Origin of the sequence: Kocuria arenosa, assembly GCF_042879215.1 — a bacterium.
Taxonomy (GTDB): Bacteria; Actinomycetota; Actinomycetes; order Actinomycetales; family Micrococcaceae; genus Kocuria; species Kocuria arenosa.
Genome location: NZ_JBHZTA010000004.1, coordinates 57672 through 168656 on the forward strand (window position 1 = coordinate 57672; position 110985 = coordinate 168656).

Genomic DNA, 110985 nt, shown 5'->3' on the forward strand with positions numbered 1-110985 from the left:
GCCCGGCGCAGGGCTGCGGGCACCGGGACGTCGTGCCACGGCACCTCGGGAGCCGGCTCCGGACTGGGCCGCGAGGCGCTCGCCGGGACGGGCCTCCGGGGACTCTCCGGAGCGGGCGGCGGGGCCGTCGTCGGTCCGCTCCGGGCGCCGCTCTCCGGGGCGGGCGTCCGCCGGCCGGTGCGGGAACTCGCAGGGGGGCTCTCGGGGCGCGGGACGGAGGGCCCCGGCGAGGAGGATCGCGGCAAGGACGGCCGCGTCAGGGAGACGTCGCGCAGCACCGTCCGCGGGCGGTCACGGACGGGCGCCGGGGGCTCGCTCTCCCGGACCGCCTCCGCCACGGCACCGATGTCCTCGCGCCGCGCCCGCGCCTCCGGCAGCTCCAGGCGGACGACGCGCCAGCCGCGGGGCACCGTGAGCCGGTCCGCGTGCACGGCGCACAGGTCGTAGGCGTGGGGCTCCGCGTGGCCGGCGAGCGGCCCGACCACCGCGGTCGAGTCCGAGTACACGTAGGTCAGGGTCATGACCGCGTCCCGCGTACAGGTCTGGCGGGAGCAGAGACGGGTGGCGCTGCCGGAAGAGCTCATGGCCCGAAACTACCTCAGCGGGCGAGACGGCGCAGGCGGCGGCGCTCGCGCTCGGAGAGCCCGCCCCAGATGCCGAACTTCTCGTCCTTGCTCATCGCGTAGTCGAGGCACTCCGCCTGCACGGGGCAGGCCTCGCACACGCGCTTGGCGTCACGCGTGGACCCGCCCTTCTCGGGGAAGAAGGCCTCCGGGTCGGTCTGGGCGCACAGCGCGTCGGTCTGCCACGCGAGCTCTCCCTCGTCCTCGTCCACGGCGTACAGCCCGGCCACGGCGCTCCAGTCGGAGCCCTCGTCGGCGGCGGGTGCCTCGAGCAGGTCGAGGGCAGGTGCCGCTCCGACGCCGGAGAGGTTCTGGACGGCCTCGTGGGCCCGGAGATAGGCCGTGGCCTGGTCGTCCAGGCTGCCGGCGGCCCGGCGGACGTTCCGCTCGGCGGCGCGCGGATCGACGGGATCGACGAACCAGTCCTCGGGCACCGAGCGCATGCTCCGTCGACGGGCATCGAGGGGGCTGGATTCCACGACCTGCTGTCGTGCGGCCTCTCCCATGACTTTCCTTCCATCCGACACGATCGCTCGGGCCCGGCACAGTACGGGGGACGCGGACCCTTTGCATCCCGGAGAACGTATCCTTGCTGATCGTCTGCCGGACTTCCCAATTACACGTGTGTAACTAGTACGGCGTCAACCCACCTCGGGTGACCACCCGTGCCACGATATCCGGGAAGAATGGCTTTGGGAGTAGACGTTTTTCCACGTCACGGCTCAATTTTCGACAGGCGTCCGCAGAACGCGAAAAATGCGGACCTACGCATATGCCATGCCCCCGCCGCGGGCGCGGCATCCACGAGGAGGAACCATGGTCATGCCGATCCCCCGATCTGTCCCCCGCTTGGTGGACAAACTGCGGAGCAGCAGCCGTCCTGCCCTGATCTGGTACGGCCTGGACGGCGAGCGCGTGGAGCTCTCCGGGCGGGTCCTCGACAACTGGGTGGCCAAGACCGCGAACCTGTGGGTGGACGAGCTGGACCTCGGGGCGGGCGACGTCGTGGCCCTCGGCGACGAGGTGCACTGGCGCAGTCTCGCAGTCGTCCTGGGCTCGTGGACGATGGGGGCGGCCGTGCGAGCGGTCGACCCCCGCGAGGGCGCGGCGGAGCCCGGGGACCGGGCCGTGGTGGGGCTCGTCGACGCGCAGGGGGCGACGCCGCCGCTGCTGGACCGGGTGCCTGCCGGCGCGCGGGCGGTGGTCCTGGACCGGCCGGCGCTCTCGCTCGGTCGCCGCGGCGAGCTGCCCGGCGGGGACGTCCTCGACTACTGCGCCGAGGTGCGCTCCCACGCGGACGTCTACGACGGCGCCGAGGAACCGGCACCGGACGGTGCCGCGCTCGGAACCGCGGGCACCGACGGCTTCCTGCCGCACGATCGCCTGCTGCCGGCTGCGGGCGAGCTCGCGTCCGGGCGGGAGGCCGCGTGGGGCACGGCGTCGGCGGTGCACGTGCCGGGGCGGCGGGTGGACGCCGAGTTCTTGCTGCGCGTGCTGGCCGTGCTGGTCGGGGGCCGGGCCGTGGTGGTCACGGACCGCCCGGCGGACGCCGCCGACGACGCCTGGCGGTCGGTGCTGGCGGCCGAGAACGCCGTTCCCTTCTGAGCGGGACGGTTCAGCGGCCCTCGACCGGCTCCGTGCTCTCGTGGCTCTCGTGGGCGTCCGTGCCGGATCGGGCCGCGCTTCCCGTCCGGTGGCGGCCGCCCTCCCGGGGGGGATGCGTGTGCTCGCGGTGGGGGTGCCCGGCGTCCTTCGCGGGCTCGTGGCCGGTGATCAGGGCGATCTCGAGGGCGGCGGTATCCGCGAAGTTGGGGTCCTCGTCGAGCTCCTCGGTGAACACCCAGAAGCGGTAGGCGAAGTACCGGAAGACCGTGCCGAGGATGGTCCCGATGATCGTGCCGGACACGAAGGACGCGTAGGTGCTGGTGAGACCCAGCACGTAATAGCTGAAGCCCAGGCAGCCGAGCTCGATGGCCATGCCGATGCCGTTGGCCACGAGGAACTGGATCAGCTCGCGGCGCTTGTCCGACTGGCGCTTGTGCCGGAAGGTCCACAGCCGGTTGGCGACCCAGGCGAAGACGATGGCCACCGCCGTCGCCACGAACTTGGCCTTGAGGTGACCGTCCTCGAACACCGTGTGCATCAGGATCCAGGTGAGCGACGCGTTGATGACGAACGCGAGGGCGCCGACGACGCCGAACTTCATGAGTTCCTTGACGAAGAGGTGCCACAGGGCATCGAATCGGTCGACGAGACGGTTCACGCGGCTTCAGGTCTCCCAGGTGGTGAGGCGGTGGGCGCCGGCCGGCGCGGCGGTCGACGCGCACGGAAGAGCATCCGCGGCGGACCTCGGCACATCCTACCCCGCCCCTCCTCGGCGGCACCGGAGAGTTACAGCACAGTCCCCTGGCCGCTCCCGGCCAGGTGCCGGGAACGGGACGGCAGGACAGTCCCGGAGGGCGGGGGCGGTGCCCCGCCGGAAGGGGTCGACGGGCCGGGATACCCTGGTCGGGTGAAATCTTCTGTGACCGCCCCTGTCGTCGGCGTCGTCGGAGGCGGGCAGCTCGCCCGCATGATGGCGCCCTCCGCCACCGCCCTGGGGATCGAGCTGCGCGTGCTCGCCGAGGGCCCCGACGTCTCGGCCGTCGCGGCCGTGCCCACCGCGCCGGTGGGCGACTACACCGACCTCGACGTGCTGCGCCGGTTCGCCGAGGGCGTCGACGTCCTGACGTTCGACCACGAGCACGTGCCCACCGAGCACCTGCAGACCCTGCTCGCCGAGGGCGTGGACGTCCGCCCGGGCCCGGACGCGCTGGTGCACGCCCAGGACAAGCTGTGGATGCGCGCGGCCGTGGAGCGCCTCGGGCTGCCGAACCCTCGGTGGGAGGCCGTGGCCGACGTCGAGGAGCTGATCTCCTTCGGCGAGCGCTCGGGCTGGCCCGTGGTGCTCAAGACGCCGCGCGGCGGCTACGACGGCAAGGGCGTCATGGTGCTCGACACCGCCCAGGACGCCCGCGGCGCCGCACCGGCGCAGTGGTTCGCCCGCACGGACGGCCCCCTGCTGGCCGAGGAGAAGGTCGGGTTCGCCCGCGAGCTCTCCGCCCTCGTGGCCCGCTCGCCCTCCGGCGAGGTGCGGGCGTGGCCGGTGGTGGAGTCGATCCAGGTGGACGGCGTCTGCGACGAGGTGCTCGCGCCCGCCCCGCAGCTGCTGCCCGAGGTCGCGGTCGCGGCCGCGGACGCCGCCCGGACGCTGGCCACGGAGCTCGGGGTGACCGGGGTGATGGCCGTGGAGCTCTTCGAGACCCCCGGCCGCGGCATAGGGTTCCTGGTCAACGAGCTGGCCATGCGCCCGCACAACTCCGGGCACTGGACCATGGACGGATCCGTGACGAGCCAGTTCGAGCAGCACCTGCGGGCCGTGCTGGACCTCCCGCTCGGGGAGACCGGGCTGATCGGCGGGTCCGCCGTGATGAAGAACTACCTGGGCGGGGCCAACCAGGACCTCTTCGGCGCCTACCGGGCGGCGATGAGCGCCGAGCCCCGCGCCAAGATCCACAACTACGGCAAGGCCGTGCGGCCCGGGCGCAAGATCGGCCACGTCAACCTCACCGGCGCCGCGGACGAGATCCCGGAGCTGCGCCGGCGGGCCACCCGCGCGGCGGCCGTGCTGCGCGACGGGCAAGCCTGACCCGCGTGCCTCCCACGGCCCGTCCAGCCGGGACGGATACCGTAGCCCCAGACCGGACCGCGATGGCGGCCCCCACCCGCCGAGCAGCCCAGGAGCAGCAGTGAACGAGAAGCAGCAGTGAACGAGAAGCAGCAGCCCGTCGTGGGCGTCGTGATGGGCTCGGACTCCGACTGGCCCGTGATGGAGGCGGCCGCCACCGCGCTCGAGGAGTTCGGGATCCCGTACGAGGCCGACGTCGTCTCGGCCCACCGGATGCCCACCGAGATGATCGAGTACGGCCTGCGGGCCCACGACCGGGGGCTGCGGGTGATCATCGCCGGGGCCGGCGGCGCCGCCCACCTGCCGGGGATGCTCGCCTCGGTGACGCCCCTGCCCGTGATCGGCGTCCCCGTCCCCCTGAGGACCCTCGACGGCATGGACTCGCTGCTGTCGATCGTGCAGATGCCGGCCGGCGTCCCGGTGGCCACCGTGTCCATCGGCGGGGCCCGCAACGCCGGCCTGCTGGCCGCCCGGATCCTCGCCGCCGGCGCGGACCCGCAGGCGGAGGCGCTGCGCGGGCAGCTCCTGCGCTTCGCCGCCGAGCTCCGGCAGACCGCCCACGACAAGGGCGCGGCCCTGCGCACCCGCCTCGACGGCTGACCCGGCCGACCGCTCCCCTCCTGCCCCTCCCCCGCCCGCCCTTCCCCGCCGGAGCTGCCCGTGAACGGCCACACCCCCCGCGCTGAGCACGATCCCCGCCCGCCGCACGACGCGTCCGCCGACGACTCCCCGTCCCGGGACCTCCCGCCCGACGCCGTGACGGCCGTGCGGGGCGTCGACGACGACGCGGCGACGAGCCCGCCCCGGCTCACGGACCCCCTGCGCCACCCCCAGCACGCCGGGGACGGCACCCGGGCCCGGCGTGCCTGGACGCTGCTGCTGTCCACGCTCGTGGTCCCCGGCAGCGCCCAGCTCGTCGCGGGCCGGCGGACCACGGGGCGCGCCGCCCTCAAGGTCGACGTGGTGGTCTGGGCCGCCGCCGCGCTGGCCCTCGTCTGCCTGGTGCTGTGGCGGACTCCCCTGATCTGGTTCCTGACGAACTCCTTCACGTCGCTGCTGCTGATCGCGGGACTGCTGGCCCTGGCGCTCGGGTGGGCGTACCTCTTCTTCGACACGCTCCGGCTCATCCGGCCAGGTCTGCTCGTGCAGCGGACCCAGCGGGCGGTGGCCGCGGCCACCGTGGCGCTCATGCTCGTCACCTCGGGCGGGCTGGCGTACTCCGCCTATCTGCTGTCCGTGACGCGCGGGGCGGTCTCGGACGTCTTCGGCGGCGGGCTGCCCTTCCGGCCCTCGGACGGCCGGTACAACATCCTGCTCATGGGCACCGACTCCGGGGAGGACCGCTCGGGCCGCCGCCCCGACTCGATGACGGTGCTCAGCGTGGACGCCGACTCCGGGCGGACCGTGACCGTCTCCCTGCCCCGCAACCTGCAGAACGCGCCCTTCCCCGACGACTCGCCGCTGGCGGACGTCTATCCCGAGGGCTTCAACTGCGGCGACGAGTGCATCCTCAACTCCCTCTACACCGACGTCACGAACAACCACGCCGAGCTCTACCCCGACGCCGCCGACCCCGGCGCCGAGGCCATGAAGGACGCCGCGTCCGGCGTCCTCGGCATCGAGGTCCAGGCCTACGCGATCGTCGAGATGAACGGCTTCGAGCAGCTCGTGGACGCCCTCGGCGGGATCACCATCGACGTCGGCGGGCGGGTCCCGATCGGCGGCGGCACCGACCTGACGACGGGCCTGCCGAACGAGATCTTCGGGTACATCGAACCGGGCGTCCAGCACCTGGACGGCTACCACGCCCTCTGGTACGCCCGGTCCCGCGAGGGGGCCACGGACTACGACCGCCAGGCGCGCCAGCGCTGCGTGCAGGCCGCGATGCTCGAGCAGCTCAACCCCGTCAACGTGCTGACGCGGTTCGAGGACCTCGCGAACTCGGGCACCCAGGTCGTCGAGACCGACATCCCGCAGAGCCAGATCGGCTCGTTCGTGGACGTGGCGCTGAAGGCCAAGGAGCACGAGCTCGTGCAGTACGCCGCCGGCCCGCCCTACTACGACCCGTCCTTCCCCACCTACCCGGACTTCGACCTGCTGCACGAGGACCTCGACCGGGTGCTCGAGGAGGCCACGGACCGTGGCGCGCGGGACGCGGAGGCCCTGCCGGGCGGCACGGGTGTGGGCTCCGGGATCGCGATGACCGCACCCCTCGCGGCGGCGAAGCCCCTCGTCAGGACGCAGGAGCTCACCCCCAACGGCACCTGCTCGGTGCCCTGACCGGACCGGGCCGCGGGTCGCCGGCGGCGCCCGGACGCCCCGGTACAGTGGGGACGTGGCGAACATACTGCAGTCGAACGCATGGGCCGGATTCCAGCGGAACCTGGGGCACACGGTGTTCCAGGCCTCCGGGGACGGATGGCGCTACCTGGCGATCCTCGAGGGCGGCCGGACCGGTCGCTACCTCTACTGCCCGTACGGCCCCGAGGCCCGGAGCCCGCAGGCTTTCGAGGCCGCGCTCGACGACCTCGCCCGCACGGCGAAGACCGAGCGGTGCTGGTTCGTGCGGGTGGAGCCCGTCGACGCCGCGGTGACGGACGGCCTCGAGACGCCCGAGGCGTCGCTGCGCCGGCGCGGGCTACGCCCGGCGCCCCGGCAGGTGCAGCCCGGGCACACCCAGGTCATCGACCTCACCCAGGACGCGGACGCCATCCTCAAGGACATGAAGTCCACCAACCGCAACCTGCACCGCAACATCGCCAAGAAGGGCGTGACCTTCACGACCTCGACCGACCCCAAGGACGTCGACGTGCTGCTGGGCTTCCTGGAGGCCACGGCCGAGCGCAAGGACTTCGCCCGCCAGCAGGACGCCTATCTGCGCGAGGCCGCCCGCAGCCTCATGCCCGTGGGCGCGGCGGCCCTCTACGTCGCCCGGCTCGACGGGGAGCCGATCGGCGCCTCCCTCGTCTACGACTCCGACGACACCCGCACCTACGCCCACGCCGCCATGGACTTCGAGCACCGCAGGCTCTCGGCGGGGATCCCGCTGGTCGTGCGGATGGTCCTCGACGCCAAGCAGAAGGGCCTGAGCCGGTTCGACCTCTTCGGCACCGCGCCGGAGGACGCCGGCCCGGACCACGCGTGGCACGGCTTCACGAAGTTCAAGAAGTCCTTCGGGGGCCGCCCGGAGTCCTACCCCGGCACCTGGGACCTGCCGCTGAGCCGCGGGAAGTACGCCGCGTACACCGGTGTGCGCGCCGCCCGGGAGGCCGCCGTCTCGGCCCGCAAGAGCCTGCCCGGCCTGAAGGCCCGGCTCCGGCAGGCCGTCGCCGGGGTGCGCCGCAGGGAGGCCTGAGCGCTTCCCTCGACCGGCGGACCGGCACCTGGCGGATCGGGCCGGCGGGGTCGGTGCCGACCGGGGCCGAGCCAGCAGGGGGCCGGGCGGGCTGCGGCCCGGCGTCAGCGCCCCGCCGCGTCCCGGAGGGCGGAGATGCTCTCCCCGACCACGCGGCGGGTGAGGTCCCTGGCCCGCCGGGCCCGCCCCCGGGCGGGGCGCCCCGTGCCGCCGTCGTCCTCGGGCACGTCGTCCGGCTCCCCGCGGTCGGGCAACCACGCCGGGGCGGACTCGTCCAGGCCCAGCTCCGCGGCGACCGCCGTCCCCGAGGCCTCGGCCGCGGCGTCGGCGACGTCCTCCGAGAACTCCCCGGCCGGGCCCCGCCCCAGGGGCTTCTCCCACGGGCCCAGCACCGGCCGCTGCGCCGCGGCGAGCTCGCGGACCACCAGCGGCACCTCCGTCTCGTCCGGGTCGCCGCCGTCGAGGCGCTGCACGCGCCGCTTCTGCAGCTCGACGATCCCGGTCAGCAGCAGGGCGTCGTCCACGCCCAGGTCCCGCCCCCGGCGGGTGAAGCCGAGCCGGTAGATCATCGCCAGACCGCGCGTGTGCACGAACCACAGGTAGCCCAGGGCACTCTCGCGGCCGTCCTCGGCGGCCTCGGTGGCCACGAGCAGCAGCGAGTCGTCGCCGAGGTCCTCCAGCAGCTGGGTGATGAGCCGGGTCCGCAGCCCGATGTTCGCGAGGACCCGGCTGCCCGCCGTGACCTCGCGCACCGTCACGCCCGGGGTGCGCAGGGCCGTGCGGCACCGGTCCAGGGTCGCCTCGGAGAGCCGCCGCGAGAGGTCCTGCTCGGTCTCCCCCAGCACGACCTCCAGCCGCCGCGGCTCGTCCGACCCGGCGTCCGCGGCGGGACGTGCGAACCCGGTGGCCTCCAGGGCCTCCGCGGTGCCGGGGGCGCGCAGGGTGTCGGCCTGGAAGCGCAGCAGGACGGCCGAGTGCTCCTCCCGCGCCCAGTCGGCGAGCGCGGCGGCGACCACGGGCAGGTCCTCGGGCCGGTGGACGTGGCAGTGCACGGTCCCGGCGACCACGCGCTCGGCCTCGGAGCGCAGGTAGAGCTGGGCGTAGCCCACGGTGCGCTGCTCGGCGTCGTGGACCATGACCCGGTCGACCCGCAGGCCGGGTCCCTCGGCGGAGACCTGCGCCTCGCCGATGCCCCAGAGCTGCTGCGGGTGCCCGCCGGTCACCCGGACGGTGGCGTCCCAGGTCTTGCGGTTGGGACAGGGGCTGACCGTGGTGCTCACGTGGGGATCCTCCTCGTCACCCGGGCGCTCCGCCCCGGCTGGGGGACCGCGGTCGGCGCCCGCAGTTCGGCCTCCAGTCTAGAGCCGGAAGGGGTGGCGACAGGTGCCGGACACGGTGTGACCGGGGACGGCGGGACCCCCGTACCGGTGGACGGTGCGGGGGTCCTGTGCCGCGGCCGCGCGGACCGCGCCCTCCGGGCTCAGTGGCGGGCGTACTTCTCCCACTTGGAGGCCAGGTGCTCCGCCTCGACCATCCGCACGGTCCCGGAGCGGGAGCGCATCACGATGGACTGGGTGGTGATCCGGGGGCCGCGGTAGCGCACGCCTCGCAGCAGGTCGCCGTCGGTGATGCCCGTGGCGGCGAAGAAGCAGTTGTCGGAGGTGACCAGGTCGTCGGTGCTCATGATGGCCTCGAGGTCGAGGCCGGCGTCGAGCGCCTTCTGCTTCTCGTCGTCGTCGGTGGGCGCCAGCCGGCCCTGGATGATCCCGCCGGTGGCCTTGACGGCGCACGCGGTGATGATGCCCTCCGGGGTGCCGCCGATGCCCATCATGACGTCCACGCCGGTGCCCTCGCGGCAGGCCGCGATCGCCCCGGCCACGTCCCCGTCGAAGATCATCCGGGTGCGGGCACCGGTGGCGCGGATCTCGTCGACGAGCGTCTGGTGGCGCGGGCGGTCCAACACGCACACGGTGAGCTGGTTGATGTTGATGCCCTTGGCCCGGGCCACGAGGTGCAGGTTCTGCTTGACGGGCAGGCGCAGGTCCACGAAGTCCGCGGCCTCCGGGCCCACCACGAGCTTGTCCATGTAGAAGACGGCGGAGGGATCGAACATCGACCCGCCGTCGGCCACCGCGATGACGGCCAGGGCGTTGTTCATGCCCAGCGCGGTCAGGCGGGTGCCGTCGATGGGGTCCACGGCGACGTCGGAGGCCGGCCCGGAGCCGTCGCCCACCTGCTCGCCGTTGAACAGCATCGGGGCCTCGTCCTTCTCGCCCTCGCCGATGACCACGGTGCCGTTGAAGTGCACGGTGGAGAGCAGGGACCGCATGGCGTCGACCGCGGCCCCGTCGGCGGCGTTCTTGTCGCCGGCGCCGACCCACTGGCCGCCGGCGATCGCCGCGGCCTCGGTCGTCCGCACCAGCTCCATCGCGAGGTTGCGGTCGGCCACGTTGTTGGTGCGCGCCTGGATCGTTCCGGTGGATTCTTCGGCCACGTTGTTCCTCACCTTCGAGTTCACGTTCTGCGGGACCCCCGGGCCGGGCTCGGCCGCGGGCGCGGTCCACGTCCCGCCCAGCATATCGCCCGCTCCCCCGCGGACCGCGACCTGCGCCACATCCGCGGCCGGAGGCGGCCGGGACGGGCGGAGCGGCCGCGGCGGACAGGGGGACGGCGGACAGGGGGACGGCGGACAGGGGGACGGCGGACAGGGGGACGGCGGACAGGGGGACGGCGGACAGGGGGACGGCGGACAGGGGGACGGCGGACAGGGGGACGGCGGACAGGGCACAATGGACGGGTGAGCTCCTCGACCCCCGACCGTTCCGCAGAGCACCGCGCGGCAGAACACCCCGCGGCCGCCGGCACCGGCACCGCGCCCGGCCCCGGCACCCCCGGTCCCGATGCCCCCGGGCAGCCGCTCCCGCAGATCACGGAGAAGCAGGCCCGGCGGCTCAACGCCCCCGTGCAGGGGATGATCATCTCCATGGCGGTCCTCCTCCTGCTGGTCCTGCCGTTCGTGTGGCTCCAGCCCCGCCCCGACGCGCAGCCGTACCGCCCCGACGTCGACGTCGCCCAGGAGGCGGACTACGTCGCGGACGAGGCGCCCTTCAGCCCGGTCGTGCCGGAGCCGGGCGAGGGCTGGACCGCCAACTACGCCCGGTGGAACGGCGGCGCCGCCGAGGGGGTGCCCTTCTGGGAGGTCGGCTGGGCCACTCCGCAGGGCAGCTTCATCGGCCTGGTCCAGACGTCCATGGCCAACCCCACGTGGCTGGCCCAGCAGACCGAGGCCCTGCCCGCCACCGCGGTGGTCGAGGCCGGGGGCGTGCCGTGGGACGTCCACGTCCGGGAGGAGTCCCGGAACCAGGACGCCGTGACCGTGTACACCGGAGAGGTCAACGGCTCCACCGTGGTGCTCAAGGGCGACGCGCCCGGCGCCGAGCTGGACCGGCTGGCCACCGCCGTCGCCGAGGACCTCACCGACGCCCCTGCCCCGCGAACCACGGAGATGCCATGACCCCGGACACCCGCCCCGACGACACCTCGCCCCGCACCCCGGCCGCCGCCTGGCGGCGGCTGCGCGACGGCAACGCCCGTTTCGTGGCCGGCGAGTCCCTGCATCCCAACCAGGACGCCTCCCGCCGGCAGTCGGTGGCGGGCGGGCAGAACCCGTTCGCCGTGATCTTCGGGTGCTCGGACTCGCGGCTGGCCGCGGAGATCATCTTCGACCTCGGCCTGGGCGACGCGTTCGTGGTGCGCACCGCCGGTCAGGTCATCGACGACGCCGTGCTCGGCTCGATCGAGTACTCCGTGGCGAACCTCGGCACGCCGCTGATCATGGTGCTCGGCCACGACTCGTGCGGGGCCGTGACCGCCGCGCACGACGTCGCCGGCTCCGGGCAGATGCCCCGCGGTTTCCAGCGGGACCTCATCGAGCGGATCATGCCGTCCGTGCTCGAGACCCAGCGCCACGGCCGGCAGGACGTCAACGCGGCGGTCGTGGAGCACACCAAGCAGACGGCGTCGCGCCTCATGGAGCAGTCCCGGGTGATCGCCGATGCCGTCTCCAACGGCGACGTGGCCGTCGTCGGCGTCTTCTACCACCTGGAGGACGGCGAGGCGGAGCTCGTCCACGGGCACGGCACCTGGCTGCCGAGCCGCTGAACCGGGCGCCCCGGCCGGCGACCGTCACCGGGGGTCGCCTTGCCGGGCGTCACCTGGCGCTGTCCTAGACTGGCGCCATGGCTGATACCACCGCAGAGACCACCGAGTACCGCATCGAGCACGACACCATGGGCGAGGTCCGCGTTCCCGCGAACGCCCTGTACCGCGCTCAGACCCAGCGGGCGGTCGAGAACTTCCCCATCTCGGGCAAGCCCCTCGAGCCCCAGCACATCGTCGCGCTGGCACAGATCAAGAAGGCCGCCGCCAAGGCGAACGCGGAGCTGGGGGTGCTCGACGACGAGCGCGCCCGCGCCATCGCGGCCGCCGCGGACAAGGTCGCCACGGGGCAGTACGACGAGCACTTCCCGATCGACGTCTTCCAGACCGGCTCCGGGACGTCCTCCAACATGAACACCAACGAGGTGCTGGCGACCCTCGCCAACCAGGCGCTCGAGGGCACGGACGTCGAGGTCCACCCCAACGACCACGTCAACGCCTCCCAGTCCTCCAACGACGTCTTCCCGACCTCGGTGCACGTCGCCGTCACGGGCGCGCTGATCAACGACCTGGTCCCGGCCATGACGCAGCTGGCCGAGTCCCTCGAGAAGAAGGCCGCGGAGTTCCAGGACGTCGTGAAGTCCGGGCGCACGCACCTCATGGACGCCACCCCGGTGACACTGGGCCAGGAGTTCGGCGGCTACGCCGCGCAGGTCCGCTACGGCATCGAGCGGGTCCGGTCCTCCCTGCCGCGGGTGGCCGAGGTGCCGCTGGGCGGCACCGCCGTGGGCACCGGCATCAACACCCCGGCCGGTTTCTCCGCCCGCGTCATCGAGCTACTCGCCGAGGAGACCGGGCTGCCGATCACCGAGGCCCGCAACCACTTCGAGGCCCAGGCCAACCGGGACGGCCTGGTCGAGGCCTCCGGCCAGCTGCGCAACGTCGCCTACAGCTACATGAAGATCAACAACGACCTGCGCTGGATGGGCTCCGGCCCCAACACCGGCCTCGGCGAGATCCTCATCCCGGACCTCCAGCCCGGCTCCTCGATCATGCCCGGCAAGGTCAACCCGGTGATCTGCGAGTCCACCATCCAGGTCTGCGCGCAGGTGATCGGCAACGACACCACGGTGTCGCTGTCCTCCACCAACGGCGCGTTCGAGCTCAATGTGGGCATCCCGGTCATGGCCTCGGCCCTGCTGGAGTCCATCCGGCTGCTCGCGAACTCCTCGCGCGTGATGGCCGAGAAGATGATCGACGGGCTCGAGGCCAACGCGGAGCGCTGCCGCTTCCTCGCCGAGGCGTCCCCGTCCATCGTGACCCCGCTGAACAAGGCCATCGGCTACGAGGCCGCCGCGAAGATCGCCAAGCACGCCGTGGCGAACAAGATGACGGTGCGCGAGGCGACGATCGCCCTGGGCTACGTCGAGAACGGCCAGCTCACCGAGGAGCAGCTGGACCGGGCGCTGGACGTCACCACCATGACGGGCCCGAACGCCTGACCCGGAGCTCCCTCCGCACCGAGGGGTCGCGTCCGCACGGGAATGCTGCGACATTCCCTGCGGACGCGACCCCTCGTGTCGTGCGGCGGCTGCTCGTGGCCCCGCCCCGGACCGGTGGCCCGGGTCAGGGCGTCACGGCGGGCCCGGACTCGTCGGACTTGGAGAGCTCCTTGATGAACTCGTGGCATCTCCGCGCACGGTCGGCGTCCTGGCTCATCACCTGCTCGAAGAAGTCGGCGATGTCGTCACGGCCGGCGTTGCGGGCGTCCCGCACGTACTGGCCGTAGTCGTGGCCTGCCTTGAGCGAGTGGTACTGCACGGAGACCAGGTCGTAGGTCACGTCGTCGAAACCGGTCTGTCCTGCGGGCATGTCGTTCCTCCTTGCTCGTTCGTGCTCGTCGGGTGGACGCCTCCGAGTCTAGGATCGGGTGACACCGGTCACAAGTAAGTACGCTTTGTGTCCGCCGGCGCCGCCGCCGGGCAGGCCGTGGCTCCTGACGCGGAGGTCGCTGTGCGCGGAGCACTGCGGCAGGCCCCGAGGGGATGCGCCGGGACGGTCACCGCTTCCGCACCCCGGCCGTGACACCGGCCAGGACGCACAGGCCGGCGGCCGGCACCGCCAGGACCGCCGGGTCCGCCACCTCCCGGGCCAGCCCGAAACCGGCAGAGCCCAGCGCCTGCCCGGTGGCCAGGGCGATGAAGAGCACGGACGTGCCCGCCCCGGCGCTGCCCGGCCAGAGCCGGCGTGCCCAGAGGATCAGCACACCGGACAGGCCCATGTAGCCGGCACCGAAGAGGGCCATGCTGCCGTGGGCCACCCAGGCGCTGCCGGCCCCCACGGACACCGCGACTCCGGCGGCGGCCACGGCCAGCGCACTCGCGCACCAGCACCATGCACCGCGGATTCCCGCGCGCCGGACCAGTGTGCCGGTGAGCGCGCCGAGGAGACCCCCCAGCCCGAGGGCGATCCACAGCCCTCCGACCCGCGCCGGGGGGACAGCACCGGAGCCGGTGAGCAGCAGCGGCCCGAACGTCCAGATCAGGGACGAGCCGGCGCCTGCGACGACCGCCGCCGCGCCGGGGCGGACGAGGAGCCGCCACGGGCCCCGGGGCGGCGGGGCGGACGGACCCCGGACAGGCACGGCGGACGAGCCCCCGGCGGGCACGGAGGGCGGCTCCGCGGTGGGACGACGAGCCGAGGCGGGACCGGTGCCCGCCCGGGCGGAACACCACGCCGCCGCCGTGGCCGCCGCGCACACCAGCGCCATGAACACCCAGGCCGGACCGACCGCCGCGGCCGTCGAGGCCACCACCCCGGCCCCGATCACGCCCACGGCCGTTCCGGAGTTCACCACGGACTGCGCCGTCGCGGTGGTGTGCGGGGCGACGACCGCGTCGATGACCGGCACCAGCGCGGGAGAGGCGAATCCTCCGCCCATGCCGCCGACGAAGACCGCGACCACGAACAGCAGCGGGGTCGAGGCGACCGCCACCCCCAGGCACCCGAGGACCGCGGTGGCCCCGGCGAGCAGCAGCCCGGCACGAGGGCGCCGGTCGACCCACCGTGCGGCCACCACCGCGGCCAGCGAGTACGAGGTGAACTGCGCGGCTCCCGCCCAGCCGAGGACACCCGTGAGGTCCGGCCGCTGGGCGCTCAGGACCGGAGCGAAGAGGCCCACCCCGAAACGTGCCATGCCGTAGGTGGCGGCGATCAGCAGCATGCCCGCCACTGCCGCCCCGAGGCCGGCTCCCGCCCGGCGGTCCACGGTGGTTCCGGTCATCTCTGCCCCCTGAGCATAACGGTCGTTTCACCAGAACGAACGTTACACTAGGGGCATGGCCAATCCCCAGCACACGCGGGACCGCATCCTCGACGCCGCCGAGGAGCTGTTCTTCTCCGACGGCATCGCCGCGACGGGCGTCGACCGGGTCGCCGCAGCGGCCGGAGTGGCGATCGTGACGCTCTACAAGCACTTCGGCTCCAAGGACAACCTCCTGCGCGAGGTGCTCGCCCGCCGGCTCGACACCTGGGCCCGGCACTGGGACGAGGCCGTCGCCGGCGCCGGCACCGGGGAGGAGCGTCTGCTGGCGGTCTTCGACGCCGTCGAGTCCTTCCGTGCGTCGGCCGGACCGACCCAGTGGTGCTGCTTCCTGGCCACCGCCTCCGAGCGCCCTGCTCCCGAGGACGTGCGGACGGACCCGGTGTTCGAGCTGATCCGGCAGGACACCCGGCTGGTCACCGACCGGCTGGCGGACCTCGCCCGGGACGCCGGGTGCCAGGACCCGGCCGCCACGGCCTCGGCGCTGCTGCTGCTCTACAACGGGGTGCTCAGCAGTCTCCTGCGCGGTGCGCCGGCTGATCCCGTGGCGCTCGCCCGCCGCACGGCACGGTCGATCATCGGCTCTCCCGCCGGACAGGTCCCAGCAGCCCGGTCCTGAGGGAGCGGGCTCGCACCGTCTCGACGCCCGCCGACGGGGACGGCGCTCAGACCACGAAGCGGGGTGGGCCGCTGTGCGCCCGCGCGGCCCGCAGCCGCTCGAGCTGGTGGGGCGGCATGGGCGGGAGCCCGTCCGGGGAGTACCAGCCGACCTCGAGCGACTCGTCGTCGTTGACGCGCGCCTCGCCGGCGACCCAGCGGCAGCGGAAGGTGTGGTCCAGGAACTGGCAGCGGTCCCCGTTCGGGTACTGCACGGGCTCCCCCGCCCTGACCGCCACGAGATCCTCCACGACGGCGACGACGCCGGTCTCCTCCAGGCACTCGCGCACCGCCGTGACCGCCGGTTCCTCGCCGGGCTCCACGATCCCGCTCACCAGCCCCCAGTTGCCGTTGTCGCTGCGCCGGGCCAGCAGCACCCGGCCGTCCTCGCGCAGCACCACGGCGGTGACGGCGGGCAGCCAGAGCAGGTCGTGGCCGATCTTCTCCCGCAGGGACAGGACGAACTCGGGGGTGGGCATGCGGGCTCCTCGTGGGGGTCTCGGGGCGTGGACTCCGGGCCCATTGTGGCAGGCCGGCCCGGGTCAGGGCAGCAGGAGGACCCCGAGGGCCCCGGTGATCATGGCGGGGCCGAACGCCACCTGGGAGCGGGCGTCGACACGGCCCAGCGCCACGAGCACGGCGCCGGCGAGCCCGCCGAGCACGAACCCGGCCGCCGCCCCCAGCACGGCGTGCCAGACGGAGACGAAGCCCAGGCACATGCCGAGCAGCCCGGAGAGCCGGACGTCGCCCATGCCCATTCCGCCCGGGTGGAGCATGCGGAGCAGGACGTACAGCCCGCCCACGACCACCAGGCCCCACAGCATCCACAGCAGCCGGACGGGCTCGCCGGCCACGACCGCCGCCCCGCCCAGCAGCACCCCGCACACGGGGTAGAGCGGGCGCACCACGCGGCCGGGCAGGCGGTGCTCCCGGACGTCCGTGCGCCACAGCCACGCGCACGCGACCGCGAGCACGGCGGTGCCGAGCGCCGCGAGCGCGCCGGCGGCCCACCCGGCGGTGTCCCCGCGGGCGAACTGCTCGGTCAGGAAGGTGCCCACACCGGGCATCGTAGCCCCGGCCGCCGCCGGCACGGGGCGCCTGTGGACGCCCGGGGCCGTCCCTAGACTGGGGCCATGCCCCGCTCCCCCGTCCCCGCGCCCGACGACCAGGACGAGTTCTGCGCGCTGAGCCGCTCCTCGCCGTGGCGCTGGGACACCGTGCGCTTCGTGCTGTCCTGGCTGGCCCCGGCGGACGCCGTGCCCCGCCGACCGGTCCGGGCCTGGATCCGCCGCCCGGACGGGCTGCGCGTCGAGGCCCTGGACGGCACTCCGCTGTACACGGCCGGCACGCGGGAGCAGTCCCGCGACGACTTCTACGTCGCCTCGACCTCGGCCTCGTGGCTGCTCGCGCCGCAGCTCGTGGCCCCGGTGTTCACGGACTCCGGGCTCGTCGAGCGCCGGCCCGAGGCGGCCTACGGGGACCCCGTCTTCGGCGGCGGTCGCTGGCAGGCCATCCTCGACCCGGTCGAGCTGGCCGGGGACGCCCCCGTGCCGCCCTATCTGCCGGAGCGGCGGCCCTGCACGGTCGAGGAGGTCAGCTCCGGCACCCACCACGGGCGGCGCGTGCGCGCCGCCGTGGTCGTCCCCGGCCACGCCTACACCCCGACGACGCCGGGGCACCCCCTCGCCCCGGCCCGCACCCGGTTGCTCCTCGACGAGCGGACGGCGATCTGCGTCCGCTCCGAGGTGCTCGAGGGGCCGCTGGCCGGCACGGGCCACGATCTGCGGGTCGAGGCCGTCGACGAGTACTTCATCGACGACCTCTTCCGCTCGGTGCGCCTGGACCTCACGGACGTGAGCAGGCACCTGCCCTGGCCCGTCGGCCCCTGAGGTCCGCTCGGACCCCTGGGGTCCCCGGGGCTCCGGAGGCCCTCAGCACGTCCGGGGATTGCCGGGGCTCAGCCGTCCAGGTCGCCCAGCACCTCCGTGACCAGGGCGGCGATCGGCGAGCGCTCCGAGCGGGTCAGCGTGACGTGGCCGAAGAGCGGGTGGCCCTTGAGCGCCTCGACCACGGCGGTGACCCCGTCGTGGCGGCCGACCCGGAGGTTGTCGCGCTGGGCGACGTCGTGGGTCATGACCACCTTGGAGTTCTGCCCGATGCGGGACAGCACGGTGAGCAGCACGTTCTTCTCGAGGGACTGCGCCTCGTCCACGATCACGAAGGCGTCGTGCAGGGACCGGCCGCGGATGTGGGTCAGCGGCAGCACCTCGAGCATGCCCCGGTCGAGCACCTCCTCGACGACCTCCTGCGAGACCAGCGCCCCGAGGGTGTCGAACACCGCCTGGCCCCACGGGTTCATCTTCTCCTCCTCGGAGCCGGGCAGGTAGCCGAGCTCCTGACCGCCCACCGCGTAGAGGGGCCGGAAGACCATGACCTTGCGGTGCTCGCGGCGCTCCATCACCGTCTCCAGGCCCGCGCACAGGGCGAGGGCGGACTTGCCGGTGCCGGCTCGCCCGCCCAGCGACACGATGCCCACCTCGGGGTCGAGGAGGAGGTCGATCGCGAGCCGCTGCTCGGCGGAGCGTCCGTGCACGCCGAAGACGTCCCGGTCGCCGCGCACCACCCGGGCGGAGCCGTCGGCGCGGACCCGGGCCAGGGCGCTGCCCCGCACGGAGTGCAGCGTCAGACCCGTGTTGGCCGGCAGCCCCTCGGCGCCCGGGACCACGACGGCCTCGCCGCCGTAGAGCCGGTCCACCACGTCGTCGGGCACCTCGAGCGCCGCGGTCCCGGACCACTCGACGTCGGAGCCGACCCACTCGGCCCGGTACTCCTCGGCCTCGAGGCCCAGGGCGGAGGCCTTGACCCGCATCGGCAGGTCCTTGGAGACGATGCACACGTCCTTGCCCTCGTTGGCGAGGCTCAGCGCCACGGCCAGGATCAGGGAGTCGTTGTCCTTGAGCCGGAAGCTCACCGGCAGGACGGTGTCCGAGACGTGGTTGAGCTCCACGACGAGGCTCCCGCCCTGGTCCCCGAGGGGCACGGGCCGGTTGAGCCCGCCGTGCTCCACGCGCAGGTCGTCCAGCAGCCGCAGCGCCTGCCGGGCGAAGTAGCCCAGCTCCGGGTCGTGCCGCTTGCCCTCCAGCTCGGTGATCACGATGACGGGCAGCACCACCTGGTGCTCGGCGAAGCGCAGGATCGCCCGGGGATCGGACAGCAGCACCGACGTGTCGATCACGTAGGAGCGCACCCCGGCGCCCAGGGGGGCGGAGATGTCGACGATGCGCTCCTGCTTCTTGGAGATGCTCATGGCGGCCCTTCCTCCTCGATCCGGTCGGCGGCGTCCGCGCCGTCCACCTGAGGACAACGTATGCGGACCGGACCCGCCACGCGAGCAGAAACGGTGAACGGCGCGGAAATTGCCCGCGACCACCGGGGGCGATGCCCGGGCCCAGGTCCGGCACGGCATCCGGGACGACGACGGGCGGGGACGGGCGTGCTCAGCCGCCGAAGCGCCGCTGCCGCGAGGCGTAGTCGCGCAGCGCCCGCAGGAAGTCCACGCGCCGGAAGTCCGGCCACAGCGCCTCGCAGAAGTAGTACTCGCTGTAGGCGGACTGCCACATGAGGAACCCGGAGAGCCGCTGCTCGCCCGAGGTGCGGATCAGCAGGTCCGGGTCCGGCTGCCCGCGCGTGTAGAGGTGCTGGGAGATGTCCTCCACGGACAGGCTCTGCGCGAGCTCCCGGACGTCCGTGCCGGCGTCGAGGGCCTCGGTGAGGACCTCCCGCACGGCGTCCACGATCTCCTGGCGGCCGCCGTAGCCGACCGCGATGTTCAGGTGCGGGCCGGCGTTGTCCGCGGTGCGCTCCGTGAGGTCCGCCAGGCACGCCGCGAGCCTCGGCGGCAGCATCTCGAGGGCGCCGACGGGCTGGACCCGGCAGATGCCCGCCTCGGTGAGGGTGTCCATGAGGTCGGAGATGATCTCGAGCAGGGGCTCCAGCTCCGCGGCCGGGCGCTTGAGGTTCTCGGTCGAGAGGATGTACAGGGTGACCACCTCGATGTCCAGCTCCCGGCACCAGCCGAGGAACTCGACGATCTTCTGCGCCCCCGCCTTGTGCCCGTCCTCGGTCGAGGCGCCGAACTGCTTGGCCCACCGCCGGTTGCCGTCCACGAGGACGCCGACGTGCTTGGGCAGCCGCCGCGGGTCGAGCTCGGCGGAGAGCCGGCGCTCGTAGAACCGGTAGAGCGGCCGTGGCTTGCGCATCTGTGCTTCCTCCCGGGTTCTCGCGCACGGTGTCGGCGGTGGGGCCGGACGTGGTGGGGGCCACGGTGCCGGGCGTGGTGGTGGTCACGGACCCGGCCGGCTCTCGGCGACGCCTCCTAAACTACCCGGTGGGAGACCGGACGGACTCACGCCCAGCACGCCGGAAGGAAGATCATGGAGCACACGCACGGGCCCGTGGGCCGGGCCGCCGGCCGCGTCGAGGGGGCGGTCGAGCACGGGCTCGAGGGCCTCGTGGAGCGCAAGCCCGCGTGGCGGGGCTGGATCCACGCGAGTTTCACGCCCGTCGTCGTCGCCCTGGGTCTTGTGGCGATCCTGCTGGCGCCCACCACCGAGCTGCGGATCGCGTGCGCCGTGTACGGCGTGACGGGGATCCTGCTGTTCGGCGTGTCGGCGATCTACCACCGCGCCTACTGGCCCCGGCGGCTGCACATGGTCCTGCGCCGGATGGACCACTCGAACATCGCGCTGCTGATCGCCGGCACCTACACCCCGCTGGCGGTCGCGCTGCTGGACCCGCCGCAGTCCCGGCTGCTGCTGGTGGTGATCTGGTCCTGCGCCGCCGGCCTGGTGCTCTTCCGGCTGCTGTGGACCCTGGCGCCCCGCTGGCTGTACACGCCGCTGTACGTGGTGATGGGCTGCCTGGCGCTGTTCTACCTGCCGCAGTTCTGGCAGACCAGCCCCCCGGCGGCTGCGCTGACCGCCGCCGGGGGCATCGCCTACATCACCGGCGCCGTGGTCTACGGCACCCGGCGCCCGCGCCTGCTCCCCGAGGTGTTCAGCTTCCACGAGGTCTTCCACGCCTTCACGGTGCTGGGCTTCGTGCTGCACTACGTGGCGATCATGCTCGCGATGCTCAGCTGAGCGGTCCCGCCCCGGCCAGCTGCTCCTGGAGCTCCGCGACCGAGTGGACGGGAGCGCGGCAGGCGAAGTCCCGGCACACGTACACCGTGAACCGCCCGCCGAGCGCGGTCTTCCCGCGGGCCGCGCCCGGCGCCCCCGGGGCGTCGGCGTCCACCACCCTGGTGCTCAGCACCGCGGCGGGCCCCACGGCCCGGCGCGCCGCGAGCTTGTCCTCGGCGGTCCCGCCTGCGAGCACCACGTGGGCCGGGGCGGACGCGAGCTCCGCCCGCACGGCCAGCGCCCGTCCGGCGCTGCGGGGCGAGCGGCGGGCCAGCAGGTCCAGGGAGCCCAGCAGGGACGCGACCGGCCGCATCCTCCGCTCGTCCTCCTCGAGGGCCCACAGCTCCACGAGCACCGCGGCGAGCACGGCCGTCCCGGCCGGCGTGACGTCGTCGAGGGGGTCGGCCCGCCCGGAGGTGCCGGCGGCGAGCAGCGGCGCGGGGACGTCGGCCAGGTCGGACCACACCCGCTCAGGGGCGTCCGGCGCGCCGTCCGGGCCCCGCTGCGAGAACCGCTCCCCCGCGACGTCCGCGAGCTCCCGGGCCCGCTCGTACCAGGGCGTCGCCCCGGTGGCCCGGTACAGGACCAGGAAGCCCTCGGCCACCATCGCGTAGTCCTCGAGCAGGCCCTCGATCGAGTGCTCCGCCGAGCCCGCGTGGCTGGTGCGCGCCAGTCTCCGGCGGGACGCGTCCCAGTGGACCGCCCACAGGTGCCCCGCGGCCTCCTCGGCGGCGAGCACGAGCGCCGGGTCCCCCAGCAGCACCCCGGCCTCCGCGAGCGCGGCGACCGTCATGCCGTTCCAGCCGGCCACGACCTTGTCGTCCCGGGCGGGAGCCGGGCGCCGGGCCCGCGCGGCCGCGAGCGCGGGGCGGGCCCCGTCCCACAGGGCCTGCTCCGCCTCGTCCAGGACGCGCCCCGGGTGCAGGGGCTGCGGGGCTCCTGCCGCCACGCCCATGAGGTCGGCCACCGCCGTGCCGCGGTCGGCGCCCAGGACCTCCCGCAGCTCGGACCGGCGCCACACGTAGAACGCGCCCTCGCCGCCGTGCACGTCGCCGTCCGCGGCGGCCGTGTCCGCGTCCAGGGAGGACGCGAACGCCCCGCCGGGCAGGCGCAGCCCGGCCAGCAGGAACCCGGCGGTGTCCGCGGCGGTCCGCCCGTGGCCGGCGCCGGGTTCGAGGGCCGCGGCGCGCGCGAAGGCCCGCAGCAGCTGGGCGTTGTCGTAGAGCATCTTCTCGTAGTGCGGCAGGGACCACTCCCGGGTCACGGAGTACCGGTAGAAGCCGCCGCCCACGTGGTCGAACAGCGCGGAGCCGCGCATCGCGCCGAGCGTCCGCCCGAGCAGGCCCTGCGCCCGGTCCGCGGTCCCCGGGGCGTCGCCGGCGGCGAGCCGCTCCAGGAGGGGCAGCACCGTGGAGGGCGGGAACTTGGGGGCGCCGCCGAAGCCCCCGTGCACGGGGTCCTCCTCCCGCAGGAGCGCCTCGAGCGCCACCGCGGCCGGGTCCGTCCCGTCCTCCTGGGACGGCACGGTCGCCGGCACGGTCACGGCGGCACCGTCGAGGGCGGAGCGCAGGTCCTCCGCCTGCCCCGCGATCGCCCGGGCGACCGCGTCCGCGGCCTGCTCGAGTTCGTCCCGGCGGGTGGACCACGTCGCGGCCACCGCTTCCAGGACCTGCCGGAAGGACGGCATGCCGTGGGCCGGGCGGGGCGGGAAGTACGTGCCCGCGTGGAACGCCCGCCCGTCCGGGGTGAGGAACGCGCTCATGGGCCAGCCGCCCTGGCGGGTGATCAGCTGCGTGGCCGCCATGTAGGTCGCGTCCACGTCGGGGCGCTCCTCGCGGTCCACCTTGACGGGCACGAAGTGCTCGTTGAGATAGGCGCCGATCCCGGGATCCTCGAAGGACTCGTGGGCCATCACGTGGCACCAGTGGCAGGCGGCGTAGCCCACCGAGAGGAACACCGGCACGTCGCGGCGGGCGGCCTCCGCGAACGCGGCGTCGTCGAACGGCTGCCAGTCCACGGGGTTGTCCGCGTGCTGGCGCAGGTAGGCGGAGGACTGTCCGGTCAATCGGTTGGGCACGAGGGCTCCTCGGATCTCGGGTCCTGCACACGGGCCCGCGGGCGGGCCCCGGTCTCAGCCGCGCCGGTCGGGGCCCTCCGGCTCCTCGGCCGGCGCCACCGGTTCTCCCCCGGCCCGGCCCGCGCCGGCACCGCCTGCCGGGGCGCCGTCGGCCCGGGCACGGTCGGTCCGGGCTCCGCCGGACCCGGCGCCGTCCGCCGCGGCGTGTCCGGCCGCCCGCTCCTCGGCGGCGCGGCGCTCGGCGTACTCCGCGCGGTAGCGCAGGCGCCGGTTGCGGCGGTTGAAGTCCCGCACGAGGAAGATGACGGCCACGGCCAGCAGCAGCGTCATGAGGAAGCCGAGCGTCCCGGGGGTCACCTGGCTCGGGTCCAGGCCGGGGCGCAGGGTCCCCTCGTCGATCGGGTTGGGCGCCATCGCCGGCAGCAGGGCGAGCACGTTCGGCACGGTGGTCATCGCGGCGCTCAGCCCACGATCCCGGCGAACAGGTCGTGCTCCGGCAGGTCGGTCGGCACCCGGGACTCCGCCAGGACGTAGTCCTCCCACGGCCACACCTGGGACTGCAGCTCGGCGGAGACGGCGAAGAACATCCCGTCCGGCGCCACCTGGGTCCGGTGGCTGCGCAGCGCCTCGTCCCGCAGCGCGAACGTGTCCGGGCACCGCACCTTGGTGGTGGTCTCGTGCCGGGGGGCCGGCGGGCGGTGGCCCTCCGGGTCGCTCTCCTGCAGCATCGCGATCCGGGCCGCGTACGGGGACTGCAGGCCGCGCTCCTCGAGGGCCTCGTGCAGGGCGACGAAGCGCTCCACGTTGAACGCCCGGTCGTAGTAGAGCTTCTGCGGGGTCCACGGCTCGCCGAGGCCCGGGTACCGCTCCGGGTCGCCGGCGGCGCGGAACGCCTCGACGGAGACGTTGTGCGTCTGGATGTGGTCCGGGTGGGGATAGCCCCCGTTCTCGTCGTAGGTGAGGATCACGTGCGGCCGGAACCGGCGCACGAGCCGGACCAGGGGCGCGGCGGCGCGCTCCAGCGGCTGCAGGGCGAAGCAGCCCCACGGCAGCGGCGGCAGCGGGTCCCCCTCGGGCAGGCCCGAGTCCATGAAGCCGAGCCAGCGGTGGTGGACGTCCAGCGCGGTGGCCGCCTGCGCCATCTCGTGCCGGCGCAGGCCCGTCAGGTCCCGCTCGGCGTGCGGGTGGCCCTCCATCGCGGCGTTGAGGATCGACCCCCGCTCCCCACCGGTGCACGTGGCCACCATGACCTCGACCCCCTGCCGGACGTAGTGGGCCATGGTCGCGGCGCCCTTGCTCGACTCGTCGTCGGGGTGGGCGTGGACGGCCAGCAGGCGCATCTCTGACAGGGAGGTCACTCGGGAGGTCCTCTCGGGAACGGTCGGGGAGACGGGGACGCGGCCGGTGCGGGCACGGGCCGCGGCCCATTTTACGCGTTCGCCGGACGGTCCTGCGCCCGGGATGCTCCCAGGGGCCTCGGCTACAGTGGTCGGGCGGTCGCCGGGCCCGGCGCCGCCCCCTGACCCCCGAGACCCGAGGCCGCCGTGTCCACCGACTCCCCAGACCTGCTCCGCGACCGCTACGGAGCTGCCCGCCGCGAGCGCCGGATCGGAACGCGCGGCTGGACCGGGATCGCCCTGGCGGCCACCCTGCTCACGGCCGTCTTCGTCGTCTGGGTGGTCACGGCGCGGCAGGGCGCCCCCACGTTCAAGGACATCGGCTTCGAGGTGGTCTCGGAGGCGCGGGCCACGGCGGACTTCGAGCTCACCAAGCGCCCCGAGGACGTCGTCACGTGCGCGGTGCAGGCCCTCAACCAGGAGTACGCCGTGGTGGGCTGGTCCGAGGTGACCATCGGGGCCGTGCCCGAGGACCGGCTGGGCGACGGCGCGACGAGCTCGCACCGGGCGGCCGTGCGCACCACCAACCTGGCGACCACCGCGGTCGTGGACTCCTGCTGGCTCGAGGACTGAGCCCCTCGGCGGACGCGGCGCCCGTGTGTCGCCGTCGTCGTCAAGCTTTGGGCTTGTCCGCCCGCCCCGCCTAGACTGGGGACCAGGACTCCCCGTCCCCGGCAGCCGGACCCCGTCCGAAACGGACGACCCGCACCGGGGCGGGGTCTTTGCGTAGCGGACCCCCGCACCGCCGGCGGCCCCCACGCCGTCAGTCCCGGTCCGCCGCGGACCCGCCCGGACCCCGGGCGGGCAGCCGCGGCCCGACCGCCCGTTCACCGAGGAGAGATTGTGACCACCACGAACAAGACCGGCGCCTGGCTGACCCAGGAGGCGTACGACCGCCTGAAGAAGGAGCTCGACCACATCTCCGGCCCGTACCGGCACGAGATCGTGGAGCGCATCGACCAGGCGCGCTCGGAGGGCGACCTCAAGGAGAACGGCGGCTACCACGCCGCCCGCGAGGAGCAGAGCAAGAACGAGGGGCGCATCGTCCACCTCAAGAACCTGCTGGAGAACGCGCAGGTCGGCGAGGCCCCTGCCGACGACGGGGTCGTCGAGGCCGGCATGGTCGTCACCGCGGAGATCGCCGGCGAGGCGATGACCTTCCTCATCGGCTCCCGCGAGGTGGCCGAGGACCTGGCCGCCGGCAGCGACCTGGAGGTCTTCTCCGAGAAGTCCCCGATGGGCTCCGCGATCTCCGGCCACCGGGTCGGCGACGAGCTGTCCTACACCGCGCCCAACGGCAAGGAGATCCCGGTGAAGATCCTGGACGCCAAGCCGTTCCAGGTCTGAGGCTCCCGTGACGACCCACTGGTTGCGCAGCCCCGGGCCCGGCACCACGGTCCTGATGGTGCTGACGGCGGTGCTCGGGGTCGTGGCCGTCGTGCTGCACTTCGCGGGTCAGGGCGACCCGGCCGCGAGCGCCCCCGGCAGCCTGCGCAACGTCTTCGTCTTCGCGACGTTCGTCAGCGCGTTCGTCACCTACCTCACCGGCCGGCGCCGCTCCTGACGCCGCCCCGTCCACGAACGGCGCCGGTCCCCGCGGGGACCGGCGCCGTCGTCGTCGGAAGGCCGGGACCGGTGCCGGACGACGATCAGTGCACGACGACGGGGTGGTAGCCCTCCGCCTCGAGCGCCCGGAGGATCTGGCGGCAGTGCTCGTGCCCCTTGGTCTCCATGTCGATGGTGATGGACACGTCGCCCAGGCTGAGCGAGCCGCCGATCCGGGTGTGGTCCACGCCCGTGACGTTGGCGTCCTGGACCGCGATGAGCTGGGAGATGCGCGCGAGCTCGCCCGGGCGGTCGGTGAGCATCATCTTGATGGTCATGTACCGGCCGGCCGCGGAGAGCCCCCGCTGGATGACCTTGAGCATGAGCATGGGGTCGACGTTGCCGCCCGAGAGCACCACCACCGTGCTGCCGAGGTCCGGGTACGCGGCCTGCAGGCGGCCGTCCAGGAGGGCCGCGACGCCGACGGCGCCGGCCGGCTCCACCACGAGCTTGTTGCGCTCGAGCAGGAAGATCAGCGCCTGGGCGAGGGAGTCCTCCGAGACCGTCACGACGTCGTCGGTGAGCTCCTTGATGATGCTGAACGGCAGCTGCCCCGGCTTGCCCACGGCGATGCCGTCCGCGATGGTCGAGACCCGGTCGAGGGTCACGAGCGCGTCCCCGGCGAGGGAGGGCGGATAGGCGGCCGCGTTCTCCGCCTGCACGCCGATGAGCCGGATCGGCCGGCCGAGCTGCTCGGCGCGGGCCTTGACCGCCACGGCCATGCCGGCGAGCAGTCCCCCGCCGCCCACGCCGGTGATGACGGTGTCGACGTCGGGCACCTGCTCGAGCACCTCGAGTCCGAGCGTGCCCTGTCCGGCCACGATGTCCGGGTGGTCGAAGGGGTGGACGAACACCGCACCGGTCCCGGTGGCGTGGCGCTGCGCCTCGGCGAGGGCCTCGTCCACGGTGGTGCCGTGCAGGATGACCTCCGCGCCGTGGTCCTGGGTCGCGGCGATCTTGGGCAGGGCCGCGCCCAGCGGCATGTAGATGCGGGCGGTGATGCCCAGCTTGGCGGCCGCGAGGGCCACCCCCTGGGCGTGGTTGCCGGCGGAGGCCGCCACGACGCCCCGGGCCTTCTCCTCGTCGGTGAGCTTGGCCATCCGCACGTAGGCGCCGCGGACCTTGAAGGAGCCCGCGCGCTGCAGGTTCTCGGCCTTGAGGTTGACCTCGGAGCCGACCAGCCGGGAGAGCGCCCGGGAGTGGGTCACCGGGGTCCGGTCGATCACGCCCTCGAGGAGCGCGGCGGCGTCCTGGATGTCGGCGAGACGGACGGGCAGTTCGGCCAGGCTCACGGTGGGTCTTCTTTCCCGGTCGGTGCGTCAGGGCGGGACCGCGGCGGTCCCCCTGGGTCCGGCCACGGCGAGCGCCCGCCGGCGGCGGGCGCGGTCCTCATCCTAGTCGTTGCCCGGTGACCGCTCGGGCCCGGAGGGAGCCTCGCGGCCGGCCCCCTGGCCGGTCCCCCGGGCGTTCCCCTGTCCGGTGCTCCGGCCGCTGCCCGGACCCGTCCCCCCGGCGGCCCGGGCGCGGTCGTCCCGGCGGCCGCGCTTGAGCGCGGCCTGCAGCCGTTCCTTGGCGCGGGTCCGGCGGAAGCGCTGGAGCTGCGCCATGACCTGGTCGCGGGTGAGCTCGTTCTTGCGCGCGTGCTTCTTGATCTCCCACGGGAACCAGTACGGCTCCCACGGGATCTCGTCGTCCTCCTTCCACGTCCCGCCCACCAGGTAGCGCACCACCGTGTTGAGGAAGGCCATCACGGGCACCGCGAACAGCGCGCCGGCGATGCCGAAGAGGATGGTGCCGGACGCGACGGCGAGGAAGACCGCGAGGGGGTGCAGGGACACGGCCCGGCCCATCACGAGCGGCTGCAGGACGTTGGACTCGATCTGCTGCACCAGGAGGACCACGGCGAGCATGGCCAGGGCGGTGCCGAAGCCGTTGGCCACGAGGGCGACGAGCACGGCGACCGCGCCGGTGAGCACGGCGCCCACGATCGGGACGAAGGAGCCGAGGAACACGAGGATGCCGATGGGCAGGGCGAGCGGGACGCCGAGCAGCGCCGCGCCGAGCCCGATGCCCACGGCGTCCACGAACGCCACGAAGCCCTGGATCCGCGCGTACTGCACGAGCGAGGTCCAGCCCCGGCGGCCGGCGCCGTTGACGGCCCGCCGCGCGCTGACCGGGAACAGCCGGACGAGGAAGAGCCAGATCCGCTCCCCGTCCATGAGGAAGAACAGCAGGGTGAAGAGCATGATGATGATGCCGGTCAGCACGCTGCCCGCCGTGGAGCCGAAGGACATGGCCCCGTCCAGGATGGCCTGACTGTTGTCCTGGACCGTGGTGCCGAGGTCGTCGATCCAGTCGTTCACGCTGTCCGCGCTGACGTTCAGGGGCCCGTCCTCGAGCCAGCCCAGCAGCTGCTGGGTGCCGACCACGACGTTCTCGGACAGCTGCGCGAAACCCAGCACGATCTGTCGGCCCGCGAGCACGAGCAGACCCGTCACGAGGGCGAGGAGCCCGAGGACCGCGATCCCCGACGCCAGACCCGCCGGCACGTGCTGCCCCCGCAGCCACTTCACGAGCGGGAACAGGAGCCCGGCGAGCAGACCGGCGATGAGCACGGGGATGATGACCACCGTGATCGTCGACAGCATGTACCCGAACAGCCCCACGGCCGCGAGGATGATGAGGAGCCGCCACGACCACGCCGCGGCCACCCGCACCGAGACCGCGACCCCGCCCGCGGCGTTGCCGTGCAGCGGGGGGAGCTCGGTGCCGGGGCCCGGACGCAGAGGCCGCTCGGCGTCGTGCGATGTCGAAGGCATGGAGCCATCTTGGCACGCCGGTCCGGCCGCCGGTCGCTCCCCGGCCGGGGCCGGGGAACGAATCCGCGGGCCGGTCCGGCCCGCCGGGCGCGGGCGGTGGAAGACTGGCGGCATGTCACGCACCTTCCTCCGCGTCCTCGCCCAGCGCCGGCCGGCTCCCGGCCTGACCCCGGACGCTCCTCCGCGGGAGGAGCTGGAGGACGTGCTCCGCGCGGCCGCGGGGACCGCGGCCGCCGATCCGGGGCTGAGCTGGCGGGTGGCCGTGACCACCCGCCGCTCCGCGCCGGAGCTCGCGGCCGCACTGGCGGGACTGACCCGGGTGCCCGACATGTCGGCGCCCTTCCCCCGGCTCAAGGGCAAGCAGCTGCGCCGGCTCGCGGCCTTCCGGGGCGCGCTGAAGTGGGCGAGCACGGGCGGCCTGGGCTGCGCGCTCGTCTTCAGTCCCGACGACTCCCTGGGCGTCCCCCGCAAGGAGCAGCTGAACGCGGCGCACGGCGCCCGTCCCCTGCTCGAGGCGGCGTTCTGGGCCGCCGGCTGGGGCACCGTCTGGTCCCACCGCGACGGCGAGGGCGAGGACGCGGTCCGCGGATTCTACGGGCTGGCGGAGGAGGAGAAGCTCCTCGGCTGGCTGTTCGTGGGACGCCCGCCCCGTGGGATGGCCGCCGAGCACGCGGCCACCCGCCCCACGCCAGGGCCCCGGATCTCGTACCACTGAGCCCGCACCTCCGCGCCCGGCCTGCGTCCGCGGGCCCCGGCACGACGACGGCCCGGGACCCGCAGTGAGCGGGTGCCGGGCCGTCGGGGGTGGCGCAGCCGGAGGGAGGGCCTAGTTCGAAGTCATCTCCCGGATGATGGCCAGGATGCGCAGGATCTCGACGTAGGTCCAGATCAGCGTGACCGTCAGGCCGAAGGCCGCGGACCAGGCCATCTTCTCCGGGACGCCGACCTCGACCCCGCGCTTGATGTTGTCGAAGTCCAGCACGAAGCTGTAGGCGGCCAGGAGGATGGCCACGGCGCCGATGAGCAGGCCCAGCCAGGGGCCGAGCGGGCTGTCCGTGCGGATGTTGAAGCCGAACAGCAGCACCGCGCCCAGGTTGACCAGCGCGAAGAGGGCGTACGCCATGAGCGCGACCATGAAGATCTTGGTGGCGCGCGGGGAGGCCCGGACCTTGCCCGACCGGAAGAGCACGAGCACCGAGACGAACACGGCGATGGTGCCGATGACGGCCTGCACCACGATGCCCGGGTACATGGCCTCGAACATCCCCGAGATGCCGCCGAGGAACATCCCCTGGAACAGGCCGTAGGCGAGGATCAGCGCGGGCGAGGGCTCGCGCTTGAAGGCGTTGACCAGACCGAGGACGAGACCGACGAGGGCACCGGGGATGGTGAGGATCGGCATGATCCAGCCCGCGAGCGCGCCGACGACCACGGCGCCGAGCACCGTGGCGGTGCGCATGATGACGTCGTCGTAGGTCATCCGGCTGGTCTGGTTCGTCCCGGCGGCCGGGGCGTTGTACATCGAGTCCAGACGATCGGCCGAGTACGGGGCGCCCTGCTGGTAGCCGCCCTGCGGGTGGCCGGGCTGCTGGTAGCCGGTCCGTCCGTAGCCGGGCTGCTGCTGGTAGGGGGTTCCGTACGAGCTCTGTCCGTACTGGTTCCCGTGGGGCTGGGCGCTGCCTGCGCCCGGCTTCGAGAGATCGCGGAGAAGCGGGTTACCGCCGGCCATTGAGGGGTCCTTCCGTGGCACTGATGTGCGAGATGTGCGTCCAGCGTAGCAAGGCCGGCCTGACGAAAGCATGAGAACTGCTGTGCTTAAGCCGAGGGCGTGCGCGCGACCCGCCGGGCGCGGACGGCGGCTCCCCAGGAGAGCGGACAGACAACCTTTTGCTCGTGCACACATGCTGGGGGGAACGACCGCAGACCCGATCCGGAGGCCCGTCATGCCCGAGTCCGCCGCCCACTGGGTGCCGCTGGCCGCGATCCCGGTGCTGCTCGCCGTCGGGGCCCTGGCGGTCCTGCACTGGTGTCGCTACCTCGGGGCGATCGGCCGGCTGGAGCGCGCGCGGACCTCACCGGATGACGCCCCGGCCACCGCCGCCTGGCTCGAGCTCCGCAGCGAGCAGCACTACCACCGGGCCTACCGCCTCACGTGGGCGGTGGCCGGGGTGCTCGCCGCGGGCCTGACCGCCGCCGTGCTCGCCGGCTGAGCCGCGCCGCGCTCCCGTGGTCCAGCTGCCCGGCACCGTGCTCCTCTACGGCTGCCTCGTCGTCGCCGGGTCGGGCGCCACCGCCCTGTGGAGCCTGGTCCAGGCCGCGCTCGACCTGGCCCCCGACGCACGCCGCCGGTCCCCCGGTGCCCGCGCCTCCGCCCGGAGCCACCTGGGCCGCGCCGCGTCCGCGACCGCCGTGGCCCTGCTGACCGCGGGCGTCCCCACGATGCTGCGCCATCTCGAGTGGCTCGCCGCGCTCGCGCGGAGCACCTGACGCGCCCCGCCGTGACCGCCGGCCGGCCCCGCGGGCGTCACACTTCGTGATGAAGCCGTGATCTTCAATTAGATCTGTTCGCATTGATTTGCATGTGAGAACCTTTTCCGGGATCCCCCCAGCCCCAGGAGTTCGCCCATGCAACGATCCATGCTCGCCCCCACCCTGTCCGCCCTCACCCTGGCCCTCGTGCTGGCTCCTCTCACGCCCGCGACGGCCTCCCCCGCCGAGAACGCCACGTCCCTGTCCCCCCAGCAGGTCAGCGGCGAGGCCCCGCCCGAGATCACCGACCGGATGATCGTCAAGTACCGCACCCCCGTCAGCGACGCCGAGTCGGAGCAGGTCGTCGAGGACGCCGCCGCCGAGGCCGACGTCCCGGAGGCCGAGAACACCACCGAGGTCCGGACCACCGGCGACGGCGCGGCCGTCGTCGAGCTGGCCGGCGAGGTCTCGACCGACCGGGCCGAGAAGCTGGCCGAGGAGCTCACCAAGGACCCGGCCGTGGCCTACGCCGAGCCCGACCGCCTCGTCTCCACCGCCCGGATCCCCGGCACGGACGAGGCGGACCCGGAGGCCATGGGCTCCGTCGCCGCGACCGCCGCGGACCCGGGCGTCCCGTCCCTGTGGGCCCTGACGAACCTGCGCGCCTTCGAGGCGTGGGACACCGCCACCGGCAAGGGCGTCACGGTCGGCGTCGTCGACACCGGCTTCGCCAACCACCCGGACCTGGACTCCCAGACCATCGGCGGCTACGACTTCGTCTCCACCGCCGCCCTCGGCAACGACGGCAACGGCCGGGACGCGGACCCGCGCGACCCGGGCACCTACTCCACGGCCGGCCAGTGCTACGCCGGCTCCGCGGCCACCAACTCCATCTGGCACGGCTCGCACGTGGCCGGCACCGTGGCCGCCAAACGGGACACCTACGGCACCGTCGGCGTCGCCCCGGACGCCACCCTCCTCAACGCCCGTGCCCTGGGCGCGTGCGGCTTCGGCTACGTCTCCGACATGGCCGACGCCGTGCGCTGGCTGGCCGGCGACCCGGTGGCCGGGGCCCCCGCCCCGCGCAAGCGCGCCGACGTGATCAACATGTCCCTGTCCATGGGCGGGGCGTGCCCGGCGACGCTGCAGAACGCCATCAACACCGCCTGGTTCCGGAACATCCCCGTGGCCGTGGCCGCGGGCAACAGCGGCCGCCCGGCGATCGAGTACGCCCCGGGCAACTGCTACAACGTGATCACGGTCGGCGCCATCGGCTCCGACCGGGTGCGGGCCAGCTACTCCAACCACGGCGGCGCCGTGGACATCTACGCCCCGGGCCACCACATCCTCTCCGCCGGCAACACCGGCACGCGGGGACCGGTCGCGCCCAACAGCCGCTTCGACTACGGCACCTCGATGGCCACCCCGCACGTGGCGGGCACCCTGGCGCTGCTCAAGCAGAAGAACCCGTCGCTGAGCTCCGACCAGTACAAGCAGCTGATCCTCGACTCCGGGGACGCCTGGGACACCCTCCCCGGGGGCAAGACGCTGAACTCCCACGACGCGCTCTGGATCACGAAGCCGGCCGTCACCGCCGCACCGGCCGCGCCCACCCCGACCTACACCACCAAGGGCGCGATCGGGTCCCTGTACCAGCGGATCAAGAGCCAGACAGGGGCCCCGACCTCGCACGAGCAGGCCGTCGCCGGCGGGGTCCGCCAGACCTTCGCCAAGGGCACGATCTACTGGTCCTCGGCCACCGGTGCCTACTGGGTGCGGGGCGGTGTCGAGACCGCCTACAAGCGCAACAGCACCGCTGCCGGCGTCCTGCGCTTCCCGCGCTCAGACGAGCTGTCCAACGGCATCGGAGGGGCCTACCAGCTGTTCCAGAACGGCCGGATCCTCTGGTCCTCCCGGACCGGGGCCCACGCCCTCACCGGGGACATCGAGACGGCCTTCGCCGCGGCGGGAAGCGAGAAGGGCGCCCTGGGCTACCCCACCGCGGATCGGCAGAGCAACGGCATCGGCGGGTTCTACCAGACCTTCCAGAACGGCCGGGTCCTCTGGAGCTCCGCCCACGGGGCCCACGGGATCACCGGCGCCACCAGCGCGGCCTACTCGCGGGCCGGCAGCGAGCGGGGGTCGCTGGGCTACCCCACCGCCGGGGCCGTCCCCGACGGCCGGGGCGGCACCTCCCAGTCCTTCCAGAAGGGCCGGATCGTCTGGAGCGCCGCCGGCGGGGCCCACGCCCTCAAGGGCTCGATCGGCGCCCAGCACCACCGTTCCGGCGGCACAGCCGGTGCCCTGGGCTACCCCACGACCGACGAGGCGTCCACCAGCACGGGCGGGGTCTACCAGGTGTTCCAGAAGGGCCGGATCTACTGGAGCCCCACCACCTACGCCCAGGAGACCAAGGGCTCGATCGGCAACGCCTACGTGGCGCTCGGCGGCACGACGAGCCGCCTGGGCTTCCCCAGGACGGGTGAGGTCACCCGCGCCGACCGGTCCGTGGTGCAGTACTTCCGGGGCGGTTCCATCACCTGGCGTCCGGGAGGATCCATCCGGATCGACTACCGCTGATCCGGCACCGGTCCCGTCGCGGCCCCGCTCCGATCCCCGGAGCGGGGCCGCGCCGCGTCCGGCGCCGGGCCTCGACGCACCGAGGAGCCCACGGCCTCTGTCCGGAAAACGCACTACCGCCTCTGCCTGATGCACGCACCCGCAGTAGAGTCGCGCCCATGCCCGAGACACCCTACGAGTTGATGGACGCACGCCAGGCCGCCGACGCGCTCGACGTCTACCTGGACGAACGCGGCGCGGCACTGGAACGTCTGCGCACGGCCATGGCCGGCCACGGCCGTGACCCCGACAAGATGCTCGACTCGTCGGTCTACTCCGTGTCCCCGTTGTGGGCGTGGATCAACGCCCGGGCCGGTCAGCTCGGCATGGACCCGCACTCGCTCACCGAGGACCGGTCCCGTTCCTCCTGGCCGTCCTGGGCCCGGCACGGTCGGCTCGTGGACCCGCACCCGCCGACCGCGACGATCGTGCTCGTCGACGGTTTCGCCTCCTACCTCGGGCAGATCATCAGCGCCGCAGCACCCGAGGCGGGCTGGGAGGTCGGCGAGCACGTGATCGCCGACCACCCGCTGCTCAACTACCCGGTGCTGGCCTCGGACCACCACCAGATCTTCCTCCCCGGCATCCCGCTCTACAGCGTCTACCAGTCCGCCCTCGGACGGGACCCGATGAGCGGGACCGAGATGCTCGCCCACGTCCGCCGCAACATCGATGCCCTGCACGGTGAGGGCCCCGAGGCCGCGGCCGTCGAGGAGCCGCTGGTGACGGTGGTCGCCGAGCTCGACTGCTTCGACGTCGGACTGCGCGAGGACATCCCCGCTCAGCACCCGGGCGTGGTGGAGCACCTGATCGCCGAGCTGTGCGACCGCGACGGCGTCGCGTCGGTCCACCGGTACGGGCCCGCCGCCCTGGTCGTGGACGTCGCCGGGTGGGACGAGCTGCGACTGAAGCTGTGGTGCACGCTGTGGCTGCAGCGCCACCTTCCGCGCTGAGCCGGTCCTAGCTGCTCCTGCTCGTCGGCCGCGCGCGTCCGGGCGCCGCTCCGGGACGCGGCTACGGTGGAGAGCATGCCCCGACGCGAGACCCCGCTCCCCCGAAGCTGCGCACCCTCCAGCTGCCCGACCTGACGCCCGGCGACCCGTCTGTGCTCCGCGCCCACGGCACGTACGAGGCGCTGTCCTTCAGCGGCGACGACCTCACCGGGACGGACCTGACCGACGTCGGCTTCAGCGACTGCTCGCTCGCCGCCCTCAACGCCCACGAGCTGGAGCTGACCCGCGCCCGCGTCACCGACTCGCATCTGCACCACCTGGACATTCCCACCGTCTCGGCCGCCTCCGCGGCCCTGCGCGGCGTCGTGGTCGAGGACTCCCGGCTCGGAGTGCTCCAGTGCATCGAAGGCACCTGGGACTCCGTCCACGTCCGCAACGCCAGGATCGGATACGTGAGCCTGCGCGGGGCGACGGTGCGCGACGTCCGGTTCACCGGCTGCGTCGACGACGAACTGGACCTCACCGGCGCGGCGGTGCAACGGCTCTCCTTCGACGACACCGAGGTCGGCACCCTCGACGTCTCCGGCGCGACGCTCGAGGACGTCGACCTGCGCGCGGTGGACCTGCCGGAGATCACCGGGCTGGCGCATCTGCGCGGGGCGACGATCAACGACTTCCAGCTGCAGCAGCTGGCACCGGCGATGGCCGCTCAGCTGGGCATCGCCGTGGAGGGCTGACCGGCCCGGGCCCGTCCGTCGGCACGAGCCCGGGGTGGCGCTCGGCTAGAGCTCGACCCTCGCCCGCGCCAGGCTCGTGGTCTGCCGCAGGTCCACCGCGATGCCGGACACCCCGGCGAGCAGTGCCGCTGTGACGAACTCGATCTCGCCGAAGAAGATCGCCGCGGCGAAAAGGACGCCCGTGAGTGCGGCCAGGCCCATCCGGGTGATCGCGCGCGTGGTCGTCGACGTCGTCGGTCGCCGGCGGTGGGGTGCTCGTGTGCTCATCGGTGCTGACTCTGCCACCGCTTCCTGTGCTCCACCTGTTGGCGGGCCCTGCATGTCCGGATCGTCGCACCGAGCCCACGTGCGCGGCGCGGACGCCGGAGCACCAGGTCTCCGACGTCCGCGCCAGGAGGCGGATCCCGAGTGCCCCCAGTCAGACTCGAACTGACACTGAGCGGGATATGGTTCATCAACTCGCGCACCTGTGGCGAGCACCTAGAACCGCTCTTCTGGGCGGGCAACTCGATGCTATTAGGTGCAGCCCGACGCGGTGAAAACGGAGGATAGATGGAGAATCTCGTCGAAAATGGAGGATAGATGGTGAACGCGCTCACGCTCCGGCTCCCCTTGCGCCACCGGCCTCCGACTCCTCTGGGCGGTACACGGAGGACAGGAATCCGTCGAGTGCCGCGCCGTTGCCGGCAGAGGTTCCGCGGGTCAGATAGAACCGGCGGGTAGTCGCCGCCGACGTGTGTCCCAGCTGGTGCTGAGCCTGCTCGTCGGAGCCGGTCGCGGCCTTCACTGAGTCGGACACCGTGCGCCGGATGGTGTGTGGGGTGACGTCCTCGAACTCGGTGCCCGCCCGCGCCGCCCGCCAGGAACGCTCGAAGTTGCCCACCTGGATGTGCGTGCCGGCGCGGCTCGCCAGCACCGGCCCCGAGCTCGGCCGGCCGGCCGCCAGGTGCCGGCGTTTGAGCAGCGTCACCGTCACCGTTGGCAGCTCGAGGTCTCGCGCCGACCCGGACCCCTTGCCGCCCTCCTGCCGGTAGGAAGTTCCGGCTGAAGCCATGGTCGCCGACACCGCCATAGTGACGCTGTTCAAGTCGAGGTTTTCCCAATTCAGAGCGCAAAGCTCACCAACCGGCAAGCCTGTGCCGGCCAGCAGGTCCATGCCGTCCACCAGTGGCATTTGTCGGTTGCCTGAGCGTCCGCCGCGCTCCCACGCGAGCAGCACTGCGCGCAGCCGTATCAGCTCCGCGGCCGTCACCGTGCGCCGCGACTTGCGCTTCACCGGCTTGAACTTCCGCCCCTCACGGTCCACCGGGTTGGACGGGATGGCACGCTCGTGCACCGCGATTTGCAGCGCTTCATGCAGGATCCGCCGGCACACGTTGGCCGTGCTCGCCCCGCCCTTCAGGTGGTGGTTCCCGCAGCTGGTGCCGGGGAAGCGGAAACTGGACTACCGTCGGATTCGGTCATGACAGGCGTGGGCTCCCCCGATGATGTGCCGGTGGGCCCCCTGCCCACCGATCCGGACCGGCGGGCCCAGGACGAACTCCACTGAATCAGCCACCGATATGTCCCAGTTATCAAAACTCTGTATCAGGGCTGGGAATCCGTCGCTGACTAGGGCAAATCGAGCTGACAGCCCTCTGCGACCCCGTCGGACTCCTGGCAGTGGCGCCGGGAGTGGGCAGACCATCATGGGTGTTCTGCACCGGCTGGCAACTACCGTGCAGCGCAATCGTGGCGCGCGGACGCGACCGCAGGGACGGGCACCCCCGGGCGCTTGCGCGTGACACACCGCACCTGTTGTCCATTCGGTGGCCACCGGGAGGTCATCGACGCGTCGCAGACTGGGGCTGTGCCGGCACGAAGCCAGTGCCAGGGCAGGGGTCCACGGGTGAAACCTGTGCGCGCCTTTCGCGGCTCTGGCACCGCTGTCACAGGGGGATCCACAACGCGGCGCGTTGCCGCAAGATGCGGGGACACCGCAAGCATGTCGCCCCGGCAGTTCCGCGCGGTGAAGTTGCCGTGCAGGGGAGGAACGAGAAGCTGGTGGGCGGCCAACACTAGGGGATGCCATGACCGAGCAGAAGACCGATCTACGGGGCCTGCGGACCGGAGTCCGACTGTTCGTGTTCACGACTCCAACCGCCGTGGCGGTCCTGGCGGTGGCCACCGACTCCCCGGCGGTCATGGTCCTGATCGCGGTCCCCGGGGCCGTGGTGGGCGCTGTGCTGCACCAGGAGCGGCGGCGGATCACCGATCAGCCCGCCCTCGCCGACCCGGTTCCGGGGCGACCCGATCGACCATGCCCCGGACAGTCGATCGCTGCCGGCCCGGAGGCAACCCGAGGGGCGGCCGGAAGGAACATCGGGGTCGGCAGGCAAGGGTGGCATGAGAGTGATCTGCGTCATCTTCTGTCCATCTCCCGGTCATCTGGAAGTCATCGCCGCGTCGCACACTGGGATCGTGCCGGCACGATGCCAGTGCCAGGACAGGGCCCATCGGGCGGAGCCCGCCTGCGCCCCCAGTGGTCCTGGACAGGCTGTCACGGGGAACCGGATTGTGGCGGATCACCACAAGGTGCCGGCACACCACGACCACATCGCACCAGCGGCTCCGTGCACTGGAGCTGCCGCTCGGCCCGGAACGAGAAGCCGGTGGGCGATCAGCACAAGGGGACACCATGACCGAGCAGGAGACCGATCTGCAGGACCCACGGGTGCTGCATCGGGCCGCCGAGCACCTCACCGATCGCTACGCCGGGGTCTTCTTCCCCGAGCTCATCGAGCGCTGCGTGGCCGAGTGCCATGCGGATCTGGCCCGGCAGGCGAGAATCCCGACGTACCTGGCCCCGATGGCCCTGCATGGTGCCGCCGACCGGTTGCGGACCCTGACCCGCGAGGACGACCGGGGCCGGTCGGTGTGCCAGGTGCTGTTCGTGGACGACCACGACACCGGCCCGGCCGCCGTGGCCGCGGCCCTGCTGGCCGAACACGCCGGACCGGCGGTGGTGACCCGCTCGGCCGGGATCAGCCCGGGCACGACCCTGGATCGGCACGCGGTGCGTCTGCTGGCCGAGCACGGGATCGCCCCGGACACCGCCACCTCGAAACCGCTCACCGCCCCGATCCTCTCGGCCGCCGACTGGGTCATCGTCCTCGGAACCCACGAGGTCAGGCCGATGGGCGAAGGCACGCACTGTCAGTCCTGGCCGGCAGTCCCAGCCCTGGGTGCCCACGGGGACATCGGGTTCGCCGAGCTCGAGACCCGGGTACAGGCCCTGTGGCTGGAGATCACCGCCGGCACCGCGGCCGACCCCGTTTCGGAGCGGGCATGAGCGAGCCCACCGATCCCGCGGAGTCAGCCCAGCCCCTGGACACCCATGTGCTGGCACGCACCGCCGAGCACCTGGCCGGCCGGTACGCCGAGGTGTTCTCCGCCGATCTGGTGGAACGGATGGTCTTCGAGTCCTACGCGGCCCTGGCCCGCACCGCGCGGGTGCGCACCCATCTTGCGCCGTTGGCCGGGCACTTCGCCGCCGACCGGCTGGCGGCCCTGGCCCACGCCCGGGCCACCACCGCAGCCGACCCGCGGCATGCGGGGGTGCCGCAGGTGCTCTTCGTCGGCGAGCGCGACACCGGCCGCGCCCAGATCGCCGCGGCCCTGCTGACCCACCATGCCCAGGACTCGCTCATGGTCCGCTCGGCGGGTCTGCTGCCCGGAACGGCACTGGAACCGCACGTCGGCACGGCCCTGGCTGAGCGCGGCATCGACACCGAGGACCTGTACCCGAAACCGGTCACCGACGACGTGGTGGCCGGGGCGGACTGGGTCATCACCTTCGGCACCCTCCACGGGATCCCGGTCCCGGCCGGAGCCATTCACCAGGACTGGGACGTCGAGGACATGCTCGAGGCCGACCCGGCGGCGGTGGTTGCCGTCATCGACGAGCTCCAGGACCGGGTCCAAGCCCTCTACGAACAGATCCGCACCCACCCACCGGCGCCATAGCGCGGCCACGGCTCCGCTCCGGCGGGAGGAAGCCTGCACCGGCACAGGTTCACCATCGTCGTTGTCGATGGTGCTGAGCCACTCAATAGGGTCTTATAGGCCATCCAGCCCCGGGCCGGGGCCTGCCCGGGACCGGAGGCCGACATCTCTGTGGCGTCGGTGCGGTGTGAGCAACTGCACCCCATCAGCCGCGGTACAGGCCCCGGAACGGCCAGAGCATGCCAGTGCCGGATTCTAAGATCGAGGGCATGGCTCTAGATCTGGAACTTCTCACGCTCAGCACTGCCCTGCTCCTGGCAGCGGCCCTGTGGCCGGCGCTGACCCAGGCCGCACGCCGCCGACAGCTGACCACGACCGGCCGGCGACTCCGGAGCCCGCACACCAGCCTGCTGGGCTTCCTCGGGCCCGTCGCGCTGACCACGGCCGCAATGGCCCTGATGGTGACGGTCCGCTTCCTCTGAGCCCCTGCCCCCGGCGGCTGACCGCCAGGTCGCACCCCCGGTTGACCCGGCCTTTCGCCGATCCCACGCCCGGATCATGGCCGCGGATCTGGGGCAGAATGGGTCTGTGCTGATCGGGATCGTAGGGGCGGGGGCCCTGGTGATAGCGGCTGGATGGCTCGCAGCCCAAGGGGTTCGACGGTGGCTGGCCGCCCGCCGGCAACGCTGGGCGCTGCAGTGCCTGGACGGGCTGCAGGTGGACCTGCAACGCCACTACACGGAGATCTGCGCCCACGTGGCCGCCCACCAGGTCGGGGCCCCGGGGCGCGACGAGCTGGCATGGGCGCTGGACCAGGTGGAGCAGGTCCTCCAACGCCGCCGCCAGCAGGAACGCGAACCGACCAAGGCCCCGTTCGTTCCCCACGCCCAGGGAGTGGGGGTGGGGCTGCTCGCGGCGGCCGGAGCCGGGATGCTCCTCCTCTCCGCGCTCTGATGGACGGTCAGGGGCGGACCCCGACCTTGCCCCAGGAGCAGGGCCCCAGCAGCTGGTCGGTGGGGCCGAGGTCCTCCAGCTCCTCAGGAGAGAGCAGAGCACCCGGATTGTGCCCATCGCTCTCGCAGCGCACCGGCATCACCATGGTGGCCTCGGCCAAGGCGTAGGGAACCCCGAGGATCACCTCACCCGCGCGAAGACGCAGCCCCGGACGGTCGGTGTGCATCCGATAGCGCGACAACCGGGCCGCACCCGGGGTGGTGCTCTGGGCGGCGATGGCCGGCTCATGCGGGTGGCGCTCGGCGTCGGAGCCCTCAGGGGCGAGGAGCAGAGGCGAAACGGTCATGGCGGGGACCTCCTGGGAGCAGGTGCACCGAGAGCCCGGATGGACTCCGATGCCGAAGGTGGAGCTCGACGTCGTCGTCCGCCACCAGACTATGGAGGCAGGTCAGCACCCCGATACCGCTGACTACCGTGAGGTCCGCCGCGCTCCGGCGCTCTCCGAGCCTGACAGTGCGGGCGCCGTTGCGCGTCCACCCTCCATCCACCCAGTGCTCACCGGGTGGTCATGGTCGTAGCCGAGGATGGGAGCTCAACGCGACCTTGAAAGGGGTTGGACACCATGGCTGACACCGTGTCGTTCATCGACGACCTCACCACCGCGCACGTCGGAAGCCGGCTGGAGGCCTGGTCCAGCGGGGTCCTGCACCACCTCGGGATCGTGGAGGAGAAACTGCCCGAACTGGGGGTGCTGTGGATCCGCGAATCCGGCACCGGCCAGCGCAAAATGCTGGACGTGATCCGCTACGACCTGCGCCTGCGCTGACCCCACCACCAGAGGAGGTCTTACTGAGCGGGCGCAGAATGTCATCTTCGACTCCGGCTCCCTCTTCGGATCAGGGCCTGGAAGAGAAACCATGGCGGCTGATTGACCGTCTCAGCACAGAGCCCTACACGTCGCGACTCACCGCCCCCGCGCAAGGACATGATCATGAGCGTACTTTCTCTTCTCGCCCAACACAGAGCAGACCCGTGCCGACCCCTGAGCTTCGACCGGGCGGGGCGCTCTGACCTGCGTCCGGACGAGGCGTTCCCGGCTGAACTGGGGGCGCTGAGCATGACCGAGCTGCAGGTGTTGCACTCCCGGATGTGCCGCCAGCTCGACCAGGAATATCTCACCCAACCGCAGGGGCCGCACCCCTGCACCACCGACCGGCTCCAGGACGTCCTCGGCGAGCTCGACGCCCGCGACCGCGCCTGAGCCCTCGGGGCGACTGGTCCGATCGGTCCACCCGGCGCCTCGGTCTCCGGGGGCATCAAATGCCGCTTAGGCGGCCCTGCTGTCCTGAAAATCACTCCTTGATAACTCCGTAGCGGAGAATCTCCTTTTCCGAGCCATCCAGATTTACCGTTGACTCCGTGACGGAGGAGGCGCAGCGGCCGCGGGTCGAGGAGTCCGAGCGGGACCGGGTCCAGGCCCCGAAGGCCTCCTGGGCGTTGCGCGCCCTGTTGCGCGCGGCCGCGGAGGTGGACCAACAGCTGGCCCACCGGCTCCGATTGCGGCCCCTGGACTACTCCGCCATGAATCACGTGATGAGCAGCGAGGACCGCCTCGGTGCGGCCGAGCTCAGCGGGCGGCTGGGCATCTCCACCGGATCGGCCACCGAACTCGTGGACCGGCTGGAACAGGCCGGGCACCTGGAACGCCGTGCCCACCCCAGCGACCGGCGGCGGAAAGTGCTTGCGCCCACCGACGCCGCCCTCGAGGCGACCCTGGGGGCTCTGCAGCCCCTGTTCGAACGCCTCGACGGACTCGTCGAGACGTTCTCCCCCGAGGAGCAGGCCGTGATCGAACGCTATCTGCGCGCAGCCACCGGCCACTTCCTCGACTTCGCCCACGAACCCCCGGCGCAGGAGCACCCCGCCCCGGACACGAGCAAGGACCCCGCACCATGACCACCACCACTACCCTCCGGGCCGCTACACCGGCCCCGGCCCGCCGCTACCGCTGGTGGCACGCCGTCGCGGTCGGGCTCACCGCCAACGCCGCAAGTGTCCTGCCGGCGGGCTTCAACGGTGACCCCTCCTTCTACAACGACCTCGACACCCCACCCGACTGGCTGTTCCGCCCGGTGTGGGCGTTCAACAACGCCACCACCCCGTGGAGCAACCTGCGCATCGCCAATCTGCCCCCCGGCACCCCGAGACGCACCACGGTGCTGGTGCTGGAGGGCGTGGACTGGGCGTTGTTCGCGTCCTTCTCCGCGATGTACTTCGGTCTGCGCAGCCCCGTGCTCGGGGCGACCGTGACGGTGGCCTCCCTGGGGGTCACCGCCGCCAGCGTCGTGGCCACCGCCGGCCTGGACCGCCGTGCCGCCTGGGCGCTGAGTCCCCGGCTGCTCTGGCTGGCCTACGCCTCCTACATCGCCACCGTCACCGCCGCCCACAACCGGGACGAGTTCCTCGGCTGGGAGCCGCGGCCCGCATGACCGGCCCCTCTCCCCGCAGGCCGGCAATCCGCCTCCGGGACGAGGGGTCGACCGCGACGGTGGAATTCGAGTGCCCCAGCTGGTCTGAGGTTGCGCACCTGGGGCACTCGGCACGGCTGCCCGGGGGTGCATCCGTGCTGGTCAGACAGGGCTTGGGGGGTTTCCTGCTGGCCTCCGACACCGTAGGGAACCGCTGTGACCCTCCGTCCAACAGCAGGTGAACGCCCGGTGCCACCGTGCGGGCCCGTTGTCACGCACGCGAGAGGCTCGCCACACGCAGCGGCAGCACCTGGTCGGGGACGTCGTGCTCGAATGCCCTCAGCGGGTGAGGAACTCCTGGAGGCCGGGAAGGTCGTCGGTGTTGATGTGGTCGACCCCTGCCGCTTGCAGTTCGCTCCACAGGTTCTCCCGGGCTTGCCCGGCGAAGTCGTTGGTGGCCCAGAACCGCACCCGGTACCCGGCGGCATGGGCCTGCTCGACGTAGTCGTGCAGGGCCTCTCGCTCGGCGGCCGGCATTTCCCCCACGCCCTGCCAGGTGAACAGCTTGGTCCAGTTCTCGCTCACCAGCGGCATGAACTCCGGGGACGGCCCGGTGGCCAGGTCGGTGGAGCGCCCGTCGTAGAAGGAGTACCGGGTCTTCGCGGCCTGCATGTCCGCCAAAGGCCGGTTGCCGCTGATCACCGCTTCCACGGCTCGGTCCTTGATCTTGCCCTGGTGGTAGCCGGTGATGAACTTCTTGTGCTCGGCCAGTTCCTCCTCGATCGCCGCCCAGGTGGCGGGGCCTTCGCTCTTAATGTCGATCAGCAGCTGGAAGTCCCCGTCGTGGCCGGGGTAGAGCTGCTTGCCGTTGGGTGAGACCAGTTCCGCCAGCGGGTCCAGGTAGGCCTCTTCCAGGGTCGGGGCATCGGCCAGCTCCCAGGCGTCGTGGGCGACCCGCAGTTCCCCCTCGACCAGCCACACGTCGGCCTCCACGGAGGTGAAGCCGTGCTCGAGGGCATCCAGCAGCGGCCGATCGTGCTCGTAGTCGTTGTGGGCGTGCGCCTGGGCCAACGGGGTACCCAGCTCCACCATCTCGGCAGCGGGAGCGGCGGTGGCCGCCTGCGGGGCCGCCAGCAGGGTGAGGACCGTGGTGCCGGTGGCCAGGGTGTGGGCGATCGTCGTCATGGGGCTGTGATCCTTCGTCGCAGGGAGCAGTCCGTCCCACCGTGCTGGTTCCCGGTAACTGGCGCCCCGCGAATACGTGACCGCACGCCAAATACTCAACAAAGCCCCCGGGGACGATCTCTCGGCTGCGATGCTTGTCCACCTTGGACTGGGTGCCGTGCGGTTCTATACCCGTCCCGGCCGGTTGTTCGGGTCGGTGCCATTAGTTCCGTGTTGACCTGTCGTTAGTTTTTGTTCACCCGTCCGGAGAACGGTAGGGGGTGTCCCCCGACGATCCACTAAGTTTTGAGGTGCGCCTTCATGTCCACTCCTGTTTCCCGCCGCGGTTTCCTGGGTGCCGGTGCCGGTGCTGCCGCCCTGGGCTTCGCCTTCGCGGGTGCCGGCAGTCTCGCCCCCTTCGCCCGCCCGGCCAACGCCGCCACCCGCAACGCCGTGGGCTACGGTTCCCTGGTGTCCGACCCCAAGGGCATCCTTGCCCTGCCCGAGGGCTTTTCCTACAAGCTTCTGGCCCGCTCCGGGCAGACGCCCACGGCCGAGGGCACCCACCCCTCCGACCCCGATGGTATGGGCGTTTTCGAGGGTCCCGATGGCGGGTCCGTGCTGATCTGCAACCACGAGAACAGCGGCAAGGAGCCCCACCCGGTGCCGGTCGTGGAGGGCCTCACCTACGACCCCGGAGCGATTGGCGGGACCTCCACGATCGTGGTGGACGCCGCGGGCAACCGGATCAGCCAGTACACCTCAGTGGCCGGCACCAACAACAACTGCGCCGGCGGGATCTCTCCCTGGGGCACCTGGCTGACGTGTGAGGAGACCGAGGCCCGCGCCGGCACGGGCACCAACACCAAGGATCACGGCTACGTCTTCGAGGTCGACCCCACCAGCCGTGAGGCCAACCTCGGCAAGTCCGCGGTCCCGCTGAAGTTCCTGGGCCGCTACTCCCACGAGGCCGTGGCCATCGACCCGGACACCACCCAGATCTACCTCACCGAGGACGCGGGCAACCCCAACGGCCTGTACCTGCGCTGGAGCCCGCCGGCCGGATTCATCCCCGGCAAGGACGCCCTGCTCACCCTCGCCCAGGCCCCCGGCGGGGACACCGCCGGGCGGCTGCAGGCCATGAAGTGCTTCCAGGGCAACACCCACATCCGCGACCTCTCCGAGGCCACCCGGGTGGGCACCCGCTACAAGGTCCAGTGGGTCGACGTCCCCGACCGCGACGCGCGCACCACCTCGGTGCGCAAGCAGTTCACCGACGATGAGATCACCCGGGCCCGCAAGCTCGAGGGCCAGTGGTGGGCCGACGGCGGGGCCTGGTTCGTCTCCAGCTTCGCCCGCACCTCCGACGGGTCCGTCCACGAGCACGACGGCCAGGTCTGGCTCTACGACCCCGCCACGGAGACCATCACGCTGAGCACCATCTTCGGAGTCAACCCCGACCCCGCCCAGGAGGGGCACTTCGACGGCCCCGACAACATCACCGTGGCCCCCCAGGGCGGGCTGATCCTGGCCGAGGACGGCTCCGGGGTCTCCCACCTGGTGGGTGTGACCGATCAGGGCAAGTCCTACCCCATGGCGCGCAACGAGTACAACGACTCCGAATTCTGCGGTCCCGCCTTCTCCAAGGACGGCAAGTGGCTGTTCGCCAACATCCAGTCCCCCGGCTTCACCCTGGCCATCACCGGCCCCTGGACCCGCCCCTCCAACGCCTCCACCACGGCGGCCCAGTAACCAGCGTTGAGGCCGACCGCGGTCCCCGCCCACCTCGGTGGGTGGGGACCGCGGCGGAAGGCCCCGCGCACTCCTGGCAACGGCCCGGCCAGGCCCTGCCCTGGGGGTGGCACGACTTCACCAACTCGATAATCCGAGGCTTCCGCGCCCACGACCTGCCAGCGGTGACGTCCTCCCACTACGGTGCGCCGAGCCGCACTGGCTGAACGAAAGGAACTCCCCCATGGCCCGACTGTTCGACAACCCCATGATGCTGCTGATCGTCCTGCTGGTGATCGTGCTGCTGTTCGGCGCGCCGAAACTGCCGGGGATGGCTCGCAGCCTCGGCCAGTCGATGCGCATCTTCAAGACCGAGATCAAAGAGATGAAGGAGGACAGCCAGCACGGCCACAAGGAGGAGACCAAGAAAGAGCATCAGATCACAGGCTCCCACCCCGACGGTCACGACCGTCCCGCGCACGATAGCTCCGGTGTTTCCCACTCCGCATCTGCCTGACGCCCCCGAACCTGAGGGACGCGGCACCCCCAGTCGCTGCCGTCCAGCGTGGCCGACACGTTCATCCAAAGGCCTGCGACCGCGCTGCGGAGCGGTCACCAGGAAGATGATGGGGCTCGCCAATGCGTGGTCCGGGAGCGGCGGGCACCTGACCGGCCGGCTTCGGCGACGGCCGGTGCGGTGTCGACGACGGTCGCGGACGGGCCCTGGTCCAGTCCGTGCAGGGGCGGGCGCTCCTCCGCACTCCCCCTGCCCACCCGAGAGTATGGTTGTGGCCCGTCTGAGCCGGAAGGCGCCGATGGCCGGCGGCACGGGAGCGATCGCAGCGGAACCCCCCAATGCAGGGCCTCCCGCCGGGGGTGGAGGCGACCGAATCACAGGAGATCCGGACGCAACCCTGGACTCATCACCCCTCCCGAAGGGGTCGAAGCAGTATGGCTGTCCTGCTCATGGTGCGGACAGGTGCGCGTATCCGACCGCGAGGCATCGCAGCAGCTGCTAGGTGGATTCGCCGTCGAAGGGCGCCCTTTCGCCCGGGGCCAGGCGTGCGCTCACGAGTTCGTCGCGACGGTCAGGGATCGAGACAGAAGACGACGCCGGTGCGTCGTCGTCCTCAAGCAACGCCTGGCGCACGATGGTGCGCGGGTCGTACTGGCGCGGATCCAGCTTGCGCCAATCGACGTCGGCGAACTCGGGCCCCAGGGTCTCCTTGAGGCCATCAGTGGCACCGGTCGCGTAACGCTTGGCGGCCTTGACGAGCTCCTTGAGCTTCTGCGCGTACTCCGGCAGCCGCTCCGGCCCGATGAGGAACAGGGCCAGCAATACCAGGACGATCATTTCGCCGCCATTGATGCCGAACACACGCGAACCGTACCAGGCACCCCGCAGCACAATGCCAGCGAGGGCGCCGGAGCCAGTGCCCTTCCCCCCCTCCCGCGGCCCGCGGGTTAATTCGGAGTCGCTAGGACCTCGTTTGCGCTTCACCTCGTGTTGATCCTGGTGTTTCCCCGCCCGCGTTGACTGGCTGCGCCCCCACAGTCGATCGGAAAGAAGCCCCCCATGAGCACCTCTCGCTCCGCGTTCCGTCCGCTCCACGCCGCTGCTGCCGGCGCCCTGTCGGCCGCAGCCCTGATCGGCGTGTCAACCCCGGCCGTGGCCGCCCCCACTGCCTCCACCGACAAGGCGCCCCCGGCCGCCTCCGTCGCCGCGGAGGACCGCCCCCTGGTGATCGGCCACCGCGGTGCTGCCGGCACCGCCCCGGAGAACACCGTGTCCGCGTTCAAGGACGCCTGCGCCGCCGGGGTCGACTACCTCGAGATCGATGTCCAGCTCAGCGCCGACGGGGTGCCCTTCCTGTTCCACGACAACACCCCGGCGCGCACCACGAACGTCGCCGAGGTCTTCCCGGGCCGCGAGAACGACCCGATCACGTCCTTCACCTGGGCCGAGCTCCAGCAGCTCGACGCCGGCTCCTACTTCGATGAGAAGTTCGCCGGCGAGAAGATCCCGCACCTCGACGACGCCGCGAAGGTCGCCACCGTCAACACCGGTGTCTACATCGAGATCAAGTCCCCCACCAACTCCCCGGGCATCGAGCAGGTCGTCGCCGACGCCCTGGACCAGGACAAGGACTGGGCGAAGCTGCTCGCCGCGGGCAAGGTCACCGTGATCGGATTCGATGAGACCTCCAACCGGACCTTCTCCGAACTCGCCCCCGAGGTGCCCCTGCAGCAGCTCACCGGCACCGTCCCCGACACTGCGACGCTGGAGCGGTGGGCCGGGTTCGTGGACTCCGTAGGCACCAACTACCGGACCCTGGACGCCCGTGGAGTCGCCCGCGTCGACGCCGCCGGCCTGGACCTGGGGGTCTACACCGTGAACTCCCCCGAGGCCGTCCAGCACGTCATCGACCTCGGCGTGGACATGATCACCGGGGACTTCCCCATCCAGACCGACCGCTACCTCGACGGGCAGAAGCCCTACCCCACCGACCAGGGTGTGGAGATCACCGACTCCGTCAACGACGTCCCGGGCAACGACCTCCAGCCCGAGACCGGTGAGCACGTGGTGCTCACCAACACCGGCACCCGCACCGTGGACGTCAGCGGCTGGCTGCTGCGCGACGCCGCCAACAACCTTCTGGTGGTGGGCGAGGGGTACCAGCTGGCCCCGGGCGCGCAGCTGCGCGTCTACACCGGCCCCGGGACGAACACTGAGGCCGCGTACTACAACGGCGGCACGGGGTCCGTGCTCAACAACGGCGGGGACTCCGTCGCGCTGTGGACCGACGAGGACAAGCTGCAGGACGTCTTCGCGAACTGAGCCAGAACCTCCCCACCAATCACCCATCCGCTCCAAGACTGTGCACCCCCGGGGAGACATCCCGGGGGTGCAGGTCTGAAACCGGCTCCGCAGAGGCTCGGAGGTACTACCCGAGACGTGGCCCGAGCCCACACTGCCCCGCCAGGGAACAACCGGTGGAGCCCCATAAGGACCCCCTCACCGCGACACCGCGGTGGTCGAACCGCGCCGGGCGGACGGGAGGTGCGGTCGATGCCAGGAACAGTGGGGTCCTGCATGGTGGCCACACGGCTGATCCGGTGACCGGCCTGCGTCAGCAGGGCGCGCACCGGCCGGTCGACGAGACGTCGCCGGCTGTTCAACCCCAGGTCAGACGCGGGGCGGAGGATCAAGCCATGGCTACTTTCTCCCGCCGCGGTCTGCTCCAGGGCTCCCTCGCGGCCTCCGCTCTGACCGTCGCCGGCACGACCGCGGCCTCCGCCGCCGGCCCCGTGCTGCCGACCGGCCCGTCGTCCCCGGCCCTGGTGCGCCGACGCCTGCACCTGCCCAGCGGCATCGCCACCGGTGACGTGACGCCTTCTTCGGCGATCCTGTGGTCCCGCACGGACGGGACAGGACGCATGGTGGCGCGCCTGCGCGCCGTGGACGCCCAGGGCGCGACCGTCCGGGGTCGCGGCGGCTTCGAGCGGACCCTGACCTCCGGGTGGGTGAGCGAGGCGACCGACCACACCGTCAAGATCGGGGCCACAGACCTGCCCGCGGGCACGCGCTTCGCCCTCGAGGTGCGTTTCGAGGACGAGGAGGGCGTGCTCTCCGACGTTCACCACGGCACCTTCCGGACCGCGCCGGGCGGCCGGGGGAGGGGCGGTTCCGGCGGGCACGGGCACGGGCACCGGCACGGCGCCGGCGGCCGCAGCCAGTCCTTCGTGTGGACGGGGGATACGGCCGGACAGGGCTGGGGCATCAACCCCGACCTCGGTGGGATGTACACCTACCGGGCGATGCACGACCTGGACCCGGACTTTTTCATCCACTCCGGGGACACGATCTACGCCGACGGCCCGATCCAGGCGGAAGTCACCGAAGCCGACGGCCGCATCTGGCGCAACCTGGTCACGGAAGGCGTCACCAAGGTCGCCGAGACCCAGGAGGAGTACCGGGCCCGCCACCGGTACAACCTCATGGACGACAACGTGCGGGCGATGTACGCCGACGTGCCCGTGGTGGCCCAGTGGGACGACCACGAGACCACCAACAACTGGTGGGCCGGGGAGATCCTCGAAGACGATCGCTACACCGTGCGCGACGTCAACACCCTGGCCGCCCGCGGGCGCCGGGCCTGGCAGGAGTACCAGCCCATCGGCGAGGCCCGTGCCCTGCGCCCGGGCACCACCGGTTTCGAGGACCAGCGCATTTACCGCCGGTTGGAGCGTGGCCCGCAGTTGGACGTCTTCTGCCTCGACATGCGCACGTTCAAGGGCAAGAACACCGCCGGTCTGGAGCCCCACGCCACGCCCCTGCTCGGCGAGGAGCAGGTCCAGTGGCTCATCGACGGTGTGAGCTCCTCGCGCGCCACCTGGAAGGTGATCGCCGCGGACCTCCCCCTGGGGGTGATCGTCCCGGACGGAAAGGCCCAAGAGTCCATCAGCAACGCCGACGACGGGGCCCCGCTGGGCCGAGAACTCGAGCTGGCCCGGGTGCTCAAGGCCTTCAAGGACGCCGGCGTGCGCAACATCGTGTGGGTGACCGCGGACGTCCACTACTGCGCGGCGCACCACTACTCGCCCGAGCGGGCGGCATTCACCGACTTCGACGAGTTCTGGGAGTTCGTGGCCGGCCCGATCAACGCAGGCACCTTCGGCCCGAACGCGCTGGACGGCACCTTCGGCCCGGAACAGGTCTTCGCCAAGGCCGGCCCCACCGGCGGCTCCCCGCGCGACGGCCGCTTCCAGTTCTTCGGCCACGTGCAGCTGGACGAGGACGACGTCCTGACCGTGAGCCTGCGCGACGGCCACGGCGACACGGTCTACAGCCAGGAGCTCGTCCCGCACCGTTGAGCCCCGCCCCCGGTGAGCCTCCGGCCGCCTGGGCTCGGACTGTTCCGCGGCTGCCCCGCATGGCCCCGGCGGGGTAACGCTCCTACGGTCTGTCGGGCCAGTTCGGGCTGGTGCTCGTCCAGGCGGTAGAGATCTCGAGCGAAGCAGCGTTCAGATGAAGTTTGCCCGGTGGGCCTACGGTCGGTCCAGACGGACAGATCGAGGAGGAAGACATGATGCACGTCCACCAGCCGATGACGGCAGCGGCTCTGGCAGCAGTGTTGCTGATGGGGACCGGTGCCCTGGCCGTGGCGGGGCCCGACCACGGACACGGGCACGGGGAGCAGCGGGGCAAGGGCACCCGAGAACCGGTGCGGTTCATGACCTACAACGCGTCACTGAACCGAGGGACCGAAGGGCAGTTGCGCGAGGGTCTGGCCACCGCGGACAACGCCCAGGCCCAAGCGGTGGCCGAGGTGATCCAGCGGACCGGTCCCGAGATCCTGCTCATCAACGAGTTCGACTACGACCCCGAGGGCCGTTCCGCCGAGCTGTTCCACGACAACTACCTCGCGGTCTCGCAGAACGGGCAGAACCCGGTGGACTATCCCTACGTCTACTCTGCCCCGGTGAACACCGGTGCGCCTTCAGGGCTGGATCTGAACCAGGACGGGACCGTGGGCGGACCTGAGGACGCGTGGGGCTTCGGGGCCTTCCCGGGCCAGTACGGGATGGTCGTCTACTCCAAGCACCCCATCGACACGCCCAACATCCGCACGTTCCAGGACTTCCGGTGGGCGGACATGCCCGACAACCTCCTCCCCACCGGCTACTACACCGACGAGCAGGCCGGGCAGCTGCGGCTGTCCAGCAAGTCGCACTGGGACGTGCCGGTGCGGATCGGCACGAAAACAGTGCACGTGCTCGCCTCCCACCCCACCCCACCGTCCTTCGACGGCGACGAGGACCGCAACGGGCGGCGCAACCACGACGAGATCCGGTTCTGGGCCGACTACGTGTCCGATCGGGCCTCGTCGTCGTACATCTACGACGACGAGGGCGGACGCGGTGGGCTGACACCCGGTTCCCGTTTCGTGGTCATGGGGGATCAGAACTCTGACCCGCACGACGGCGACTCCTGGCCCGGAGCCATCCAGCAACTGCTGGAACACCCCCGAGTGCAGGACCCTCTGCCGACCTCCGCGGGCGGGCCCGAAGCGGCTGCCCGGCAGGGCGGAGCCAACCTGAGGCACCTTTCGGACCCCGCATACGACACCGCGGACTTCAACGACGACCCGGCCCCAGGCAATCTGCGGGCCGACTACGTGCTTCCCTCGAAGAACCTACGGGTCCTCGAGGCCGGTGTCTGGTGGCCGGCACCTGGGACACCCGGGGCCGAGCTGACCGGAGAGTACCCCTTCCCCACCTCCGACCACCGCCCCGTCTACATCGACATCGCCATCGCAGGACACCGATGACCAGGCACCAAGGGCGGTAGGCCGCAGCACTGTGCCACGCCATCCCGGCCCTCTCCTGCCCCGCCGTACCCCACGCGGTCATGAGGCGGGTCGGTCGCTGCGGTGCGGGACGTGACACCAGGGACAACAGGCGGGGACCGGGTGGTGCTCGATGGCCTCACAGTCTCCCGTGCTGTGAGGTTCGTCACTTCAGGGGCGTATCATCGTCCCCACTTCGGCGGGAGACGCCCCTCGCCGTGGGCCCCGGATCGAGGAGGACACCATGACTGTCGCCGCCCACCGTGAGCTCGAGCGCAAGTACGAGCTCCGGGACGGGGCCAAGGCCCAGATCGACTGGTCCGTGCTGGAGGGGTACACGGTCACCGATGCCGCGGTGGAGCACCGGATGGAAGCGGCGTACTACGACACCGCCTCAATGGCCCTCCACCGGCACCACGTGGCGCTGCGGTTGCGCCGAGGTGGGGCCGATGACGGATGGCACGTGAAGCTGCGCGAAACGGACGGACGCTACGAGGCCCAGTTCCCGCTGTTGGAGCAGGCGCCCGACCGGATGCCCGATGCGGTGCGGCACCTGGTGGAGGCCCTGACCGGCGGGCAGCCGCTGCACCCGATCGCCACGCTGCACACCATCCGGCGGGTGCTGTCCATCGCCGGGGTGTCCGGGGAGCAGGTGGGCGAGGTCGCCATCGACGACGTCGAGTCCGTGGACCACCGCACCGGCACGCACCGGTCGTGGTCGGAGTGGGAGGTGGAGCTCACTGACGGGGCCGCCCCCGAGGAGCACCAGCACCGGATCTTCTCCGCCGTGGAACAGGCACTGTTCGCCGTCGGGGGCCGGCCCCCCTCCTCTCAGGCGAAGATCGCCCGCGCCCTGGGTGCTGAGGACGTCGCCCCAGGCGACGACGACGTGCCCCTGCCCGCCGATGGGACGACGGCGACGACCACGGGGGCGAAGAGCCAGGACTCCGGGAAACCGGAGGCCGCGCACAAGGCCACGGGGGCAGATCTGATGGTCACGGTGCTGGGCCAGCTGGCCGCGCAGGCGGTGCTGTGGGACCTGAAGGCACGACTGGAGGTGCCCGATGCGGTGCACCAGCCGCGGGTGACGTCGCGGTCGATGCGCAGCCTGCTCAAGGCGGGCGCCCCGTTCTTCGCAGGCGACTCCGCCGCCGAGCTCGATGTGCGGTGGCGGGAGCTGGCCCGGGCGCTGTCCGGGGCCCGGGACGCCGAGGTCACCGCCGAGCTGCTGCCCGCCCGTATCGCGGCCCTCAACGCAGCGGTGGATCCAACGGCCGCCCAGGCACTGCAGCACACGGCCGAGCAGCAAGCCGCCGAGGCCGCGGCCACCGTGCGCGGACATCTGGGCAACCCGGAGCACCTGCGGCTGCTGGCCGATGTCCAAGCCTTCGCTGAGGCCCCGCCCCTGATCGAGAAGTGCCGGCACCTCTCGGCGGGCAAGGTCGTGAACTCGTTGCTGCGCCAGGCCCTGCAAGGTCGTGCGCGTGGGAGAACGCGCAGTGGCGGCCGAGGACTCCGGTGCCGAGACCGACCCGGAGCAGCGGCTGGAGCATCTGCACGAGGTGCGCAAGGCCGTCAAACGGGTGCGCTACGTGAATGCGATCCTGAAACGCTCCGGATTCACCCCCGGCACATCCGTGGCCCACGCCGCCGCCGATGCCAAAGCCCACCAGGAGCTGCTGGGGGAGATCATGGACGCCGGGGTCCTCGCCGGCTGGCTCGAGCGCACCGCGGAGTCCTCCAAGGGCACCGGGGAGGATCGATACGCCGTCGGGCTGCTGCACGGGGCGGAGCTGGCCGCGGTGCGCACCGGGGTCGAGGACGGCCACGAGATCGTGACCGAGCTGGTGGCCCAGCTGCGCAAGGACCTCACCTGACCCACTGCCACCGGACCCGGCGGCCGGTCCTCCACTCGGCCGCCGAGGGACAACGCGGTGGCCCGCCCAGGGGGTGACTGCTGAGGGTCAGTGGTCGCGGTGGCTGATGGTGACCGTGAACGTCATAGCTGCGGGGTCGTGCTCGACCCCGGTCAGCACCGCCAGGTCGGGTCCGTGCAGATTGCCCAGCACCTGGTGGCAGGTGCGGTCCTCCAACAATGGGCCTGCTGTTCCCAGTCGTCGGCCGCGGCTGTCGGAGATCTCGGCGAGATAGAGCCCGTCCTCGACGTCGTCGCAGATGAACATCATGCTCGCCGCCTCCGGGTGGCGGGTGCGCACCCGCAGGCTCAGCTCCTCCAGAGCCGCGATCGTCAGCTCATGGCGGGCCCGTAAATAGGCTCGGCGGGCGACTTCGAACCCCGGATGGGTGGTGGTGGGCCCTTGAGCATCGGGCGCAGTCGACCTGTCCCTCATGGTCTCGACCCTACTCCCGTGGTTCTGACCCTCCGGCCGGCCACCGTGCCCCCGAAGGATGCGGGTGTGTTCACCGCCGTGCTACCGCCATCTCCTACACTGACGGCCCAGAGATCCCGAATGAACCTAGTAGGAGGAGCAGTTATGTCAGAAGCTAGAAGGCAGTGGGTGCCCGAGGACCAGTGGTCGGGGCGGGAGAACCTGCGGGAGTTCATCGATCAGCTCACCGTCCAGGGCTACACGGTGCGCGACGGGCAGTCCAACGACCCGGACCTCATCGACCCCGGCGGATCGGCCGTGGAGACCTGGCGACAGAACTACCCCTACGACGAGCTCCTGGACCGGGAGGCCTACGAGCTGGCGAAGTACCAGTTGCAGGTGGAGCTGCTAAAATTCCAGTACTGGGCCCAGGACCACGACCTCCAGCACGTCATCGTGTTCGAGGGCCGCGACGCCGCCGGCAAGGGCGGGACGATCAAGCGGTTCACCGAACACCTGAACCCGCGCGCGGCCCGGGTGGTGGCGCTCACCAAGCCTTCGGACCGGGAGGCCGGGCAGTGGTACTTCCAGCGCTACATCGCCCATCTGCCCACGAACGGGGAGATCGTGATGTTCGACCGCTCCTGGTACAACCGGGCGGTGGTCGAACGCGTCATGGGCTTCTGCACCGACACCGAATATCAGACCTTCATGGGACAGGCCCCGGTGTTCGAGAAGATGCTCGCCGACTCCGGGATCCATCTGACCAAGTTCTGGTTCTCCGTCACCCGTCAGGAGCAGCGCACCCGGTTCGCGATCCGCCAGATCGACCCGGTGCGCCGGTGGAAGCTCTCCCCCAACGATCTGGCCTCCCTGGACCGGTGGGAGGACTACACCCAAGCCAAGGAGGAGATGTTCCTGGCCACCGATACCGACCACGCCCCGTGGATCACCGTGCGCTCCAACGACAAGAAGCGCGCCCGGCTCAACGCGATGCGCTACTTCCTGGACCAGTTCGACTACCAGGACAAGGACCCAGAGGTGGTCTATCCCCCGGACCCGCTGATCGTGGGCCGGGGCCGGGATGCCGTCGGGGACTGATCCGTTCCTCGTCTCGGCCCTGGAGCGACTGCCGGCGATTCGGACAAGGTCAGGGACACCCGGACGGGTCCGCACGGGATTCTAGGTGCCGCTGGTGGCCGGTGGTCAGTGGCGGACCCCGGGCTTGCCCCAGGAGCAGGGACCCAGGAGCTCGTCGGTGGGCCCGAGGTCCTCGAGCTCGTCGGTCGAGAGCAGGGCGCCTGGATTGTGCCCGTCGGTCTCGCAGCGCACCGGCACCACCATGGTGGCCTCGGTCGAAGCGTACGGGGTGCCGAGGATCACCTCGCCCGCTCGAAGACGGAGCCCGGGACGGTCGGTGTGCATCCGGTAGCGCGACAACCGGGCAGTGGCCCGTGCGGTGCCACGGTCGGCGGCCTCCGCGGCGCGATCGTCAAGGGTGGGGGTGGGCACCAGAGGGGAAGCAGTCATGGTGGCGGATCTCCTGGGAGCGAGTGCACCGACAGCCCGGATGGACCTCGGTGCGGAAATGGGGGGTCCGACATCGTTGTCTACCTCCAGAGTAGGGGTGGATCAGCAGAAGGAACCCGGCAACTCCTGTGATCCGCCCCATGCCGGGGTAGATCCTGCGCCTGGGCTGGGGACCCTGGATCGCTCACGTGGCGGTCGGTGGCGAGCCGGGTCTGACGAGGGGCTGAGGGGCTTCAGCATCGCTGACCTGGCCGCTCTCGCCAGCTCTCCTGCGGAGGTGGTCTTTTTCTGCCCCGAGTCCTGCAGGTCATGACAGGGAATGCCACCGGTAGGTATAGTGGGTGGTGCGAGGGGCACTAGCCCTGAGAAGTTAGCCAGGCAGTCATCCGGACGGTTCGACGAGCCTGGCTCGCGCATTTAAGCATGACGGTCATGAGAGCTTCCGCACCTCGGACACCAGGGGCTGGGCACGGCGCCACCAGTCCCCACCTGCTTGGTAGCACCAGGCCACCGCGTCACTGACCCACAGCACCGGATGAGCTGTGGGCACAGCATGGTCATAGCGCAAGGTCCGGCAATCCAGGCGGACCAACGTCTCGCGCAGGATCCTCTTATCAGCCTTCACCAGGGACTCATCGCGCTCGAACATCAGCAGATCGACCTCGGCTTCGGCCGCATCGGTCGCCAGAGCGATCAGACACCGCTCCCGGGCTTCCTTGTCCGACAGGCCCTTGGTTACGTACACGGCCACGGAGAGGTCCAGCGTGCAGAACTGCGACAGCAGCTTCCGGCGCGAGGAGTCGGACTCCTTCTTGAAATGGATCCGATCCTGCCCGGCACGGGTGAGCTGCCTCAAGGCCTTGTTGACCACAGTGACCTCCCCCGGAACAACGGCCGTGGCCGCGACGTAGTAGCCCTTGGCCTTGGACTCGTCCACGAACACACGAGAGTGGGGGGCATAAAGAGGCACCCCGACAGCCTATCGACGCTTAAACCCGCCCCAGCCCATCCCACGCACCCTCACCGCCGCGGCACTGGACGCGCCTCCGCCCCGGGCCACCAGCCGACCGACACTCCGGCTGCGATGTATGGGCGGGCGCCCAAGACAGCAGACACCAAGGGGGGCGGGCCGATGCCTGTCACATTCCTCATCGGCGGTTCAGTACCGGCAACGGGTCCGGTTTCCTGCTGGTCTTTTTCGGCCCATCCACCGGTGCGCCGGCGGGCAGTTCCTGGCCCTACCCGGCGTCGACGGTCGTGGCCGTGCCCACCGGCCGGCGCCCGTTGCGGCGCCGGGTGAGCACGACTCGCGCCCGAACCACGGCGAGCATGAGCACCACGGTGGCCACGCCCACCAGGGTCAGGTAGGACAGCACCTGCTCGGCGCGGGCCAGGGAATCCCCCAACAGGTAACCGATCAGCACCACGGTCGGAGCCCAGCTCACCGCCCCCAGGACGTTGGCCAGCAGGAACTTCCGCTGGGGCATCCCGATCATCCCCGCCACCGGGGGCACCAGGGCCCGGACCACGGTGATCCACCGGGCGGCGAAGACCGCCCCCACCCCGCGCCGGCCCACCAGATCCAGGGCCTTCTCCCACCGCGACGGACCGATGAGGCGCCCCAGGGCGGTCTGACGCAGACGGGGACCGAAGTAGAGGCCGATGAGGTAGCCCACCTGATTCCCCGCCACAGCCGCCACGACAGCCGCCGGGACAAGCACGGCCACCGACAGGTTCCCGGCCCCGGCCAGCAGCCCGGCCATCAGCAGAGCGGTCTCCCCGGGCAGGAACAGCCCCAGGAACACCGCCGACTCCAGGAACACCAGCACGAGGACCAGCGCGTACACCGGCCACCCGCTCAGCTCGAACAAGGCCTCCACCACGGCATCCACCGACTCGTGCCTCACCTTCTGTCCCGCAGGACGGACGCCTCCACGGCACCGGTCGACGGGCCGTGGGCGTGCGCCACGACGGTGGCTGGTGCGGGACTTGTGAACGCTTCGGTCGAGCCCAGCCTGACACGAGAACATGTACGGCAGGATCCGGGCAGGGCAACCTGCCTGCGGCCAGAGCGACGGACATGCCACATGGTGTGATGTCCTGGTGTGGCGCAGAGAGTCATTCCATCCGATCCACTCCTACCGGCAGCCTGGCACCGATCCCGTGCCCGGGGGAGGCGGGACGGATATGGAGCCATCCGCTGGAGTAGTACGCCCGGGTGGGCCACCGACCACCGCGCAACCGGTGTCGAGCCGGGCCACAATGGCAGGCATGGGGGCCGATACCGTGATCTGCGCACTGGGCGGATGCACCATTCTCGCCGGTATTCTGTGGCAGCTCTACGCCAAGCGCCACTACGCTGCTCTCGCCCGGCGTGCGGTGCGCAACGGCCGCCGTCTGCCCTCCCGTGGGACCGTGGGCCTGGCCGGGGCCGGCACCCTGATACTGACTGGCCTGGCCTTGGTGGCCGTGACGCTGTTCCTCTAGGCTGCGTCGAGTTCCCCTGCCCGAGGACCCCTCGCGACGCACGCAATGGGCGTTCGGGTACATTTCGCCACCCCAGAAGGAATCCCGGCGCAGCGCTGAAGGGTACACACCCCGGTCAGTGGTGTGGCTCGTGCCGCACCGGCCACGGTGGAGATCGACTCATGCGGTGGCCGTCTGGGGGGTGAACAGTGTCACCAGAGCCTCCAGCGCCTCAGGGTGGGTGCGGTAGTACACCCACACCCCGCGCTTGTCCCGCTCCAGCAGCCCGGCCTCGTGCAGGACCTTGAGGTGGTGGCTGATCGTGGGTTGAGACAGCTCGAAGGCCGGCAGCAGGTCGCACACACACGCCTCCCCACCGGGGTGGGAGAGCACCATCGACATCAGCTGCAACCGCACCGGATCGGCCAAAGCCTTCAGCAACGGGGCGATCTGCTCCGCCCGCTCCCGCCCCAACGGCTCCCGCGACAGCGGAGCGCAGCAGACTAAGGCGGTCGCCGTCGCCGAGGAATCGTCACCAGAAATAGACATAGATCTATATTGACCTCTGTCGATGCCGGAGGCAACATTAAGACATCGACGGTGATCTATATCTGAGGATGCGCCGTACCTTTAAGAAGGGAACCAACCATGTCCAGAGTCCAGCTCGCCCTGCGTGTTGCCGATCTCGAGGCCTCCATCGCGTTCTACTCCACGCTGTTCGACACCACCCCGGCCAAACGCCGGCCCGGCTACGCGAACTTCGCCATCACCGAACCTGCGCTCAAGCTCGTCCTGCTCGAGGGCGACCCCGGGGAGGAGACCCGGATGGACCACCTCGGGGTGGAAGTGGAGAGTATCGAGGTTGTCAACGCCGCCGCACACCAGCTGGCCGACGCCGGGCTGGATACCCGCCCCGAGGAGGAGACCACCTGCTGCTACGCCGTCCAGGACAAGGTCTGGGTCACCGGTCCGGGCAAGGAACCGTGGGAGGTCTACACCGTCAAAGCCGACGCCCGCCCGGACCTGGAAGGGAAGACCGATCCTGAGCAGTCCGCGGTGGCTGGCGATGGCACCTGTTGCACCACGAACGCCCAGCCCACGCCGCTGAGTGACAGTGAGCCCGCGACCAAACAGCCCAGTTGCTGCTAACCCATCGATCGGAATCGAGCCATCTCTGGAGTGAGGCGGCTCGATTCCGATGGCCCCACAACTGCAGCCATTGGCCACCATGTCCGCAAGCGGAACCCCTACTACAACGTCGTTCTCGGGGAAATTGGCCGGTAACCGGCCATATGTAAAGCGGTGGTGCGTTACCCCGACTGGATGTCTTCTAAGGTGTGCCCATGGCCGCCTCCACCCGCCCCAGTGTCTTGGCAGATGCCCGCGCGATCGCCGCTGCCGACCCCGCCGGGCAGGGCACCGCTGTCGTCGCCCTGGCCATCACTGTCATCTGCGCCCGGCGACTGCCTTGGAGAAACTATTGAAACCATTTCAAGAGCGGCAACACCCGCAGGTACCCCGATGGCCGGGTCGTGGACTACCGCCCTGGGCAAGTCAGGATGGTGCCCGTGATGACGATAGGTCCGTCTTGGCACTTCAGCACGTCGGACAGTGGGCTTGGGCGGCAGTTTAGTCCCGTCCGTTCCCGAGGCCGCAAACGGGGACGATTCATTCGGGCGTCAGGCGGGGCTCACCGCCGGGTCTTGAACGCCCTGGTTGGCCGTCACTTCGAGGGGGTCGCTCCGGAGAGTTCCGCTCGGATGATCTCCGCACCCGCAGCGAGAGCGATCATTTTGTCTCGCGCAACCTGTCGAGCCAGTGGCGCCATGCCGCAGTTGGTGCTCGGATACAGCTTGTCCGCATCGACGAACCGGAGCACCTGCCGGAGGGTGCTGGCCACTTCCTCCGGGGTTTCGATCGCGTCGCTGGCGACGTCGATGGCCCCGACCATCACCTGCTTACCTCGGAGCAGCTCGATGAGCTCGACCGGGACGCGGGAGTTGTGGCGTTCCAGGGAGACCATGTCGATCGTCGACTGCTGGAGTAGCGGGAATGACATCTCATACTGGCGCCACTCCGACCCGAGCGTCGCCTTCCACTCGGTATTGGCTTTGATGCCGTAGCCGTAGCAGATATGCACGGCCGTTTTGCTGCGCAGTCCCTCGGCCGCTCGCTCCAGTGCGGTCACGCCCCACTCTTTGAGGTCGTCAAAGAACACGTTGAAGGCAGGCTCGTCGAACTGGATGATGTCGACGCCCGCCGCCTCCAGCTCTTTGGCCTCCTGGTTGAGGATCTTCGCGAACTCCCAGGCGAGCTTTTCGCGACTCCTGTAGTGCTTGTCGTAGAGGGTGTCGATCATGGTCATGGGACCGGGGAGCGTCCACTTGATGGGCTGGCTGGTCCGCGCGCGGAGGGCCTTCGCGTCGTCGAGGAAAACCGGCCGCTCACGGCCCACCGCGCCGACGACCGTCGGGACGCTCGCGTCGTAGCGGTCACGGATCCGCACCGTCTTCCGGTGTTCGAAGTCGACGCCGCTGAGGTGTTCGATGAACGTGGTGACAAAGTGCTGACGGGTCTGTTCGCCGTCGCTGACGATGTCGATACCCGCCTGGCGCTGCTCGTCCACGGCCAGGCTCAGCGCATCCCGCTTGCCCTCGCGCAGTTCCTCGCCGTCCAGCTTCCAAGGGGACCACAGCGTCTCACCTTCCGCGAGCCAGGAGGGCTTGGGCAGGCTGCCCACGATGGTGGTGGGCAACAGGGTGTTCATCGGTGCTTCTCCGTCTCTCGTCCGGAGTGGGCCGCGGCCCACTGCTCCAGGAGGGTCTGGTGTGGCTTCACGAAGTGCTCCTCCGTGAACTTCCCCTGCATGAGGGCCAGCTGACTGCGCTCCTCGCGGTCGTAGGCGATCTGCGTCACCGAGTAGTCTCGGCTCTCCAGGCTCGGCCGGTAGATCCGACCAGCCGCCGCATTGGCGTTGTAGATCTCCGGGCGATAGATCTTCTGGAACGCTTCCATCGTGCTGATGAGACCGATGAGTGCCAGGCTGGAATAGTCATTGAGGAGATCGCCCCGGAAATAGAACGCCAGGGGTGCGACCGCGCCGCGGGGCATGAAGTAGCGGACCCGCAGTCCCATCTTCTCGAAGTATCGATCCGTCAAGGAGGATTCATCCTGCCGATACTCGACCCCGAGGATCGGATGGTGGTTCTCGAGCCGACGATACGTCTTGGTGCTCGAGACGCTGATGCAGATCACGGGCGGCTGGGGGAACCGCTCGCGGTAGGCATCGGAGTCCAGGAAGTGCGTAAAGAGCTTCCCGTGCAATTCGCCGAAGTCATTGGGGATGCTGGACCGGGACGCCTTCGCGTGGTGTTCCGGCAGCACCACGCTGAAGTCATAGTCCCGGAGGTAGGAGGAGAAGTTGTTCCCCACGATCCCGCCGATGTGCACATTGGACAGCGTGTCGAGGATCTGCACGTCGAGGACCTCGATCAGGGGGAACACCGCGTCGTCGCCGTCGGCGGCGAAGTGCAGGTCCACGGAGACGATCTCGATCTCCACGGCATAGCGATCCCGGCTGGGATTGTCCCAGTGGGCCAGGTCGTTGAAGCGACTATTGATCATTGTCAGGGTGTTTCGGAGGTTCTGCCGACGGTTCTCGCCGCGGGCCAGGTTCGCGAAGTTCGTCGTGCCTCGGGAACTGGACGACGGGCAGTAGTCCTCATCGAAGCGGGTCGTGCTGATACCGAACGTGAAGTCGTTCGTCCTGGTGGTCTGATGCATCGATTCCTCACTGTGGACCGAGGGCCTGCCTCCCAGGTCCGTACTCATCTCGAACGTCCTTCCCTGCTGCTCGTGCACTGCCCTCCCGAAAGTCGCCTCAGTCATGCTCCTGGCACCCCCGGCGCTGCCCAGACGACGTCGATCCGGGCCTCCGGGCTGCCGATTCCCCGGGCCGCGGCGGTGACGCGGCGCTGACCGGTCCGGGTCGGGTTGGACCCCCGGCTGCACTCGTGGCCGCCGCGCAGCACGTTGATGCCGTCCTGCACGAAGGTGCTGGTCTGGTACATCGGCGGCACGACCGCCCCGGTCAGCGGGTCCGGTGCCTGGCCGGCGTGCACCGCTATCGTGTTGAAGCCCCGACGGGCCGTCGGCGCAGTGTCCGTCTGTGCTGTGTCGTTCAGGAGGGTCATCTCAGCGCGCCTCCCCGGTCAGGGCCGAGGCCGGTACGGTGGCCAGCGCCCGGTCGAGGTCGGCGATCAGGTCCTCGGGACACTCCAGTCCGATGGACAGCCGGATCGTGGTCTCAGTGATGCCCGCGGCCCGGCGTTGGTTGGGGGTGAGCCGGCAGTGCGTCATGGTCGCCGGGTGGCTGACCAGGGAGCGCACGTCCCCGATGTTGGCCACGAGCTGGAACAGCTCCAGAGCGTCAATGAACGGGCCGATGGCCTCGGGGCCGGCGGCCAGGTCGAAGGAAAACACCGAGCCGGTGCCGTGCGGGAAGTCCCTCTCGGCGAGGGCGGCGCTGGGGTGTCCGGGGATCGCCGGGTGGTGGACGCGCCCGACGGTGGGGTGCCGGGCCAAGTGCTCGGCGACCGTTCGCGCGGTCTCCTCCTGCCGGGCGATGCGGACGGCGAGGGTCTCCAGGCCCTGGATGAACTGGGCGGCGCTGGCCGGGGCGAGGGAGGGGCCGAGGTCGTGCAGGAACTTGCTGCGCGCCAGCGCCAGGTAGGCGCCGCGGCCGTGCCGGTCGATGAGTGCCTGTCCGCCGTAGCGGGCCTTGGGCCGGGTCAGTTGGGGCCACCGCTCCGGGGCTGCGCCGTAGTCGAAGGTGCCGCCGTCCACGATCGCCCCGCCGAGGACGGCCCCGTGCCCGCCGATGAACTTCGTGGCGGAGTGCACCACCACGTCGGCACCATGTTCCAGTGGCCGGTACAGGACCGGCGTCGCCAAGGTGCTGTCCACCACGACCGGGACCCCGGAGGCGTGGGCGATGTCCGCCAGCGCCGGCAGGTCCGGCACGGTGGCCAGCGGGTTGGTGATGGACTCCAGGAAGAACGCGCGGGTGTCCGGCCGGATCGCCGCGCCCCAGGCCTGCGGGTCGGCCGGGTCGGCGAAAGTGACCTCGATGCCGAAGTCGGCGAAGGTGTCCGTCAGCAGGTCCACCGTCCCGCCGTAGAGCTGGCTGGAGGCGACCAAGTGCTTGCCGCCGTGGAGCAGGGTCAGCAGGGACAGCGCGACGGCGGCTTGTCCCGTGGCGGTGCCGATGGCCCCGATCCCGCCCTCCAGGGCCGCCAGTCGGTTCTCGAACACGGCGACCGTGGGGTTGCCCGTGCGGCTGTAGGTGAACCCGGGGGTCTCCAGCCGGAACATCGAGGCGGCCGTGGCGTGATCGGGGAAGCGGTAGGCCGCCGTCTGGTGGATGGGCACGGCCACCGGCCAGTAGGGGGCCTCGGGCTCGTAGCCGGCGTGGACCTGTTGGGTGGCGTGGTGATTCATTCGATCCTCCATCGGTCCTGGCGGTAGCACCGTGCCCGCCGGTCCCGGTGTCCCAGGGTCGGCTGACTGGTTGCTGCGGCGTCGTCGAGCCAGATCTCTCGGCCGCTCTGGATGGTGTGGTGCGCTCATCCCACTCGATGGACGGCTCTATAGTCCAACGGACGGTGGGGTCGGTTGTCACAAAACCACACGTCGGGACATCTTCGGGCCGGGCGGTCGCGCTCGGCCGACGTCGGGCCGGGTTTGTGACAGGTTGTGACGGCCGGCCGCCCGGCCCTCATCGTGGGCTCAGTGATGTCCCGGCGGAAGACCAGGGCGTCGTCGAGGGCGTTGTGCGCGGAGAAGATGACGCCCGCCTGGGGGTGGCGTCATCAACGGCGTGGTGAACGGCGTCAATTGGATCCCGGGAGCCGTGCACGGAGCCATCGGATTCGTCCTCCACCACCACAGGAGGGCTCTCCCCGGCCCCGCTCTTCGACCGTGGCAACCCGCGGCGTATGACCAACCCCTATCGCACTTCGTGAGCCTGGTAGGTGTGGTTCGGCTCGGCCGTGGCCCTCAGGATTTGGGCCTCAGTGTTTCCGGTCGGTGCTGATCGCCAGGGCCACGGCGGTGGCCGCCAGGGCGAGTGCGGCTACCAGGGCTGCCGGCCAGGTGGCGGGATGAAGCAGTACGGTGGCGGGTGCCGCGAGCAGGGCGGGCACCAGGATGAGCCCCCGGCTGTAGCCGATCAGCTGGGCTACGGGCACCGGTCCCAGGGGGGTGTCGATCGGGGGCTGGGTGTGGTCCGGTTCCGGGGCCAGAGCCCGGTAGAGGCCGACCGCGCCGATACCGGTCCCGACCACGGCACCGAGAAGCATCAGCTCTCCCCAGCTGGTGCCGGCCGCGAGCCCGGCCAGCAGTGCCACCGCGGCCAGGACCGCGGCGTTGAGCGCGCACGGGACCACCAGGTGCATCAGGGCGGCTGCGGTGGGGGCGATCGGGAGGTTCCGTTCGGCGGCGGCCCCGGCGCGCAGATCGGCCAGATAGGCCGTGCCGCGGCCCAGGCCCCGGTAGCCCACCAGCAGCAGCGCAGCCCAGCCGGCGAGCACCATGGTGTGGGCGAAGGCGTCCAGCAGCACCACGGTCAGCCCGAGGTCCACGGCCAGCCCGGCCCGCCACCGGCTGGTCCGCAGGGCGGTGAGCGAGGCGAACAGCACCACCGTGCGCGGCCCGGACACCCAGCCCGGTGTGCTCCCCGGCAGTCCCCGCACCCCGGTCACCGTGGCCGGGGCCAAGGCGGCGGTCAGGTCCTGGGCCGACAGCAGGGACACGGCGTTGCTCAGGTGCCGGGTCCGCGCCCCGGCCGCCCGCAGCTGCACCCCGTCCAGGGTCCGGGCCCGCCGCAGCGCCCAGACCCAGAACAGCCCGGCCACCACCGCCAGTGCGCCTGCGACTGCCCCGGCCCACAGGGGCGGCACGACATCCCAGCGGCCGGTGGCCCCGTCCCGGGTCCCGGACAGCACGACCAGGACAGCCCCCAGGGCCAGGAACCAGCCCGCCCAGGGGCGGGACCGCGGCGGCGTTCGCGCCCCGCCGGCGGTCTGGGCCCAGACCGCGACCCCGACGGCGCTGACCCCCAGGCCGGCCCAGCACACCAGCTGCGCTACCGCTTCCCACCACGGCATACCCCACCCGGCCGTCAGCCCGGTGCCCCGCAGCAGCAGCAGGCCGGTGCCACCGAACAGCGCCCCGGCCGCAGCCGCCACCCACAGCATCCGGCGCACACTGCGGATCGGTTCCTGCGCCCCGGCCCCGGGCAGCGGCAACACCCATACCGCCCGCTCCGGGGACACCCCCACCGGTCCCAGCCCGCGCAACAGGTCCACGGCACCGACCCAGGCCACCCCGAGCAGCACGGCGACTCCGAGCACCGGCGCCCCGGCGCCTACCCAGGCGGCCGCCGGGCGGTGCAGCATCCCGCCGGGGGAACCGGCGGCCACCAGATCCGCCAACGAGGCCCCGAGACCCAGGACCGCGGCGACCGCCCAGGCCACCAGCACCACCGTGACGAAGAGCCCGGTGTACGCATCGACGAACCGATCCGCACCTCGAGCCCGGCCTCGGGTCCGGGCGCGGGCTGCTCGCAGGAACACCTCGATCTCGGCGGCCCCGGCAGGCTTCACGCCGGCACCGGCCGTCACGACTGGCCCTCCCGTTGCGGAGCAGGCACGACCGGTGCCAGGGCACCGCTGGAGTCGATGGTCAGCACGGTGGTGCCCACCGTGGCCGCCAGCGACGCGTCGTGCGTGGCGATCAACAACCCCGCCCCCGACTGCCGGGCAGCGACCAGACGATCGGCCAAACGAGCACGCATCAGCGCGTCCAGGCGCTGTTCGGGCTCATCGAGCACCAGCAGCTCGAACGGGCGGATCAGTGCCGCGGCCAGCAGCGCCCGCCGGCGCTGCCCCGAGGACAGGGCGAACGGCGAGGCGTCCACCCGGTCCTGTAGCCCGAACTCGGCCACCGCCTCGGCGGCCACCACCGGGGCCTCGGCCACCCCGTGACCGCGCAGCACCAGTTCCAGGTGATGCCCCACCGACACCCCGGGCAAAAACGCGTCCTCGTCGAACAGGCAACTCACCGCCCGGCGGTAGACCAGCGAGTTCTCCACCACCGGCCCGCCCTTCAGCCACCGCTCCCCGCTCACCGGAGCCTGCTGGCCCACGGCCGTGCGCAGCACCGTTGACTTGCCCGCCCCATTGGCCCCGCGCAGTACCACCGCCTCCCCCGCACTCACCTCGAAGCTGACCCCGGCGGTCACCGGCACCCCGGCATAACCACACACCAACGCACGAACCGACAGGACGGCGACGGAACTCACGGACAAGGAGCTTTTCAACGGCGACACGGCCACCTCATTCTTCCCCGGCGCCACCGCCTGCAGATCCCCCACCGGCCGGATATCTGACACCGCCATGACCCAGCACCGACCCCGGTTGCGTTGTCTTCAGGGCGTCGGCCTACGGAGGGTCCCGCTCTGGGCCGGAGCTGGAAATACGCTCCAGCGCGCGAGCTTCTCGGTGAGGCTGAGCCGGACGGTGGGCCATTCCCGATCGATCACCGAGAACACGACGACATCGCGCACGGTCCCGTCACGCCACAGGTCGTGATTGCGCAGCACCCCGTCCTGCTTCGCCCCGAGACCGGCGATGGCGGCCCGGGAGCGGTGGTTGTGCCAGTGCGTGCGGAACTCCACCGCGATACACCCCAAGGTCTCGAAGGCGTGCGTGAGCTGCAGCAGCTTCACCTGCGTGTTGAGCCCGGTGCCCTGGGCGGAGGCAGCGACCCAGGTGGAGCCGATGTCCAACCGACGGTGCTCCGCCCTGATGTTCAAGAACGTGGTGACCCCGACAGCGGCTCCATCACCGGGGCGCCGGATCACCCACGGCACGACCCGCCCTTCAGCGTGGGCGGCCAGCCGGGCCTCGATGTCCGCGCGCATCCGATCCGGTGCTGGCACCCGGGTGTACCAGAGTTGGTGCAACTGGCCGTCCTGAACCGCTTCTGCCAGTTCCGGAGCGTGCTCGAGCGCCAACGGTTCCAGCGTGGCCAGAGAGCCGGTCAGCGTGGGGAGCATCAGGAAGTCCATGCCCCCAGATTACTGATCGCGAAAGGCCCCTCAGGGAACCCCAACTGCACCACATCTGCTGTGAGCCCAGGGGCTGCTGTGCTCCTGAATGTGCTGCACGACTACCGGAACCTACCGGGGTGCTTCCGAGACTGCCGGAGGCGGTCGATCCACCACCCCGAGGGCAGGCGAAGTGCCCGGTGGATCCCGCGGTGTGGGAGGCTGGCCGGCGTGGGAACCCAACCCGGCTACGACGAACTGGCCGAACAATACGAGCTCACCTTCTCGGACCCGTTCCAGACACCACTGGAACGGCATGCGGTCGCCTCCTTCACGGACATGGTCCTGGAACACCATGGCGAGGGCACCGTTGTGGACATCGGGTGCGGGACCGGGCACGTCACCGCCGAACTCGCCAACCGCGGCCTGGACGTCGTGGGCATCGATCCGTCAGAAGGCATGCTGGGCATCGCCCGACGCTCCCACCCCGATGTGGTGTTCCGGCGTGGTGACGCGAACCTGAACGACTCGCCGGAGCCGACCGATCGGCTGGTTCCGCTACGGGGTGTGCTGGCCCGGTTCAGCCTGATCCACATCGACCCCCACCTGATCGGCGGCGTGCTCGCCTCCTGGGCGCAGCGCATGCCAGCCGGCGGCCTGGTGCTCCTGGCCTTCCAAAGCACCGATGGCGAAGAGCAACCGGTGCTGTCGTTCGACCACGCGGTGGCACCGGCCTGGCGCTGGCACCCCGAAGAAATGAGCGCACGGCTTGCCCGAGCCGGGTTCGACGAGGCCTGGCGCACGATGAGTCGGCCTGACCCGCTGCACCGCTTCCCCGAGTGCCACCTGACCGCCGTACGCCGCCCCTGACAGCAACCCTCTCTGCAACCGGCTCCGCCTGGTCCAGTTCGTGCGCGGAAGCCGGAATGTGGGCGAGGAAGTCTAGGCAGTTTCCCTGTCGGCGGGTTCGGCCGTGGGGGTCCCTGCAAGGGTGGAGGGGGTTGGTGGCGGCAGTGCTGCACTCAGGTGCGGGGCGATGCGTGCCAGCTGGACGAGATAGCCATGGGCGTCCAGCACGGTCAACGCGACAGGAACCCGAGCCTTGGCCGTGCTGGCTCGGGCGGCGAGGTCAGCCAAAGCCAGGGTGTGTTCGGGACGGGTGCGGGCCACCGCACGCAGCACGCGACGGGCCTCCGGACTCAGCCGGGAGTCGGCGTCAGCATTGTCGAGGAGGGCGTCCAGGGCCGGGCGCAGTGCTGCGAAGGCCGCCGCCCGGGACCGCGGATCCCGCACGGGACTCGCCCACCTGGCGTGCGCCCAGGCACGGTGCTCATCGTTCATGCGGACCGCCTTAACCAGGACAGCTGCCGGCGCTTGGTCGTTGTGCTGCCACAGCGCCGGAGGGATTGTCTGGGGTGCCGTGTGGGGCCGCCGCTCTGGCGGCAGAAGAGTCGCCCCCCGACGACGGGACCCTAGGCCCCAGTTCTTCTGCCGCCAGGACGGCGGCCATCTGACCGGTCGGCAGCGGATCAGCCCCCCGGCTGAGCACTCCGACACGGTCCACGCTGGGTGACTCAGCCCCCCGACTGAGCACCGTGCGCGATACCCCAACCGTACCGACCAGTAGACAAAAGATCGACTTTCATCATGTCCCCATTTCCGCTGGCGGAGCGCTCCATCGTGCTCGCGAGGCGTTTCCGGTGCGCGTCGTCCACCCAGAGGCAGCTCCCAGCGGCTCAGGAGACAGGAGGGCGTCGCTGTGGTGCTGGCCCTGCGGACACCAACTCCCACTGCACGGCCTTGGGCGTGGAACGATGGGCGGCGTCAAGGGCGCACGTTCACGATCGCGGACGAGACCGGAGAACGAGGGCAAACACCGCCGTCAGCGTCAGTATCGACAGCGAAATCCAGAAGAGCCAGGGCCCGAGCGGATACATGTCGACGACGATCGGGGGCTGCCCGACACCTCGATCGGGGTAGCCGCAAAAGAACGTCGGCGGGAAAAACGACATCTCCCCGGTGATGTTCCCCTGGTCCGATGCCCCGAGTGCCTGTGCGCTCTGCGGCGGCCCCTCGCTGAGGCAGACGTACTGAGGACCGTCCCGGACAGCCAACCCATGTCCGAACTGGTTGAAGCTCCACAGCAACAGCGCCAGCATCGCCACGATCCTGTTGGCGAAGCGCCAATCACCGAGCTCGAGGCCAGCTCTCGGAGCGGTTGAAGTGTCCGGTCCCCGGTAAGCCGGCGCAGGCGTGCTCATGGCCTGAGCATAGGCATCGGCTCCCGAACAGCTGTCGCACTGCGCCGGGCGGTCTTACCGGGCCACGGGGCAAATTCGGAACCCCTGTTGCAGCGGACGCACCGTGGGAGAGCTCCCAGGTCTTCCTAGGGCAGTGCAAAGTCTTGGTGGTGCCTGTTCCGTGTGCCGCCGGCCATGTCGGGGTTTGGTGAACACCTGGTGACATCTGTGGCCGCCCTGTTGTCGCTGGTGGAGCCCGTGAGGATACTCGGGGCTATGGTCCGCGCCGTTCTCCCGGGTTTCTCCCGGGTGGTCGGTTCCTCCCGCTGACCCAGCAGTCCGGTTCACTCACTGCAGGAAGCGGGAGTCGAGATGGCGCAGCACCACGGCCGGGCGATTCAGCAGCTCGGTATCTGCCGACGGCCACGGGGCAATGCCCGGGGCGTTTGCGCACGGACTGCGGCTGCTGATAAGCCCCAGGGTGGCACCCGTTCGGCGCCCCTGGTCAGAACGTGACCGGTTCAGGCCGACCCACACTCCCGCCGGAGCGCCGCCATCTTCCGTTGCGCAGGATCCCCACCTTCGAGGAGAACACCGATGAGCTTCGTCAGCATCGAGGACGGCACGCAGATCTACTACAAGGATTGGGGCGAGGGCAGAACCGTGGTCCTCAGTCATGGTTGGCCGCTGAACGCCGACAGCTGGGAATCCCAGATGCTGTTCCTGGCCTCCCACGGGTGCCGGGTCATCGCCCACGACCGCCGCGGGCACGGCCGCTCCACCCAGAGCTGGACCGGCAACGAGATGGACACCTACGCCGACGACCTTGCCGCCGTGATCGAGGCCCTGGACCTGCGGGAGGTGACGCTGGTGGGCTTCTCCACCGGCGGCGGGGAGGTCACCCGCTATCTCGGCCGGCACGGCACCGACCGGGTGGCGAAACTGGCCCTGGTCTCGGCCGTGCCCCCGTTCATGCTCCGCACCGAGGACAACCCCGACGGGGTGGAAGGGGAGGTCTTCGACGGGTTGCGCGCCGGCTCCACCGCCGACCGGTCCCAGCTCTACCGGGACCTGGCCGACGGCCCGTTCTTCGGCCACAACCGCCCCGGACAAGACGTCTCCCCAGGGGTGCGCGAGGCGTTCTGGTACCAGGGCATGCAGTCCGGACACCGCAACGCCTACGAGTCCATCGCCGCGTTCTCGGCCACCGACTTCCGCCCCGACCTCGAGGCCATCGACGCCACCGGGATTCCCGTGCTGGTCATCCACGGCGAGGACGACCAGATCGTGCCCTTCGCCGTGGGCGGGCAGGCCGCCGCCGCCCGGCTGTCGCACGCGACCCTGAAGACCTATCCCGGTGCCCCGCACGGGATCACCGACACCCACAAGGACCAGTTGGGCACCGACCTGCTGGCCTTCATCACCACCTGACCCCCGACGACACCGCTTTGGCCGCCGGGGCCACCGGGGCCCGCGTAGTTTGCCCGGCGTCGGTGGGTCAGCACAGGCACGAGGAGACGATCATGAGCACCATCACCGCCACCGAACGGACCCAGATCGAGGAAGCGAACGCTTCCGGGCGCCGCACCGTTCTGCTCGTCCACGGCCTGTGGGCCATCGCCCCGGGCTGGGCGCCGTGGCGGCAGTACCTCGAAGACCGGGGATTTGCGACCGTGGCTCTCGAATGGCCCGGTGAGCCGGCGACCGTCGAGGAGGCCCTGGCCCGCCCTGAGGCTGTCGCCGGTGTCGGGGTCACGGACGTGACCGACCACGCCGCCGAGGTCATCGCCGCCCTCGAGCGCCTCCCGGGGTTGATCGGGCACTCCTTCGGCGGTCTCGTCACCCACAAACTCGCCGGCATGGGACTGGCCGCGGCCACGGTCGGGGTCAGCCCCGCCCCGTTCCGCGGGGTCTTCGGGTTGCGGTGGTCGGTGGTCCGCGGCGGCGCCCCGGTACTGACCAATCCCGCCAACCTCGGCCGGGCCGTGCGACTGACCTATCCGCAGTTCAGCTACTCCTGGGCCAACGAGGTCAGCGAGCAAGAGGCACGTCAACTGTGGGAGACCCAGCACGTCGCCTGCCCCGGCAAACCGCTCTTCGAAGCCGTCGCCGGCCAACTCGCCCCCGTGCGAGCCGCCACCGCCGACTGGCGCTACCCCGACCGCGGACCGATGCTGCTCATCGGCTCGGCCACCGACCGGCTCGTCCCCCTGGGCGTAGTCCGCGCCGAGTACGCCAAACAACGGCACAATCCCCACCCCACCGCCCTGGTCGAGGTCACCAACCGCGGCCACTCCCTGACCATTGACCACGGCTGGCCCGAGATCGCCCAACTCGCTGCCGACTACCTCGACGAACACCTCCCCACCCCGAAGACGCCACGGCCACCGGAATAGTCCCCGGCTGCGCGGTATCCAGTCAGGCGGGAAAGGCAGTGGCGAGGATTCTGCGGATGGCGGTGAGAGGTCCAGCCGCCAGCTGACCGTCGGCAGTCCCGACACCGCCCCCAGAAGCCGATGACTCATCCGATGAGTCCTCTCGCCCGGCTGACACCCTCGATGTTCGGTGCGTCCGCCGATGCGCCCCGACCGGCACACCGTCGAAAGCAGGTTCCACGACCTTGGACACCACAGCACAGACCCCCCCTGTCCCCGGCTCGCCGTTGTCCGAGGGCGGGCGGTTCTTCACCGATGACGACTTCAATGGTGCCGCCCGCTTCGCGGTGGGCAAGGCGACCCAGGGGGTGATGGACCTCGGCATGGTTCTCGCCACCCTGGGCCGGATCACCGACGGAGACCCCCGGAGCTGGTTCCAGGAATGGGTCCGCACGGGCCAGCAACTGGAACGACAGGCCACCACCAGCAGCGCGGCCGGTCACCCACTGAGCGCTGGGTGGTTTCTTCTCGGCGCCGCCGAGTGCTACTCCCGCGCGCTGGCGTTCATTGCTGGCATGGACGACGACAGCGCGCTCCTGCCGACCTTCCAGGCCCACCGGCGATGCTGGGACGCTTTCCTCCACCACTCCCGCGGACAGCATCTGGCCGTGCCGGTGCCCTACGAGCACGCCAATCTGCCGGGTTACCTGTTCCGCCCCGATGCGACCGGCACCGCCCGCACCACACTGGTGATCACCAACGGCAGTGACGGTTCGCTGTCGGGACTGTGGGCAGAGGGCATCGCAGCCGGCTTGGCTCGGGGCTGGAACGTCTTCGTCTACGACGGTCCCGGCCAGCAGTCCATGCTCTTCGAACGTGGTGTGCCCTTCCGCCATGACTGGGAGCACGTCCTCACCCCGGTGGTCGACGCCCTTCTCGAACGCGAGGATGTGGACGGGCGCCGCCTGGTGGCCTCCGGGATCAGTCAGGGCGGGTACTGGTTGCCACGCGCACTGGCCTTCGAGCACCGATTCGTCGCCGCCGCCGTTGACGGCGGCGTCTGGGACGTCTCACGCCCCTGGAACGCGAACCTGCCCGAGCCGATGCTCCAGCTCCTCGCTGCCGGTGACCGTGACACCTTCGACCACTACATGGCCTCAGGCCCAGCGGATCCGGTGCAGGAACGCACCTTCCGGTTCCGCGCACGCCCCTACGGCCACTTCACCTCCGCCTTCGACCTGTTCACCGCGGTCAGCCGGTACCGTCTCGATGAGGTCGCCGCCTGCATCACCACCCCGATGCTGGTGTGCGACCCTGACGACGAGGAGTTCTTCCCGGGACAGCCGCAGCAACTCTACGACGCGCTGACCTGTGAGAAGGAGCTCGCACGGTTCAGGCGGGAGGACGGGGCCAACCATCACTGCGAACCATGGGCCCGGACACTCGTCGGGGCACGCATGTGCGACTTCTTCGACCGCCACCTGGAACAGGCGCCGCAGTGAACCGTGCTCCAGCCGGCCCCGGGACCCTGACACCGGCGAGGGCCCACGTCCGCAAGCCCGCCCCCGGCAGCCGAGAACTCCGGGGCTGAGCCGGACCTAATCAACTCCCGCCCTAGACCGCACCCTCGACGCCCACAGGTCCGACAGGACGCAGCGCCACCAGATACGAGAACCCCGTGGCGCAGCGACCGATAGCCGGCCATATGTGAAACGCAGGACGTTCAGTTGCCCAGTCACTTCAAGACGAGGCCGGGGACGACCTCATCGCAGGAGATGCCCGCCAGGAAGTCGTGACCGCCACCAGGCATAGCCAGGAGTCAACCGCACCTTCAGCAGTCCCGTTGAGTTCGTTGGGCGCCTGCTGTGCTGACCCGGCACCGGTCGTGTGATGGGCTCGACCGAACCTTCAGTCCTGGTAGTCGTCGGCGAGCCGTCGCCGTTCGTGTACTCGCCGGCTGTAGGTCGCCTCCCGGATCGACTCGTCGCTGTCAAAATTCGACCCCAGGGCCCCGGCCAAGGTGCCCAGCGAGGCGGCCAGCCAGGACAGGTGGAGGTAGTCGAACAGGCTGACTGGGTGGCCGAGCTGGGAGGCGAGATAGTCGCCGGTGATGACCGCCAATCCCAGCACGAACAACGCCGACCACAGGACCATATACATCAAAGCCACGCTCAACCCGACCGTGATGATCGTGGCCGCATTGTCCAGCCCGGCCCGCCACCGATCGGCGGCGTCGCGGAGCCTGTTCCACAAACCGTTGTAGACGATCAGCCACGCACTCAGCGCCGCGATCACCACGCCACTGATCGCGGCCATCCGGGGCACGGAAAGCGCATCCGACATGTTCCAGATGGACGCATAGAAGATACCGAATGCCCCGGTGGCGGCCGCCGCGGCCACACAACTAGACAGGGCCGACAGCAGACGCCCGGGACGGTTGCTGCGGACCATCCCTGACAGCAACCGCAACCGATTCCACCGCCCCGGAAGAACGACGTAGGCCACGTCTCCCTCCCGCCCCGGGGGCACCCGGCGCACCGCACCGTGTCCCACCGCCTCCCGGGCCGCCGATGCGGAGGGGAAGTCCATGGTCCCTTCCTGCACCGAGCGGATCAAGGCCACCATCAACCTCCGGATCCTTCTCCTGAGCCGGTATGCCCCCAGAGCCGGCAGCACCACCAGGGCAGCCCGGGCCGCAGAACTCACCTCGCACAACACGGATTGACCATCGTGGACCCGGGGAAGATCCGTCAGATACACCACGTAGTCCCAACCACGCCCGTCCCGGATCTCACCGGCACGCTCCATCAGAGGAATCTCCCCCTCCAAGGTGAGAGGAAGAGCCCCCGAACTGACCTCCACCTCCCACCGCACCCCCGCACCGCCAACAGCACCGGGATCATCCGACAGTTCCCGGGACAAATCAGCAGCAACCGATTCGGCTACCTTCTCCGGCAGGCCAGGATCGGCCATCAGCCCTATCCTCATCGTCGTCGTGGTCATGGCCCCATCATCAAGCACACACGCTCGCCCCGGACTCGCTTCACCTCCCTGCCCCTGCGCTGACTCATCCCGCCCCCGCGAAGGTGCAGTCCGTCCACGCCCACTGACACATCGGCTCCCCACCTCGAACCCGAGCACACAGGAACCCCTTGTGCAACGCAGCAGTCCTTTCAGTTGATCGGAGGTCCAGCAGTCTCCGGTGAGAAGGCGGGGCGCCGGGACAGGAGCTGGAGGCTCTGCTCCGGGAATCAGGTCCATGGCGTAGTCCCTGATGCCATGGACGGGAACGGGGCCGCCGCCGCGCAACACAGGAGGTTTCGATTCGGCTCGTTGAATTCCCGAAGTCAACAGAACAGGAACAGTCAGGTTTGTGTCGCTGACAGGGTGGTCTCGAGGATGTCCGCTGGATACGTTGCAAAGACAACTACCCCACCGGAAGCGAGAAGCAGATGCGAAAGAGCGCAGCCAGTGCCGCACTGATCACCGCCGTCGGGCTCTCGGCCCTGACCACCGCCCCGGCCACCGCCGCGGTCCTACCGTTCCCCAACTGCGACGCCGCAGCAGCCGCCGGCGTCTACAACATCCCCGCCGCCAGTCCGGCCTACGCACCCGCCCTAGACAGCGACTCCGACGGTGTGGCGTGCGAGAGCGACCTCTACGCCTACGACGACGCGAAGGTCGCCGAGATCGTGGCCACGCAACAGCAGCTGGACGGCCTGCCCCCGAACACCGGCATCGTTGCCGGCCCCGACGGCACCGGCCTGGAGGAGGCACCGCAGATCGAGCAGGTCCCCGTCGGTGGCGCTGACACCGGCGTGGCCGTGGACACCGCCGACGGCAACCACGCCGCAGCGGTGACCGGTGGCCTGGCCGCGACCGTGGCCCTGGCTGGTGGTGTGTTCCTGCTGCGACGGCGCGCCCGCACCGCCTGAGCAGCACACCCACGGCCCCAGTAGCCCTTTCACCGGGTGGCTGGGGCCGTTGGTGTACCTGACGTGAGCACGGTTGGACACGTTTGCCCCACCAACTGCATCGCCGCGACGGCAGGGGCGGATGACTCAACCGGGCGTACCGGCAAGGCGAGAAATCCCACAGCCAGGTGTCCGTCAACCGGCCATATGTGAAGTAGCGAGGATTTCCCTGCTCTTCTCGCACCCGACGCGGTTCCGGCCGATGGCCGCGAGGCTCCCCCCGTCTTCGCGTTGCCGTGCCATGGCTTCGCCTCGACACCTCGCCGCGGGCTTCATACATCCGGAGGGGCGTCTGGAGCGTCGCAGATTTACCCGCTCGAACCACAAGTAGGTCGTTGAGGCGTTTTCAGCCGAACGTGTGCCTCTCATCACCTCCCCGAAGGACGTGCGGGCACCGAGCTGGTCGAACAACGCCGCCGAGCGGCTCAACGAGGTCCGCTGCCACACCGACGCGGTGGGGATCTTCCCTCCCGTGAAGCGATCACCCACCTGGTCGGGGCAGTGCTGGCAGAGCAGATCAGCGAGTGGTACGAGGGACGCCGCCACCTCGGTCTCGAGGTCCTCACCAGCGGCCGGTTCACGCCGTCGAAGACACCGGAAGTGCGGTGAGCACCGACCCTCTGACCACGCTCGCGACCGGACCCACGCAGGAGGGACCGTTCCACCGTTCCCGGGAGCTTGACCCGGGTTGATTCACAGGCGCTGTCCGAGACGCGCCGGCGCCCGCACCTTCGTTGCTGGGTCCTGCCGGGCGTCCATCGCCATCCGGGTCGCGCGCTCACGCAACTCGTCCGGGTACTTCCTCGGTTCGCCCATGACGCTCTTCCTTCCGTGAAAGGAAAACCGCCTCAGATCCGTCACGGAACAGCCGCGGCCTTATAGATGAGGTCAGCGACCGCGCGGGGCTGGGAGACGGTGACCCCGTGCGAGGCTTCGATTTCCACCGTGCGCGACCCGGCTCGTTCGGACATGAACCGCATGCTCTGAAGCGGGATCGCCAGGTCCTGGATCGTGACGAGCGACCACGAAGGGATGGTCTGCCACGCCGCCTTCGTCGCCCGGTCCTCCAGCGCGGACGCCACGATGGGCCGCTGGGTTGCGGCCATCTGCGCCGCGGTAGTCGGATCGACGTCGGCCGCGAAGACCTCCCGGAACAGCTCCGGGCGAATGTACAGATCGTTGTTCTCCCGACCTCCCGGCAGGGGGTGCGGCTCAAGAGCACCGCCGAGCTCGCCGCCGGGAAATCGGCCGGCGAGTTCGGCCGTGCTCTCGCTCGGTTCCAGTTGGAAGGAGGCGATGTAGACGAGGGCGGTGACGCCGGGGGCACCGTCGGCGGCCTCGCTCATCACCGAGCCACCGTAGGAATGGCCGGCGACGACGACCGGCCCGGGGATGGTGTCGATGATGCTGCGCAGATAGGCGGCGTCTACCTGCAGTCCCCGCAGCGGGTTGGCGACGGCCAGCACCCGGTGGCCGCGTGCGTGCAACTCGGTGATGACGCCGTTCCAGCTGGCGGACTCGGCGAAGGCGCCATGAACGAGGATGACCGTCGGAGCCGGGCTCGACGACGAGGTGGTGGTGGTGGTCATGGGTGTTCCTCTCCTGGGGTGGCGGCCCACGGACCGCCGGCATGGTGGATCCGGGTCAGGGCGCGATGACGAGGTCCTCGATGCCGTCACCGCCGACGCGGAAGCGGAGGCGGAGATCGGCGGCCCCACCAGGAAAGTCGCCCTCAAGGTGGGCTAGCACGGTCCAGCTGCCGTGGCCGTGCGCGACCTGGCCGATGTACGTGGTCGTATAGGTGTACTGGCTCCCCGCCGTGGCCAGCCAGCGGCGGATCTCCTCCGCACCCCGGTACTCGGTGTCCTCGTCGACGACGCGTGCGTCGGCGGTGAAAGTCGCAGCGCGTGCCGCGACGTCGTGGGTGAGCACCTGGTCGTGCAGGTATTGGCTCACGGGCTCGGGCAGTAGCTCGGGCCGGTATGGGTCGGTGCCGGTAGTCATCGGTCTCCACTCCTCGGGTTGCGGATGCCACCACGTTCGACCTTCCCCCAGGGGGAAGGTCAAGCACCGAGGTCCGGCTACCGAAAGACGCGGAAGACCGGCCAGCCGATCTCCGTCCTCGTCCACTCGTCAATGCCCGGGAAGCCCTCCAGGTACGACTCCCGAGACGGGGCCTGCACGCCCAGCTCGCGGCGGGCCACGTACTCGCCGAGCGCGCCGTACACCCGTGCGACCTCCTCGTCCGGGCCCTCGCTCGTCGCGACAGCGAGCTCGACCGCGGGGAGCCGGAGCGTGGACACGGCCGGCGGCAACGACGCCACGTCCTCCTCGACCGGGGCGTACAGCGTCGCTGTGCCGCGCCCGTCGAGGAACAGCTCGGTGGACCACACCCCGCCGTACGGCCCGGCCACAGCCACGTCACCTGATGCAACGAGCCCGGTGAGCAGATCAACAGAGCGGCGGAACCACACCCCGAGCTCGTCGCGGTTGATCGTCGAGTGGACTGCGACGGCGTCCATCGGCGGGATGCTGCGGTGGACGATCTCGAGGGGCACGGGGCCGGGGTCGAGCAGGCCCCGAAGCGTGCGCACCGTCGACCGCGTCGCGGCGAGCCGCGTCTCCATCTCACGCAGGTGGGAGCGGAGCAGGGCCGAGCGCTCGGTGACATCAGTGGTGGCCATGACCTCGCGGATGAGGTCGAGCGGCGCGTCGAGGGCCCGGAGTGAGCGAATCACCTGGGCGTCAGCCACCTGGTCGGGCGTGTAGCGGCGGTAGCCATTGTGCGGGTCCACGGTCGAAGGCGTGACCAGACCGGACTCGTGGTAAGACCGCAAGACCTTCGCGCTGAGCCGGGTGGCGCGCGAGAAGTCACCGATGGTCATTACGCCCATGGCGGTCATGGTAGTGCAGACGCCATGGCCCGGCGCGTCGCACCCAGTCAGAGATCTCAGCGAACCTCTGCCGCAGTACGGCCCGCCGCTAACCGGCCTTATGTGAAGTAGGGCGTCAGCGGGTCTGCCTGTCGCTCGTCGATGCTCCGGTCACGGCGAGGTCGTCCTGGTGTGTCAGACGGTCGCGCCGGCTACTTCCGGCATCCCCGAGTCCTCGCCGTGGCCGCCGTGGTGGCCGCCGTCGCCGACCTGCTCGCGGGCCAGGTAGTTCTCGATGTCGAAGAGGTTCTCCGCCCGGCGCGTGATGTTCACCAGCGTGGTCATCGAGGCGACCTCCTCGATCTGTACTTTCAGGAACCGCAACATGAACTGCTCCCCGAGCGGGTCGCCCTCGGCCCGGGCGGCGGCGAACAGTGTCTTGGTCTGCTCGGTGACCTCCTGGGCCGGGGCCAGGGCCAGGGGCTCGCGGACGTCTATGAAGTCGTTGCGCACTTGCCCGACCCCGGGAATGGTCAACGGAAGATTCCGGTACAGAACCGGCCGAGATCTGGGTCCGGCACGGCCTCCCGCTTTCATCATGTAGCCACAGTTCTGCGGCTGGAATTGGGGTTGAGGGCACGAGACCAGGCAGGGGTCCTGCGGGATATTGGTGTCATGGCCAGATTACGTGTGCTGTCCCGCTTGGCGTCGGCCTTCACCACCCCTCGCTCCCCCGAGGATTTCCTGCGGCTCATCGACCCCTTGGCCAGCGCCCGGCAGCTGCGGGCTCTGGTCACGGCCGTCCAGCCCGAGACCGCGGACTCGGTCACGATCCGCTTCCGCCCCGGCAAGGGGTGGAACCCGCACGAAGCGGGCCAGTGGGCCCGCATCGGCGTGGAGATCAACGGCGTGCGGCACTGGCGCTCCTACTCCCTCAGCACCAGCACCGGGCAGGACCCGGCCATCACTGTGACCGCCATGGGCGCCGTCTCCACGGCCCTGGTGCGCGGCACGAAGGTCGGGGACGTGCTGTTCCTGGCCCCGCCCGAGGGCGACTTCGTGCTGCCCGAGCACCCGCGCCCGCTGCTGATGCTCACCGCCGGCAGCGGGCTCACCCCGGTGATGTCGATGATCCGCACCCTGGTACCGCGCCGCCCGGATGCCGATGTGGTGCTCGTCCACTCCGCCCGCACCCGCGAGGACGCCCTGTTCGCCGAGGAACTGGTCGAGCTGGCCGACCAGTTCCCCGGGTTTCGTCTCGTCCACTGGTTCACCGGTGAGCGCGGCCGGCGCCTGGATTTCACCCCCACCGCCGACTTCGACACCGTCTGCCCCGATTGGCGGGAGCGCGCCGCCTACGCGTGCGGGCCCGCGGAGTTCCTCGACGCCGCCGAGGCGCTCTGGGCGCGGGAGGAGGGCCAGTTACGCGTGGAGCGTTTCGCGCCGGCCCTGTTGGCCGGTGCCGGTGGGGAGGGTGGTCGGGTGACCTTTGAGCGCTCCGACCAGGAGGTCGAGGCCGACGGTGGGACGACCCTGCTCGAGGCCGGGGAGGCAGCGGGGGTGGCGATGCCCTACGGGTGCCGAATGGGCATCTGCCGCTCCTGTCTGGTGCCGTTGCGGGCCGGACAGATCCGGGACCTGCGCACCGGGGAGGTTCACGGTGAGCCCGGGGAACTCGTGCAGACCTGTATCTCCGCCGCCGCTGGACCCGTCAACCTCGACATTTGATCCCTGCCGAAAGGACGACCCATGGCCTCCACCGCTTCCTCCGACCAGACCACACCCACAGCCCAACGCACCCCTACCCAGGAGCCGTCACCGGCTCTCGATGACGCGCCGGATGCACGTCCCTCGGCCGCCGCCCATCTGACCGACGAGCAGATTCAGGAGCTGGGCCGTGAGCTTGATGCGATCCGCGCCGCCGTGATCGAGGACCGCGGGGCCAAGGACGCCGCCTACATCCGCCGCGTCATCCGAACCCAGCGATCGTTGGAACTGGCCGGGCGCGCCACGTTGTTGTCCGCCAAGCACAAGCCCGCCTGGTTCGTCGGCACCGGCATGCTGACCGTGGCCAAGATCCTGGAGAACATGGAGATCGGCCACAACGTGCTGCACGGGCAGTGGGACTGGATGCGCGACCCCGACATCCACTCGACCACCTGGGAGTGGGACTTCGTCACCCCGGCCGAGGCGTGGCAGCACACCCACAACGACCTGCACCACACCTGGACCAACGTCATCGGCAAGGACCGCGACGTCGGGTACACGATCCTGCGCATGGACGCCGACCAGCCGTGGCGGCTCAAGAACCTGGGCAATCCGCTCTACAACGCGCTGCTCGCCCCGGTCTTCGAGTGGGGCATCGCCCTCTACGACCTCGAACTCGACCAGGTGCGTGAGGGCACCAAGTCCAAGGCCGAGCTCCACCAGTCGCTGAAGGCCTTGGGAGCGAAGTTCGCTAAGCAGATCGCTAAGGACTACGTCGCCACCCCGGTGGCCGCGGCGATCCTCAGCGGCTCGGGCAAACACGCCCTGACCGCCACGGCCACCGCCAACGCGGTGCGCAACGTGTGGGCGCACGCCGTGATCTTCTGCGGGCACTTCCCCGCCGGCGCGGACACGTTCACCGAAACTCAGATCGAAGGGGAGAGGCGCGGGGACTGGTATCTGCGGCAGATGATCGGCTCGGCCAACATCTCCGGGTCCAGGCTGATGCACCTGATGACCGGGAACCTGTCCTTCCAGATCGAGCACCACCTTTTCCCTGATATCCCCTCCAACCGCTACGCCGAGGTCGCCGTGAAGGTCCGGGAGATCTGCGCCCGCTACGGACTGCCCTACACCACCGGCCCGCTGCACCAGCAGGTCGGCTCGGCCTGGGCGAAGGTCTTCCGCCTGGCACTGCCCTAGAACGACCGCCGTAGGTGTTCGATCATGTGCTGTACCCCGGATGCCGGTGGGCGCCTGTGGTCACTTTGTACGGTCCACGGCGAGACTTGCGGAACCAGTGTGAGGCACTGGGCCGGGGCTCGGGTGCATGGCTCGGAGCAGTTTCAGCGGCCGGTACAGGGACCGAAGCATGACCGCAGGCGCCTTCAGCGCTCGGCTGTCGACCTGGTGGGCACGGCAGGTGCGGTCGAAGCGATTCACGTAGTAGCGAAAGTCTTCGGGGACATCATCCAGGCGGCGGGCGGAGACACCGGCGACCATGGCCGGGACGTAGGCGATCCGCAACCCGTGCTCGCCCAGGTGCAGAGACAGATCGAGGTCTTCGTGCATCTCATCGGCTTCGTCCCGGCAGACCGTGGAACGGATCTCCTCCCAGGCGCAGCGGCGGATCGCCATGTTCGACCCGTACAACATCGGATACCGGTCAGGAGCCAGCCGCAGCGCCAGTCGCCGCCCCGCGTCATCGAGCCTCAATCCCAGACGGCGCAACGGCATGTCGTCATAGGCCACCGGGCCGGTCGCCGCAGCGACACCCGGATCCAGAAAGGCCTGCTGGACCTGCTCCACCCATTGCGGTGCCAGCACCGAGTCCGCATCGATCCGACCCAGCACATCTGCGGTGGCACTGTTCAGGCCGAGATTGCGCGTGGGCACCAGCCCCTGCTCCAGGTTCTGCTGCACCACGATGATAGGGCTCTCCGGGTGCTGCCGCTGCACCCGGGTCACCACCGCCCCGGTGCCGTCGGTGGACCCGTTGTCCACCACGATGATCTGCTCCGCCACCACCGTCTGATCCAGCACCGCCAGTAGGCACCGCTCGATCACGGCTTCTTCGTTGAACGCCGGAATCACCACCGACACCCCAGGCCTATCAGGGCGTTGACAGGCAGGCATGCCACCCATGATAGTGACTGCCCCCTCCACGATGGAGAACGCGTGACGCAGGGTGCCGGCTCCACGCTGCCGGGCGCATCCGAGAAGATCCCCATCGAACCTCAAGGGACAGCCCATCCAGCCAGAACCCGTAGCCCCGTCGGAGCATCCCGGCGGGTTCGGGCCTGCCCTCAGGTGCCGTCGAGGATCTCGAACTCATCGCCGGGACTGAACTCCAGTCGTGTGCCGTCGAGCACGACCACGTAGCCATCAGCGATCTTCCCAGTCCGGGCTCCACCACCGGCTCCGACGGTGTAGGTGACGGACTGGACATGGTCAACAGTGCCCGTCTGATCGGTTCCACCGCCGCGGATGCGAACCTGCTGACCGACGTACCGCCCGATCTCGGAGATGTCCATGCGCTCACTGTCGCATGCGGGGAACCTGGCGTCGAGCATCCCAGACACCACCAGCCCCGCCGCCACACCGGCCGACACATGCTGGACCCGTAACCGCTTCACCAGCGGGAACAACAGCCCTGCGAGCAGCCCCGCGATGATGACCACCGTGATCGTGGAGAGCAGATAGCCGGCGGCACGGGCCTACTTCCGCCACCAGTGAGGTATTTCATGAAGAAGATCCTTTTCGCCCTTGCCCCCGTCATCATCAGCCGCGTCATGCAGCGCCGACAGGAGAAGACGACCCGCGGCAAGGTCCAGCGCACTCCTCGGCGGCGCTGATCCGACATCCGTCACCGGTGGGCCGGCCGCACCACCGGCACATCAGTGCCCTCCCCAGTGGCACGGCGGGACGGTGAAGCCATCTCGGATCACCAACCGTGCTGTCAGGCGGGAAGATCGCGGGTGGATCCCCTCCATGGTCCACCGCCAACTTCGGGCCTGGCCGGTGGGTCAGTCGCCCACGGCATCACGACCCCGGCGGATGAGCAGCTCGTCGGGAGGATAGACCACGGCCGAGTCCTTGTCCTGGTAGTCGAACTGGGTCAAGAACACCCGCATCGCGTTGAGCCTCGCCCGCTTCTTGTCGTTGGACTTCACCGTGATCCACGGGGCGTGATCGGTGTCCGTGCGCAGGAACATCTCCTCCTTCGCCTGGGTGTAGTCCTCCCACCGGTCCAGGGACGCCAGGTCCATGGGCGATAGCTTCCAGCGGCGCACCGGGTCGATCTGGCGGATGGCGAAGCGGGTGCGCTGCTCGTGCTGGGTGACGGAGAACCAGAACTTCGTCAGGTGAATCCCCGAGTCCACGAGCATCTTCTCGAACACCGGGGCCTGGACCATGAACTGCTCGTACTCGGCCTCCGTGCAGAACCCCATCACCCGCTCCACGTTGGCCCGGTTGTACCAGGAGCGGTCGAACATCACGATCTCCCCGTTCGTGGGCAAGTGGCGGATGTAGCGCTGGAAGTACCACTGCCCGGCCTCCCGGTCCGAGGGCTTCGTCAGGGCCACGACCCGGGCCGCCCGGGGGTTCAGGTGCTCGGTGAAGCGCTTGATCGTCCCGCCCTTGCCGGCGGCGTCGCGGCCCTCGAACACGATCACGTGCTTCAAGTCGTGGTCCTGGGCCCAGTACTGGAACTTCAGCAGCTCAATCTGGAGCTGGTACTTTTCCAGCTCGTACTCCTCCCGGCTCATCAGCTCGTCATGGGGATAGTCCTCCCGCCAGGTCCCCACGGCGGAGCCCCCCGGATCGATCAGCTCCGGGTCCTCCTCGTTACCGTGCGGCACCGTGTACCCCTGGCCGATGAGCTTGTCGATGAACTCCCGCAGGTTCTCCCGCGCCGGTTCCATGGCGTTGGTCATTGGTCGATCTCCTCCCGAGCCGGACGGCCCCTTAGGCACTGCAGACCGGTGTCGCGATCAGCGCAGGCAACGACGGGCACGCCCATGGCTCTTCCATGGGAGTGCCATTCACTCCCCCTGACGTGACGCGGCCCGTGTGGCCACCTCGGGCCCTGCCGCGACTGGCGGCAACAACGCCAAGGGCCACCAATGGGCGGCCTGAAACCGGGCACCGGCTGGTCCTCATTGCTGTGCACCGTGGCCGTGTCAGACCACCATACTGGTAAGCACCCTGATGGATGAGGTGGATATTGAGGAGCGCAGCCGTGGCTGGTATCGAAAGCCGGATCCAGGACCTGCCCGCGCTGCGCCCCGATGATCAGATCGAGGTCTGGCACGACGGGCACCTGCATTGGGTGGGCACAGTGGAACAAGTCGCTCCGGCGCTGGAGGTCGCGTGGATCCACGAGATCCCCGGTGGATATCGCCGGCTGGTGCATGCCCAAGACGCCGACCTACGACACCACCTGCCTCGCAACGGTGCAGTAGTGCCGCAGTAAGCCCTCGAACCATCGGGGGCTCCAAGCGGGATCCTCAGTGAAGGCTCGCTGCCGGCGGGCCGTGCGCACCACCGCGGGGAGAACGTCGACAGTGGCCGTCAGTTGACTGGTCGAATCATCAGCTTGCTTAATAGGTTCCCGTACTCCCGAAGCGCTCACCGCGAGACGGCGCAGGTCCGCAGCGGATTCACGGTGATTCCCCGTCAGGATGCCGTTCGTCTGGACGGTGTCCTTCTGGGGTGCGCGTGCGAAAGATGAGTTCTCAGCGCCCGGTGAGCACGGTTGCCGTCGCAGGAGTCGCCCCAGGTGCAGTGCTTCAGTCGCTGCGGGAACGAGGTTGTGGTGTTTGAAGCACCGAGTCTGATTTTTGCGGCCGCGGGTTTGGCCGTGTTCGCCGCCGCACTGCTGCCGCGGCTGCTGATGCGGGCACCGGTGTCGATGCCCATGGTGTTCCTGGGCGCGGGCGTGGTGATCTTCTCACTGGCCGAAAGCCTGCCGGATCCGGATCCAGTGGCTTACAGCGACGTCACGGTCCATCTGAGCGAGATTTGCGTGATCATCTCTTTGATGGGTGCGGGCCTGGCCCTGGACCGCCCGGTGGGGCTCAAGCGATGGGCCACGACCTGGCGGCTGCTGGGCATCGCGATGCCGCTGTGCCTGCTCGCGGTGACCCTGCTGGGGTTATCGATGCTGGGGCTGAGCCTGGCCGCCGCCGTGCTCGTGGCCGCGGCCCTGGCCCCCACCGACCCGGTCTTGGCCTCCGAGGTCCAGGTCGCAGCACCCTCGGAGGCCCAAGAGGACCTCGACGGCGAGGACGAGGTCCGCTTCGGCCTCACCTCCGAGGCCGGGCTCAACGACGGCCTGGCCTTCCCCTTCGTCTACCTCGCCATCGCCCTCAGCATCGTGGGGACGGCCCCGGCGGCGTGGTTGCCGCACTTCCTCGCCGTGGACGTGGCCTGGCGGATCGGCATCGGCTGCCTCGTCGGCTTCGGGGTGGGCAAGTTGCTGTGGCGGATTTTCTTCCGCTCCCCGATCGACAGCGTCCGCATGGCCTCCCACTCCGAAGGCTTCGTCGCCCTGGCGGCGACCTTCCTCACCTACGGGCTCACCGAAATGATCGAAGGCTATGGGTTCATCGCCGTGTTCGTGTGCGCGGTGACCATTCGGGCCGGTGAGCGGACCCACGGCTACCACGGCGTGCTGCACAGCTACATCGAACAGCTCGAGCGCCTGCTCACCGTGGTAGTGCTCTTGCTCCTGGGCGGAGCCGTCGCCCGCGGACTGCTCGCCGGCCTCACCTGGTCCGAGGTCCTGGTGGCCGCGGCCTTCCTGCTGCTCATCCGTCCCCTGGCCGGCTGGATCGGCCTGGCCGGGGGCCGCACCGGCCCGTGGGAGCGCGGCGTCATCGCCTTCTTCGGCGTGCGCGGGATCGGCTCGGTCTACTACCTCGCCTACGCCCTGTCCAAGGGCGAGTTCGCCGCGGAGGACCAAATGCTGTGGCGGATCGTGGGACTGGTGATCATCGCCTCGATCGTGGTGCACGGGGTCACCGCCGGGCCCGTCATCACCTTCATCGACCGAGCCCGACAGCGCAAGGCCGTGCGCGAGACAGGCACCGAAGCGGCCGCACCCCACACCCCCCTCTGAGACGCCCCTCCGCCCCGGGGCGGGCACGAGGGATCGTGCTGCCGGCTCCGAAGGCTGAACGTCACGTCCACCTCCCTCGATATACCATTTGCTCGGCCGAGGTGGATTCGCCGCCCATTACCTCTCACATCACGAGGTGGGCACGGTCACTGCGCCATGGCCATCCTGCAGGATGGGGCAGTCCTCGCTCTCCGGACCGAGACAATGAACCGCAACCAGCGATGGCACCCCGGCCACGACGGGCCCTGTCCAAGCGCCCGCTGAGAAACCTCTACTGCAGCGTCAAGAGCATCCCGCTCGGGCGGGGCCGGCTCGGGCGCTGATGCGCCGGGCGAGGTATTGCCACGTGCCCGGGAACGGTGCTCCACTGGATTGACGGGCCTGCCCCTGGCCCTGCCGTCCCAGGGGGATCATTATGGCAACCCACGACAAGCAGGCGGAGCACACGAAGGAAGAGCACACCCACGGGGAGAACTGCGGGCACGAGACCGTCGAGCACGGCGACCACGTGGACTATCTCCACGACTTCCACCGGCACTCGGAGCATGAGGACCATTACGACGAGTGCGGGTAGCCCACCCCTGTGGTACCCCAAGGAGCATCTGTCCGATGCAGGGGCTTCTGGCTATGCGCTGACCAACGATCGCGAAGGGACCTCTTACCGGCAACGCTCGTCCACGATGTGCTGAAGGTACACTTGACTAGCGTCCCCTACCGCATCCGCGGTCATCCTGGCCGGTCCGTACCGGCTGAGGGCCCCGACGGTCCGTGGAATCCCTGCATCCCTCCTCCGGGACCCCGGTGGACAGGTAGGACCAGATCCGCAATGCGTTCCCTCGGCCGGAGCGCTGGTCAGTCGCGGCGGATGGCCCGCCAGATGACCACCACGATGACGGCGGCCACGACCACCGCGACGACCAGGACGCCGAAAAGGACCAGCCCCAACGCCCCCACGCCACTGCGGCCGAGAAGCCACCCCGGGGCCGTGCCCCCGCCGAGCAGCAGCGCGGCGGTGAGCAATAACATACGGGCGGCAGAAGGTCCCATCACCTCCCATTGTCCCGCCCCGGAGCTTCATCACCACCCGAGAGGGCCCTAAACGATCTCCCCCGTCGGGCGCCACCCGAAGGCACCGGAACACCTGCGCCCACACAGCAACCTTGAGGGCAACATGGTCAGCACGAAATGTGGCCGAGGCTGGCCTCACGGCCAGCATCATTGCGATGACCTCGCCTGGCGGCCTGCCTCTAACGAGCCATATGTAAAGCGAAGCCCGCCCTTTTGGCACCCGCTGTCCGCGCTGCAGCCTGCAACCGGTTAGTTGGTCCTGGTGTTGTAGCTGCACCCGATCCCAGCGCGCAGAACGCTCTCACGAGAACTTCTATTGATCACTTCGAGGAGCTTGCCTTAGGCGTCAGGTAGTTCCCCGAACACCTCTCGAGCCACGTGTAGAACCGCTTGCAGGGCCTCGGATTCGTTGTCGCGGACAGGAGATTGCCCCGGTGCGCTGCTCGGGTGAGTCTGAACCGGTCCGTTATGACGAAGCTGGTTCTGTGTGCGCGGTGGTGCGCCGGTCCGCGAGCAGTAGCGCCGCCACCGTTGCGGACAGCAGGGTCAGGGCGATCGCAGCGGCCTCTACCGCGGTGCCGAGGGAGGTCGTCGTGGCGAGTGCCCCGACGCCGATGGCGGTGGCGGCTTGCAGCGTGTAGGCGATGAGGTAGAGGAATGAGAGGGTCGCGCCGCGGTGATGTTCAGGCGCGAGTCGGGTGATGAGTCCGAGGCCGCCGGTGAACGCCAGCGCGTAGGCGATGCCGCCGATGACGCACCATGCCAGGAACAGCGGGAGGGATTGGAACGCGCTGGCAGCGACCATGAGGGCGAGGCTGACGAGGGTGAGTCCGGTACCGGCCCGGATAAGGGTGCGAGGGGATATGCGGGCGAGGAAGAGTCCCGTGATCCCGATAAACGCGGAGGAGGTGGCGAGGAGAGTACCGACGATGGCGGTGTCGTCGGTGTGGGTGAACTGGTCGATCATATGCGCGCCGAGAGAGAGGAAGATCGCCCCAACGCTGTAGGCCAGGGCGACCGACAGGGTCGCGATGACGAACCCGATGCGGATGCCGGAGGGCACAAACGGGGCCCGGGGCCGCCACCGGGTTCTCACTGAGGGCCGGTCCTCGGGCGTGAGCAACAGGGTGGTGATGGAAGCGCCGGCGAGGGCGAGGAGGACGATGTAGCTCCACAGCAGCGGTAGGGGCAGGTACTCGGCGAAGAGGCCGCTGAGAAGCAGGGCGATGGTGAGGCCGGTGGAAGTCGCGACCGTGGCCATGGTGCTGGCGAACCGAGGACCGCGGCTGGTGTTGTTCTCGATCATAGATGCCGTGGCCGCGCCCATCGCGAGTCCGGCCCCGGCTCCCTGTAGCACGCGCCCGGCGTAGAGGTAGGCGACGTGAGGCGCCAAGGCGATCACGAGTGCGGAGGCGCCGATGAGTGCGATGCCCGTGATCATGATGCGGCGGCGGCCGAACTGGTCGGACAGGTTCCCGAACAGCGGCAGCACCACGATCAGCGCGAGCTGATACGTCGCGAACACGGTAGTCACCACGACCGGGGTGAGATCCCACTGCTCGGCGTAGATCGGGTAGAGAACGCTCGGCGCACCCGAGGACCACAGCGCGAGGGCGAGGACGAATGCGGCCGCCCAGAACGCTCCCCGCCCGCCGAGCCGGCGGGGAAGCTCCGTCGAAATGCCGTGTGCGCCAGTGGACTCCTGCCGGGTCACGGTGCGGGGTCCGGACGGATGATCAGGCAGGTGCTGGACGCGGTCGCGAGGATACGGCCGCCGTTGTCACGGATGTCGGCATCGGCGAACGCGACGCTGCGACCGTTGCGAGTGACCCACCCGTGGGCGGTGACGGGGCCGGTGTCGGCGGTGATCGGGCGCAGGAACGACACCTTGATCTCCAGGCTGGTGTAGCCGACCCCGGCCGGGAGGGTGGAGTGCACGGCGCACCCGCAGACGGAGTCCAGGATGGTGGCGAAGAACCCGCCGTGCACAGATCCGATCGGGTTGTAGTGCGACTCGTCCGGTACCGCCGTCATCACCACATCCCCCTCGGTCACCGTGACGAACTCGAGTCCGATGTGACTGCTGATCGGCGGTGCCGGCGCTTCGCCTGCGGCGACGGCGCGCAGCTGTTCGAGCCCGGACTTGGCGAACAGGGCCTGTTTGTCCTTCCCGGGCACCTGGTAGTGGATGGTGCGCGACCGCTCCTCTGCGGGTCCGTGCTCGCGGGTCGTCATGATCGCCTCACGCCACCGGGACCACGGGCGCGTCGAAGGACTCGATCAGCCCGCCCTGCAGGCCATTCAGGGCCTTCGCGTTCGCCTGGTGCGGGATGCCCAATTCGATCCGGCTGATCTCGTCGAACCGGTCGTACTGCTCGGACTGGCCGGCCTGGTAGGTGTCGATGGAGTTCCCGCCTGCTTCCCCGAAGCGGTCGAAAATCGCCTTCGCCTCCTCTCGCTCCGTGCCGGCACTCCACCCAGTGCCGAAGGTCCCCGTTCCCAAGGCGTACTCGGAGACCGGCAGCCCGGTGCGACGTCCGTACGTGGTGCAACGCATGCCTGTGTTCCTGTCTGTCATGAGCGGACACCGCCTGAAGTCGTGGCCCTTCGGACCCTACCGATGCTAGGTTGGTTATGGCAATCTAGCCAGGGTCGAGGCGCACAGAAGGACGCGCGGACGCGAAGGAGTGGTGTTGGATGCCTGTGTTCCAGGTGCACGTGCCGGCGGGCAGGTTCTCGTCCGAGCAGAAGCGCACCCTCGGCAAGGCTCTGCCGGAGGCGCTGCACGAGGCGCTCGGCATCCCCGCGGAGGATCAGTTCGTCACGATTACCGGTCACGGACCGGACGAGCTGTTCCTGGACCCGCAGTACATGGGGATGGAGCGCCGCGGCGACGCGGTGATCATCACGGTGCTGTTCACCGCGGAGCGCCCCCTGTCGGACAAACGCGCCCTGACCCGTGCCCTTTGCAGCAAGGTCACCGCGGCGCTCGGGATCGGCAGGGACGACGTGTTCGTCGCACTGATACCGGTGCCGAAGGAGAACTTCTCCTTCGGCCGGGGCGAGCTGCAGCTCGCCCCGGACTCAGACCAGACACCCGCCTGATCCTGCACTCACGGATACGGTGACCCGCGCGCCGATCCGAGTCCACGCCTTCGACGACCAGACACACCAGGGAGGATGGCAGGTATGCCCCGACAGTCACCGACCCTTGCGCGTGCCCTCGAAAATCCGTGCGCCATCATCCGGAGTCTGGGAGTGCTCAGCGACTCCTGGAGCTTCCTGATCGTCCGGGAGGCGTTCCTTGGCGCAGGCACGTTTGCGCAGTTCCGTGACCGGCTCGGCATCGCCTCGGACGTCCTCAGCACCCGGCTATCGGCGCTGGTCGAGCACGGCGTGCTGCAGAAGAGTCCGTACCGGGAGCCCGGCCAGCGCACCCGCGACGCGTATCAGCTCACCCCGGCAGGTGAGGAGCTGAAGGTCGTCATGGTCGCCATGCAGCAGTGGGGCGAAGCGCATGTCCCCCAGATGCAGGGTCCTCGCGTGCTGCCCCTTACCGTCGATACAGGCGAACGCGTCCGCGCCGCTCTGGTCGATCCGTCCGGCCGGATCGTCCCCGACACGGACGTGGCCTTCATCCGCACGGACGCCGCCGAAGCCGCGTCCATGTGAGTCCGCCCCGACGACCTGCCGCTCCGGGTGCGTCGTCGTGTCAGTGCGGGAGGATGGCCGCGATCCGGGTGCGGATGCTTTCGAGGAGTTACGGGATGGTTGATCCCGCGTTCACGCTGGCCGCCAGGTCCAGGTCCAGGATGGCCGAGATAACCCGAGCCAGCGTCGACGCCTCAGCGGCGGCAGGGACCACAACAGGAACCAAGTATTGCCCGATCGACAACCACGAAAGGTAACCCATGGAATCGCTGTGGCTAGAAGACCTGAACGTCGGAGACCGCTTCCGCACCGAGGAGTACGAGATCACCCGGGAGGAGATCCTCGCCTTCGCCGGCCAGTACGACCCGCAGCCCTTCCACCTCGACGAGACGGCCGCGACCGACACGTTCTTCCAGGGCCTGGCCGCCAGCGGCTGGCACACCGCCGCTATCACCATGCGCCTGATCGTCACCAGCGGACTACCCTTCGCCACCGGCATCATCGGCGCTGGAGTGGAATTGACCTGGCCCACCCCCACCAGGCCGGGCGACATCGTGCACGGGGAGATCACCGTCACCGGAATCAAGGTCTCCCGCTCCCAGCCCGATCGCGGCTTCATCACAGTCGCCTACGACACCCTTACCCGCAGCGGACAGGTGCGCCAACGCACCACCGCCACCCTGCTGATGTTCACGCGCACCTCCCCCACAGGCCCTGCGGAGGTGCCACAGCGCTGAACCCCGCTGACGCAGAGGAGCTCGAGCGCAACCAGGCCATGGCCGGCCCCGGCCGTGCAAGCGTCGAGGCTACCTATACCGAGCCGGGGCAACTCGGGCCGTACACGGACTTTGAAATCGGGATGCTGAACGGGAAGATGAGCCCGCTGCGGTGGGTGCTGGGTAGCGAGTGGGACTTCCTCGACACCTGATTCGCCGTACGTAAGCCGGACCTCCAGCGATACCGGATGCGCCCATGCGGAGCTCGCGCAACCATACGTGGTTGCCATGCCCGTTTGCCCCGTGCGATGAGATGCCCGCTCAGGCACGGCATGTGCATCACGATGCCCACAGGCACCGACGGCCTCAAATGGTCGTCGCTTGCGGCAACTCTCGGATCCGCCGGTAGAGGGTGGCCCTGGACATCCCCAGGTCTCGGGCGACCTGGGTGGCCGGCTCCCCGGACTCGATCAGCCGCAGGGCGTTGCGGATCTGGGAGTCGGTGAAGGTCTGGCGCCGTCCACCGAGGTCCTTGCCGGCGGCCCGGCGCTTGGCCACCGAGTCAGTGATCCGTTCCCGTTTGATCTCCAACTCCATCTGGGCCAGGGCAGCCATGACAGTGAAGACCATCGATCCCATCGGCGTGGCGGTGTCCACATCTCCCCCACCGAGGTTGAGTACCCGCAGCCCGGCACCCCTGCTGCGCAGTTGCTCGGCGAAGGCCAGCATGTTCTGCGTCGACCGTCCCAGCCGGTCCAGCGTCGTGATGACCAGCGTGTCTCCCTCCTCAACCGCGGCGATCGACTTATCGAACTGCGGACGCGACGCACGGCCTCCAGACACTCCACTGTCCACATACACGTCATCGCGCCGCACACCAGCATGCAGGAGGTCGGACACTTGACGGTCCGCGTCCTGCTGCCGTGTCGACACACGGGCATACCCGATCAGCTTCCCCATGTCTATCCCATCTGTCTCGCAACTGACGTTGAGTATCCAATTCTAGAGGCATGGATAAAGCACAAGAAGGCGAGACATGCAGAACCGCAGAATCATGCGGGCGCAAATTTTTGCGACGAGACGTCTCGCATCCCATTGAATGCGAGACATAAGAGGCTATGATCACCTGCGGTCGTTTTATAATCTCACCCCCGGGCGCATAAATGAATATTTTTTTGGCGTTGCCGCCCCGAACATCCTCTGAGCATCGTCCACGGTTTTGAATCTTATTCACCGCAAATGCGGCCGGTCAGGGAAGAGGACACATTTTTCTATTACCTCCGGTAGATTGAATACTCCCCGCCTCTGAGCGATTCCCGACGGCGTCGAACTTGGACTTCAGTTTCCCCGTGACCACCGGAGGTTCATAGGTGAACCCCTACAAAAGACTGGTGTCCCCGTATCAGCACCGACCACCGCGGGGAGCAGGCCGCAAACGGGAAATAGAAAAGGTGAAACACGTCGCATCGATATCATCGAGATGTGCCCCTGTCTTGTATCCATTGGTCTAATAACAGTCCGATCCGGTGATCTATGTCTACCTCACCCGATATCGAAGTACTGACCCTTGAGAATCGCCCTTGGAGGCCCGGGTGCGACTCTCTCGGATCTCGACTGCACCCGAGGCCATTGGGAAACGTGTAGACATCACCTGGCAACTGAAAGCAGTTCTCAGTGCACCTACACCTGATCTGCGGCGGCGCCCATAATAGACCGCACGACTGAGTCATCGAAAACTGGTTTGAGCTCCCATAAAGCGGACATGTACGGCTACGCAGCCCCCGCCGCAGCCTGAAACCAGGTTCCCGGGGAGTTGTTCAGTTTTTCCTGCATCTCGACACCCGGCGACCGACGCAGATGCTCGCGCACCGCACCTGTGGGGAATCCTGGTCGTCGCCGCGTCCAGGTGGTGCACTCTGATTTCAGACGACCTTCGACTCCTCGACGAACATGGCCGGGCGGTCCCGCTGTGCAGCCTCGTAGCGCTTGATCTCCCGATAGATGGTGGTGCGCGAGATCTCGAACAGCTCCGCCAGCTCGACCTGCGTGTGCGAGCCGGCCTCCCACAGCATGATCAGGTGGCGTTGCCGGGCCGGGGAGAGCTTCGGCGGCTTACCCTTGAGCTTTCCGTTGGCCCGGGCGATCGGCGGACCTGTTCCTCGGGGTGCCGTTCAACATCGCCTCCTACGCCGCTCTCACCGAGATGGTCGCCGCCCAGACGGTCTGAAGGCACGGCACTTCGTGTGGACCGGCGGGGACTGCCACGTCTACGACAACCACCACGTCCAGGTGCACGAGCAGCTGGCGCGGAAGCCGCGGCCCTACCCGACGCTGGTGCTGGAACTCGCCCCGTCGATCTTCGACTACGAGCTCACCGACTTCCACGTGGTCAACTACGACCCGCACCCGAAGATCGAAGCGCCGGTGGCCGTCTAATGAGCGCCGACCCCACGGGGGTGCTCGCCTTCCGCCGGTTGGAGCTCACCGCCGAGGTCTCGCTGTCGGCGTTCATCGGCCTGCGCGAGGACCGGTGCGGGATCTACGTGCTGCACTTCGACGACGGCTCCCATGATCGCGGCTCGGTTTTGCCGAGCCGGGCGATTTCCGGAATAAGGCATATCGGGAACGCGTCGAGGATCTCGGCGACCAGCCGGCGGCCGACCACTTGGAGACCTGGTATACGGCGACCAGCCTCTGGTGACAGTGCCAGGCCAGGGTGGCCCCGTGGTTGGGTCTCCAGCTTCGAGCCTCGCTTTGAGTCTGATCATCTCCTTCTTGGACTGCCAGACGGATCGCAACCGCAGAACACACCCTCACCAGAACCCGCGCCACTTCTGTGCAGATTCTCTGTCGAAAATGGAGGATAGATGGAGAATCAGCCACCTGTGAGTTTGACCGACTCGTCAAGATTCCGCGGATTCCCAAGGTTTTCCAGTGCCCCCAGTCAGACTCGAACTGACACTGAGCGGATTTTAAGTCCGCTGCCTCTGCCGATTGGGCTATGGGGGCCGGTCCCGGCCACGTCACCGGGTCGCCGCCCACCCTATCGCCTCGTCCCCGATCCCCACCGGGACGGACCCGCGCCGCGAGGGGGAGCCGGTCCTGACGGGCGGCCCCGGCATCCAGTAGTCTGGCACGGTGGTCGAGCAGCCGGCCGCGACATCGTCGCACGCGCAGGAGGCCGCCCCCCGTGGACCACCCCGTTCCCCCTTCCCCCGGACTCCCACCGGGTGGCGCACATCTGTCGGCACCCGCCCCCCGCCGGTGCGCCCCGACACCGCGCCGAGCGACGGCAGCATGAGCGAGGTCGCGGCCCCACCCGTCGGCAGGACGTACCTGGCACCCGAGGCCGCGTTCCCGGCCGATCTGACCGCGCTGTCCCTGGCCGAGCTGCACGTCCTCCACAGCAGGGTCGGCCGCCAGCTCGAGCGGGAGTACCTCGGTGGCGCGTCCGGCGCCCACCCGGTCACCCTCGAGCGCCACCAGGAGCTCACCGTGGAGCTCGACGCCCGCGAGATCGTGGACCCCCAGCACACCCGGTGACGGACGGCAGGGCCGGCCGCCGACGTGCAAATCATGCAGAGCACTGGTCAGGGGGCGCACGGCGACCTAGCCTGGAATCCGGTCGAGCAGCCGGCCCCGCCACCTCCGGCCGAAAGGTTGCCCTCATGAACTCCCAGCTCGCCCCGTCCCTCCTCCGCCCGCCGGCGTCCTCGATGCCCTCGGTGCCCCACACGTTCCTGGCCCCCGCGGACCCGTTCCCCTCGGTGCTCGCGGAGCTGGACCTGACCGAGCTGCAGGTGCTGCACAGCCGCGTCTGCCGCCAGCTGGAGAAGGAGTACCTCGCCGCCCCGGACGGGTCCCACCCGGTGACGCAGGACCGCTGCCAGGAGCTGGTGGCCGAGCTCGACGCCCGCCAGGGCCTCCCGGGGACGGTTGCCCGCTGATGAGCCACGCCCGCGACGGCGAACTGCGCCGGCGCCCCGCCCCCGGCGGCTCCTGAGCGCTCCGGCACGCCCGGACGGGTCCTTGGAGCTCGTGGCCCGTCGAACGACTCGACCCCGCCGCGGCACGTGGCCGGGACGGGGTCGAGCGGAGGACGGGTCGGATCAGAGGTTGGCCTTGCGCGGAGCGGGTGCCTTGCCGGCCGCGGTCTGGAACCGCGTGCGCGGGTCCCGCTCGTGGCGCAGCGTGGTGATGTCCCGGCCGAACACGAAGTTCAGGGCCCACTCGGTGAAGACCCGGGCCTTGCGGTCCACGGTGGGGATCGCGTAGCCGTGGTAGAGCCGGTGCATGGCCCACGCGGCGACACCGGAGAACTCCAGGCCCTTCTCCGGCAGGCCGGGGAGGTTCTTGATGCTGGCCACGCCCTTGTACAGGCCGAGCCCGGCGACCGCGCCGAGGTTCTCGTGGTAGTAGTCCTCGAGCGGCTTGCCCGCGCGGGCGGCCACGATGTTCTTGGTCATCGTGTGCGCCTGGCGCACCGCGTGCTGTGCGTTGGGGACGCAGAACCCGCCGACGCCCCCGCCGGTGAGATCGGGCACAGCGGCCACGTCGCCGGCGGCCCAGGCACCCTCGAGGGGGCCGTCGTCGCCGGTGATCCGCAGGTCGGCCCCGGCCCGGACGCGGCCACGCTCGTCCAGCGGGAAGTCCGTGCTCTTGACGAGCGGGTTGGCCTGCACACCGGCGGTCCAGATCAGCGTGTCGGTGCTGAACTCGCCGGCCGAGGACTTGTCCTGCATGTTGACGAGCTTGAGGTGCTTGTCCACCGCGGAGTCGAGCGACGTGTTGAGCAGCACCTCGATGCCGCGGCTGCGCAGGTGCGCCACGACCTTCTCCGCGCGGTCCTCGGAGACCTCGGGCATGATCCGGCCCATGGCCTCGATGAGCACGAAACGCAGGTCGGAGACCGTGAGCCGCTCGTTGCGCTCGACCGCGCTGCGGGCCATGTCCTCGATCTCGGCGATCGTCTCGGTGCCGGCGTAGCCGCCGCCGACCACCACGAAGGTCAGCGCCCGGCGCCTGGCCTCCTCGTCGGTGGTGAGCGAGGCGACCTCGATGCGCTCGAGCACCCAGTTGCGCACCGCCACGGCCTCCTCGATGGTCTTGAGGCCGATGCCGTTCTCGGCGAGGCCCTCGATCGGGAAGGCCCGGGTGACGGAGCCGCCGGCGATGACGATCTCGTCGTAGGCCAGCTCGAAGGTCTCGCCCTCGTCGATGCCCTTGACGGTCGCGGTGCGGTTCGCGTGGTCGACCCCGAGCACGTGCCCGGTGATGATCTCGGAGTGCTTGAGGTGCTGCCGGTGGGGCACCACCGCGCTGCGGGCCGAGATATTGCCGCCGGCCACCTCGGGCAGGAAGGGGAGGTACATCATGTACGGGTTGGGATCCACCACGGTGACGACTCCGCCGGAGTCCTTGATCCGCTTCTGCAGTTCCTGCGCCACGGTGAAGCCGACGTAGCCGCCGCCGACGATCAGAAGGCGCGGACGGTCCTTGGCCAGTTGAGTGAAAGACATGCCCCCGAGTCTACTCAGAACGCTGTCCATATCTCTTCCGGCGGGGGGTGCCCGCACCGTGTTCCGGCGCACGCCTCAGGCGCCGCCGCCCGGACCCCCGTCGGAGTCGGTGGCCGCGATGCGGCGGATGTGCACCACGGCACCCGCCGTGAGGCCCAGCACGAGCAGCCCGAACCCGGCGAGCACCACCACGGGCAGCAGTCCGGTCTCGTCGATCGGGGCGACGGGCTCGGGCGGGGCGACCTGCGCCTCGACCTCCTCGGTGACGGGTGCCGTGCTCTCGACGGAGCTCGCCGTGGGGGTCGCCGCGGCGCTCCTGCGGTGCACCCGCACCCACTGCTCCATGCTGCCGAGCGGACTGCGGTCGATCTCGGGGACGTCCTCCGTCAGCGCGGCCTCGACGTCCAGCACCCCGTAGCCGTAGAGCGGGTCCTTGCCCGGCGCCCCGGTGTCCCGGGCGGTGGAGACGATGCGGTTCGCGATCTGGGCCGAGCTCATGTCCGGCCACTTCGCCTTGATCAGCGCCGCGGTGCCGGCCACGACGGGGGCGGACGCGGACGTCCCGGCCCATGAGGCGTAGCGGTCGCCGGGGATGGCGCCCACCATGTCCTCGGAGGGGCCGGCCACGGCGATGGAGATGCCCTGCGAGGAGGACTCCCAGCTCGCCTCCCCGGTGCGGCCCACGCCGCCCACGGTCAGCACGCCGGGGATGGTGGCCGGGGCGCCGACCTGCACGAGCCCCGACCCGCGGTTGCCCGCGGAGGCCACGACGAGCACGTCCTTCTCCTCGGCGTAGAGGAAGGCCTCGTCCCAGCTCTCGGGCCACGAGGTGGCGTTGGAGCCCACCGACATGTTGATGACGTCCGCGCCGTTGTCCACGGCCCACCGGACGGCGTCCGGGAGCTGCTCGTCGACGCTGCGGACCTCCGGGCTCTCGTCGCCCAGCCACGTGGACACCGCGAGCACCTCGGCGTCCGGGGCCACGCCCACGATGCCGGCGGGCCGGCCAGGGGCGTCGTCGTCCCGCCCGCCCGGGGGCACGTGCCCGCGACCCGCGGCCACGGAGGCGACCAGCGTCCCGTGCTCCGGTTCGGTGCCGAGTCCCTCCTGGCCGTCGTCGGCGCCGCCGCCCGAGACGTCGGTGCCGCCCACCACGGCGCCCTCCAGGTCCTGGTGCGAGCCGTCCACCCCGGTGTCGATGACGGCGATCCGCACACCCTCCCCCGTGGACTCCTCCCAGGCCTCGCGCACCCCGTACTCGTCCAGCCAGTACTGCAGGGGGCGGATCCCGTCCTCGGCGATGCGGGACGTGTCCGGGGCGGGGGTGGCACCCTCGCCGGGACCTGGCGCCGCGGTGACGGGGTCCTCGATCGGGATGCTGGGGGCGGGCCCGGGCGGACGGGCCTGCGCGGGCCCTGCCCCGGGCAGCGCCAGCGCGCCCGCGCCGACCACGGCCGAGGCCGCACCCACCGCGCCCCACCGGGTGAGGGCGCGGTGGCGCGGAGGTCGGCGGCGGGGTGCGCTGGAAGACATGTGTCCTTCCGGGTCGGGGGGAGGGGGCGGGCGGGTCAGCCGACCTGGGACAGGGCGATCCCGTCCAAAATATCGTGCTCGCTCGCGATCGCCGAGTCCACCCGTCCACCGGTGGCCGCGACCACCCGCTCGACGATCCGCCGCCACACGAGGGCGCCGCCGCCGATGACGTCGACGCGGCCCTCGTGCATGTAGGGCAGCGCGGCGCGCTCCGCGCGGGTCATGCCCGTGAGCTCCCGGCACGCCTGGGCGATCCGCTCGGCGGGCAGCTCCGCGCCGTCGATCGCCGCGGGGTCGTAGGCGGGCAGCCCGAGGGCGTGCGCGGTGACGGTCGTGATGGTGCCGGCGACGCCCACGAGGTGGGTCGTCTCCGCGAGGGGCACGGTCTGCAGGACCACGTCCACGGCGTGGTCCACGTCCCGCAGCACGGCCTCCTGCTGAGCGGGGGTCGGCGGGTTGGATCCGAGGTGGCGCTCGGTGAGGCGGACGCAGCCGATGTCCATGCTGCGCTCGGCACGCACCCCCTGGGAGTTGCCCAGCACGAACTCGGTCGACCCGCCGCCGAGGTCGATCACCAGGACCCGGTCCTCGGGATCCGTGCCGCCCACGGCGGCCGAGGCGCCGCGGAAGGACAGTTCGGCCTCCTCGTCGCCGCTGATGACCTCGGGGGTCACGCCGAGGCGCTCGCGGATCCCCGTGAGGAAGACGTCCCGGTTGCCGGCGTCGCGGGTGGCGCTGGTGGCCACGAAGCGCAGCTGCTCCACGTCGTGCTCCGCCAGCAGCCGGGCGTACTCGTCCGTGGCCGCGAACGTGCGCTCGAGCGCCGCCTCGGCGAGCCACCCGGTGGCGTCCACGCCCTGGCCGAGCCGGACCACGCGCATCTCGCGCACCACGTCGTCGAGCACCGCGTGGCCCTGCTCCTCCCGGGTGTCGGCGATGAGCAGTCGGATGGAGTTCGTACCGCAGTCGATGGCGCCTACGCGCATGGGGAGTCCTCGGGGGTGTCGGGGGGGGCGGGTGGGTCTCAGGCCTCGCGCCAGGCGGGGTCGCAGTGGCAGGCGGCGGGGGTCCACCACTCGGCGATGGCGTCGAGGGTCTCGTCGCCGAGCGGGTTCACACCGGGCCCGGCCGCGAGCGAGTGGCCGGCGAGCACGTGCAGGCACTTGACGCGCACGGGCATGCCGCCGGCGGAGATGCCCTCGATCTCGGGGACGGGCCCGGTGCCGGCCTTGGCGCCGATCCGGGCGCGCTCGGCCAGGTAGTCCTCGTGCGCGGCCCGGTGGGCGGCGGCCAGCGCCTCGTCCTCGGCGATGCGGTCCGTCATCGCGTACATCAGGCCGGCGGCCTCGAGCCGGGACACCGCGGCGGTGATGACGGGGTGGGCCAGGTAGAACACGGTGGGGAACGGGGTGCCGTTGGCCAGCCGGGGCGCGGTGGCCGCCACGAGCGGGTTCCCGCACGTGCAGCGGGCCGGGATCTCGACGACGTCGCGCACGGGGCGCCCGAGCTGCCGGGAGAGCACCCGGAGGTCCAGGGCCGTGGGCTCGACCGTCGCGGCCGTCACCCCGAGTCCCCGGGGGGCGGGGTCCGGCCGGTCGCCGGGCTCGTGTCCGTGCTGGGGGTTCACGCCGTTCCTCACTCCGCGGGGCTGCCGCGGCTGTCCGTCGCCGCGTCCTGCGGCGCGCCGGTCCCGTCCGCCGGTGCGGCCGGGACGCTCTGCTCTGTCTGTTCTGCCGGCTCGGCGGTGCCGGGGTCCTGGCTCGCTCCGGGCTCCTCCGTGGTGCCGGGCTCCCCGGGGGCCGCGGGGTCGTCGGTGCCGCCCGGTTCCCCGGCGGTGCCGGCGCCCTCGGTGCTGTCCGTGGTCCCGCCGGTGTCGGCGGTCCCGCCGGCACCGGTGTCCTCGGCCGCTCCGGTGCCCGCCGCGGGACGGGCGTCGTCGTAGGCGGACGCCACGACGGACTGCCAGAGGGCGTCCACCCACGCGGGCTTCTCGGCCTCGACCTGCGCCGCCGAGGAGTCCACCACGGCGCCGTCCATCTCCTCGGCGCCCACCACGAGGTAGGACCGCTCCCCCGGCATCACGTAGAGGAGCCGGTCCCGGGCCCGCTGCTTGACGTAGGTCTCGTCCGACCACTGGTCCACCTGGTCCTCCAGGGACGCCCGCTGGGCCTCCATGTCGGCGATGGCGCGCTCGAGCTGGGCGATCTCCGCCCGCTGCTCGAGGAAGATCTTGGTGGTCGGCGCCGCCAGGAACACGATGAGCACGGCCACGAGCGTGAGGACCAGGAACCGCCCGCTGAAGGTCCGGGCGGGGACCGGCGATCCCACGGCGCTCGACCCGCCGCCCGGTCCGCCGTCGCGCCCCCGGGTGCCCTGCGCGGTGTCGCGCCCGCCGAGCAGGCGGGTGGTGCGCGGACGGGGAGCGGGCATGGTGACCTCACGGGGGAAGGGCGGGGACGGGGACCAGTGTAGCGCTCACGGGGGGAGCGGCCGGTGCCGGGAACGGCCGCTCCCCCCGTGCGACGACGGACCGGCGGGGCCGGTCAGCCGCCGCGGGTCGTCACTTCGCGGTGTAGCGCGGGAACGCGGAGGCACCCGCGTAGCGCGCGGCGTCCCCGAGCTCCTCCTCGATGCGCAGCAGCTGGTTGTACTTGGCCACGCGCTCGGAGCGGGCCGGCGCCCCGGTCTTGATCTGCCCGGCGTTGGTGGCCACCGCGATGTCCGCGATCGTCGTGTCCTCGGTCTCGCCCGAGCGGTGCGAGATCATGCAGTGGAACATGTGCCGCTGGGCCAGGGAGATGGCGTCGAAGGTCTCCGTGAGGGAGCCGATCTGGTTGACCTTCACGAGCAGGGCGTTGCCGGCGCCCTCCTCGATGCCGCGGGCCAGCCGCTCCGGGTTCGTGACGAACAGGTCGTCGCCCACGATCTGGACCTGGGTGCCCACGGACGCGGTGAGGGCCTGCCAGCCCGCCCAGTCGTCCTCGTCCAGCGGGTCCTCGATGGACACGATGGGGTAGTCGCGCACGAGCTCCTCGTAGTAGGCGGTCATCTCCGCGGCGCTGAGCTGCTTGCCCTCGAAGCTGTACTTGCCGTTCTCGAAGAACTCGGAGGAGGCGACGTCCAGGGCGAGCGCCACGTCGGTGCCCACGGTGTACCCGGCCTTCTCGATCGCCTCGGAGATGAGGTCGAGGGCGGCCCGGTTGGACTCGAGGTTCGGGGCGAAGCCGCCCTCGTCGCCCAGCCCGGTGGCCAGGCCGCGCTCCTTGAGCACGCCCTTGAGGGAGTGGTAGACCTCCACGCCGGTGCGCAGGGCCTCGGAGAAGGTCGCCGCGCCGATCGGGGCGATCATGAACTCCTGGATGTCCACGTTGGAGTCGGCGTGGGAGCCGCCGTTGAGGATGTTCATCATGGGCACCGGGAGCACGTGGGCGTTGGGCCCGCCCAGGTACTTGTAGAGCTCGAGGTCGGAGGCGTTCGCGGCGGCGCGGGCCACGGCCAGGGAGACGCCCAGGATGGCGTTGGCGCCGAGGCCGCCCTTGTTGTCCGTGCCGTCGAGGTCGAGCATGGTGCGGTCGACCAGCCGCTGGTCGGTCGCGTCGAGGCCGATCACGGCCTCGGCGATCTCCTCGTCGACGGCCTTCACGGCGTCGAGGACGCCCTTGCCGAGGTACACCTTCTTGTCGCCGTCGCGGCGCTCGACGGCCTCGAAGGCACCGGTCGAGGCGCCCGAGGGCACCGCCGCCCGGCCGTAGCTGCCGTCCTCCAGCAGCACCTCGACCTCCACGGTCGGATTGCCGCGGGAGTCGAGGATCTGGCGGGCGTGCACTGCGGTGATCATGGCCATGGGTTGCTCCTGACGTTGGTGCTGAGCTGGTCGCTGACGTGGGTGGAACGTGCGTGGTGGGGCGGTCGGGGCTGCGGTGGCGGGCTCCGGCCGAGGTCCGCACCGGCGTGGCCGGGCGCCCCCGGCGGCTCCCAGCCTAGCGACTCGGCGCCGGAGGCGGCCGGTGGGCCACCGCCCGTGACGGGATCAGCCCCCGTTCCGCGCCGTGGCGTAGGCGCGGGCGGCTCCGCGCAGGGCCCGCTCGGCGTCGAGGCCCCGGGCGGAGGCGGAGCGCACGAGCGCGAACAGCGCCTCGCCGAGCTCCTCCTCGGTGCGCGGGCCGCCGGGCTCCTCCGCCGCGGGCGCCGCGGGCTCGAGGTCGTGCTTGCGGGCCCGCGCGAGGGTCTTCTCCGCGAGGGCCAGGGCCGGCAGGTGCGGCGGGATGCCGTCGAAGGGACCGGTCCGCTCCGGCTTCTCCGCCCGCTTCAGGTCCTCCCAGCGGGAGTGCAGCTGGTCGAGGGTCTGCTCCCCCGCGACGTCCCCGGTGGCTCCGGCGCCGAAGACGTGCGGGTGGCGGCGGACCAGCTTCGCGGTGATCGCCTCGAGCACGTCCGCCACGTCGAAGCCGCCCTCGGCGCGCGGGCGCTCCTGGGCGACCCGGGAGTGGAAGACCACCTGCAGCAGGACGTCCCCGAGCTCCTCGACGAGCAGCCCGGCGTGGGCCGCCGGCCCGCCCTCGGCCTCGACCGCCTCGACCACCTCGTAGGCCTCCTCCACGAGGTAGCGCACGAGGGACTCGTGGGTCTGCTGCCCGTCCCAGGCGCACCCGCCCGGGGAGCGCAGCCGGTCCATGACCGCCACCAGCTCGGCGAAGCGCTGCCCGGTCCGCTCCGGGACGCCGAGTCCTGCCGCGACGTCGTCCGTGCCGTGACCCTGGCTCATGCGTGCATCCCCTCGAAGCCGTCGGTGATCATCCCGTCCAGGGCGCTGCGGTCCTCGAGCGGGAGGAAGGCGGCGGCCGCGGCGTTGCGCTGCAGCCGCTCCAGGTCCTCGAGCCCGTAGCCGAAGTGCGCCACGAGGAGGGCCAGCTCGTCCGTGACCGTGGTCCCGCTCATCAGCCGGTTGTCCGGGGAGATGGTCACCGTGAAGCCGGTCCGGTAGAGCATGTCCACCGGGTGCCGCTCGGGGCCGGCGCCGAACGCGGCCACGGCTCCGGTCTGGAGGTTGGACGTGGGGCACACCTCGAGGGCGATGCCCCGGTCCCGGACCCACTCGGCCGTGCGCCCGAGGTCGACGACGGCGACGTCCTCCAGGTAGTCGATGTCGATGTCCTCCGCGATGCGCACGCCGTGGCCCAGGCGCAGGGCGCGGCCCGTGGCCAGCGCGTCCCGGATCGACTCGACGCCCGCCGCCTCCCCCGCGTGCAGGGTGACGGGCACGAGCTCGTCCGCGAGCAGCTCGAGGGCGGCCCGGTGGCGGGCGGGCGGGAAGCCGTCCTCGGGGCCCGCGAGGTCGAAGGCCACCACGCCGCGGTCCCGGTTGTCCACCACGAGGCGGGCGACCTCGAGGGAGCGGTCGGCGTGGCGCATGGCGCAGAGGATCTGGGTGACGGACACGATGTGGCCGGCGTCCTCCGCGGCGAGCACGCCCTCCGAGAGCCCCAGCCGGACGGCCTCGACGGCCTCCGCCATCGACAGGCCGCCGGCGGTGTGCTGCTCGGGAGCCCAGCGCACCTCGGCGTGGACCACCCCGTCCGCCACCAGGTCCTCGACGTACTCCCGGGCGCAGCGCACGAGCGCCTCGGGGGTCTGCATCACCGCGACCGTGTGCTCGAAGGTCGCCAGGTAGCGCAGCAGCGAGCCGGAGTCGGCGCTCTCGCGCACCCACCGGCCCAGCGCCTCGGGGTCCTCGGCCGGCAGCCGGTGCCCGGCCGCGGCGGCCAGCTCGACCACCGTGGCCGGGCGCAGTGCGCCGTCGAGGTGGTCGTGCAGGCACACCTTGGGCAGGTCGCGCAGGACCCGGTCCGGCACGCGGCCCGGGTGCCGTTCGGCGGAGGTCAGCATCACGGTCGGGACGGCCCCTGTCTCGGTCGGTCTCAGTAGTTCCAGTCCTGCAGTGCCTCGTTCATGTGCTGCGGGATGTGCGCCCCGGTGCGGGGGTACATGCGCAGCTCCTCGAGGTAGTTCTGCGCGGGCAGCCGCTCCTCGTAGCGCACGAAGGCCTCCTCGTCCGCGTAGTCGAAGGACACCTCCGGGGGGATGCCCTGGCGGAAGCGGAACATCATGGCCAGCGGGGCGCCGCTGCCCTCCACGTAGGACTCGTCCTTGAGCTCCTGCACGTGCAGCAGCTCCTCGGGGATGAGCTCGAAGGTGCGGCGCTGGTCCCAGAAGCCGTTCTTGCGCACGTGGGTGAGGGCGTCGTAGTACGTGCCCAGGGCCCGCACCCGCACCAGGACGGTGGAGACGTCCATCGCCGTGCCGTTCTCGCCGAACAGGCGCCGCTGGGCGTCCGCGAGCCGGCGCAGGACGTCGGCCTCCTTGAGCACCAGGTTGCCCTCGGCCAGCCTGTCCTGGGAGGGCCGGTCCGGGACCCCCGCCGGCGCCCGGTAGGACGGGGAGACGTCCGTGGAGACCGCGGTCCCCGGGGCGGAGGAGTCGTGGTCGTCCCCCGCGGCGGTGCCGGCGGCGGCCGCGGCGGCCGTCGCGGCCGCCGCCCCGGTGGGCGCGGCCGGCTCGACGTCCTCGTGCCACTCCTCGTGGTCGACGTGGTCGGGGACGTCGTGGGAGGGCGCTCCGTGGTCGGGCGCTCCGTGGTCGGGGGCACCGTGGGATGAGGCGTCGTGGGATGAGGCGTCGTGGTCGGCGGCGCGCTGCTCGTCGTCCTCCCGGCCGGCCGCGGGGGCCTCCGTGGCGGAGGCGGACTCCGGCTCGGACGCCGGGACGGGGGCTGTGCCGGCCGCGGAGGACCCGGCGCCGGCGGCGGCCACGGCGGCGCGGCCGGCCGCACGCTCCGCGGTCGGCGACGTCGGCTCGGACGCGTCCCCGGCCTCGGCGGGGAGCCCCTCGCCGGTGGAGAGCCCGCCGGCGGTCCGTGCCTGGGCGGACTGCGCGTCCGCGGCGGGCTGCCGGTCTCCCGCCGAGGCGGCGCCCGGGAGGGCCCGGCCCGACCGCCAGGTGCGGACGTCCTCGCTGCCGTCGGCGAACCCGTAGGTCGTCACCACGGACCGGATCCCGTCCTGCTCCGGGCCCACCTCGATGCGGGCGTTCTGCCACGCGCCGCGCGGCGAGGACATGGCCTCGCTGTAGAGGTCGGCCACGGGGTCGAAGAGCGGCGAGTCCTGGTCCACGGTGCCGGACTCCACGGACGGATCGGCGTCGCCCACGGACTGCTGAGTCTGGTGGGTCATGGTGTTGCCGCGCTGGACGAGCGTGAGCACGGCCCGGTCCGCTCCCCGGGACGTCAGCCGGTCCACGAGGAACGGCAGCGGGCCCCGGTCGGGCAGCGGCCCGGCCTCCGCGGTGCCGTGCTCCTCGTGGCCGCTCCCGTCGAGGCCCCGGGGAGCGGAGTCCCGGCCGCCGGTGTCCTGGCCCTCCCGGGCGTCCGTGTCCCGGGCGCCCGTGTCGCGCCCGTCGGGGCCGGGGGTCGGACCGGCCGGCTGCTCCGGCCGTCCGGTCTCGCGGTGCGGCGTGCTGTCCTCGGTGTTCTTCCGGAAAATGCCTCGCAGACCCAACTGGACCCACCCTTCCGAGCGTGTGCGCACGCCCTCGGTTCTCGTTTCGCGCTGGTTCTCTCCGCAGTATAGGCGGGCCCCGCCCCCGCCCCGGGCGCTCAGCGGCCGGCGCTGGACGTCCGGCGCTGGACGTCCGGCGTTCGACGTGCAGCGCTCGGTGCCCGGACGGTCAGCGTCCAGCGCTCGGTGTCCAGCGCTCAGCGGACGGTCTCGAGGACCACGGCCCGGTCCGGCCGGGACGCCGGCGCGTCCGGGGCGACCACGGCGGCGCCCTCGAGGGCCTCCCGGGCCCGCGCGAAGCGGTCGGGGGTGTCGGTGAGCAGGGTCAGCAGGGGTTGCCCGGCCCGGACGGTGTCCCCGGGCTTGGCGTGGAGCAGCACGCCGGCGCCGGCCTGGACCGGGTCCCCGCGCCGGGCGCGGCCGGCGCCGAGGCGCCAGGAGGCCACCCCGACCCGGTGGGCGTCGAGCTCGGCGAGCACGCCGTCGGCCTCGGCCACGACGGTCTCGGACTCCCGGGCCCGCGGCAGCGGGGCGTCGGGGTCGCCGCCCTGGGCCGCCACCATGGCCCGCCACACGTCCATGGCCCGGCCGTCCCGCAGCGCCTCAGCCGGGTCGGCGTCGGGGAGCCCGGATGCGGCGAGCATCTCCGCGGCGAGCGCCACGGTGAGCTCCACGACGTCGGCCGGGCCGCCGCCGGCGAGAACGTCGACGGACTCCTGGACCTCCACGGCGTTGCCGACCGCCAGGCCGAGGGGCGTGGACATGTCGGTGAGCAGGGCGGTGGTCGTGACCCCGGCGTCGGTGCCGAGGTCGACCATCGTGCGGGCCAGCTCGCGGGCGGACGCCAGGTCCTTCATGAACGCCCCGGAGCCCACCTTGACGTCGAGCACGAGGGACTGGGTGCCCTCCGCGATCTTCTTGGACATGATGGAGGACGCGATGAGCGGGATCGACTCGACCGTCCCGGTGACGTCCCGCAGCGCGTAGAGCAGCTTGTCCGCGGGCGCCAGGCCGGAGCCCGCGGCGCAGATCACCGCCCCCACGTCCCGCAGCTGGACCAGCATCTCCTCGTTGGACAGGGCGGCCCGCCAGCCCGGGATCGACTCGAGCTTGTCCAGGGTGCCGCCGGTGTGGCCGAGGCCGCGCCCGGACAGCTGGGGGACGGCCACGCCGAAGACGGCCACGAGCGGGGCCAGCGGCAGGGTGATCTTGTCCCCCACCCCGCCGGTCGAGTGCTTGTCCGCGGTGGCCGAGCGCGCCCCGGAGCGCACGAGCGCGGAGAAGTCCATCCGCTCGCCCGAGGCGATCATCGCCCGCGTCCAGCACGCGATCTCGTCCCGGTCCATGCCCCGCAGGAAGATCGCCATGGCCAGGGCGCTCATCTGCTCCTCGGCCACGACCCCGCGGGTGTAGGCGTCCAGGACCCACGCGATCTGCCCGGGCGACAGCGCACCGCCGTCGCGCTTGGTCCGGATGACGTCCACGGCGTCGAACTGCTCGGTCATGAGGGGTCCTTTCGGGGACTAGAGGTTCTCGGGGCCGAAGGCGTCGGGCAGCACCTCGGCCATGGTGCGCACCCCGGAGACGGTGAGCAGCCGCAGGCCGGGCGCGCGGTGCTCGTGCAGCAGCTGCCGGCACCGCCCGCAGGGCATCAGGACGTCGCCGTGCCCGTCGACGCACACGAACGCCACGAGCCGCCCGCCGCCGGACATGTGCAGCGCGGAGACCAGGGTGCACTCGGCGCACAGGGTCAGCCCGTAGGAGGCGTTCTCCACGTTGCACCCGGAGACCACCCGCCCGTCCTCGGTGAGGGCGGCCGCGCCCACCGGGTAGTGCGAGTACGGGACGTAGGCGTGCTCGAGGGCGGCCACGGCGGCCTTCCGCAGCCGGTCCCAGTCGACCCGGGTCCCGTCGTCGCCGCTCTCCTCGCCGCCGGTGCGCAGGGGCTCGTTCACGGGGCGCTCACTCCTTGGTGTAGGGCTTGCCGATGGCCGCGGGGCCGCGGGAGACGCCCACGAGCCCGGCCACGGCCAGGATCGTGACCACGTACGGGAGCATGGCCAGGAACTGGCTGGGCACGGGCGTGCCCAGGAAGGACAGGATCGACTGCAGGTTGGACGCGAAGCCGAACAGCAGGGACGCGAGCAGCGCCCCCACCGGGTTCCACCGGCCGAAGATCAGGGCGGCCAGCGCGATGTAGCCGGCGCCGGAGGTCATGTCCCGGGTGAACGCGGAGACGGAGACCAGCGTGTAGAAGGCGCCGCCGAGACCGGCGACCATCCCGCCCAGCAGCACGTTGCGGAAGCGCAGGGCGTTGACCTTCACGCCGAGGGTGTCGGCGGCCTTGGGGTGCTCCCCCACGGACCGGGTGCGCAGCCCCCAGCGCGTCTTGTAGAGCGCGAACCACACGAGCGCCACCGCGGCGTACATCAGGTAGCCGATCACGGACTGGTCGAAGACGATGGGCCCGATCAGGGGGACCTCCGAGAGCACCGGGACGGCGAAGCGCGGCAGCCGCGGCGGGGAGTTGAACACGCCCGGGTTCGACTCCAGCACCGTGGCGAAGAGGAAGCCGGTCAGCCCGGACACGAGCACGTTGAGCACCACGCCCACGATCACCTGGTTGACCCGGTAGGTGATCGAGAAGACCGCCAGCACGAGGGAGACGAGCCCGGCGCCCAGCACGGCGGCGAGCAGCCCCACCCAGGCGCTGCCGGAGAGCGAGCCGGCCACCGCGGCGGAGAACGCGCCGAACAGCAGCTGGCCCTCGATCGCGATGTTGATCACGCCCGAGCGCTCGCACAGCAGGCCGCCCAGCGAGCCGAAGATCAGCGGGATGGCCAGGGCCACGGACCCGGCCAGCAGCCCGGACAGGGACACGTCCGGGCTGCGCGCGCTGCCCACGACCCACACGAGGAAGCCGCTGACGAAGAAGAAGCCGAACACGAGCACCGCCCACCGGGGCAGGTGCGCCCCGGCCCGGGCGCGCAGGAACGCGAGGACCGTCAGCCCGGCCAGCACGGCGACCGTGAGCCAGCCCCACAGGACGCCGTGCACCACGAGGTCCGGCACGCGGAAGAGGTCGCCGGTCTCCGAGACGCGGAAGCTCACCGTGTTGTCCGGGGCGTTGAGCCCGAACAGCAGGAGGGCCACGAGGCTCAGGAGGCCGAGGACCACCGGGGTGCGCCAGCTCGTGACGCCCACGACCTCGTTGGCCGCGGTCGTGGACAGTTCGGCCTCGGCCGCCGGGGGCAGGGTCGCCGCGGCGGTGCCGCCGGCGGTGCTGCCGGACGTGCTGCCGGACGTGCTGCCGGACGCCCAGGGCGCCGGCTCGGGACGCGGTCCCGGATGCTGCGAGCTCATGCCCGGCCTCCTTCGGTGGCAGTGGTGGCCGTGGCGGCGGTGGTGGTGCCCCGGCCGCGGCGGGAGCGGACCCGGTCCTGCCCGGTCCGCACCAGCGGCGGCAGGGCGATGAACAGGACGATCAGGGACTGCACGACCAGGACGATGTCGATGTTCGTGCCGGTCATCGACTGCATGGTGACTCCTCCCGCGCGGAACCCGCCGTAGAGCAGGCCCGCGAAGAACGTGCCCCACGGCTTCGAGCGGCCGAGCAGGGCCACCGTGATCGCGTCGAAGCCGAAGGACGCGGCGACGCCCGCGGTCAGCGCCCGCTCGGTGCCGGAGATCTGGGCCACGCCCGCGAGGCCCGCGAGCGCGCCCGCGAGGACCATGACGACGACGAAGCCGCGCGTGACGGAGATGCCGGCGGTCCGGGCCGCGCGCGGGTTGGCGCCCACGGCCCGCAGCTCGAAGCCGATCGTGGAGCGCTGGAGCAGCCACGCCACGAACACGGTGGCGAGGATCG

General features: G+C 70.8%; 115 protein-coding genes, 1 tRNA gene, 5 pseudogenes and 1 riboswitch (2 of these 122 running past the window's edge). Of the genes and pseudogenes, 56 read left to right on the top strand and 65 right to left on the bottom strand.

From position 1 onward, the window contains the following. Together ACFYE3_RS08565 and ACFYE3_RS08570 are read right to left on the bottom strand one after the other, a co-directional pair. Positions 1-584, bottom strand: partial view of a DUF3499 family protein gene (locus ACFYE3_RS08565; RefSeq protein ID WP_387608049.1) — the 5' portion only. It extends 52 nt beyond the left edge of the window; the window shows 584 of its 636 coding nt (coding positions 1-584); it begins with the start codon at positions 582-584; the stop codon falls past the left edge of the window. Positions 585-598: 14 nt separating this feature from the next. Next, positions 599-1129: a WhiB family transcriptional regulator gene (locus tag ACFYE3_RS08570; protein ID WP_387608051.1), complete on the bottom strand. Its 531-nt coding sequence runs from the start codon at positions 1127-1129 to the stop codon at positions 599-601. Between the two features lie 316 nt (positions 1130-1445). On the opposite strand from ACFYE3_RS08570, the gene ACFYE3_RS08575 reads away from it, so the two are divergent. Beyond that, positions 1446-2228: a TIGR03089 family protein gene (locus tag ACFYE3_RS08575; RefSeq protein ID WP_387608052.1), complete on the top strand. Its 783-nt coding sequence runs from the start codon at positions 1446-1448 to the stop codon at positions 2226-2228. A 10-nt stretch (positions 2229-2238) separates the two neighbouring features. Here ACFYE3_RS08575 and ACFYE3_RS08580 read toward each other — a convergent pair whose 3' ends face one another. Beyond that, a complete protein-coding gene (locus ACFYE3_RS08580; protein WP_387608055.1) occupies positions 2239-2886 on the bottom strand; it encodes a GtrA family protein in 648 nt (215 codons plus the stop codon). 249 nt (positions 2887-3135) lie between these two features. Between ACFYE3_RS08580 and ACFYE3_RS08585 the strand changes: the two genes are divergently transcribed. From ACFYE3_RS08585 to ACFYE3_RS08600, 4 genes are all read left to right on the top strand, one after another. After that, positions 3136-4311 carry a 5-(carboxyamino)imidazole ribonucleotide synthase gene (locus tag ACFYE3_RS08585; RefSeq protein ID WP_387608058.1) on the top strand — a complete coding sequence of 392 codons (1176 nt, stop codon included), beginning with the start codon at positions 3136-3138 and terminating at the stop codon, positions 4309-4311. A 153-nt stretch (positions 4312-4464) separates the two neighbouring features. Then, positions 4465-4950, top strand: coding sequence for a 5-(carboxyamino)imidazole ribonucleotide mutase (purE, locus tag ACFYE3_RS08590; RefSeq protein WP_387608500.1), 486 nt, complete (start codon positions 4465-4467; stop codon positions 4948-4950). A 60-nt stretch (positions 4951-5010) separates the two neighbouring features. Beyond that, on the top strand, positions 5011-6630 hold the full coding sequence (locus ACFYE3_RS08595; RefSeq protein ID WP_387608060.1) for an LCP family protein: 1620 nt from the start codon (positions 5011-5013) through the stop codon (positions 6628-6630). Positions 6631-6685: 55 nt separating this feature from the next. Continuing rightward, a complete protein-coding gene (locus ACFYE3_RS08600; protein WP_387608063.1) occupies positions 6686-7705 on the top strand; it encodes a lipid II:glycine glycyltransferase FemX in 1020 nt (339 codons plus the stop codon). A gap of 104 nt (positions 7706-7809) precedes the next feature. On the opposite strand, the gene ACFYE3_RS08605 is transcribed toward ACFYE3_RS08600, so the two are convergent. Next, positions 7810-8985, bottom strand: coding sequence for a hypothetical protein (locus ACFYE3_RS08605; RefSeq protein ID WP_387608065.1), 1176 nt, complete (start codon positions 8983-8985; stop codon positions 7810-7812). Positions 8986-9185: 200 nt separating this feature from the next. Further along, the gene (gene glpX, locus ACFYE3_RS08610) at positions 9186-10133 is read right to left on the bottom strand and encodes a class II fructose-bisphosphatase (protein WP_387608502.1); all 948 of its coding nucleotides are present in this window, start codon (positions 10131-10133) and stop codon (positions 9186-9188) included. Positions 10134-10502: 369 nt separating this feature from the next. Here glpX and ACFYE3_RS08615 point away from each other — a divergent pair, with 369 nt between their 5' ends. From ACFYE3_RS08615 to ACFYE3_RS08625, 3 genes are all read left to right on the top strand, one after another. Continuing rightward, entirely contained in the window at positions 10503-11219 is a 717-nt protein-coding gene (locus tag ACFYE3_RS08615) for a DUF4245 domain-containing protein (RefSeq protein WP_387608066.1), read from the top strand. Beyond that, entirely contained in the window at positions 11216-11866 is a 651-nt protein-coding gene (locus tag ACFYE3_RS08620; protein ID WP_387608068.1) for a carbonic anhydrase, read from the top strand. The genes ACFYE3_RS08615 and ACFYE3_RS08620 overlap by 4 nt, the downstream gene beginning before the upstream one ends. 77 nt (positions 11867-11943) lie before the next feature. Then, positions 11944-13365, top strand: coding sequence for a class II fumarate hydratase (locus tag ACFYE3_RS08625; protein WP_387608069.1), 1422 nt, complete (start codon positions 11944-11946; stop codon positions 13363-13365). 124 nt (positions 13366-13489) lie between these two features. Here the strand turns inward: ACFYE3_RS08625 and ACFYE3_RS08630 are convergent, their stop codons facing one another. Both ACFYE3_RS08630 and ACFYE3_RS08635 read right to left on the bottom strand, forming a co-directional pair. Then, positions 13490-13735 carry an acyl carrier protein gene (locus ACFYE3_RS08630; RefSeq protein ID WP_368821728.1) on the bottom strand — a complete coding sequence of 82 codons (246 nt, stop codon included), beginning with the start codon at positions 13733-13735 and terminating at the stop codon, positions 13490-13492. 187 nt (positions 13736-13922) lie between these two features. Beyond that, positions 13923-15146: an MFS transporter gene (locus tag ACFYE3_RS08635; RefSeq protein ID WP_387608072.1), complete on the bottom strand. Its 1224-nt coding sequence runs from the start codon at positions 15144-15146 to the stop codon at positions 13923-13925. Positions 15147-15201: 55 nt separating this feature from the next. Between ACFYE3_RS08635 and ACFYE3_RS08640 the strand changes: the two genes are divergently transcribed. Beyond that, positions 15202-15804, top strand: a complete 603-nt coding sequence (locus tag ACFYE3_RS08640) for a TetR/AcrR family transcriptional regulator (protein ID WP_387608074.1) — start codon at positions 15202-15204, stop codon at positions 15802-15804. 46 nt (positions 15805-15850) lie between these two features. Here the strand turns inward: ACFYE3_RS08640 and ACFYE3_RS08645 are convergent, their stop codons facing one another. After that, positions 15851-16321, bottom strand: a complete 471-nt coding sequence (locus tag ACFYE3_RS08645) for an NUDIX hydrolase (protein ID WP_387608076.1) — start codon at positions 16319-16321, stop codon at positions 15851-15853. Between the two features lie 63 nt (positions 16322-16384). Then, positions 16385-16909 carry a prepilin peptidase gene (locus tag ACFYE3_RS08650; protein WP_387608078.1) on the bottom strand — a complete coding sequence of 175 codons (525 nt, stop codon included), beginning with the start codon at positions 16907-16909 and terminating at the stop codon, positions 16385-16387. A gap of 66 nt (positions 16910-16975) precedes the next feature. On the opposite strand from ACFYE3_RS08650, the gene ACFYE3_RS08655 reads away from it, so the two are divergent. Beyond that, positions 16976-17731 (top strand): hypothetical protein, encoded by a 756-nt coding sequence (locus ACFYE3_RS08655; protein ID WP_387608080.1) that lies wholly within the window; start codon positions 16976-16978, stop codon positions 17729-17731. A gap of 68 nt (positions 17732-17799) precedes the next feature. Here the strand turns inward: ACFYE3_RS08655 and ACFYE3_RS08660 are convergent, their stop codons facing one another. After that, positions 17800-19149: a PhoH family protein gene (locus ACFYE3_RS08660; protein ID WP_368832819.1), complete on the bottom strand. Its 1350-nt coding sequence runs from the start codon at positions 19147-19149 to the stop codon at positions 17800-17802. Between the two features lie 190 nt (positions 19150-19339). Continuing rightward, entirely contained in the window at positions 19340-20101 is a 762-nt protein-coding gene (locus tag ACFYE3_RS08665; RefSeq protein ID WP_368821570.1) for an isoprenyl transferase, read from the bottom strand. 174 nt (positions 20102-20275) lie between these two features. Here ACFYE3_RS08665 and trhA point away from each other — a divergent pair, with 174 nt between their 5' ends. Beyond that, positions 20276-20983 (top strand): PAQR family membrane homeostasis protein TrhA, encoded by a 708-nt coding sequence (gene trhA, locus ACFYE3_RS08670; RefSeq protein ID WP_387608082.1) that lies wholly within the window; start codon positions 20276-20278, stop codon positions 20981-20983. On the opposite strand, the gene ACFYE3_RS08675 is transcribed toward trhA, so the two are convergent. Genes ACFYE3_RS08675 through mca form a run of 3 tightly spaced genes read right to left on the bottom strand, consistent with a single transcriptional unit; the run spans position 20976 to position 24439 of the window. Beyond that, positions 20976-23099, bottom strand: coding sequence for a thioredoxin domain-containing protein (locus ACFYE3_RS08675; RefSeq protein WP_387608083.1), 2124 nt, complete (start codon positions 23097-23099; stop codon positions 20976-20978). The genes trhA and ACFYE3_RS08675 overlap by 8 nt on opposite strands. Before the next feature lie 54 nt (positions 23100-23153). After that, entirely contained in the window at positions 23154-23552 is a 399-nt protein-coding gene (locus tag ACFYE3_RS08680) for a hypothetical protein (protein WP_387608085.1), read from the bottom strand. Between the two features lie 8 nt (positions 23553-23560). Then, positions 23561-24439: a mycothiol conjugate amidase Mca gene (mca, locus tag ACFYE3_RS08685; protein ID WP_387608505.1), complete on the bottom strand. Its 879-nt coding sequence runs from the start codon at positions 24437-24439 to the stop codon at positions 23561-23563. A 204-nt stretch (positions 24440-24643) separates the two neighbouring features. Here mca and ACFYE3_RS08690 point away from each other — a divergent pair, with 204 nt between their 5' ends. The 3 genes from ACFYE3_RS08690 to ACFYE3_RS08700 all read left to right on the top strand — a co-directional run bounded on the left by ACFYE3_RS08690 (position 24644) and on the right by ACFYE3_RS08700 (position 26060). After that, positions 24644-25069 carry a DUF4307 domain-containing protein gene (locus ACFYE3_RS08690; RefSeq protein WP_387608088.1) on the top strand — a complete coding sequence of 142 codons (426 nt, stop codon included), beginning with the start codon at positions 24644-24646 and terminating at the stop codon, positions 25067-25069. 270 nt (positions 25070-25339) lie between these two features. After that, positions 25340-25843 carry a transcription elongation factor GreA gene (gene greA / locus ACFYE3_RS08695; RefSeq protein ID WP_368832813.1) on the top strand — a complete coding sequence of 168 codons (504 nt, stop codon included), beginning with the start codon at positions 25340-25342 and terminating at the stop codon, positions 25841-25843. A gap of 7 nt (positions 25844-25850) precedes the next feature. Beyond that, positions 25851-26060: a hypothetical protein gene (locus ACFYE3_RS08700; protein ID WP_368821578.1), complete on the top strand. Its 210-nt coding sequence runs from the start codon at positions 25851-25853 to the stop codon at positions 26058-26060. 85 nt (positions 26061-26145) lie between these two features. Here the strand turns inward: ACFYE3_RS08700 and ilvA are convergent, their stop codons facing one another. Beyond that, positions 26146-27393 (bottom strand): threonine ammonia-lyase, encoded by a 1248-nt coding sequence (ilvA, locus tag ACFYE3_RS08705; RefSeq protein WP_387608090.1) that lies wholly within the window; start codon positions 27391-27393, stop codon positions 26146-26148. Between the two features lie 102 nt (positions 27394-27495). Further along, on the bottom strand, positions 27496-28920 hold the full coding sequence (locus ACFYE3_RS08710) for an AI-2E family transporter (protein ID WP_387608091.1): 1425 nt from the start codon (positions 28918-28920) through the stop codon (positions 27496-27498). A gap of 112 nt (positions 28921-29032) precedes the next feature. On the opposite strand from ACFYE3_RS08710, the gene ACFYE3_RS08715 reads away from it, so the two are divergent. Continuing rightward, positions 29033-29635 (top strand): nitroreductase family protein, encoded by a 603-nt coding sequence (locus tag ACFYE3_RS08715; protein WP_387608093.1) that lies wholly within the window; start codon positions 29033-29035, stop codon positions 29633-29635. Between the two features lie 111 nt (positions 29636-29746). On the opposite strand, the gene ACFYE3_RS08720 is transcribed toward ACFYE3_RS08715, so the two are convergent. Beyond that, entirely contained in the window at positions 29747-30649 is a 903-nt protein-coding gene (locus ACFYE3_RS08720) for a Bax inhibitor-1/YccA family protein (RefSeq protein ID WP_387608094.1), read from the bottom strand. Between the two features lie 214 nt (positions 30650-30863). Between ACFYE3_RS08720 and ACFYE3_RS08725 the strand changes: the two genes are divergently transcribed. The 5 genes from ACFYE3_RS08725 (at position 30864) to ACFYE3_RS08745 (ending at position 35698) form a co-directional block, all read left to right on the top strand. Next, entirely contained in the window at positions 30864-31130 is a 267-nt protein-coding gene (locus ACFYE3_RS08725; RefSeq protein WP_387608096.1) for a hypothetical protein, read from the top strand. 16 nt (positions 31131-31146) lie between these two features. Beyond that, entirely contained in the window at positions 31147-31407 is a 261-nt protein-coding gene (locus ACFYE3_RS08730) for a hypothetical protein (RefSeq protein ID WP_387608098.1), read from the top strand. A gap of 138 nt (positions 31408-31545) precedes the next feature. After that, complete coding sequence (locus tag ACFYE3_RS08735; protein WP_387608099.1) at positions 31546-33969, top strand: S8 family serine peptidase; 2424 nt, start codon at positions 31546-31548, stop codon at positions 33967-33969. Between the two features lie 158 nt (positions 33970-34127). Continuing rightward, positions 34128-34961: a hypothetical protein gene (locus tag ACFYE3_RS08740; RefSeq protein ID WP_387608101.1), complete on the top strand. Its 834-nt coding sequence runs from the start codon at positions 34128-34130 to the stop codon at positions 34959-34961. Positions 34962-35113: 152 nt separating this feature from the next. Continuing rightward, positions 35114-35698, top strand: a complete 585-nt coding sequence (locus ACFYE3_RS08745; RefSeq protein WP_387608103.1) for a pentapeptide repeat-containing protein — start codon at positions 35114-35116, stop codon at positions 35696-35698. Positions 35699-35743: 45 nt separating this feature from the next. On the opposite strand, the gene ACFYE3_RS08750 is transcribed toward ACFYE3_RS08745, so the two are convergent. Together ACFYE3_RS08750 and ACFYE3_RS08755 are read right to left on the bottom strand one after the other, a co-directional pair. After that, positions 35744-35965 (bottom strand): hypothetical protein, encoded by a 222-nt coding sequence (locus ACFYE3_RS08750; RefSeq protein ID WP_387608104.1) that lies wholly within the window; start codon positions 35963-35965, stop codon positions 35744-35746. A gap of 328 nt (positions 35966-36293) precedes the next feature. Further along, on the bottom strand, positions 36294-37073 hold the full coding sequence (locus tag ACFYE3_RS08755; protein WP_387608106.1) for a site-specific integrase: 780 nt from the start codon (positions 37071-37073) through the stop codon (positions 36294-36296). Between the two features lie 1302 nt (positions 37074-38375). On the opposite strand from ACFYE3_RS08755, the gene ACFYE3_RS08760 reads away from it, so the two are divergent. The 4 genes from ACFYE3_RS08760 (at position 38376) to ACFYE3_RS08775 (ending at position 40636) form a co-directional block, all read left to right on the top strand. After that, on the top strand, positions 38376-39029 hold the full coding sequence (locus tag ACFYE3_RS08760) for an arsenate-mycothiol transferase ArsC (RefSeq protein ID WP_387608109.1): 654 nt from the start codon (positions 38376-38378) through the stop codon (positions 39027-39029). Next, positions 39026-39703: an arsenate-mycothiol transferase ArsC gene (locus ACFYE3_RS08765; protein ID WP_387608111.1), complete on the top strand. Its 678-nt coding sequence runs from the start codon at positions 39026-39028 to the stop codon at positions 39701-39703. The genes ACFYE3_RS08760 and ACFYE3_RS08765 overlap by 4 nt, the downstream gene beginning before the upstream one ends. A 248-nt stretch (positions 39704-39951) precedes the next feature. Continuing rightward, on the top strand, positions 39952-40164 hold the full coding sequence (locus tag ACFYE3_RS08770; RefSeq protein WP_387608112.1) for a hypothetical protein: 213 nt from the start codon (positions 39952-39954) through the stop codon (positions 40162-40164). 106 nt (positions 40165-40270) lie between these two features. Further along, positions 40271-40636, top strand: a complete 366-nt coding sequence (locus ACFYE3_RS08775) for a hypothetical protein (RefSeq protein ID WP_368823598.1) — start codon at positions 40271-40273, stop codon at positions 40634-40636. A 7-nt stretch (positions 40637-40643) separates the two neighbouring features. Here the strand turns inward: ACFYE3_RS08775 and ACFYE3_RS08780 are convergent, their stop codons facing one another. Beyond that, positions 40644-40982: a hypothetical protein gene (locus tag ACFYE3_RS08780; protein ID WP_387608114.1), complete on the bottom strand. Its 339-nt coding sequence runs from the start codon at positions 40980-40982 to the stop codon at positions 40644-40646. Between the two features lie 276 nt (positions 40983-41258). On the opposite strand from ACFYE3_RS08780, the gene ACFYE3_RS08785 reads away from it, so the two are divergent. From ACFYE3_RS08785 to ACFYE3_RS08800, 4 genes are all read left to right on the top strand, one after another. Next, the gene (locus tag ACFYE3_RS08785; RefSeq protein ID WP_387608116.1) at positions 41259-41462 is read left to right on the top strand and encodes a hypothetical protein; all 204 of its coding nucleotides are present in this window, start codon (positions 41259-41261) and stop codon (positions 41460-41462) included. Between the two features lie 165 nt (positions 41463-41627). Beyond that, positions 41628-41897 (top strand): hypothetical protein, encoded by a 270-nt coding sequence (locus ACFYE3_RS08790; protein WP_387608119.1) that lies wholly within the window; start codon positions 41628-41630, stop codon positions 41895-41897. Positions 41898-42055: 158 nt separating this feature from the next. Continuing rightward, on the top strand, positions 42056-42592 hold the full coding sequence (locus ACFYE3_RS08795) for a MarR family winged helix-turn-helix transcriptional regulator (protein WP_387608121.1): 537 nt from the start codon (positions 42056-42058) through the stop codon (positions 42590-42592). Next, complete coding sequence (locus ACFYE3_RS08800; protein ID WP_387608124.1) at positions 42589-43125, top strand: TspO/MBR family protein; 537 nt, start codon at positions 42589-42591, stop codon at positions 43123-43125. The genes ACFYE3_RS08795 and ACFYE3_RS08800 overlap by 4 nt, the downstream gene beginning before the upstream one ends. A gap of 318 nt (positions 43126-43443) precedes the next feature. Here the strand turns inward: ACFYE3_RS08800 and ACFYE3_RS08805 are convergent, their stop codons facing one another. Beyond that, a complete protein-coding gene (locus ACFYE3_RS08805) occupies positions 43444-44289 on the bottom strand; it encodes a phosphatidylinositol-specific phospholipase C/glycerophosphodiester phosphodiesterase family protein (protein WP_387608126.1) in 846 nt (281 codons plus the stop codon). A gap of 300 nt (positions 44290-44589) precedes the next feature. Between ACFYE3_RS08805 and ACFYE3_RS08810 the strand changes: the two genes are divergently transcribed. Continuing rightward, complete coding sequence (locus ACFYE3_RS08810; protein WP_387608129.1) at positions 44590-46020, top strand: alkaline phosphatase PhoX; 1431 nt, start codon at positions 44590-44592, stop codon at positions 46018-46020. A gap of 223 nt (positions 46021-46243) precedes the next feature. Then, positions 46244-46516, top strand: coding sequence for a Sec-independent protein translocase subunit TatA (tatA, locus tag ACFYE3_RS08815; protein ID WP_387608132.1), 273 nt, complete (start codon positions 46244-46246; stop codon positions 46514-46516). A gap of 498 nt (positions 46517-47014) precedes the next feature. Here tatA and ACFYE3_RS08820 read toward each other — a convergent pair whose 3' ends face one another. After that, positions 47015-47377, bottom strand: coding sequence for a Sec-independent protein translocase TatB (locus tag ACFYE3_RS08820; protein WP_387608134.1), 363 nt, complete (start codon positions 47375-47377; stop codon positions 47015-47017). Positions 47378-47575: 198 nt separating this feature from the next. On the opposite strand from ACFYE3_RS08820, the gene ACFYE3_RS08825 reads away from it, so the two are divergent. The 5 genes and pseudogenes from ACFYE3_RS08825 (at position 47576) to ACFYE3_RS08845 (ending at position 54226) form a co-directional block, all read left to right on the top strand. Then, a complete protein-coding gene (locus ACFYE3_RS08825) occupies positions 47576-48838 on the top strand; it encodes a glycerophosphodiester phosphodiesterase family protein (RefSeq protein WP_387608136.1) in 1263 nt (420 codons plus the stop codon). Between the two features lie 374 nt (positions 48839-49212). Next, the gene (locus ACFYE3_RS08830) at positions 49213-50874 is read left to right on the top strand and encodes an alkaline phosphatase D family protein (RefSeq protein ID WP_387608138.1); all 1662 of its coding nucleotides are present in this window, start codon (positions 49213-49215) and stop codon (positions 50872-50874) included. Positions 50875-51086: 212 nt separating this feature from the next. Continuing rightward, a complete protein-coding gene (locus tag ACFYE3_RS08835; protein WP_387608140.1) occupies positions 51087-52331 on the top strand; it encodes an endonuclease/exonuclease/phosphatase family protein in 1245 nt (414 codons plus the stop codon). A gap of 262 nt (positions 52332-52593) precedes the next feature. Further along, a pseudogene (locus tag ACFYE3_RS08840) lies at positions 52594-53763 on the top strand (CHAD domain-containing protein); the annotation flags it as partial. A 70-nt stretch (positions 53764-53833) separates the two neighbouring features. Further along, complete coding sequence (locus ACFYE3_RS08845) at positions 53834-54226, top strand: CHAD domain-containing protein (protein WP_387608142.1); 393 nt, start codon at positions 53834-53836, stop codon at positions 54224-54226. A gap of 87 nt (positions 54227-54313) precedes the next feature. On the opposite strand, the gene ACFYE3_RS08850 is transcribed toward ACFYE3_RS08845, so the two are convergent. Further along, the gene (locus ACFYE3_RS08850) at positions 54314-54700 is read right to left on the bottom strand and encodes a hypothetical protein (protein ID WP_387608144.1); all 387 of its coding nucleotides are present in this window, start codon (positions 54698-54700) and stop codon (positions 54314-54316) included. A 144-nt stretch (positions 54701-54844) separates the two neighbouring features. Between ACFYE3_RS08850 and ppk2 (ACFYE3_RS08855) the strand changes: the two genes are divergently transcribed. Then, on the top strand, positions 54845-55780 hold the full coding sequence (ppk2, locus tag ACFYE3_RS08855; protein ID WP_387608146.1) for a polyphosphate kinase 2: 936 nt from the start codon (positions 54845-54847) through the stop codon (positions 55778-55780). 105 nt (positions 55781-55885) lie between these two features. On the opposite strand, the gene ACFYE3_RS08860 is transcribed toward ppk2 (ACFYE3_RS08855), so the two are convergent. From ACFYE3_RS08860 to ACFYE3_RS08870, 3 genes are all read right to left on the bottom strand, one after another. After that, the gene (locus ACFYE3_RS08860; protein WP_368823168.1) at positions 55886-56209 is read right to left on the bottom strand and encodes a hypothetical protein; all 324 of its coding nucleotides are present in this window, start codon (positions 56207-56209) and stop codon (positions 55886-55888) included. A 430-nt stretch (positions 56210-56639) separates the two neighbouring features. Further along, the gene (locus ACFYE3_RS08865) at positions 56640-57146 is read right to left on the bottom strand and encodes a hypothetical protein (protein ID WP_387608148.1); all 507 of its coding nucleotides are present in this window, start codon (positions 57144-57146) and stop codon (positions 56640-56642) included. Positions 57147-57447: 301 nt separating this feature from the next. Continuing rightward, the gene (locus tag ACFYE3_RS08870) at positions 57448-58116 is read right to left on the bottom strand and encodes a DedA family protein (protein ID WP_387608151.1); all 669 of its coding nucleotides are present in this window, start codon (positions 58114-58116) and stop codon (positions 57448-57450) included. 364 nt (positions 58117-58480) lie between these two features. Between ACFYE3_RS08870 and ACFYE3_RS08875 the strand changes: the two genes are divergently transcribed. Continuing rightward, positions 58481-58696 (top strand): hypothetical protein, encoded by a 216-nt coding sequence (locus ACFYE3_RS08875; protein WP_387608153.1) that lies wholly within the window; start codon positions 58481-58483, stop codon positions 58694-58696. A gap of 159 nt (positions 58697-58855) precedes the next feature. On the opposite strand, the gene ACFYE3_RS08880 is transcribed toward ACFYE3_RS08875, so the two are convergent. Then, positions 58856-59224, bottom strand: coding sequence for a metalloregulator ArsR/SmtB family transcription factor (locus ACFYE3_RS08880; RefSeq protein WP_387608155.1), 369 nt, complete (start codon positions 59222-59224; stop codon positions 58856-58858). A gap of 99 nt (positions 59225-59323) precedes the next feature. On the opposite strand from ACFYE3_RS08880, the gene ACFYE3_RS08885 reads away from it, so the two are divergent. Both ACFYE3_RS08885 and ACFYE3_RS08890 read left to right on the top strand, forming a co-directional pair. Further along, entirely contained in the window at positions 59324-59824 is a 501-nt protein-coding gene (locus ACFYE3_RS08885; RefSeq protein ID WP_387608157.1) for an ArsI/CadI family heavy metal resistance metalloenzyme, read from the top strand. Between the two features lie 194 nt (positions 59825-60018). Beyond that, on the top strand, positions 60019-60159 hold the full coding sequence (locus ACFYE3_RS08890) for a hypothetical protein (RefSeq protein ID WP_368833668.1): 141 nt from the start codon (positions 60019-60021) through the stop codon (positions 60157-60159). Positions 60160-60398: 239 nt separating this feature from the next. Here the strand turns inward: ACFYE3_RS08890 and ACFYE3_RS08895 are convergent, their stop codons facing one another. From ACFYE3_RS08895 to ACFYE3_RS08925, 7 genes and pseudogenes are all read right to left on the bottom strand, one after another. Further along, positions 60399-61442, bottom strand: a complete 1044-nt coding sequence (locus ACFYE3_RS08895; RefSeq protein ID WP_387608161.1) for a methionine synthase — start codon at positions 61440-61442, stop codon at positions 60399-60401. Beyond that, a complete protein-coding gene (locus ACFYE3_RS08900) occupies positions 61439-62458 on the bottom strand; it encodes a DUF1852 domain-containing protein (protein WP_387608163.1) in 1020 nt (339 codons plus the stop codon). Before ACFYE3_RS08900 ends, ACFYE3_RS08895 begins: the two co-directional genes overlap by 4 nt. 173 nt (positions 62459-62631) lie before the next feature. Continuing rightward, positions 62632-62868 (bottom strand): annotated as a pseudogene (locus tag ACFYE3_RS08905) (PLP-dependent transferase); the annotation flags it as partial. 1 nt (position 62869) lies between these two features. Next, positions 62870-64174 (bottom strand): O-acetylhomoserine aminocarboxypropyltransferase/cysteine synthase family protein, encoded by a 1305-nt coding sequence (locus ACFYE3_RS08910; protein ID WP_368833666.1) that lies wholly within the window; start codon positions 64172-64174, stop codon positions 62870-62872. Between the two features lie 5 nt (positions 64175-64179). Beyond that, positions 64180-64292: riboswitch (SAM riboswitch) on the bottom strand. Positions 64293-64746: 454 nt separating this feature from the next. Continuing rightward, positions 64747-66339 carry a hypothetical protein gene (locus ACFYE3_RS08915; protein ID WP_387608165.1) on the bottom strand — a complete coding sequence of 531 codons (1593 nt, stop codon included), beginning with the start codon at positions 66337-66339 and terminating at the stop codon, positions 64747-64749. Positions 66340-66353: 14 nt separating this feature from the next. Beyond that, entirely contained in the window at positions 66354-67133 is a 780-nt protein-coding gene (locus ACFYE3_RS08920) for an ABC transporter ATP-binding protein (protein ID WP_387608167.1), read from the bottom strand. 30 nt (positions 67134-67163) lie between these two features. Next, complete coding sequence (locus tag ACFYE3_RS08925) at positions 67164-67805, bottom strand: GNAT family N-acetyltransferase (RefSeq protein WP_387608169.1); 642 nt, start codon at positions 67803-67805, stop codon at positions 67164-67166. A 210-nt stretch (positions 67806-68015) separates the two neighbouring features. On the opposite strand from ACFYE3_RS08925, the gene ACFYE3_RS08930 reads away from it, so the two are divergent. Beyond that, complete coding sequence (locus ACFYE3_RS08930) at positions 68016-68654, top strand: class I SAM-dependent methyltransferase (RefSeq protein WP_387608172.1); 639 nt, start codon at positions 68016-68018, stop codon at positions 68652-68654. A 72-nt stretch (positions 68655-68726) separates the two neighbouring features. Here the strand turns inward: ACFYE3_RS08930 and ACFYE3_RS08935 are convergent, their stop codons facing one another. Both ACFYE3_RS08935 and ACFYE3_RS08940 read right to left on the bottom strand, forming a co-directional pair. Next, a complete protein-coding gene (locus ACFYE3_RS08935; RefSeq protein WP_387608175.1) occupies positions 68727-69125 on the bottom strand; it encodes a hypothetical protein in 399 nt (132 codons plus the stop codon). A 497-nt stretch (positions 69126-69622) separates the two neighbouring features. Next, positions 69623-70045, bottom strand: coding sequence for a hypothetical protein (locus ACFYE3_RS08940; protein WP_387608177.1), 423 nt, complete (start codon positions 70043-70045; stop codon positions 69623-69625). A gap of 576 nt (positions 70046-70621) precedes the next feature. On the opposite strand from ACFYE3_RS08940, the gene ACFYE3_RS08945 reads away from it, so the two are divergent. The 3 genes from ACFYE3_RS08945 to ACFYE3_RS08955 all read left to right on the top strand — a co-directional run bounded on the left by ACFYE3_RS08945 (position 70622) and on the right by ACFYE3_RS08955 (position 73901). Then, positions 70622-71455: an alpha/beta fold hydrolase gene (locus ACFYE3_RS08945; RefSeq protein WP_387608179.1), complete on the top strand. Its 834-nt coding sequence runs from the start codon at positions 70622-70624 to the stop codon at positions 71453-71455. Positions 71456-71547: 92 nt separating this feature from the next. After that, positions 71548-72420 carry an alpha/beta hydrolase gene (locus tag ACFYE3_RS08950; protein WP_387608181.1) on the top strand — a complete coding sequence of 291 codons (873 nt, stop codon included), beginning with the start codon at positions 71548-71550 and terminating at the stop codon, positions 72418-72420. 224 nt (positions 72421-72644) lie between these two features. Continuing rightward, a complete protein-coding gene (locus ACFYE3_RS08955; protein WP_387608183.1) occupies positions 72645-73901 on the top strand; it encodes an alpha/beta hydrolase family protein in 1257 nt (418 codons plus the stop codon). Between the two features lie 406 nt (positions 73902-74307). Here ACFYE3_RS08955 and ACFYE3_RS08960 read toward each other — a convergent pair whose 3' ends face one another. Continuing rightward, positions 74308-75402: a hypothetical protein gene (locus ACFYE3_RS08960; RefSeq protein ID WP_387608185.1), complete on the bottom strand. Its 1095-nt coding sequence runs from the start codon at positions 75400-75402 to the stop codon at positions 74308-74310. Between the two features lie 449 nt (positions 75403-75851). Between ACFYE3_RS08960 and ACFYE3_RS08965 the strand changes: the two genes are divergently transcribed. Together ACFYE3_RS08965 and ACFYE3_RS08970 are read left to right on the top strand one after the other, a co-directional pair. Further along, positions 75852-76334: an excalibur calcium-binding domain-containing protein gene (locus ACFYE3_RS08965; protein WP_387608187.1), complete on the top strand. Its 483-nt coding sequence runs from the start codon at positions 75852-75854 to the stop codon at positions 76332-76334. Between the two features lie 388 nt (positions 76335-76722). After that, positions 76723-77065 (top strand): annotated as a pseudogene (locus tag ACFYE3_RS08970) (transposase); the annotation flags it as partial. Position 77066: 1 nt separating this feature from the next. On the opposite strand, the gene ACFYE3_RS08975 reads toward ACFYE3_RS08970, so the two are convergent. The 5 genes and pseudogenes from ACFYE3_RS08975 to ACFYE3_RS08995 form a co-directional block, all read right to left on the bottom strand. Next, on the bottom strand, positions 77067-77189 hold the full coding sequence (locus ACFYE3_RS08975) for a hypothetical protein (protein WP_387608189.1): 123 nt from the start codon (positions 77187-77189) through the stop codon (positions 77067-77069). A gap of 41 nt (positions 77190-77230) precedes the next feature. Then, the gene (locus ACFYE3_RS08980) at positions 77231-77962 is read right to left on the bottom strand and encodes an alpha/beta fold hydrolase (RefSeq protein WP_387608192.1); all 732 of its coding nucleotides are present in this window, start codon (positions 77960-77962) and stop codon (positions 77231-77233) included. A gap of 55 nt (positions 77963-78017) precedes the next feature. Then, positions 78018-78377: a nuclear transport factor 2 family protein gene (locus ACFYE3_RS08985; RefSeq protein WP_387608194.1), complete on the bottom strand. Its 360-nt coding sequence runs from the start codon at positions 78375-78377 to the stop codon at positions 78018-78020. Between the two features lie 77 nt (positions 78378-78454). Beyond that, positions 78455-79267, bottom strand: coding sequence for a MerR family transcriptional regulator (locus ACFYE3_RS08990; protein ID WP_387608197.1), 813 nt, complete (start codon positions 79265-79267; stop codon positions 78455-78457). Positions 79268-79441: 174 nt separating this feature from the next. Beyond that, a pseudogene (locus ACFYE3_RS08995) lies at positions 79442-79804 on the bottom strand (ferritin-like domain-containing protein); the annotation flags it as partial. Positions 79805-79921: 117 nt separating this feature from the next. Here ACFYE3_RS08995 and ACFYE3_RS09000 point away from each other — a divergent pair. After that, complete coding sequence (locus ACFYE3_RS09000; RefSeq protein WP_387608199.1) at positions 79922-80974, top strand: ferredoxin reductase; 1053 nt, start codon at positions 79922-79924, stop codon at positions 80972-80974. A gap of 21 nt (positions 80975-80995) precedes the next feature. Continuing rightward, complete coding sequence (locus ACFYE3_RS09005; RefSeq protein WP_387608201.1) at positions 80996-82156, top strand: fatty acid desaturase family protein; 1161 nt, start codon at positions 80996-80998, stop codon at positions 82154-82156. Positions 82157-82216: 60 nt separating this feature from the next. On the opposite strand, the gene ACFYE3_RS09010 is transcribed toward ACFYE3_RS09005, so the two are convergent. The 3 genes from ACFYE3_RS09010 to ppk2 (ACFYE3_RS09020) all read right to left on the bottom strand — a co-directional run bounded on the left by ACFYE3_RS09010 (position 82217) and on the right by ppk2 (ACFYE3_RS09020) (position 84891). Continuing rightward, a complete protein-coding gene (locus tag ACFYE3_RS09010) occupies positions 82217-83098 on the bottom strand; it encodes a glycosyltransferase (RefSeq protein WP_387608203.1) in 882 nt (293 codons plus the stop codon). A gap of 161 nt (positions 83099-83259) precedes the next feature. Then, a complete protein-coding gene (locus ACFYE3_RS09015) occupies positions 83260-83634 on the bottom strand; it encodes a hypothetical protein (protein ID WP_387608205.1) in 375 nt (124 codons plus the stop codon). 345 nt (positions 83635-83979) lie between these two features. Next, a complete protein-coding gene (gene ppk2, locus ACFYE3_RS09020) occupies positions 83980-84891 on the bottom strand; it encodes a polyphosphate kinase 2 (protein ID WP_387608207.1) in 912 nt (303 codons plus the stop codon). 305 nt (positions 84892-85196) lie between these two features. Between ppk2 (ACFYE3_RS09020) and ACFYE3_RS09025 the strand changes: the two genes are divergently transcribed. The 3 genes from ACFYE3_RS09025 (at position 85197) to ACFYE3_RS09035 (ending at position 87651) form a co-directional block, all read left to right on the top strand. Continuing rightward, positions 85197-85430: a hypothetical protein gene (locus ACFYE3_RS09025; RefSeq protein WP_387608209.1), complete on the top strand. Its 234-nt coding sequence runs from the start codon at positions 85197-85199 to the stop codon at positions 85428-85430. A 342-nt stretch (positions 85431-85772) separates the two neighbouring features. After that, the gene (locus ACFYE3_RS09030) at positions 85773-87077 is read left to right on the top strand and encodes a cation:proton antiporter (protein WP_387608211.1); all 1305 of its coding nucleotides are present in this window, start codon (positions 85773-85775) and stop codon (positions 87075-87077) included. A gap of 415 nt (positions 87078-87492) precedes the next feature. Beyond that, on the top strand, positions 87493-87651 hold the full coding sequence (locus ACFYE3_RS09035) for a zinc transporter permease (RefSeq protein WP_387608213.1): 159 nt from the start codon (positions 87493-87495) through the stop codon (positions 87649-87651). Positions 87652-87929: 278 nt separating this feature from the next. On the opposite strand, the gene ACFYE3_RS09040 is transcribed toward ACFYE3_RS09035, so the two are convergent. The 4 genes from ACFYE3_RS09040 to ACFYE3_RS09055 form a co-directional block, all read right to left on the bottom strand. Further along, positions 87930-88103 carry a hypothetical protein gene (locus ACFYE3_RS09040; RefSeq protein WP_387608215.1) on the bottom strand — a complete coding sequence of 58 codons (174 nt, stop codon included), beginning with the start codon at positions 88101-88103 and terminating at the stop codon, positions 87930-87932. Positions 88104-88611: 508 nt separating this feature from the next. Next, the gene (locus ACFYE3_RS09045; RefSeq protein WP_387608218.1) at positions 88612-89859 is read right to left on the bottom strand and encodes an MFS transporter; all 1248 of its coding nucleotides are present in this window, start codon (positions 89857-89859) and stop codon (positions 88612-88614) included. Next, entirely contained in the window at positions 89856-90380 is a 525-nt protein-coding gene (locus ACFYE3_RS09050; protein ID WP_368823435.1) for a PaaI family thioesterase, read from the bottom strand. The genes ACFYE3_RS09045 and ACFYE3_RS09050 overlap by 4 nt, the downstream gene beginning before the upstream one ends. Positions 90381-90387: 7 nt before the next feature. Beyond that, entirely contained in the window at positions 90388-90702 is a 315-nt protein-coding gene (locus tag ACFYE3_RS09055; RefSeq protein ID WP_387608220.1) for a hypothetical protein, read from the bottom strand. A 140-nt stretch (positions 90703-90842) separates the two neighbouring features. Here ACFYE3_RS09055 and ACFYE3_RS09060 point away from each other — a divergent pair, with 140 nt between their 5' ends. From ACFYE3_RS09060 to ACFYE3_RS09070, 3 genes are all read left to right on the top strand, one after another. After that, positions 90843-91250 (top strand): tautomerase family protein, encoded by a 408-nt coding sequence (locus ACFYE3_RS09060; protein ID WP_387608222.1) that lies wholly within the window; start codon positions 90843-90845, stop codon positions 91248-91250. Positions 91251-91403: 153 nt separating this feature from the next. Continuing rightward, positions 91404-91817 carry a winged helix-turn-helix transcriptional regulator gene (locus ACFYE3_RS09065; RefSeq protein WP_387608224.1) on the top strand — a complete coding sequence of 138 codons (414 nt, stop codon included), beginning with the start codon at positions 91404-91406 and terminating at the stop codon, positions 91815-91817. A gap of 239 nt (positions 91818-92056) precedes the next feature. Then, positions 92057-92533 (top strand): MaoC family dehydratase, encoded by a 477-nt coding sequence (locus ACFYE3_RS09070; protein WP_387608227.1) that lies wholly within the window; start codon positions 92057-92059, stop codon positions 92531-92533. 345 nt (positions 92534-92878) lie between these two features. Here the strand turns inward: ACFYE3_RS09070 and ACFYE3_RS09075 are convergent, their stop codons facing one another. Together ACFYE3_RS09075 and ACFYE3_RS09080 are read right to left on the bottom strand one after the other, a co-directional pair. Beyond that, the gene (locus tag ACFYE3_RS09075) at positions 92879-93472 is read right to left on the bottom strand and encodes a recombinase family protein (RefSeq protein ID WP_387608229.1); all 594 of its coding nucleotides are present in this window, start codon (positions 93470-93472) and stop codon (positions 92879-92881) included. A gap of 962 nt (positions 93473-94434) precedes the next feature. Continuing rightward, complete coding sequence (locus ACFYE3_RS09080) at positions 94435-94656, bottom strand: helix-turn-helix domain-containing protein (protein WP_387608507.1); 222 nt, start codon at positions 94654-94656, stop codon at positions 94435-94437. On the opposite strand from ACFYE3_RS09080, the pseudogene thyA reads away from it, so the two are divergent. Further along, positions 94653-94948: pseudogene (thyA, locus tag ACFYE3_RS09085) on the top strand (thymidylate synthase); the annotation flags it as partial. The gene ACFYE3_RS09080 and the pseudogene thyA overlap by 4 nt on opposite strands. Before the next feature lie 499 nt (positions 94949-95447). On the opposite strand, the gene ACFYE3_RS09090 reads toward thyA, so the two are convergent. Beyond that, a tRNA-Leu gene (locus tag ACFYE3_RS09090) sits at positions 95448-95521 on the bottom strand. A 288-nt stretch (positions 95522-95809) separates the two neighbouring features. On the opposite strand from ACFYE3_RS09090, the gene ACFYE3_RS09095 reads away from it, so the two are divergent. Together ACFYE3_RS09095 and ACFYE3_RS09100 are read left to right on the top strand one after the other, a co-directional pair. After that, positions 95810-96055, top strand: a complete 246-nt coding sequence (locus ACFYE3_RS09095) for a hypothetical protein (protein ID WP_387608232.1) — start codon at positions 95810-95812, stop codon at positions 96053-96055. 125 nt (positions 96056-96180) lie between these two features. Beyond that, entirely contained in the window at positions 96181-96459 is a 279-nt protein-coding gene (locus tag ACFYE3_RS09100) for a hypothetical protein (protein WP_387608234.1), read from the top strand. 162 nt (positions 96460-96621) lie between these two features. Here the strand turns inward: ACFYE3_RS09100 and ACFYE3_RS09105 are convergent, their stop codons facing one another. From ACFYE3_RS09105 to ACFYE3_RS09165, 13 genes are all read right to left on the bottom strand, one after another. Further along, the gene (locus ACFYE3_RS09105) at positions 96622-98031 is read right to left on the bottom strand and encodes an NAD(P)/FAD-dependent oxidoreductase (protein ID WP_387608236.1); all 1410 of its coding nucleotides are present in this window, start codon (positions 98029-98031) and stop codon (positions 96622-96624) included. A 75-nt stretch (positions 98032-98106) separates the two neighbouring features. Continuing rightward, positions 98107-99564: a S8 family serine peptidase gene (locus ACFYE3_RS09110; RefSeq protein WP_387608239.1), complete on the bottom strand. Its 1458-nt coding sequence runs from the start codon at positions 99562-99564 to the stop codon at positions 98107-98109. Positions 99565-99599: 35 nt separating this feature from the next. Next, positions 99600-100550: a Ppx/GppA phosphatase family protein gene (locus ACFYE3_RS09115; protein WP_387608241.1), complete on the bottom strand. Its 951-nt coding sequence runs from the start codon at positions 100548-100550 to the stop codon at positions 99600-99602. Positions 100551-100588: 38 nt separating this feature from the next. Next, on the bottom strand, positions 100589-101191 hold the full coding sequence (locus ACFYE3_RS09120) for a DUF501 domain-containing protein (RefSeq protein WP_387608244.1): 603 nt from the start codon (positions 101189-101191) through the stop codon (positions 100589-100591). An 8-nt stretch (positions 101192-101199) separates the two neighbouring features. After that, positions 101200-101994 (bottom strand): FtsB family cell division protein, encoded by a 795-nt coding sequence (locus tag ACFYE3_RS09125; RefSeq protein ID WP_387608246.1) that lies wholly within the window; start codon positions 101992-101994, stop codon positions 101200-101202. A gap of 130 nt (positions 101995-102124) precedes the next feature. Beyond that, the gene (gene eno / locus ACFYE3_RS09130) at positions 102125-103408 is read right to left on the bottom strand and encodes a phosphopyruvate hydratase (RefSeq protein WP_387608249.1); all 1284 of its coding nucleotides are present in this window, start codon (positions 103406-103408) and stop codon (positions 102125-102127) included. A gap of 186 nt (positions 103409-103594) precedes the next feature. After that, the gene (locus ACFYE3_RS09135; RefSeq protein ID WP_387608250.1) at positions 103595-104329 is read right to left on the bottom strand and encodes a MazG nucleotide pyrophosphohydrolase domain-containing protein; all 735 of its coding nucleotides are present in this window, start codon (positions 104327-104329) and stop codon (positions 103595-103597) included. Further along, on the bottom strand, positions 104326-105450 hold the full coding sequence (locus tag ACFYE3_RS09140) for an adenosine deaminase (RefSeq protein ID WP_387608509.1): 1125 nt from the start codon (positions 105448-105450) through the stop codon (positions 104326-104328). Before ACFYE3_RS09140 ends, ACFYE3_RS09135 begins: the two co-directional genes overlap by 4 nt. 32 nt (positions 105451-105482) lie before the next feature. Beyond that, positions 105483-107147, bottom strand: coding sequence for a hypothetical protein (locus ACFYE3_RS09145; RefSeq protein WP_387608252.1), 1665 nt, complete (start codon positions 107145-107147; stop codon positions 105483-105485). Positions 107148-107314: 167 nt separating this feature from the next. Continuing rightward, a complete protein-coding gene (locus tag ACFYE3_RS09150) occupies positions 107315-108622 on the bottom strand; it encodes a thymidine phosphorylase (protein WP_387608254.1) in 1308 nt (435 codons plus the stop codon). An 18-nt stretch (positions 108623-108640) separates the two neighbouring features. Then, positions 108641-109072 (bottom strand): cytidine deaminase, encoded by a 432-nt coding sequence (locus tag ACFYE3_RS09155; protein WP_368821657.1) that lies wholly within the window; start codon positions 109070-109072, stop codon positions 108641-108643. A 7-nt stretch (positions 109073-109079) separates the two neighbouring features. Further along, on the bottom strand, positions 109080-110480 hold the full coding sequence (locus tag ACFYE3_RS09160; protein ID WP_387608257.1) for an ABC transporter permease: 1401 nt from the start codon (positions 110478-110480) through the stop codon (positions 109080-109082). Beyond that, positions 110477-110985: the 3' portion of an ABC transporter permease gene (locus ACFYE3_RS09165; RefSeq protein ID WP_387608260.1), read on the bottom strand. 760 nt of this gene lie beyond the right edge of the window; only the last 509 of its 1269 coding nucleotides appear in the window; its start codon lies beyond the right edge, outside the window; it ends in the stop codon at positions 110477-110479. The genes ACFYE3_RS09160 and ACFYE3_RS09165 overlap by 4 nt, the downstream gene beginning before the upstream one ends.

Coding starts and splice junctions, on each gene's coding strand:
- ACFYE3_RS08570 (WP_387608051.1), bottom strand. CDS start 1,129: ATGGGAGAGGCCGCACGACAGCAGGTCGTGGAATCCAGCCCCCTCGAT.
- ACFYE3_RS08575 (WP_387608052.1), top strand. CDS start 1,446: ATGCCGATCCCCCGATCTGTCCCCCGCTTGGTGGACAAACTGCGGAGC.
- purE (WP_387608500.1), top strand. CDS start 4,465: ATGGGCTCGGACTCCGACTGGCCCGTGATGGAGGCGGCCGCCACCGCG.
- glpX (WP_387608502.1), bottom strand. CDS start 10,133: ATGGAGCTGGTGCGGACGACCGAGGCCGCGGCGATCGCCGGCGGCCAG.
- ACFYE3_RS08620 (WP_387608068.1), top strand. CDS start 11,216: ATGACCCCGGACACCCGCCCCGACGACACCTCGCCCCGCACCCCGGCC.
- ACFYE3_RS08625 (WP_387608069.1), top strand. CDS start 11,944: ATGGCTGATACCACCGCAGAGACCACCGAGTACCGCATCGAGCACGAC.
- ACFYE3_RS08630 (WP_368821728.1), bottom strand. CDS start 13,735: ATGCCCGCAGGACAGACCGGTTTCGACGACGTGACCTACGACCTGGTC.
- ACFYE3_RS08635 (WP_387608072.1), bottom strand. CDS start 15,146: ATGACCGGAACCACCGTGGACCGCCGGGCGGGAGCCGGCCTCGGGGCG.
- ACFYE3_RS08640 (WP_387608074.1), top strand. CDS start 15,202: ATGGCCAATCCCCAGCACACGCGGGACCGCATCCTCGACGCCGCCGAG.
- ACFYE3_RS08645 (WP_387608076.1), bottom strand. CDS start 16,321: ATGCCCACCCCCGAGTTCGTCCTGTCCCTGCGGGAGAAGATCGGCCAC.
- ACFYE3_RS08650 (WP_387608078.1), bottom strand. CDS start 16,909: ATGCCCGGTGTGGGCACCTTCCTGACCGAGCAGTTCGCCCGCGGGGAC.
- ACFYE3_RS08655 (WP_387608080.1), top strand. CDS start 16,976: ATGCCCCGCTCCCCCGTCCCCGCGCCCGACGACCAGGACGAGTTCTGC.
- ACFYE3_RS08660 (WP_368832819.1), bottom strand. CDS start 19,149: ATGAGCATCTCCAAGAAGCAGGAGCGCATCGTCGACATCTCCGCCCCC.
- ACFYE3_RS08665 (WP_368821570.1), bottom strand. CDS start 20,101: ATGCGCAAGCCACGGCCGCTCTACCGGTTCTACGAGCGCCGGCTCTCC.
- trhA (WP_387608082.1), top strand. CDS start 20,276: ATGGAGCACACGCACGGGCCCGTGGGCCGGGCCGCCGGCCGCGTCGAG.
- ACFYE3_RS08680 (WP_387608085.1), bottom strand. CDS start 23,552: ATGACCACCGTGCCGAACGTGCTCGCCCTGCTGCCGGCGATGGCGCCC.
- mca (WP_387608505.1), bottom strand. CDS start 24,439: ATGCGCCTGCTGGCCGTCCACGCCCACCCCGACGACGAGTCGAGCAAG.
- ACFYE3_RS08710 (WP_387608091.1), bottom strand. CDS start 28,920: ATGCCTTCGACATCGCACGACGCCGAGCGGCCTCTGCGTCCGGGCCCC.
- ACFYE3_RS08715 (WP_387608093.1), top strand. CDS start 29,033: ATGTCACGCACCTTCCTCCGCGTCCTCGCCCAGCGCCGGCCGGCTCCC.
- ACFYE3_RS08720 (WP_387608094.1), bottom strand. CDS start 30,649: ATGGCCGGCGGTAACCCGCTTCTCCGCGATCTCTCGAAGCCGGGCGCA.
- ACFYE3_RS08725 (WP_387608096.1), top strand. CDS start 30,864: ATGCCCGAGTCCGCCGCCCACTGGGTGCCGCTGGCCGCGATCCCGGTG.
- ACFYE3_RS08735 (WP_387608099.1), top strand. CDS start 31,546: ATGCAACGATCCATGCTCGCCCCCACCCTGTCCGCCCTCACCCTGGCC.
- ACFYE3_RS08740 (WP_387608101.1), top strand. CDS start 34,128: ATGCCCGAGACACCCTACGAGTTGATGGACGCACGCCAGGCCGCCGAC.
- ACFYE3_RS08750 (WP_387608104.1), bottom strand. CDS start 35,965: ATGAGCACACGAGCACCCCACCGCCGGCGACCGACGACGTCGACGACC.
- ACFYE3_RS08760 (WP_387608109.1), top strand. CDS start 38,376: ATGACCGAGCAGGAGACCGATCTGCAGGACCCACGGGTGCTGCATCGG.
- ACFYE3_RS08765 (WP_387608111.1), top strand. CDS start 39,026: ATGAGCGAGCCCACCGATCCCGCGGAGTCAGCCCAGCCCCTGGACACC.
- ACFYE3_RS08770 (WP_387608112.1), top strand. CDS start 39,952: ATGGCTCTAGATCTGGAACTTCTCACGCTCAGCACTGCCCTGCTCCTG.
- ACFYE3_RS08780 (WP_387608114.1), bottom strand. CDS start 40,982: ATGACCGTTTCGCCTCTGCTCCTCGCCCCTGAGGGCTCCGACGCCGAG.
- ACFYE3_RS08785 (WP_387608116.1), top strand. CDS start 41,259: ATGGCTGACACCGTGTCGTTCATCGACGACCTCACCACCGCGCACGTC.
- ACFYE3_RS08790 (WP_387608119.1), top strand. CDS start 41,628: ATGAGCGTACTTTCTCTTCTCGCCCAACACAGAGCAGACCCGTGCCGA.
- ACFYE3_RS08800 (WP_387608124.1), top strand. CDS start 42,589: ATGACCACCACCACTACCCTCCGGGCCGCTACACCGGCCCCGGCCCGC.
- ACFYE3_RS08805 (WP_387608126.1), bottom strand. CDS start 44,289: ATGACGACGATCGCCCACACCCTGGCCACCGGCACCACGGTCCTCACC.
- ACFYE3_RS08810 (WP_387608129.1), top strand. CDS start 44,590: ATGTCCACTCCTGTTTCCCGCCGCGGTTTCCTGGGTGCCGGTGCCGGT.
- tatA (WP_387608132.1), top strand. CDS start 46,244: ATGGCCCGACTGTTCGACAACCCCATGATGCTGCTGATCGTCCTGCTG.
- ACFYE3_RS08825 (WP_387608136.1), top strand. CDS start 47,576: ATGAGCACCTCTCGCTCCGCGTTCCGTCCGCTCCACGCCGCTGCTGCC.
- ACFYE3_RS08830 (WP_387608138.1), top strand. CDS start 49,213: ATGGCTACTTTCTCCCGCCGCGGTCTGCTCCAGGGCTCCCTCGCGGCC.
- ACFYE3_RS08835 (WP_387608140.1), top strand. CDS start 51,087: ATGATGCACGTCCACCAGCCGATGACGGCAGCGGCTCTGGCAGCAGTG.
- ACFYE3_RS08850 (WP_387608144.1), bottom strand. CDS start 54,700: ATGAGGGACAGGTCGACTGCGCCCGATGCTCAAGGGCCCACCACCACC.
- ppk2 (WP_387608146.1), top strand. CDS start 54,845: ATGTCAGAAGCTAGAAGGCAGTGGGTGCCCGAGGACCAGTGGTCGGGG.
- ACFYE3_RS08860 (WP_368823168.1), bottom strand. CDS start 56,209: ATGACTGCTTCCCCTCTGGTGCCCACCCCCACCCTTGACGATCGCGCC.
- ACFYE3_RS08875 (WP_387608153.1), top strand. CDS start 58,481: ATGGGGGCCGATACCGTGATCTGCGCACTGGGCGGATGCACCATTCTC.
- ACFYE3_RS08880 (WP_387608155.1), bottom strand. CDS start 59,224: ATGTCTATTTCTGGTGACGATTCCTCGGCGACGGCGACCGCCTTAGTC.
- ACFYE3_RS08885 (WP_387608157.1), top strand. CDS start 59,324: ATGTCCAGAGTCCAGCTCGCCCTGCGTGTTGCCGATCTCGAGGCCTCC.
- ACFYE3_RS08890 (WP_368833668.1), top strand. CDS start 60,019: ATGGCCGCCTCCACCCGCCCCAGTGTCTTGGCAGATGCCCGCGCGATC.
- ACFYE3_RS08895 (WP_387608161.1), bottom strand. CDS start 61,442: ATGAACACCCTGTTGCCCACCACCATCGTGGGCAGCCTGCCCAAGCCC.
- ACFYE3_RS08900 (WP_387608163.1), bottom strand. CDS start 62,458: ATGCATCAGACCACCAGGACGAACGACTTCACGTTCGGTATCAGCACG.
- ACFYE3_RS08910 (WP_368833666.1), bottom strand. CDS start 64,174: ATGAATCACCACGCCACCCAACAGGTCCACGCCGGCTACGAGCCCGAG.
- ACFYE3_RS08920 (WP_387608167.1), bottom strand. CDS start 67,133: ATGGCGGTGTCAGATATCCGGCCGGTGGGGGATCTGCAGGCGGTGGCG.
- ACFYE3_RS08925 (WP_387608169.1), bottom strand. CDS start 67,805: ATGGACTTCCTGATGCTCCCCACGCTGACCGGCTCTCTGGCCACGCTG.
- ACFYE3_RS08935 (WP_387608175.1), bottom strand. CDS start 69,125: ATGAACGATGAGCACCGTGCCTGGGCGCACGCCAGGTGGGCGAGTCCC.
- ACFYE3_RS08940 (WP_387608177.1), bottom strand. CDS start 70,045: ATGAGCACGCCTGCGCCGGCTTACCGGGGACCGGACACTTCAACCGCT.
- ACFYE3_RS08945 (WP_387608179.1), top strand. CDS start 70,622: ATGAGCTTCGTCAGCATCGAGGACGGCACGCAGATCTACTACAAGGAT.
- ACFYE3_RS08950 (WP_387608181.1), top strand. CDS start 71,548: ATGAGCACCATCACCGCCACCGAACGGACCCAGATCGAGGAAGCGAAC.
- ACFYE3_RS08960 (WP_387608185.1), bottom strand. CDS start 75,402: ATGACCACGACGACGATGAGGATAGGGCTGATGGCCGATCCTGGCCTG.
- ACFYE3_RS08965 (WP_387608187.1), top strand. CDS start 75,852: ATGCGAAAGAGCGCAGCCAGTGCCGCACTGATCACCGCCGTCGGGCTC.
- ACFYE3_RS08975 (WP_387608189.1), bottom strand. CDS start 77,189: ATGGGCGAACCGAGGAAGTACCCGGACGAGTTGCGTGAGCGCGCGACC.
- ACFYE3_RS08980 (WP_387608192.1), bottom strand. CDS start 77,962: ATGACCACCACCACCACCTCGTCGTCGAGCCCGGCTCCGACGGTCATC.
- ACFYE3_RS08985 (WP_387608194.1), bottom strand. CDS start 78,377: ATGACTACCGGCACCGACCCATACCGGCCCGAGCTACTGCCCGAGCCC.
- ACFYE3_RS08990 (WP_387608197.1), bottom strand. CDS start 79,267: ATGGGCGTAATGACCATCGGTGACTTCTCGCGCGCCACCCGGCTCAGC.
- ACFYE3_RS09000 (WP_387608199.1), top strand. CDS start 79,922: ATGGCCAGATTACGTGTGCTGTCCCGCTTGGCGTCGGCCTTCACCACC.
- ACFYE3_RS09005 (WP_387608201.1), top strand. CDS start 80,996: ATGGCCTCCACCGCTTCCTCCGACCAGACCACACCCACAGCCCAACGC.
- ACFYE3_RS09010 (WP_387608203.1), bottom strand. CDS start 83,098: ATGGGTGGCATGCCTGCCTGTCAACGCCCTGATAGGCCTGGGGTGTCG.
- ppk2 (WP_387608207.1), bottom strand. CDS start 84,891: ATGACCAACGCCATGGAACCGGCGCGGGAGAACCTGCGGGAGTTCATC.
- ACFYE3_RS09035 (WP_387608213.1), top strand. CDS start 87,493: ATGGCAACCCACGACAAGCAGGCGGAGCACACGAAGGAAGAGCACACC.
- ACFYE3_RS09040 (WP_387608215.1), bottom strand. CDS start 88,103: ATGTTATTGCTCACCGCCGCGCTGCTGCTCGGCGGGGGCACGGCCCCG.
- ACFYE3_RS09050 (WP_368823435.1), bottom strand. CDS start 90,380: ATGACGACCCGCGAGCACGGACCCGCAGAGGAGCGGTCGCGCACCATC.
- ACFYE3_RS09055 (WP_387608220.1), bottom strand. CDS start 90,702: ATGCGTTGCACCACGTACGGACGTCGCACCGGGCTGCCGGTCTCCGAG.
- ACFYE3_RS09060 (WP_387608222.1), top strand. CDS start 90,843: ATGCCTGTGTTCCAGGTGCACGTGCCGGCGGGCAGGTTCTCGTCCGAG.
- ACFYE3_RS09070 (WP_387608227.1), top strand. CDS start 92,057: ATGGAATCGCTGTGGCTAGAAGACCTGAACGTCGGAGACCGCTTCCGC.
- ACFYE3_RS09075 (WP_387608229.1), bottom strand. CDS start 93,472: ATGGGGAAGCTGATCGGGTATGCCCGTGTGTCGACACGGCAGCAGGAC.
- ACFYE3_RS09095 (WP_387608232.1), top strand. CDS start 95,810: ATGAGCGAGGTCGCGGCCCCACCCGTCGGCAGGACGTACCTGGCACCC.
- ACFYE3_RS09100 (WP_387608234.1), top strand. CDS start 96,181: ATGAACTCCCAGCTCGCCCCGTCCCTCCTCCGCCCGCCGGCGTCCTCG.
- ACFYE3_RS09105 (WP_387608236.1), bottom strand. CDS start 98,031: ATGTCTTTCACTCAACTGGCCAAGGACCGTCCGCGCCTTCTGATCGTC.
- ACFYE3_RS09110 (WP_387608239.1), bottom strand. CDS start 99,564: ATGTCTTCCAGCGCACCCCGCCGCCGACCTCCGCGCCACCGCGCCCTC.
- ACFYE3_RS09115 (WP_387608241.1), bottom strand. CDS start 100,550: ATGCGCGTAGGCGCCATCGACTGCGGTACGAACTCCATCCGACTGCTC.
- ACFYE3_RS09125 (WP_387608246.1), bottom strand. CDS start 101,994: ATGCCCGCTCCCCGTCCGCGCACCACCCGCCTGCTCGGCGGGCGCGAC.
- eno (WP_387608249.1), bottom strand. CDS start 103,408: ATGGCCATGATCACCGCAGTGCACGCCCGCCAGATCCTCGACTCCCGC.
- ACFYE3_RS09135 (WP_387608250.1), bottom strand. CDS start 104,329: ATGAGCCAGGGTCACGGCACGGACGACGTCGCGGCAGGACTCGGCGTC.
- ACFYE3_RS09140 (WP_387608509.1), bottom strand. CDS start 105,450: ATGCTGACCTCCGCCGAACGGCACCCGGGCCGCGTGCCGGACCGGGTC.
- ACFYE3_RS09150 (WP_387608254.1), bottom strand. CDS start 108,622: ATGACCGAGCAGTTCGACGCCGTGGACGTCATCCGGACCAAGCGCGAC.
- ACFYE3_RS09160 (WP_387608257.1), bottom strand. CDS start 110,480: ATGAGCTCGCAGCATCCGGGACCGCGTCCCGAGCCGGCGCCCTGGGCG.